110 protein-coding genes and 1 tRNA gene (1 of these 111 cut by a window edge) are annotated in these 113,260 nt (G+C 61.7%); 54 read left to right on the top strand and 57 right to left on the bottom strand.

Going from position 1 to position 113,260, the window contains the following annotated elements:
• On the top strand, positions 1-233 hold the 3' portion of the coding sequence (locus LHU53_RS07575; RefSeq protein ID WP_227331929.1) for a TRAP transporter large permease subunit. It extends 1,582 nt beyond the left edge of the window; 233 of the gene's 1,815 nt are visible here — the last part of the coding sequence; its start codon lies beyond the left edge, outside the window; its stop codon occupies positions 231-233.
• 151 nt (positions 234-384) lie between these two features.
• Here LHU53_RS07575 and dctP read toward each other — a convergent pair whose 3' ends face one another.
• The 4 genes from dctP to LHU53_RS07555 all read right to left on the bottom strand — a co-directional run bounded on the left by dctP (position 385) and on the right by LHU53_RS07555 (position 4,839).
• Positions 385-1,467, bottom strand: a complete 1,083-nt coding sequence (gene dctP, locus LHU53_RS07570) for a TRAP transporter substrate-binding protein DctP (protein ID WP_227331927.1) — start codon at positions 1,465-1,467, stop codon at positions 385-387.
• A gap of 140 nt (positions 1,468-1,607) precedes the next feature.
• Entirely contained in the window at positions 1,608-3,479 is a 1,872-nt protein-coding gene (gene dxs / locus LHU53_RS07565) for a 1-deoxy-D-xylulose-5-phosphate synthase (RefSeq protein WP_227331925.1), read from the bottom strand.
• Positions 3,480-3,559: 80 nt separating this feature from the next.
• Positions 3,560-4,600, bottom strand: coding sequence for a polyprenyl synthetase family protein (locus tag LHU53_RS07560; protein WP_227331923.1), 1,041 nt, complete (start codon positions 4,598-4,600; stop codon positions 3,560-3,562).
• Positions 4,597-4,839 (bottom strand): exodeoxyribonuclease VII small subunit, encoded by a 243-nt coding sequence (locus LHU53_RS07555; protein WP_227331921.1) that lies wholly within the window; start codon positions 4,837-4,839, stop codon positions 4,597-4,599. Before LHU53_RS07555 ends, LHU53_RS07560 begins: the two co-directional genes overlap by 4 nt.
• Positions 4,840-4,962: 123 nt before the next feature.
• Here LHU53_RS07555 and LHU53_RS07550 point away from each other — a divergent pair, with 123 nt between their 5' ends.
• The 8 genes from LHU53_RS07550 (at position 4,963) to LHU53_RS07515 (ending at position 12,498) form a co-directional block, all read left to right on the top strand.
• The gene (locus tag LHU53_RS07550; protein ID WP_227331919.1) at positions 4,963-6,024 is read left to right on the top strand and encodes an extracellular solute-binding protein; all 1,062 of its coding nucleotides are present in this window, start codon (positions 4,963-4,965) and stop codon (positions 6,022-6,024) included.
• Positions 6,021-7,739 carry a GGDEF domain-containing protein gene (locus LHU53_RS07545; RefSeq protein ID WP_227331917.1) on the top strand — a complete coding sequence of 573 codons (1,719 nt, stop codon included), beginning with the start codon at positions 6,021-6,023 and terminating at the stop codon, positions 7,737-7,739. The genes LHU53_RS07550 and LHU53_RS07545 overlap by 4 nt, the downstream gene beginning before the upstream one ends.
• Positions 7,740-7,852: 113 nt before the next feature.
• Positions 7,853-8,986 (top strand): aromatic ring-hydroxylating dioxygenase subunit alpha, encoded by a 1,134-nt coding sequence (locus tag LHU53_RS07540; RefSeq protein WP_227331909.1) that lies wholly within the window; start codon positions 7,853-7,855, stop codon positions 8,984-8,986.
• A 56-nt stretch (positions 8,987-9,042) separates the two neighbouring features.
• Entirely contained in the window at positions 9,043-9,933 is an 891-nt protein-coding gene (locus LHU53_RS07535; protein WP_227331907.1) for a DMT family transporter, read from the top strand.
• 69 nt (positions 9,934-10,002) lie between these two features.
• Positions 10,003-10,860 (top strand): sulfurtransferase, encoded by an 858-nt coding sequence (locus LHU53_RS07530; RefSeq protein ID WP_227331904.1) that lies wholly within the window; start codon positions 10,003-10,005, stop codon positions 10,858-10,860.
• A 59-nt stretch (positions 10,861-10,919) separates the two neighbouring features.
• On the top strand, positions 10,920-11,276 hold the full coding sequence (locus LHU53_RS07525) for a DUF2946 family protein (RefSeq protein ID WP_227331902.1): 357 nt from the start codon (positions 10,920-10,922) through the stop codon (positions 11,274-11,276).
• A 73-nt stretch (positions 11,277-11,349) separates the two neighbouring features.
• Positions 11,350-11,967 (top strand): SCO family protein, encoded by a 618-nt coding sequence (locus LHU53_RS07520; protein ID WP_227331901.1) that lies wholly within the window; start codon positions 11,350-11,352, stop codon positions 11,965-11,967.
• Between the two features lie 78 nt (positions 11,968-12,045).
• A complete protein-coding gene (locus tag LHU53_RS07515; RefSeq protein ID WP_227331900.1) occupies positions 12,046-12,498 on the top strand; it encodes a copper chaperone PCu(A)C in 453 nt (150 codons plus the stop codon).
• Between the two features lie 496 nt (positions 12,499-12,994).
• Here LHU53_RS07515 and lysA read toward each other — a convergent pair whose 3' ends face one another.
• On the bottom strand, positions 12,995-14,245 hold the full coding sequence (gene lysA, locus LHU53_RS07510; RefSeq protein ID WP_227331898.1) for a diaminopimelate decarboxylase: 1,251 nt from the start codon (positions 14,243-14,245) through the stop codon (positions 12,995-12,997).
• A 193-nt stretch (positions 14,246-14,438) separates the two neighbouring features.
• Positions 14,439-16,265, bottom strand: coding sequence for a methyl-accepting chemotaxis protein (locus LHU53_RS19805; protein WP_304621927.1), 1,827 nt, complete (start codon positions 16,263-16,265; stop codon positions 14,439-14,441).
• Positions 16,266-16,819: 554 nt separating this feature from the next.
• Here LHU53_RS19805 and LHU53_RS07495 point away from each other — a divergent pair.
• The 3 genes from LHU53_RS07495 to LHU53_RS19860 all read left to right on the top strand — a co-directional run bounded on the left by LHU53_RS07495 (position 16,820) and on the right by LHU53_RS19860 (position 18,822).
• Positions 16,820-17,212 carry a hypothetical protein gene (locus tag LHU53_RS07495; protein ID WP_227331897.1) on the top strand — a complete coding sequence of 131 codons (393 nt, stop codon included), beginning with the start codon at positions 16,820-16,822 and terminating at the stop codon, positions 17,210-17,212.
• 8 nt (positions 17,213-17,220) lie between these two features.
• Positions 17,221-18,159 (top strand): LysR family transcriptional regulator, encoded by a 939-nt coding sequence (locus LHU53_RS07490; protein ID WP_227331896.1) that lies wholly within the window; start codon positions 17,221-17,223, stop codon positions 18,157-18,159.
• A 186-nt stretch (positions 18,160-18,345) separates the two neighbouring features.
• The gene (locus tag LHU53_RS19860) at positions 18,346-18,822 is read left to right on the top strand and encodes a high-potential iron-sulfur protein (RefSeq protein ID WP_370632244.1); all 477 of its coding nucleotides are present in this window, start codon (positions 18,346-18,348) and stop codon (positions 18,820-18,822) included.
• 79 nt (positions 18,823-18,901) lie between these two features.
• Here LHU53_RS19860 and LHU53_RS07480 read toward each other — a convergent pair whose 3' ends face one another.
• The gene (locus LHU53_RS07480) at positions 18,902-19,813 is read right to left on the bottom strand and encodes a dienelactone hydrolase family protein (protein WP_227331894.1); all 912 of its coding nucleotides are present in this window, start codon (positions 19,811-19,813) and stop codon (positions 18,902-18,904) included.
• Positions 19,814-20,036: 223 nt separating this feature from the next.
• Between LHU53_RS07480 and LHU53_RS07475 the strand changes: the two genes are divergently transcribed.
• The 3 genes from LHU53_RS07475 to LHU53_RS07465 all read left to right on the top strand — a co-directional run bounded on the left by LHU53_RS07475 (position 20,037) and on the right by LHU53_RS07465 (position 23,791).
• Positions 20,037-21,278 carry a 3-methyl-2-oxobutanoate dehydrogenase (2-methylpropanoyl-transferring) subunit alpha gene (locus LHU53_RS07475; RefSeq protein ID WP_227331892.1) on the top strand — a complete coding sequence of 414 codons (1,242 nt, stop codon included), beginning with the start codon at positions 20,037-20,039 and terminating at the stop codon, positions 21,276-21,278.
• Between the two features lie 104 nt (positions 21,279-21,382).
• Complete coding sequence (locus LHU53_RS07470) at positions 21,383-22,387, top strand: alpha-ketoacid dehydrogenase subunit beta (RefSeq protein ID WP_227332088.1); 1,005 nt, start codon at positions 21,383-21,385, stop codon at positions 22,385-22,387.
• A 3-nt stretch (positions 22,388-22,390) separates the two neighbouring features.
• The gene (locus LHU53_RS07465) at positions 22,391-23,791 is read left to right on the top strand and encodes a dihydrolipoamide acetyltransferase family protein (RefSeq protein WP_227331891.1); all 1,401 of its coding nucleotides are present in this window, start codon (positions 22,391-22,393) and stop codon (positions 23,789-23,791) included.
• Between the two features lie 15 nt (positions 23,792-23,806).
• On the opposite strand, the gene LHU53_RS07460 is transcribed toward LHU53_RS07465, so the two are convergent.
• The gene (locus tag LHU53_RS07460) at positions 23,807-24,469 is read right to left on the bottom strand and encodes a hypothetical protein (protein ID WP_227331889.1); all 663 of its coding nucleotides are present in this window, start codon (positions 24,467-24,469) and stop codon (positions 23,807-23,809) included.
• A gap of 36 nt (positions 24,470-24,505) precedes the next feature.
• On the bottom strand, positions 24,506-27,355 hold the full coding sequence (gene polA / locus LHU53_RS07455) for a DNA polymerase I (RefSeq protein ID WP_227331888.1): 2,850 nt from the start codon (positions 27,353-27,355) through the stop codon (positions 24,506-24,508).
• A gap of 53 nt (positions 27,356-27,408) precedes the next feature.
• Between polA and LHU53_RS07450 the strand changes: the two genes are divergently transcribed.
• The 3 genes from LHU53_RS07450 to LHU53_RS07440 are packed head-to-tail and all read left to right on the top strand — an operon-like array spanning position 27,409 to position 29,522.
• Entirely contained in the window at positions 27,409-27,738 is a 330-nt protein-coding gene (locus LHU53_RS07450) for a hypothetical protein (protein WP_227331886.1), read from the top strand.
• Positions 27,739-27,741: 3 nt separating this feature from the next.
• Positions 27,742-28,737: a homoserine kinase gene (locus LHU53_RS07445; protein ID WP_227331884.1), complete on the top strand. Its 996-nt coding sequence runs from the start codon at positions 27,742-27,744 to the stop codon at positions 28,735-28,737.
• The gene (locus LHU53_RS07440) at positions 28,734-29,522 is read left to right on the top strand and encodes a BPSS1780 family membrane protein (RefSeq protein ID WP_227331878.1); all 789 of its coding nucleotides are present in this window, start codon (positions 28,734-28,736) and stop codon (positions 29,520-29,522) included. Before LHU53_RS07445 ends, LHU53_RS07440 begins: the two co-directional genes overlap by 4 nt.
• 23 nt (positions 29,523-29,545) lie before the next feature.
• Here LHU53_RS07440 and LHU53_RS19680 read toward each other — a convergent pair whose 3' ends face one another.
• Positions 29,546-29,671 carry a hypothetical protein gene (locus LHU53_RS19680; RefSeq protein WP_255631951.1) on the bottom strand — a complete coding sequence of 42 codons (126 nt, stop codon included), beginning with the start codon at positions 29,669-29,671 and terminating at the stop codon, positions 29,546-29,548.
• Positions 29,672-29,743: 72 nt separating this feature from the next.
• Here LHU53_RS19680 and LHU53_RS07435 point away from each other — a divergent pair, with 72 nt between their 5' ends.
• Positions 29,744-30,382 (top strand): hypothetical protein, encoded by a 639-nt coding sequence (locus LHU53_RS07435; protein ID WP_227331877.1) that lies wholly within the window; start codon positions 29,744-29,746, stop codon positions 30,380-30,382.
• Positions 30,379-30,936, top strand: coding sequence for a FlgO family outer membrane protein (locus tag LHU53_RS07430; protein WP_255631950.1), 558 nt, complete (start codon positions 30,379-30,381; stop codon positions 30,934-30,936). Before LHU53_RS07435 ends, LHU53_RS07430 begins: the two co-directional genes overlap by 4 nt.
• Before the next feature lie 127 nt (positions 30,937-31,063).
• On the opposite strand, the gene LHU53_RS07425 is transcribed toward LHU53_RS07430, so the two are convergent.
• Both LHU53_RS07425 and LHU53_RS07420 read right to left on the bottom strand, forming a co-directional pair.
• A complete protein-coding gene (locus LHU53_RS07425; RefSeq protein WP_227331875.1) occupies positions 31,064-32,365 on the bottom strand; it encodes an Hsp70 family protein in 1,302 nt (433 codons plus the stop codon).
• Between the two features lie 33 nt (positions 32,366-32,398).
• Complete coding sequence (locus LHU53_RS07420; protein WP_227331873.1) at positions 32,399-34,807, bottom strand: UvrD-helicase domain-containing protein; 2,409 nt, start codon at positions 34,805-34,807, stop codon at positions 32,399-32,401.
• A gap of 399 nt (positions 34,808-35,206) precedes the next feature.
• Between LHU53_RS07420 and LHU53_RS07415 the strand changes: the two genes are divergently transcribed.
• A complete protein-coding gene (locus tag LHU53_RS07415; RefSeq protein WP_227331871.1) occupies positions 35,207-36,184 on the top strand; it encodes a GMP reductase in 978 nt (325 codons plus the stop codon).
• Between the two features lie 92 nt (positions 36,185-36,276).
• A tRNA-Lys gene (locus LHU53_RS07410) sits at positions 36,277-36,352 on the top strand.
• Between the two features lie 190 nt (positions 36,353-36,542).
• On the opposite strand, the gene LHU53_RS07405 is transcribed toward LHU53_RS07410, so the two are convergent.
• Positions 36,543-38,474: a DEAD/DEAH box helicase gene (locus tag LHU53_RS07405; protein WP_227331869.1), complete on the bottom strand. Its 1,932-nt coding sequence runs from the start codon at positions 38,472-38,474 to the stop codon at positions 36,543-36,545.
• Between the two features lie 253 nt (positions 38,475-38,727).
• Positions 38,728-39,333, bottom strand: coding sequence for an oligoribonuclease (gene orn, locus LHU53_RS07400; RefSeq protein ID WP_227331868.1), 606 nt, complete (start codon positions 39,331-39,333; stop codon positions 38,728-38,730).
• Positions 39,334-39,370: 37 nt separating this feature from the next.
• Here orn and LHU53_RS07395 point away from each other — a divergent pair, with 37 nt between their 5' ends.
• From LHU53_RS07395 to rsgA, 3 genes are read left to right on the top strand one after another with little or no spacing between them, the layout of a single operon-like run.
• Positions 39,371-40,696: a M48 family metallopeptidase gene (locus LHU53_RS07395; RefSeq protein ID WP_370632242.1), complete on the top strand. Its 1,326-nt coding sequence runs from the start codon at positions 39,371-39,373 to the stop codon at positions 40,694-40,696.
• 9 nt (positions 40,697-40,705) lie between these two features.
• Positions 40,706-41,032, top strand: coding sequence for a 4a-hydroxytetrahydrobiopterin dehydratase (locus tag LHU53_RS07390; RefSeq protein ID WP_227331864.1), 327 nt, complete (start codon positions 40,706-40,708; stop codon positions 41,030-41,032).
• Positions 40,984-41,952: a ribosome small subunit-dependent GTPase A gene (gene rsgA, locus LHU53_RS07385; protein ID WP_370632248.1), complete on the top strand. Its 969-nt coding sequence runs from the start codon at positions 40,984-40,986 to the stop codon at positions 41,950-41,952. The genes LHU53_RS07390 and rsgA overlap by 49 nt, the downstream gene beginning before the upstream one ends.
• A gap of 25 nt (positions 41,953-41,977) precedes the next feature.
• Here rsgA and ampE read toward each other — a convergent pair whose 3' ends face one another.
• The 6 genes from ampE to rpsP form a co-directional block, all read right to left on the bottom strand.
• Positions 41,978-42,949 (bottom strand): regulatory signaling modulator protein AmpE, encoded by a 972-nt coding sequence (ampE, locus tag LHU53_RS07380; RefSeq protein WP_227331846.1) that lies wholly within the window; start codon positions 42,947-42,949, stop codon positions 41,978-41,980.
• A 38-nt stretch (positions 42,950-42,987) separates the two neighbouring features.
• Complete coding sequence (locus LHU53_RS07375) at positions 42,988-43,668, bottom strand: CoA pyrophosphatase (protein ID WP_227331844.1); 681 nt, start codon at positions 43,666-43,668, stop codon at positions 42,988-42,990.
• Positions 43,669-43,761: 93 nt separating this feature from the next.
• Positions 43,762-44,142 (bottom strand): 50S ribosomal protein L19, encoded by a 381-nt coding sequence (gene rplS, locus LHU53_RS07370; protein ID WP_227331842.1) that lies wholly within the window; start codon positions 44,140-44,142, stop codon positions 43,762-43,764.
• A gap of 101 nt (positions 44,143-44,243) precedes the next feature.
• A complete protein-coding gene (trmD, locus tag LHU53_RS07365) occupies positions 44,244-44,987 on the bottom strand; it encodes a tRNA (guanosine(37)-N1)-methyltransferase TrmD (protein WP_227331834.1) in 744 nt (247 codons plus the stop codon).
• 10 nt (positions 44,988-44,997) lie between these two features.
• Positions 44,998-45,561, bottom strand: a complete 564-nt coding sequence (gene rimM, locus LHU53_RS07360; RefSeq protein WP_227331832.1) for a ribosome maturation factor RimM — start codon at positions 45,559-45,561, stop codon at positions 44,998-45,000.
• Between the two features lie 8 nt (positions 45,562-45,569).
• Entirely contained in the window at positions 45,570-45,821 is a 252-nt protein-coding gene (rpsP, locus tag LHU53_RS07355; protein WP_227331827.1) for a 30S ribosomal protein S16, read from the bottom strand.
• Positions 45,822-45,950: 129 nt separating this feature from the next.
• On the opposite strand from rpsP, the gene LHU53_RS07350 reads away from it, so the two are divergent.
• The gene (locus tag LHU53_RS07350; RefSeq protein ID WP_227331825.1) at positions 45,951-46,472 is read left to right on the top strand and encodes a GNAT family N-acetyltransferase; all 522 of its coding nucleotides are present in this window, start codon (positions 45,951-45,953) and stop codon (positions 46,470-46,472) included.
• 20 nt (positions 46,473-46,492) lie between these two features.
• On the opposite strand, the gene LHU53_RS07345 is transcribed toward LHU53_RS07350, so the two are convergent.
• The 6 genes from LHU53_RS07345 to LHU53_RS07320 all read right to left on the bottom strand — a co-directional run bounded on the left by LHU53_RS07345 (position 46,493) and on the right by LHU53_RS07320 (position 53,745).
• Positions 46,493-47,503, bottom strand: a complete 1,011-nt coding sequence (locus LHU53_RS07345) for an inorganic phosphate transporter (RefSeq protein WP_227331823.1) — start codon at positions 47,501-47,503, stop codon at positions 46,493-46,495.
• Positions 47,504-47,522: 19 nt separating this feature from the next.
• Entirely contained in the window at positions 47,523-48,170 is a 648-nt protein-coding gene (locus LHU53_RS07340) for a DUF47 domain-containing protein (RefSeq protein ID WP_227331821.1), read from the bottom strand.
• 208 nt (positions 48,171-48,378) lie between these two features.
• Complete coding sequence (locus LHU53_RS07335; protein ID WP_227331814.1) at positions 48,379-50,970, bottom strand: bifunctional aconitate hydratase 2/2-methylisocitrate dehydratase; 2,592 nt, start codon at positions 50,968-50,970, stop codon at positions 48,379-48,381.
• A gap of 61 nt (positions 50,971-51,031) precedes the next feature.
• Complete coding sequence (locus LHU53_RS07330) at positions 51,032-51,658, bottom strand: hypothetical protein (protein WP_227331813.1); 627 nt, start codon at positions 51,656-51,658, stop codon at positions 51,032-51,034.
• Between the two features lie 29 nt (positions 51,659-51,687).
• Positions 51,688-52,740: a CoA ester lyase gene (locus tag LHU53_RS07325; RefSeq protein WP_227331811.1), complete on the bottom strand. Its 1,053-nt coding sequence runs from the start codon at positions 52,738-52,740 to the stop codon at positions 51,688-51,690.
• Between the two features lie 18 nt (positions 52,741-52,758).
• Entirely contained in the window at positions 52,759-53,745 is a 987-nt protein-coding gene (locus LHU53_RS07320) for a malate dehydrogenase (protein WP_227331809.1), read from the bottom strand.
• Between the two features lie 177 nt (positions 53,746-53,922).
• Here LHU53_RS07320 and LHU53_RS07315 point away from each other — a divergent pair, with 177 nt between their 5' ends.
• The 18 genes from LHU53_RS07315 to accD all read left to right on the top strand — a co-directional run bounded on the left by LHU53_RS07315 (position 53,923) and on the right by accD (position 72,388).
• Complete coding sequence (locus LHU53_RS07315) at positions 53,923-54,726, top strand: GntR family transcriptional regulator (RefSeq protein ID WP_370632241.1); 804 nt, start codon at positions 53,923-53,925, stop codon at positions 54,724-54,726.
• Between the two features lie 191 nt (positions 54,727-54,917).
• Complete coding sequence (sdhC, locus tag LHU53_RS07310) at positions 54,918-55,361, top strand: succinate dehydrogenase, cytochrome b556 subunit (protein ID WP_227331805.1); 444 nt, start codon at positions 54,918-54,920, stop codon at positions 55,359-55,361.
• Between the two features lie 14 nt (positions 55,362-55,375).
• Positions 55,376-55,741: a succinate dehydrogenase, hydrophobic membrane anchor protein gene (gene sdhD / locus LHU53_RS07305; RefSeq protein WP_227331803.1), complete on the top strand. Its 366-nt coding sequence runs from the start codon at positions 55,376-55,378 to the stop codon at positions 55,739-55,741.
• Between the two features lie 86 nt (positions 55,742-55,827).
• Entirely contained in the window at positions 55,828-57,633 is a 1,806-nt protein-coding gene (gene sdhA, locus LHU53_RS07300) for a succinate dehydrogenase flavoprotein subunit (RefSeq protein WP_227331800.1), read from the top strand.
• 51 nt (positions 57,634-57,684) lie between these two features.
• A complete protein-coding gene (locus LHU53_RS07295) occupies positions 57,685-58,389 on the top strand; it encodes a succinate dehydrogenase iron-sulfur subunit (protein ID WP_227331798.1) in 705 nt (234 codons plus the stop codon).
• A gap of 13 nt (positions 58,390-58,402) precedes the next feature.
• Entirely contained in the window at positions 58,403-58,723 is a 321-nt protein-coding gene (locus LHU53_RS07290) for a succinate dehydrogenase assembly factor 2 (RefSeq protein ID WP_227331796.1), read from the top strand.
• Positions 58,710-60,020 carry a citrate synthase gene (locus LHU53_RS07285; protein WP_227331794.1) on the top strand — a complete coding sequence of 437 codons (1,311 nt, stop codon included), beginning with the start codon at positions 58,710-58,712 and terminating at the stop codon, positions 60,018-60,020. Before LHU53_RS07290 ends, LHU53_RS07285 begins: the two co-directional genes overlap by 14 nt.
• A 120-nt stretch (positions 60,021-60,140) precedes the next feature.
• Positions 60,141-61,604, top strand: coding sequence for a 3-isopropylmalate dehydratase large subunit (gene leuC / locus LHU53_RS07280; RefSeq protein ID WP_227331789.1), 1,464 nt, complete (start codon positions 60,141-60,143; stop codon positions 61,602-61,604).
• A 22-nt stretch (positions 61,605-61,626) separates the two neighbouring features.
• On the top strand, positions 61,627-61,755 hold the full coding sequence (locus tag LHU53_RS07275; protein WP_227331787.1) for an entericidin A/B family lipoprotein: 129 nt from the start codon (positions 61,627-61,629) through the stop codon (positions 61,753-61,755).
• 6 nt (positions 61,756-61,761) lie between these two features.
• Entirely contained in the window at positions 61,762-62,412 is a 651-nt protein-coding gene (gene leuD, locus LHU53_RS07270; RefSeq protein WP_227331785.1) for a 3-isopropylmalate dehydratase small subunit, read from the top strand.
• Between the two features lie 144 nt (positions 62,413-62,556).
• The gene (gene leuB / locus LHU53_RS07265; RefSeq protein WP_227331783.1) at positions 62,557-63,627 is read left to right on the top strand and encodes a 3-isopropylmalate dehydrogenase; all 1,071 of its coding nucleotides are present in this window, start codon (positions 62,557-62,559) and stop codon (positions 63,625-63,627) included.
• A gap of 68 nt (positions 63,628-63,695) precedes the next feature.
• Complete coding sequence (asd, locus tag LHU53_RS07260) at positions 63,696-64,859, top strand: aspartate-semialdehyde dehydrogenase (RefSeq protein WP_227331781.1); 1,164 nt, start codon at positions 63,696-63,698, stop codon at positions 64,857-64,859.
• Between the two features lie 297 nt (positions 64,860-65,156).
• Positions 65,157-67,682 (top strand): FimV/HubP family polar landmark protein, encoded by a 2,526-nt coding sequence (locus LHU53_RS07255; protein WP_227331779.1) that lies wholly within the window; start codon positions 65,157-65,159, stop codon positions 67,680-67,682.
• A gap of 43 nt (positions 67,683-67,725) precedes the next feature.
• Positions 67,726-68,520 (top strand): tRNA pseudouridine(38-40) synthase TruA, encoded by a 795-nt coding sequence (gene truA, locus LHU53_RS07250; RefSeq protein WP_227331778.1) that lies wholly within the window; start codon positions 67,726-67,728, stop codon positions 68,518-68,520.
• The gene (locus LHU53_RS07245) at positions 68,520-69,242 is read left to right on the top strand and encodes a phosphoribosylanthranilate isomerase (RefSeq protein ID WP_227331775.1); all 723 of its coding nucleotides are present in this window, start codon (positions 68,520-68,522) and stop codon (positions 69,240-69,242) included. Before truA ends, LHU53_RS07245 begins: the two co-directional genes overlap by 1 nt.
• A gap of 54 nt (positions 69,243-69,296) precedes the next feature.
• The gene (gene trpB, locus LHU53_RS07240; RefSeq protein WP_227331774.1) at positions 69,297-70,622 is read left to right on the top strand and encodes a tryptophan synthase subunit beta; all 1,326 of its coding nucleotides are present in this window, start codon (positions 69,297-69,299) and stop codon (positions 70,620-70,622) included.
• Positions 70,619-71,440 (top strand): tryptophan synthase subunit alpha, encoded by an 822-nt coding sequence (trpA, locus tag LHU53_RS07235; RefSeq protein WP_227331772.1) that lies wholly within the window; start codon positions 70,619-70,621, stop codon positions 71,438-71,440. Before trpB ends, trpA begins: the two co-directional genes overlap by 4 nt.
• Before the next feature lie 75 nt (positions 71,441-71,515).
• Positions 71,516-72,388 (top strand): acetyl-CoA carboxylase, carboxyltransferase subunit beta, encoded by an 873-nt coding sequence (gene accD, locus LHU53_RS07230; RefSeq protein ID WP_227331771.1) that lies wholly within the window; start codon positions 71,516-71,518, stop codon positions 72,386-72,388.
• 223 nt (positions 72,389-72,611) lie between these two features.
• On the opposite strand, the gene LHU53_RS07225 is transcribed toward accD, so the two are convergent.
• Positions 72,612-73,178, bottom strand: coding sequence for a YggT family protein (locus tag LHU53_RS07225; RefSeq protein ID WP_227331763.1), 567 nt, complete (start codon positions 73,176-73,178; stop codon positions 72,612-72,614).
• A 173-nt stretch (positions 73,179-73,351) separates the two neighbouring features.
• Here LHU53_RS07225 and lysS point away from each other — a divergent pair, with 173 nt between their 5' ends.
• The 5 genes from lysS to sugE all read left to right on the top strand — a co-directional run bounded on the left by lysS (position 73,352) and on the right by sugE (position 78,452).
• Positions 73,352-74,914 carry a lysine--tRNA ligase gene (gene lysS, locus LHU53_RS07220; protein ID WP_227331761.1) on the top strand — a complete coding sequence of 521 codons (1,563 nt, stop codon included), beginning with the start codon at positions 73,352-73,354 and terminating at the stop codon, positions 74,912-74,914.
• 43 nt (positions 74,915-74,957) lie between these two features.
• Complete coding sequence (locus tag LHU53_RS07215) at positions 74,958-75,515, top strand: YgjP-like metallopeptidase domain-containing protein (RefSeq protein WP_227331759.1); 558 nt, start codon at positions 74,958-74,960, stop codon at positions 75,513-75,515.
• A gap of 277 nt (positions 75,516-75,792) precedes the next feature.
• The gene (locus tag LHU53_RS07210) at positions 75,793-76,608 is read left to right on the top strand and encodes a hypothetical protein (RefSeq protein WP_227331757.1); all 816 of its coding nucleotides are present in this window, start codon (positions 75,793-75,795) and stop codon (positions 76,606-76,608) included.
• Positions 76,605-77,864, top strand: a complete 1,260-nt coding sequence (locus LHU53_RS07205; protein WP_227331756.1) for a type II toxin-antitoxin system HipA family toxin — start codon at positions 76,605-76,607, stop codon at positions 77,862-77,864. Before LHU53_RS07210 ends, LHU53_RS07205 begins: the two co-directional genes overlap by 4 nt.
• A 267-nt stretch (positions 77,865-78,131) precedes the next feature.
• The gene (gene sugE / locus LHU53_RS07200; RefSeq protein ID WP_227331754.1) at positions 78,132-78,452 is read left to right on the top strand and encodes a quaternary ammonium compound efflux SMR transporter SugE; all 321 of its coding nucleotides are present in this window, start codon (positions 78,132-78,134) and stop codon (positions 78,450-78,452) included.
• 88 nt (positions 78,453-78,540) lie between these two features.
• Here the strand turns inward: sugE and LHU53_RS07195 are convergent, their stop codons facing one another.
• Positions 78,541-82,461 carry a CHASE domain-containing protein gene (locus tag LHU53_RS07195; RefSeq protein WP_227331752.1) on the bottom strand — a complete coding sequence of 1,307 codons (3,921 nt, stop codon included), beginning with the start codon at positions 82,459-82,461 and terminating at the stop codon, positions 78,541-78,543.
• 10 nt (positions 82,462-82,471) lie between these two features.
• A complete protein-coding gene (locus LHU53_RS07190) occupies positions 82,472-83,710 on the bottom strand; it encodes an EAL domain-containing protein (RefSeq protein WP_227331750.1) in 1,239 nt (412 codons plus the stop codon).
• Positions 83,711-83,916: 206 nt separating this feature from the next.
• Here LHU53_RS07190 and LHU53_RS07185 point away from each other — a divergent pair, with 206 nt between their 5' ends.
• Positions 83,917-84,519, top strand: a complete 603-nt coding sequence (locus LHU53_RS07185) for a CBS domain-containing protein (RefSeq protein WP_227331748.1) — start codon at positions 83,917-83,919, stop codon at positions 84,517-84,519.
• Between the two features lie 41 nt (positions 84,520-84,560).
• Here LHU53_RS07185 and LHU53_RS07180 read toward each other — a convergent pair whose 3' ends face one another.
• Together LHU53_RS07180 and LHU53_RS07175 are read right to left on the bottom strand one after the other, a co-directional pair.
• Complete coding sequence (locus LHU53_RS07180; protein WP_227331739.1) at positions 84,561-84,794, bottom strand: DUF3820 family protein; 234 nt, start codon at positions 84,792-84,794, stop codon at positions 84,561-84,563.
• A 19-nt stretch (positions 84,795-84,813) separates the two neighbouring features.
• Entirely contained in the window at positions 84,814-85,176 is a 363-nt protein-coding gene (locus LHU53_RS07175) for a translation initiation factor Sui1 (protein ID WP_227331737.1), read from the bottom strand.
• A 91-nt stretch (positions 85,177-85,267) separates the two neighbouring features.
• On the opposite strand from LHU53_RS07175, the gene LHU53_RS07170 reads away from it, so the two are divergent.
• Complete coding sequence (locus tag LHU53_RS07170) at positions 85,268-85,495, top strand: hypothetical protein (protein ID WP_227331735.1); 228 nt, start codon at positions 85,268-85,270, stop codon at positions 85,493-85,495.
• A 15-nt stretch (positions 85,496-85,510) separates the two neighbouring features.
• Here the strand turns inward: LHU53_RS07170 and nagZ are convergent, their stop codons facing one another.
• From nagZ to LHU53_RS07060, 22 genes are all read right to left on the bottom strand, one after another.
• Positions 85,511-86,593, bottom strand: a complete 1,083-nt coding sequence (gene nagZ, locus LHU53_RS07165; RefSeq protein WP_227331733.1) for a beta-N-acetylhexosaminidase — start codon at positions 86,591-86,593, stop codon at positions 85,511-85,513.
• Positions 86,594-86,652: 59 nt separating this feature from the next.
• The gene (gene acpS, locus LHU53_RS07160) at positions 86,653-87,048 is read right to left on the bottom strand and encodes a holo-ACP synthase (RefSeq protein ID WP_227331731.1); all 396 of its coding nucleotides are present in this window, start codon (positions 87,046-87,048) and stop codon (positions 86,653-86,655) included.
• Positions 87,049-87,078: 30 nt separating this feature from the next.
• On the bottom strand, positions 87,079-87,855 hold the full coding sequence (locus LHU53_RS07155) for a pyridoxine 5'-phosphate synthase (protein WP_227331729.1): 777 nt from the start codon (positions 87,853-87,855) through the stop codon (positions 87,079-87,081).
• Positions 87,852-88,601: a DNA repair protein RecO gene (recO, locus tag LHU53_RS07150; RefSeq protein ID WP_227331728.1), complete on the bottom strand. Its 750-nt coding sequence runs from the start codon at positions 88,599-88,601 to the stop codon at positions 87,852-87,854. The genes LHU53_RS07155 and recO overlap by 4 nt, the downstream gene beginning before the upstream one ends.
• Before the next feature lie 297 nt (positions 88,602-88,898).
• Entirely contained in the window at positions 88,899-89,858 is a 960-nt protein-coding gene (gene era, locus LHU53_RS07145) for a GTPase Era (protein ID WP_370632247.1), read from the bottom strand.
• A gap of 68 nt (positions 89,859-89,926) precedes the next feature.
• Positions 89,927-90,613, bottom strand: a complete 687-nt coding sequence (gene rnc, locus LHU53_RS07140; RefSeq protein WP_227331726.1) for a ribonuclease III — start codon at positions 90,611-90,613, stop codon at positions 89,927-89,929.
• 21 nt (positions 90,614-90,634) lie between these two features.
• The gene (locus tag LHU53_RS07135; RefSeq protein WP_227331716.1) at positions 90,635-90,997 is read right to left on the bottom strand and encodes a DUF4845 domain-containing protein; all 363 of its coding nucleotides are present in this window, start codon (positions 90,995-90,997) and stop codon (positions 90,635-90,637) included.
• 13 nt (positions 90,998-91,010) lie between these two features.
• Positions 91,011-91,976: a signal peptidase I gene (lepB, locus tag LHU53_RS07130; RefSeq protein WP_227331714.1), complete on the bottom strand. Its 966-nt coding sequence runs from the start codon at positions 91,974-91,976 to the stop codon at positions 91,011-91,013.
• Entirely contained in the window at positions 91,976-93,787 is a 1,812-nt protein-coding gene (gene lepA / locus LHU53_RS07125) for a translation elongation factor 4 (RefSeq protein WP_227331712.1), read from the bottom strand. Before lepA ends, lepB begins: the two co-directional genes overlap by 1 nt.
• Positions 93,788-94,010: 223 nt before the next feature.
• On the bottom strand, positions 94,011-95,477 hold the full coding sequence (locus LHU53_RS07120; protein WP_227331710.1) for a Do family serine endopeptidase: 1,467 nt from the start codon (positions 95,475-95,477) through the stop codon (positions 94,011-94,013).
• 42 nt (positions 95,478-95,519) lie between these two features.
• Complete coding sequence (locus tag LHU53_RS07115; RefSeq protein WP_227331708.1) at positions 95,520-96,536, bottom strand: MucB/RseB C-terminal domain-containing protein; 1,017 nt, start codon at positions 96,534-96,536, stop codon at positions 95,520-95,522.
• Positions 96,533-97,159: a sigma-E factor negative regulatory protein gene (locus LHU53_RS07110; protein WP_227331707.1), complete on the bottom strand. Its 627-nt coding sequence runs from the start codon at positions 97,157-97,159 to the stop codon at positions 96,533-96,535. The genes LHU53_RS07115 and LHU53_RS07110 overlap by 4 nt, the downstream gene beginning before the upstream one ends.
• 57 nt (positions 97,160-97,216) lie before the next feature.
• Positions 97,217-97,861, bottom strand: coding sequence for an RNA polymerase sigma factor RpoE (gene rpoE, locus LHU53_RS07105; protein ID WP_227331705.1), 645 nt, complete (start codon positions 97,859-97,861; stop codon positions 97,217-97,219).
• Positions 97,858-98,316, bottom strand: a complete 459-nt coding sequence (locus tag LHU53_RS07100) for a hypothetical protein (protein ID WP_227331695.1) — start codon at positions 98,314-98,316, stop codon at positions 97,858-97,860. The genes rpoE and LHU53_RS07100 overlap by 4 nt, the downstream gene beginning before the upstream one ends.
• A 45-nt stretch (positions 98,317-98,361) precedes the next feature.
• Complete coding sequence (gene fabF / locus LHU53_RS07095; protein WP_227331693.1) at positions 98,362-99,609, bottom strand: beta-ketoacyl-ACP synthase II; 1,248 nt, start codon at positions 99,607-99,609, stop codon at positions 98,362-98,364.
• A gap of 152 nt (positions 99,610-99,761) precedes the next feature.
• Complete coding sequence (acpP, locus tag LHU53_RS07090; RefSeq protein WP_182729115.1) at positions 99,762-100,001, bottom strand: acyl carrier protein; 240 nt, start codon at positions 99,999-100,001, stop codon at positions 99,762-99,764.
• An 83-nt stretch (positions 100,002-100,084) separates the two neighbouring features.
• Positions 100,085-100,834, bottom strand: a complete 750-nt coding sequence (gene fabG, locus LHU53_RS07085; RefSeq protein WP_227331691.1) for a 3-oxoacyl-ACP reductase FabG — start codon at positions 100,832-100,834, stop codon at positions 100,085-100,087.
• A gap of 4 nt (positions 100,835-100,838) precedes the next feature.
• The gene (fabD, locus tag LHU53_RS07080) at positions 100,839-101,795 is read right to left on the bottom strand and encodes an ACP S-malonyltransferase (protein WP_227331690.1); all 957 of its coding nucleotides are present in this window, start codon (positions 101,793-101,795) and stop codon (positions 100,839-100,841) included.
• A gap of 69 nt (positions 101,796-101,864) precedes the next feature.
• The gene (locus LHU53_RS07075) at positions 101,865-102,842 is read right to left on the bottom strand and encodes a beta-ketoacyl-ACP synthase III (protein WP_227331687.1); all 978 of its coding nucleotides are present in this window, start codon (positions 102,840-102,842) and stop codon (positions 101,865-101,867) included.
• A 3-nt stretch (positions 102,843-102,845) separates the two neighbouring features.
• Entirely contained in the window at positions 102,846-103,895 is a 1,050-nt protein-coding gene (gene plsX, locus LHU53_RS07070; protein WP_227331686.1) for a phosphate acyltransferase PlsX, read from the bottom strand.
• A 126-nt stretch (positions 103,896-104,021) separates the two neighbouring features.
• Positions 104,022-104,204 (bottom strand): 50S ribosomal protein L32, encoded by a 183-nt coding sequence (gene rpmF, locus LHU53_RS07065; protein ID WP_223904681.1) that lies wholly within the window; start codon positions 104,202-104,204, stop codon positions 104,022-104,024.
• A gap of 123 nt (positions 104,205-104,327) precedes the next feature.
• Positions 104,328-104,765 (bottom strand): DUF177 domain-containing protein, encoded by a 438-nt coding sequence (locus tag LHU53_RS07060; protein ID WP_370632237.1) that lies wholly within the window; start codon positions 104,763-104,765, stop codon positions 104,328-104,330.
• Positions 104,766-104,893: 128 nt separating this feature from the next.
• Here LHU53_RS07060 and LHU53_RS07055 point away from each other — a divergent pair, with 128 nt between their 5' ends.
• Positions 104,894-105,493 (top strand): Maf family nucleotide pyrophosphatase, encoded by a 600-nt coding sequence (locus LHU53_RS07055; protein ID WP_227331682.1) that lies wholly within the window; start codon positions 104,894-104,896, stop codon positions 105,491-105,493.
• Positions 105,490-106,266 (top strand): SAM-dependent methyltransferase, encoded by a 777-nt coding sequence (locus tag LHU53_RS07050; RefSeq protein WP_227331680.1) that lies wholly within the window; start codon positions 105,490-105,492, stop codon positions 106,264-106,266. The genes LHU53_RS07055 and LHU53_RS07050 overlap by 4 nt, the downstream gene beginning before the upstream one ends.
• A 42-nt stretch (positions 106,267-106,308) precedes the next feature.
• Here LHU53_RS07050 and LHU53_RS07045 read toward each other — a convergent pair whose 3' ends face one another.
• Genes LHU53_RS07045 through LHU53_RS07030 form a run of 4 tightly spaced genes read right to left on the bottom strand, consistent with a single transcriptional unit; the run spans position 106,309 to position 109,462 of the window.
• The gene (locus LHU53_RS07045) at positions 106,309-107,364 is read right to left on the bottom strand and encodes a S49 family peptidase (protein WP_227331678.1); all 1,056 of its coding nucleotides are present in this window, start codon (positions 107,362-107,364) and stop codon (positions 106,309-106,311) included.
• On the bottom strand, positions 107,361-107,744 hold the full coding sequence (locus tag LHU53_RS07040) for a Rieske (2Fe-2S) protein (protein ID WP_370632236.1): 384 nt from the start codon (positions 107,742-107,744) through the stop codon (positions 107,361-107,363). The genes LHU53_RS07045 and LHU53_RS07040 overlap by 4 nt, the downstream gene beginning before the upstream one ends.
• A gap of 15 nt (positions 107,745-107,759) precedes the next feature.
• Complete coding sequence (locus LHU53_RS07035; protein ID WP_227331675.1) at positions 107,760-108,419, bottom strand: HAD family hydrolase; 660 nt, start codon at positions 108,417-108,419, stop codon at positions 107,760-107,762.
• Positions 108,416-109,462: an RluA family pseudouridine synthase gene (locus LHU53_RS07030; protein ID WP_370632235.1), complete on the bottom strand. Its 1,047-nt coding sequence runs from the start codon at positions 109,460-109,462 to the stop codon at positions 108,416-108,418. The genes LHU53_RS07035 and LHU53_RS07030 overlap by 4 nt, the downstream gene beginning before the upstream one ends.
• Before the next feature lie 524 nt (positions 109,463-109,986).
• Here LHU53_RS07030 and LHU53_RS07025 point away from each other — a divergent pair.
• Positions 109,987-113,109, top strand: a complete 3,123-nt coding sequence (locus tag LHU53_RS07025) for an Rne/Rng family ribonuclease (RefSeq protein ID WP_227331671.1) — start codon at positions 109,987-109,989, stop codon at positions 113,107-113,109.
• Positions 113,110-113,260: the final 151 nt, after the last annotated feature.

Below are 113,260 nucleotides of genomic sequence, written 5' to 3'. Positions count from 1 at the left end.
GCCTGGACAAAAAGGTCGAGGTGAACATGGAAGCCGTGAACGCGCAGATGATGGATGCGCTGCAAAACGAGCAGGGCTACGGTTCTGAGGCCGACGACGCCTTCGCCTCCCCGCCTGCCGAAGAGGCACAACCCGAGCCCGCAGACGGCGCATCTGCGCCAGAGACCGACGGTTACGGCTCTGACGACCCCGCCAAGGCCTTGCAGGACGCCATGGGCACGGGCAGTAAGTAAGCGATACGCCGTTGCCCGCAACAAGCCCCGGTTCGCCGGGGCTTTTTTTGGCACAACAAACGGGGCAGCCAAAAAAAAAGCCGCAGAGACTGCGGCTTGCGGGGTGGCCTGGGGCCAGCAGCGACCGCCTGGCGGGCGGCCTGCTGCGCGATCAGATCTTCACGCTGTTCATGTACTGGTTGAACGGGAACTCCGAGAAGCGGTTCCACAGAATCTGTTCGCGCTGGAAGGCACGCATGTCCTGGTGGATCTTCTTGAACTCGGGCGACTTGGCCTCGTGCTCGGCAAACACTTCCATCGACGCCTTGAAGCCTGCGTCCATGATGGCCTTGGGAAAGGCCTTGAGCTGCGTCTTGTTGGCCACCAGGTTCTTGATGGCGCGCGGGTTGAAGACCTGGTACTTGGAGGTCATGTCGGCAGCGGCCACGCGGGTGGCGGCGTCCAGAATGGCCTTGTTCTCGGGCGACAGGGCGTTGTACTTCTTGATGTTGATGAAGAACTCCAGTTCAGCAGAGCCTTCCCACCAGCCGGGGTAGTAGTAGTAAGGCGCCACCTTGTTGAAGCCGAGCTTTTCGTCGTCGTAGGGGCCGACAAACTCCACAGCATCCAGCGTGCCCTTTTCAAGCGCCTGGTACACGTCACCGGCGGGCATGTTCTGTGACACCACGCCCAGCTTGGCCATGGCTTCGCCGAACACGCCGCCGCCCAGGCGCATCTTCAGGCCCTTGAGGTCAGCCACGGTCTTGATTTCCTTGCGGTACCAGCCGCCCATCTGGGTGGTGGTGTTGCCGGCGCTGGCTGTCTTGAAGTTGTACTTTTCGAAGAAAGCGTCCAGGTACTTGCGGCCGTTGCCGTAGTCCTTCCAGGCATTCATCTGCAGCGCGGTCAGACCGAAGGGCACGGCGCAGCTGAAGGCAAAGACAGGATCCTTGCCGGTGAAGTAGTAGGCAGCCGTCTGGGCCATGTCGATGGTGTCGCCCTGCAGCGCATCCACCACGCCAAAGGCGGGCATCAACTCACCGGCGGGGTGCACCGAGATTTCAAACTTGCCGCCCGACATGGCCTTGACCGTTTGGGACATTTTTTCTGCGCTGCCAAAAATGGTGTCCAGCGACTTGGGAAAGCTCGATGCCAGACGCCAGCGCACGGCGGCCTGGGCGTGCACTGCGGGTGCTGCGCCTGCAGCCAAAATGCCCGCGATACCCGCATTTTTGATGATTGAACGACGATCCATCGATTGACTCCTGAGGTTGTTAACTGGACAGTTGCTGACCTGCACGCACAAGCTGCAGCCCGGTGAGCAAACTCACCATTTTATGAAGCGGGCGGACAGGCCCGGTTCGGGTTTTCCCTTGAGTACCTCGGCGGGCACACTCACACAACCGGGTATTTGTCAGCAAATCGGGCCCGCACCGAGGCCTCGATCCCCGCGGCATCGAGCCCCAGCATGGCCATCAGTTTGGCCGGGTCGCCATGCTCGATGAATTTGTCGGGCAGCCCCAGCTGCAACACCGGCTTGGCCAGCCCGGCGCCTGCCAGGGCCTCCAGCACGGCGCTACCGGCACCGCCCATGATGCAACCGTCTTCGAGCGTGACCAGGGCGTCATGGTCCGCAGCAATCTGCAGCAGCAGGTCGACATCGAGCGGTTTGGCCCAGCGCATGTTGACCACGGAGGCATCGAGTTGTTCAGCGGCTTGCAACGCCGGGTACAACAGCGTGCCAAAAGCCAGCAGTGCCACACCCTTGCCGGTGCGGCGGATTTCGCCTTTGCCCACCGGCAGGGTATCCAGGGCGCGCGAGACCGTCACGCCGGCACCGACGCCACGCGGGTAACGCACCGCCACCGGGCTGTCCATGGCGAAGGCGGTGCTGAGCAACTGGCGGCATTCGCCTTCGTCGGACGGGCACGCCAGGCTCATGTTCGGAATGCAGCGCAGGAACGAGATGTCATAGGCGCCCGCGTGGGTGGCACCGTCAGCGCCCACCAGGCCGGCGCGGTCGAGCGCAAACACCACCGGCAGGTTCTGGATGGCCACGTCATGCACCAGCTGGTCATAACCCCGCTGCAAAAACGTGGAGTAAATGGCCACCACCGGTTTGAGCCCTTCACAGGCCAGCCCGGCGGCAAACGTCACCGCATGTTGCTCGGCAATGCCCACATCGAAGAAGCGTTTGGGGAACAGTTTTTCAAACTCGACCATGCCCGAGCCCTCACACATGGCAGGGGTGATGCCCACCAGGCGGTTGTCTGCCGCGCCCATGTCACACAGCCAGTTGCCAAACACCTCGGCAAAGGTGACTTTGGCCTGGGTGGTCGATTTGGCCAGACCGACTGCCGGGTCAAACCGGCCCGGGCCGTGGTAGGCGATCGGGTCGGCCTCTGCCATCTTGTAACCCTGGCCTTTTTTGGTGACCACGTGCAGGAACTGCGGGCCCTTCAGGTGCTTGATGTTTTCCAGCACGCTGACCAGGGTGTCGACATCGTGGCCGTCGATCGGGCCGACATAGTTGAAGCCGAATTTCTCGAACAGGGTGATCGGTTTGACCATGCCCTTGGCGGATTCTTCAAAACGTTTGGCCAGTTCCCACAGGGGCGGGGCACCCTTGAGCACGGTTTTGCTGGCGCTTTTGGCGGCGGCGTAAAACTGGCCGCTGAGCAACTTGGCCAGGTGCCGGTTCAGCGCGCCCACCGGCGGGCTGATCGACATGTCGTTGTCGTTCAGGATCACCAGCAGGTTGCAGTCAGCCACCCCGGCGTTGTTCATGGCTTCAAAGGCCATGCCGGCGGTCATGGCACCGTCACCAATCACCGCGGTCACATGCCGGTCCTCGCCCTTGAGGCGGCTGGCCAGCGCCATGCCGAGTGCCGCCGAGATCGAGGTGCTGGAGTGGGCGGTGCCAAAGGTGTCGAAGTCGCTTTCGTCGCGTCGCGGGAAACCGCTCAGGCCGCCGAGCTGGCGCAGGCTGTGCATGCGGTCGCGGCGGCCGGTCAGGATCTTGTGCGGATAGGTCTGGTGGCCCACATCCCAGACGATGCGGTCAAACGGTGTGTTGAGCACGTAGTGCAGCGCCACCGTGAGTTCCACCGTGCCGAGGTTGGAACTCAAATGCCCGCCGGTTTTGGCCACGCTGTCGAGCAGGTAGGCGCGCAGTTCGGTGGCCAGCGGCTCCAGTTGGGATCGATTGAGCCGCCGAAGGTCATCTGGCGAGTCAATGGTCTGCAACAGGGGGTACGTGTTTTTCATGGCGTGGCGCTCTGATTTAAATGGCTACTGAAGCTGGATGCGTGTGAACTGGAAACACTGACTTTCAAGCATTGCGGCACTCAATGCGACCGGTCGACCACCATCGCGGCCAGGCCCTGCAAGGCCCGCACATCGGCCAGTCCGGTGCGCGCCAGCGCGTCAAGCGCCTGGCTTTTGAGCGATTGGGCCAACGCCGTGGCCCGCTCCAGCCCCATCAGCGAGACATAGGTGGGTTTGTGGCAATCGGCGTCTTTGCCGGCGGTCTTGCCCAGCGTGGCGGAATCGGCGGTGACGTCCAACACATCGTCCACCACCTGAAAAGCCAGCCCGATGGCGGCACCAAAGTCCTGCAACGCTGCCCAAACCACAGGTGAGGTGTGGCCACAGGCGGCGCCCATCATGACACTGGCCTGCAGCAGTGCGCCGGTTTTCAGGCGGTGCATTTCCTGCAACTGGCTCTCGGTGAGTTGCTTGCCGACGCTGGCTAGGTCAATCGCCTGGCCACCGGCCATGCCGGTGCAGCCAGCGGCGCGCGCCAGCAGGCGGCACAAATGGGCTTGCTGGGCGGCAGGCAGGGTGGCGTCCTCAGGGGTCAACAATTCAAATGCCAGCGCCTGCAAGGCGTCACCGGCCAGCAGCGCGCTGGCTTCGCCAAAAGCCACATGCACCGTGGGTTTGCCGCGGCGCAGCACGTCGTTGTCCATACACGGCATGTCGTCATGCACCAGCGAATAGGCATGGATCAACTCCACGGCGCACGCAGCCCGCAGGGCGGCGCGGTGCATGTCCACGTTCACCTGCGCGGGTGGACGCAGGCTGGGATCAAGTTCCACACCCCGACGCGCGGCTTCGTCCGCATCTTCTTCCTCGCTGGCGCAAGACACGGCCAGGCCGGATTGCACCGCCTCAAACGCGGCCATCACCAGCAGCGGGCGCAGGCGCTTGCCGCCGTCGAGCACGGCGTAGCGCATGGCGGCCATCAAGTCGCTGGGGGCCTGGTGCGCCAGATCGGCCGAACTGTCAACCGACACCCACAGGTCCAGCGCCTGCTCAACGGCGGCGAGCTGGCGGGTGATCCAGCCGTCAAATTCAAAGGGAAGCGCGTGGGTAGAGGCAGTCATCGTTCGTCCGAAGTCCAGGTTTTCAGAACACCCAGGTCCAGCACTTTGACCTGGGCCTCCACCGCTTCCAGGCGGGTGCGGCAAAAAGCCATCAGTTCGGCCCCGCGCTGGTATTGGGTCAGCAGTTGCTCCAGAGGCATGTCGCCCGACTCCAGCCGGGTCACCAGCTGTTCAAGCTCCTGCAAGGCAGCTTCGTAGCTGGCAGGTGCTGCTGGTCCCTGTTTGGAGGCTGTAGCCATAGACAAATGATCCCTGGGTGCAAAAGGGTGCATTTTAGGCTGCTGGCGGGCCGTCACCGTGACGAATTCAAAAGCCTGTACGATGGATGGGTCGTCGCAGAAATTTGATAAAAATCAATAATTTTGAAGCTCACCTGTGCAACACCTTTACTGAACTGGCGCTGGTTACACCTGTTGTGCCTGGTCGGGTGGCTGCCGCTACTGGCCAGCGCCGACACGCTGCGGGTGCTGAGCTGGCCGGGTTATGCCGACGCCGATCTGGTGAAAGCGTTCGAGGCACGCACCGGCAGCCAGGTCAGCATCAACTTCATTGACTCCGACGAAGCGCTCTGGGAGCGGGTCAACCAGAACCAGGGGCAGGACTTTGACGTGTTGGCGGTGAACACGGCCGAGTTGCAGCGCTACATCCAGGCCGCGCTGGTCGGCCCCATCGACACCACCCAAGTGCCCAACACCGCCCGGCAACTGCCGCGCTTTCGCCAACTGGGCAGCATCAGCGGCCTGGTGCACCAGGGCCGGGTGTATGGCGTGCCCTACACCTACGCCGAAATGGGTCTGATCTACGACCGCCAGCAAATCAAGGTATCCCCGAGCTCGGTGACGGCCCTGTGGGACCCGCGCTACCGCGGCAAGGTGCTGCTGTACAACAGCAGCAGCCACAACTTCTCGCTGGCGGCGCAGTCGCTGGGCCACAGCAACCCGTTCCAGCTTGGCACCGGCCAATGGCCTGCCGCGGTGGACCGCCTGATCGCCCTGCGGCGTAACGCGCTGGGCTTTTATACCCAGCCCGATGAGTCGGTGCAGTTGTTCCGGCAAAAACGCGCCGCCCTGATGCTGGCCAATTACGGGTCACAACAACTGCAGTTGCTCCGGTCAGCAGGCGTGGATGTGGGCTATGCCATCCCAAAAGAGGGCGCGCTGGCCTGGCTGGACATCTGGGCTGTCACACGCCAAACCAAAAACGCGGCATTGGCCCATGCCTGGATCAACTTCCTGCTGGAGCCCGCGCCCAGCCAGGCACTGGTGGCCAGGCAGGGGCTGGCCAACACGGTGGCCGAACCGCCGTATCTGCACCCGAAGGACCGGATGGTCTGGCTGGAGCCAGTGGAGAACAGCTTGCGCCGCCAGCAACTGTGGGAGCGCATCTATTCCGGCGACCGCGCCGCCCGGGTGCTGGCACCATGAAGTGGGGGCTGGCCGCGCGGCTGGGCAGCGTGCTGGCACTGGTCAGCCTGCTGATGGCGGGCATGACCGGGCTGTATGCCTACCAGGTGGCGCGTGACCTGCTGGTGCAAGCCGCCAAGGACGAGCTGATGACCGCTACCCACGTGATTGCACGGCGCGTGTCCGACATTCGCCAGGACGCCTCGCGCGACTTGCAGCTGCTGGCCCGCTATCCCGCCAGCCTGGCGCTGCTGCAAGGGCCGCCATCCAGCCAGGGCAGCCAGGCCGAACAGCTGAGCACCCTGTTTGAATTGATGATGCGCGACAACCCGGCCTATTTCCAGATGCGGCTGATTTCCGCCAGTGATTACGGGCTCGAGCGCGTGCGGGTGGACCGCGACGGTGACAACCTGCTGCGCGTACTGGGTGATGACTTGCAGGAGAAAAGCCACTACCCCTATGTGTCCGACACGCTGAACCTGCCTGCGGGCAGTACCTACCTTTCGCGCATCGTGATCAACCACGAACGGGGCGCCCACGCCGGGCTGGGGCAGCCCACCGTGCTATTGGCTTCGCCGGTGACGAACGCCCGGGGCCAGGCCTTGGGCGTGATCGTGATCAACATGGATCTGAAGGGGGCGTTTAACCGGCTGGCCTCCGATCTGCCGGCCGAATTCAAGCTCTTTCTGGCCAACCAGCAGGGTGATTTTTTGATCCACCCCGACAACAGCAAGACCTTTGGCTTTGATACCGGGCGGCGCGTGTTGATGCAAGACGAGTTTCCGGCCACCAAGGTCCTGGTGGACGGCCAGGTCAGTCAGGTCATGCTGGAAGCCAATGCAGGCGCACACGCCGCCACACCCATGGTGGCGGCCTTCACGGCCAAGCAGATCCGGGTGACCAGCAGCGAAAGCGCCCTGTTTTTGGGGCTGGCGCAGCCGCGCAGCAGTGTGCTCAACCGCTCCCACGCGCTGGGCCTGACCATTTTGCAAATTGCCGGCGGGCTGGGGCTGGCCGGGTTTGCGCTGGCGCTGCTGCTGGCACGCTGGGTGACCCGCCCGCTCAACACCATGAGCAAGGCGGTGGCTGGCTTTTCAACCGACCAGCCCATTGCGGGATTGCCGCTGCATCGTCAGGACGAAATCGGCCTGCTGGCGCGCAGCTTTGACCACATGCAGCAGCAAATCCACCAGCAGTTCACCGAGCTGCAGGCCAATCGTCAGGAGCTGGAACACCTGGCGCGCTTTGATGCCCTGACCGGCCTGCCCAACCGGCGCCTGCTCATGGAACGGCTGGACAACGCACTGGAGCGCGCCAAGCGCACCCAGACGCCGCTGGCGGTGATGTTCATCGACATGGACCATTTCAAAGCCATCAACGACCGCTGGGGCCACGATGCCGGTGACGCCGCGCTGCAATGGGTGGCACGCCAGCTGCTGGAACACACCCGCAAGACTGACACCGTGGCACGCTTAGGGGGCGATGAATTTGTGGTGCTGCTGGACTCTCCGGTGCCTGTTGACCAGCTGGCATCGATTGCCCAGAAGCTGCTCGATGGCATGCGCGAGCCGTGGTTTTTCGAGGGCCACCTGTGCAACATCGAGTTCAGCATCGGCATCAGCCTGTACCCGCAGGACGGCGACACGGTGGATGCCTTGCTCAGCAGTGCCGACGCGGCCATGTACCGCGTCAAGACGGCCAGCCGCAACGACTTCGGCTTTGCCCTCCAGCGTTAGCCGCGAAAGGTGGGGGCTACAATCGATGCTGCTTTGTGCCAGCCATCGGCTGGTTTTTTTTACTCTGCACGTTTGTGCATCTCCCTGTGGGGAGTCTTTAGGTCAGGTCACCCATGTCTGATTTAAGTCTTCAACTGCAGCAGGCCACCGGCCAACTACCAGTTTCAGCTTATTTTGAAAACGCGCTCTACCAGCGCGAGTTGCAAACCCTTTTCCAGCGGGGACCACGTTACGTGGGTCACGCCTCCAGTGTGCCCAACGTGGGCGACTATTACGCCCTGCCGCAGGAAAACGAAGGCCGCGCGCTGATCCACACCGAAAACGGTATCGAGCTGGTCTCCAACGTCTGCCGCCACCGCCAGGCGGTGATGCTCAAAGGCCGTGGCTCACTCAACGCCGACGGCTCGGCCAACAACGTGGTCTGCCCGATCCACCGCTGGACCTACAGCGCCAGTGGCACGCAACCCGCTGGCACGCTGATTGGTGCGCCGCACTTTGCCCAAGACCCGTGCCTGAACCTGACCAACTACCCGCTGCAAGAGTGGAACGGCCTGCTGTTTGAGGCAGGCCCCGGTGCGCGTGATGTGACGGCTGACCTGGCGGGCATGGACACCCGCTCCGAGCTCGATTTTTCGGGTTTTGTGCTCGACAAGGTCGAGCTGCACACCTGCAACTACAACTGGAAAACCTTCATCGAGGTCTATCTGGAGGACTACCACGTGGGTCCGTTCCACCCGGGCCTGGGCAGTTTTGTCACCTGTGACGACCTCACCTGGGCGTTCAAGGAACAGTATTCAGTGCAGACCGTGGGTGTCTCCAAGGCTTTTGGCCGACCCGGCTCACCGGTGTACAAGCGTTGGCATGACGCGCTGCTGGCCTACCGTGGCGGCCAGCCACCTGAGCGCGGTGCCATCTGGCTGACCTACTACCCCCACATCATGGTCGAGTGGTACCCGCATGTGTTGACGGTCTCCACCCTGCACCCGATGGGGCCGGACAAGACCCTCAACATGGTCGAGTTTTATTACCCCGAGGACATCCAGGCGTTTGAGCGCGAATTTGTCGAAGCCCAGCAGGCCGCCTACATGGAAACCTGCATCGAGGACGACGAGATTGGTGAACGCATGGACGCCGGCCGCAAGGCGCTGCTGATGCGCGGCGACAACGAGGTCGGCCCCTATCAGAGCCCGATGGAAGACGGCATGCAGCACTTTCACGACTGGTACCGCCGCCAGATGGCCGTTTGATCCTGCGTCGTGCGGCGCTCGGTCCGCCATGACAAGCTTAATTCGCCAATAAAACCATGCAAGCGCTCTGGATGGTGCTGGCGGCCTTCTTTTTTTCCACCATGGCGGTGGGCATCAAGATGGCCGGGGCCGACTTTCATTCTTTTGAACTGGTGTTCTACCGCGGGCTGATCAGCGTGGTGTTCATCGGGCTGATTCTGCGGGCGCGCCGCACCCGCATTGCCACCACCGTGCCGATGATGCACGCCTGGCGCTCCGCGGTCGGTGTTTTTTCCATGACCGCCTGGTTCTACGCCATTGCCCATCTGCCGCTGGCCACCGCCATGACGCTCAACTACATGAGTGGCGTGTGGGTGGCCAGCTTTGTCATCGGTGGTGCGCTGCTGTACGGCAAAGCGGGCCGCCAGGGGCCGCTGATGGCCACCGTGCTGGCCAGTTTTGCCGGGGTGATCCTGCTGCTGCGCCCCACGCTGGCGCAAGACCAGCTGTTTGCCGGCTTGATTGGCCTGCTGTCGGGCTTGGGCGCGGCCATGGCCATGCTGCAAGTGGCTGCGCTGGGCAAGGTGGGCGAGCCGGAGGGTCGGGTGGTGTTCTACTTTTCCATCGGCACCACCGTTGTGGGCCTGGTGGGCGCGCTGTGGCTGGGCTTTACCCCCTGGCGTGATGTGCGCTGGCAGGCGTTGGCCTGGCTGTTGCCGATTGGCGTGCTGGCATCCTTGGGCCAGTGGGCCATGACCCGTGCCTACAGCCGCGGCTCGACCCTGCTGGTGGCCAACCTGCAATACCTGGGCATCGTTTTCGCCGCGGGTTACAGCCTGGTCATCTTTGGCGAGTCGGTCAGCGCCATGGGCTGGGGCGGCATCGCCTTGATCATCACCAGCGGGGTCACCGCCACCGTGTTGCGCAACCGCGCCCTGCCCAACATCGCCCCGGCCGAACCCCGTTGATGGGCCCGCCCACGGCCAGGCTTTTTTTTAAAATCAGCCGCCACCCCATCCCCACCCGGAACCCACCTGATGTACACCACCCTGATCTCTGTCGACCAACTCCAGACCCTGCGTGCCAGCGGCCAGCCGCTGATGGTGTTTGACTGCAGCTTTGAGCTGATGCAAGCCCAACAAGGCGACGCCCAGTATCTCGCGGGCCACATCCCCGGCGCCTTGCGCGCTGACCTCGACCGGCACCTTAGCGCCAAAGGGGCACCGGATGCCGCCAGTGGCGGCCGCCACCCGCTGCCCTCACGCCCGGCCTTGGCCGCCTGGCTGGGCAGTGTCGGCCTGACACCTGAGCACCAGGTCGTGGTCTATGACCGCCAGGGCGTCAATTACTGTGGCCGCCTGTGGTGGATGCTGAAATGGCTCGGCCATGACGCGGTCGCGGTGCTGGATGGCGGGTTGTCGGCCTGGACTGCCGCCGGGGGTGCCATGGAAGCGGGCACCGGCCCGGCGCAGCCGAGCACCACCTATGTGCCAGGCCTTGAAAAAGCGGGCCTGGTCGATGCCGAGGCGGTCGCCAAACAACTTGGCAAACCGGCGCAGACCCTGATCGACGCCCGCGGTGCACCCCGTTTTCGCGGCGACATCGAGCCGCTGGACCCGGTGGCTGGCCACATCCCCGGCGCGCTCAACCGACCGTTCACCCTGAACTTTGACGCCCGGGGCCTGTTCAAACCGGCCGCCGAGTTACGCGCCGAGTTCATGGCCTTGCTGGGCCAGCGTGACCCCGCCACGGTGGTGCACCACTGCGGCAGCGGCGTGAGCGCCATCCCCAACGTGCTGGCCATGGAAGTGGCCGGCCTGGGCCGCACCCGCTTGTACGCGGGCAGCTGGAGCGACTGGTGCAGCGACCCGGCCCGGCCGGTGGCGCAGGGCTGACCCGCAGCCCAACAGGGGCGCCACCGCCCCAACCACGTCGCTCACGTATCATCTTGCGCATGCCCCACCCACAGCTGCTTCGCCACATCACCCGCTGGGTGCTGCTGGTGTTTGCCTTGTCGCTGGGGGTGGCCATCGCCTCGCCGCTGGTCAAGCCACAGGTCATGAACGTGATCTGCGCCGGCGCGGGCGACATGAAGCTCATGGTGCAAACCGACGACGGCGCGGTGGAAATCGGCAGCCACGGTCTGGACTGCCCACTGTGTGCCGCCTTGGGCGCACCGCCGCCAGCCCTCATCACCCGCCTTGCGCCTGCGCCAGCGCCCGGCCACATCGGCCTGCCCTCGCCCGCCGAACAAACCTGCCAAGCACCCCATGAGCCGTGGCAGGCCCGCGCCCCACCCGCCTGGTCCTGACCGGTTTTCTGAGCACCTCTAACCCGTGACCTCTGCAGGCTGGAGGGGGTATCAATTCCTACCTGAGGCAGGCATGGGTTTCACCAACCGTCACCGTATTCACGTTCTGGCAGGCAGCGCCGTGGGACTGCTGATCACTTTGGCAGGCGGCTGCAGCCGCTCTGGCGAACCGGTCGTCGGCCAGTTCAAGGGGCTCGACATCACCGGCGCGCCGTATGGCAAAGACTTCAACCTCACCGATCACAACGGCCAGGAGCGCACGCTGGCCGACTTCAAGGGCCAGGTGGTGATGTTGTATTTTGGTTTTGTGCAGTGCCCGGACGTGTGCCCCACCGCGCTGAGCCGTGCAGTGGAGACCAAGCGGCTGTTGGGGGCCGACGGCGAGCGGCTGCAGGTGCTGTTTGTCACCGTGGACCCCGAGCGCGATGCCGCACCTGTCCTGAAGGCGTACATGGCCGCGTTTGACCCGCGCTTTTTGGCGCTGTCCGGTGACCTGAAACGGACCCGCGACACCGCCGAGAGCTTCAAGGCGTATTACAAAAAGGTGCCTACCGGCAGCTCGTACACCATGGACCACTCGGCGCTGTCCTATCTGTTTGACCCAAGCGGCGTGCTGCGCGTGGCCCTGCGCCATGAGCAAACCGCGCAGGACTACGCCCATGACATCGCGCTGCTGCTGAAAACCCCGTGAGTCCGCTTTCCGGCCCGGTCATCCCGCCGGGTCGCCATCACTTGTCGCATCTTTTTTATTCAATTTGGAACCATCACCATGAAAAAACTCACTCTTTCACTCTGCCTGCTGGCCGCTGCGACGCTGGCCCAGGCCCAGGTCACCATTCACGCCCCCTGGGTGCGCGGCACCGTGCCGATGCAGCAGGCCAGCGGCGCCTTCATGCAGCTCAGCGCCGACAAATCCACCCGCCTGGTCGCGGCCCAGTCCCCGGTGGCCAAAGTGGTAGAAATCCACGAGATGGTGATGGACAACAACGTGATGAAAATGCGCCAGGTCCCCGGTCTGGACATCGTGCCCGGCAGCACGCTGGACCTCAAACCCGGTGGCTTTCACATCATGCTGATTGAGCTGAAACAGCAGCTCAAAGGCGGCGACGTGGTGCCCATCACGTTGGTATTTGAAGACACCCAGACCAAAAAACAGTTCACACAGGAGGTGCAAGCCCCGGTGACGGCACTGGGCGGGGGCAATATGCCGATGAAACATTGAGGCTATTTTGACGAAGCTGCCAGCTGCTATCCAGCTTTGACCCGCGACTTGTGTTGGATAGCTCTGGGCAGGACGCATCGGTCGTCTGTAGCCAGGATACATCCAGCCTTAACCCGCGACGCGCATTGGGTGTCCAACTCCGCGAATGTCCCCCGAAAGCGGCCTGCGGCCACTTTCTCCTCCTTGATTTCGCTGCGTCAGACACCCAACACGCGTCGCTGAACGCAGCGAGCACTCCCCAGCATGAAATTCACCGCCATGAGTTTTACGCCCTCTCCCGCTGGGAGAGGATTGGGGTGAGGGCTTGGCGCCCAGCCAGGAAGACCAGACTGCCCCATCAGCTAACTCTCCGCCACCCCTCCCACAACCGCAGGGGCGTGGGCTGGGCGGATGTCGAGGCCGATTTCAAAAAGCGAAGCGTCATGAGGCCTCGGCGTCCGCCCAGCCCGCGCCCCGGGCCACACCCACGGATGTCTCACGCGAGGCAACAAAAAAACTAAACAGCCTCCAACGCCAGCAACTCACCCACCGTCTGCCGCCGCCGGATCAACCTCGCCTGACCATCCTCAACCAGCACCTCCGCAATCAACGGCCGCGTGTTGTAGTTGGACGACATTGAGGCGCCATAGGCCCCGGTGTCGTGCAGCACCAGCAAATCACCAACACAAGCCACCGGCAACGGGCGCTTCAACACCACCCCGCCCTCGCCCTGCGTGAACACATCGCCCGACTCGCACAGCGGCCCGCCCACCACCGTGTCCTGCAACGCGCCTTCTACCGCGCTCCCATCCGCATGCATCAGCGTCATGCCATGAAAACTGCCGTACATGCTCGGGCGCATCAGGTCGCTGAAACCGGCGTCCACCATCACAAACGGGTTGCTACCCATCGTTTTGGTGGCGCGCACCTCGGTCACCAGCACGCCCGATTCGGCCACCAGGTACCGGCCCGGCTCAATCTCCAGCGCCACCGCGTGGCCCAGCATCGCTGCAATCTGCTGGCGCGCGGCGTCCCAAAGTGAAAAATAGTGCGCGGTGTCGATCTGCGGCTCACCCGCCTGGTACGGAATCGACAAGCCGCCGCCCGCTGAAATGGCCTGCAGGTCCAGGCCTTGCTCCTGCACGGTTTTGACCAAGGCCACCATGGCGCCGCACACCTCTTGCAGGTGGGTGTAGTCCACGCCCGAGCCAATGTGCATGTGCAGGCCCATCAGCGTCAGGCCGTTGGCGCGCACTGCTTCGCAAGCCAGCGGCAGGTCAGCGTGCCAGATGCCGTGTTTGCTGTGTTCGCCGCCGGTGTTGGTCTTGTTGCTGTGGCCGTGGCCAAAGCCGGGGTTGATGCGCAGCCACACCGGGTGGCCGGGGCTGGCCGCGCCGAGCTGGTCCAGCATGTCGATCGAGCCGCAGTTGACCGGCACGCCCAAGTCGGCCACGCGCGCCAGGGTGGCGCGGTCCAGCAGATCAGCGGTGAACACGATCTCGGCATGGCCGTGGTGCACACCGGGTGTGTAGCCTGCGGCGAGCGCGCGCTCGATCTCGCCCAATGACACCGCATCCACCATCACCCCGCAGCGCTTCATCAACCTGAGGATGTGGGTGTTGGAATTGGCCTTCTGGGCGAAGCGAATCACGTCAAAGGCGCGCAGCGCGGCAATTTGCCGCTCAATGGTGGGAGCGTCGTACACCCACAGCGGCGTGCCGTAGGTTGGGGCCAAGGTGGCCAGGGTGGTGGGGTTGAATGGGTTCATGTTGGCATCATGCCAACACCTGTCTATTCAATCAATAGCGAATTTTTTTGTTATTTATTCACATTCGATATACAAAGACCCAACTCAACGCCAAATAACGGCGTTGACCTCGGCAGCGGAGTCTGGACGTGGCGATCCACACCAGACTTTCTATTGGCCGTCGCTGGGGCCTGAACCCTGCGCGTCAACGGTCCTAGAAAGTCTCCCACTCCCCTTCGGCGGGTCCTTTAACCAAAAACGTTTTGTCTGTCGGGTCAGCCAGCGCTGCAGTTTTTGGAGCGTTTGGTGCCGTACGCAAAGGCGGTTGCCCACGCGCAGCCGACCCCTTAGACACCCCAACAGCACGCTGCGCCACCCCCTTGAAGGCGCCCGGCTCGGTGGGGTGCGCACGCACAGCTGCAGCGGGTGGCGGGTGTGCAGTGACGTCGTCACCCATGCCGAGTTTGAACACGGCCACCGTTTGCACCAGTTCCTGCGCCTGGGCCTTGAGGCTGCTGGCAGCCGCGGCCATCTCTTCCACCAGCGCCGCATTTTGCTGGGTGACCTTGTCCATTTGTGTCACCGCCTCGCCAACCTGAGCCACACCCATGCTTTGTTCATTGCTGGCGGCACTGATCTCGCCCACGATGTCGGTCACTCTCCTGATCGATGCCACCATCTCATGCATCGTGACGCCAGCCTGATCCACCAGGCTGGTCCCTTGCTCAACACGCTCGACGCTGACATTGATCAGTGTCTTGATTTCCTTGGCAGCCTCTGCACTGCGACTCGCCAGGGCGCGCACCTCTGACGCCACCACGGCAAAACCGCGTCCTTGCTCCCCCGCACGGGCCGCTTCGACCGCGGCATTCAGCGCCAGAATATTGGTTTGAAACGCAATGCCATCAATCACGCTGATGATGTCCGATATCTTGCGCGACGATTCATTGATGCCCTTCATCGTCTCAACCACCTGGCCGACCACTTCGCCACCTTTCCTCGCGATGTCGGAGGCGTTCATGGCCAGTTGATTGGCCTGGCTGGCGGATGCGGCATTTTGTCGGACGGTCGTTCCCAGTTGCTCCATACTGGCCGCCGTTTGCTCCAGCGCGCTGGCCTGGCTTTCGGTCCGTGCGGACAGATCATTGTTGCCGTGGGCAATTTCAGCGCTCGCCGTGGCGACCGATTCAGAACCCTGGCGCACTTGAAATACCACACCAGCCAGCTTGGCGCGCATGACTTCCAGGTTGGCCAGCAACTGGCCCAGTTCATCCCTGCTGTTGGACACCACGATGCGCGTGAGATCACCGTCTGAAATGTCTTGTGCCAGTGACACGGCGTTTTGCACCGGCAAGATCACACTGCGGGGAATCGCCCAGATCAAAACACCCCCCACCACCAAAATGACCATCAGTACGAAGATCATCGCAATTTCTGCGGCGCTGATGATATTGACCACCGTCGTCGCCGCGTCCGCCGTGCCGTCCAGATTGAATTTCACAATGGCTTCCATCGCGGCATAGGCCGCACGAAATGCCACAGGTACTTGACTGGAGAATTCCTGCTGAACCTCGGCCAGTTTGTCTGGTTCCACGGCGTATGTCGCCACCCCGGACAGGCCGGCCTGGGCAATTTTGAAATAGGCGTCGCGCTTGGCCTGGTAGTCTGCATAAAGCGCTTTTTCAGCCGCGCCCTGCGCCATATCGTCTTCGCTGTAGGTGAGCAAGGTGGCAGCATAAATATCGGTCGCCTTGCTCAACTGCATTTCAAGATTTTGCAATGTTTGGGCAAAGGCAGTGGCATCGGATGCGTCGCGGCCGGCCATGCGATCACTGACCGCGAGGTAATGGTCTGCAACGAAACCCTTCATGTGCCCCAGGTTTTCAATGGCTGGAATCCACGATGTCGCCACTTCGGTTGATTCGTACTTGACCAACGTGTTTCGGTAGAGCGAATTGCCAGCGCTGAACACGGCCAGCAGCAGGATCACGACCAACCCAAGTGTGATGCGGGCACGGATACCCAAATTGTTCAAATTCATAACGCTTCCCCAAAGGCTAACGAGGTCAACTCACCCCAGACATACTTCAAATTGACCCCAAGACGATGGTCGACTGAAAAAACAAAGATGGTAGGTCAAACAGCCACATTCGTTTTGAACGAATATTTTTTCTCTGATCTCAAGCTCCTCGGCAATGTGCAGGTCCCCGTGGTTGTCGCGGCATCGAAGGCCAACAGCGGCATCGGGCCTGCCAAGGCCTGCTGCAGATTGATCAGATGCTGGCGGGTGCGCGCCACCTGCTGGGCAAGGTGATGGACCAATTCCAACAATGCTTGTATGCCGCGTCACGTTTGACCTGTGGGACGATGGCCAAAACGCTGTCATTGGCAGCAACAGCCAAACCTAAAATGCGCAACAAACGTTAACGTAAGTGTTAAGAAATTCATATGAACTTGCGTGGCAGTGATATTGTGCCCAACAGCGAAGCACGTGCGCGTCGGACTGAATTGGCGCAAGGTGTGGTGGATGGCGCGTCTGAAAAAATACTGATCCAAAATGGCGCCTGCAGCTTTGGACACGTTGCTGGCGGACTGATGGCACGACCGCCCCATGCCCGACTTGGCGCAGCACCAGATTTCGCCACCCCTCTGGAGAAAGCGCATGCTTTTTTTGCCGTGCAAGATGCCGACACGACCCACCCGCGATGCAACCAGCTCAACGCTGAGCTGCGGGACAAGAAACGCGTCTTGAGCGGGTCTCCCGTCAGCGCGCGATCAGACCGGTTTTTGAACAGTCGGTCGCCCCAGGCACACATGCGCACGGCGCAGATCGTGCAGCTGGCAGCGCAGGCAAGCTTGCCGTTTTTGCGCGAGGACGCCGTCGCGCAGCATGTCGCGCATGTCGCCTTGGACGCGCACGCTGAAGCGGACGTGGTATGGCTCACCTTGAAACACCATCGGCAGTTGGCGTACCGCCCCATCCGTTGATGGCAACCATGATCGACGCAGCCCCCGCCCTCACCCACCGCCAGCTGGCCATCTTCCGCGCCATCATGCTGCACGGCAACCTGAGCCGCGCCGCCGAGGTCACAGGCTCCAGCCAGCCCACGCTCAGCCGCGAGCTCGCCAGGCTGGAGTACCTGCTGGGGTTCGATCTGTTTGACCGGGTGCGTGGCCGCCTGCGCCCCACGGTGCGGGCGCTGGCGCTGATGCAGGAGGTGGAGCGCTCGTTTGTCGGGCTGGAGCAGATCGCCGCCCGCGCGCAAGAACTGCGCACCTTGTCCACCGGGCGGCTGCGGGTGGCCTGCCTGCCCGCGCTGGCCCAGGCGCTGGTGCCGCGCGCGCTGATGGCGTTTCAGAAAACCCTGCCCGAGACAGCGGTAAGCGTGGTGCCGCTGGAGTCCCCCTGGCTGGAGCAGGCCCTGAGCGAGCAGCGGTTTGACCTGGGTTTGAGCGAAACCACCGAGGCGCCCACCGGCGTGACGTTAGAGAAGCTGTTGCAGGTGAACGAGGTGGCCGTCTTGCCGCGCGGCCATGCCCTGGCGCGCCTGCCCGTTCTGACGCCGCAGGACTTTGAAGGCCAGCGCTTTGTCAGCCTCGCGGCCGGTGACCCTTATCGCCAAGCCATTGACCAGATGTTTGCCGCTGCGGGCGTGACACGCATCACTGCGCTGGAAACCGCCAACGCCGCCGCGGTCTGCGCCATGGTGCGCCACGGCTTGGGCGTGGCCATCGTCAACCCCTTGACCGCGCTGGAACTGTCCGGGCCCGACCTGCTGGTGCGGCCCTTGCGTGTGCCCATCACCTTTCAGGTCAGCCTGCTGCTGCCCGAGGTGGCGGCACCGCACCCCTTGCGCAACGCGCTGGTCACCGCCATCACCGACACCGCAACGCAGATGCGCACCCTTTTGACACACCCAGGCCGTTCTGCCTGAGATACCTGCCCATCCGCATGGGCACGGCCAGGATGCTTTGGATTATTCCAGCTTTTACGTTTGGATACAGTTCTGCAGCCTCGCTGATGGCTTATGTGAACAAATGCACATCAAAACTGACCGGGCGTGCAGTAAGCTAATACGCTGTGCCGATCCGGCATGACCGCAACGACCGAGGAATTCACCATGCAAAAAACATCCACCCGTCGGAATTTCATCCAGATCTTTCCGTTGGCCGGGTTGGCCATGATCGCCGCCTGCTCTGAAAAACCCGCGCCAGCGCCAGCGCCTGAGCCCGCACCTGTGGCGCCCCCGCCAGCCGCCCCGGCGCCAGCCCCTGAACCAGCCGCCATGCCCGCCTCGGAAGCGACGGCAAGCACACCCGCCGCCGAGCCCGCGCCGGCCGCGCCTGCGGCACCCGCCCAAGGCAGCCTGCCCATGGTGGACCCCAAAGGAACGCAAGCCACCATGCTGGGCTATGTGGATAACGCAGCCAACGCCGACAAAACCAAGTTCAAATCCTTTGTCGCTGGCAGCAGCTGCGCCAACTGCGGCCTGTTCCAGGGCAAGGCTGGCGACGCAGCCGGTGGCTGCCCCTTGTTCCCCGGCAGCCAGGTCGCGAGCAAGGGCTGGTGCAGCGCTTGGGTGAAGAAGGCTGCGTAATCAGACAGTGGTTGGGCCCCGGTCAGCCCCGCCTCAAGAAGGGCTGGCCGTGTGTCAATTTGAAGTTTTCACAAAGTCGTCAAGCCACGCCATGTGACTTGAACCAGGCCAGCGCCCGCGCAAAGCCGTCTTCAGCGGGCGCTTGGCGGTAGCTGGGCCGGTAGTCGGCGTGGAAGGCGTGCGGCGCGTCCTTGTAAACCACAAATTCACTGGCCTTGGCGGCCCGGTTGCCTTGGGCAGCCGCTTGCGCCAACGCGTCTTTCATCTGGTTGACGGTGGTGAGCGGAATGCCACCGTCCTGTCCGCCGTACAAGCCCAGCACCGGCGCCTTGATTTGCGCGGCCAGGTCCAGCGGATGTTTGGGGGTGAGTTCTGACGCCGTGCCCACCAGGCGCCCATACCAGGCCACCCCCGCCTTGACGTTTTTGCTTTGCTGGGCATACAGCCAGGTGATGCGCCCACCCCAGCAAAAACCGGTGATGCCCACTTTTTTCAGGTTGCCACCGTTCTCGCCCGCCCAGGCCACGGCGGCGTCCAGGTCTTTCATCACCTGCTCGTCAGGCACCTTGGACACCACCTCACTCATCAGCTTGGCCACCTGGGTGTAGCTGCTGGGGTCGCCCTGGCGGGCAAACATCTCGGGGGCGATGGCCAGATAACCGGCCTTGGCAAAACGGCGGCAGGTGTCGGCAATGTATTCATGCACGCCAAAAATCTCCTGGATCACCAGCACCACCGGCAGGTTGGTTTTGCCAGCCGGGGCGGCAAAATAAAACGGCACCGAAAACCCTTCCACGTCGTAAACGGCCTCACCGGCGCGCAGCCCGTCTGATGAAGTTTGGATGGCGGTTTGCGCCATGATGGGCATGGCGGTGGCGGCGTAACCCACGCCCAGCGCCACTTTCAAAGCAGTGCGGCGGCTGGCTCCGGCCTCCGAAGACTGGCCGGGCAGCAGCGACGAGAAATCCTGAGTCTGGTTGGTGTCTAGCACGCGGGTCTCCTTTGATAAAAATCAATAGCTTATCGGCAGCGGTGCGCCCACCGGGTTGTGGGGAAATTTCCGCCTCAATCCGCTATGCTCTTGTTTGCCCGTCCGCGCCCCAGTGATCCTGTAGCGCGGGCAGCCAAGCCAGGCTAGGTGCTTTACCCGATGCACCCAGCCGCCCGTTCAACGTATTCTGTGGCGGACCACAAGCCCGCAAGGAGACACCCTCATGCCCCAGCGCAAACCGCTGCACCTGCACGTGCCAGAGCCCACCGGGCGACCCGGCCGTGACACGGATTTTTCATACCTTCCCCTCTCCGCTGCCGGTGCCAAACGCCGCCCGCCGGTCAATGTGGCTGCCGCGCAGACCAACGATTTGGCGTTTGCGCTGATCCGCGTGCTTGACGACGATGGCAACGCCGTCGGCCCCTGGGCACCGCAAATGGATGTGGCGCAACTCAAGCGCGGCCTGCGCGCCATGATGCTCACCCGCGCCTTTGACGCGCGCATGCTGATCGCGCAGCGGCAGAAAAAAATGTCGTTTTACATGCAGTGCCTGGGCGAAGAAGCCATTGCCTGCGCCCACGCGCTGGCCATTGGGGAAGGTGACATGTGTTTCCCCACCTACCGCCAGCAGGGCCTGCTGCTCACCCGCGAAGACAACAACATGGTGGACATGATCTGCCAGCTCTACAGCAACAGCCGCGACCCGATGAAAGGCCGCCAGCTGCCGGTGATGTACAGCAGCAAGAAACAGGGCTTTTTCTCGATCAGCGGCAACCTGGCCACGCAGGTGATTCAGGCCGTGGGCTGGGCCATGGCCAGCGCCATCCAAGGCGATGACAAAGTGGCCAGCGCATGGATTGGCGACGGCGCCACCGCCGAGGCCGACTTTCACACCGCGCTCACTTTTGCCCATGTCTACCGCGCCCCGGTGATCATCAACGTGGTCAACAACCAGTGGGCTATCTCCACCTTCCAGGCGATTGCCGGGGGCGAAGGCACCACCTTTGCCGCACGCGGTGCAGGCTGCGGCATTGCCAGCCTGCGGGTGGATGGCAACGATTTTCTGGCGTGTTTTGCCGCCACAAAATGGGCGCTGGAGCGCGCCCGCAGCAGCTTTGGCCCGACGCTGATCGAATGGGTCACCTACCGCGCCGGGCCCCACTCCACCAGCGACGACCCCAGCAAATACCGCCCGGCCAGCGATGTGCAGCGCTTCCCGCTGGGTGACCCGATCGCGCGCCTGAAGCAACATCTGATGGTGCTGGGCGCCTTGACCGAGGCCGAGTTTGAGACCACCCAAAAAGCCGTCGAAGCCGAGGTTCTGGCGGCGCAAAAAGAAGCCGAGAAGTACGGCACCCTGGCCGACAGCCACGCGCTGGACCTGGCCAGCATGTTTGAAGACGTCTACAAAGACATGCCCGCGCACCTGATCCGCCAGCGCGCCGAACTGGGAGCGGCATCATGAACAACAACGATATGAACGCAGCGCAGAACCGACTCAAGCCAGTGAACGCCCCCTCGGGAGGCAGTGCCGTACGCGAAGCGGCCAACGTGGGGGCCACATCCCCCATGACCATGATCCAGGCGCTGCGCTCGGCCATGGACGTGATGCTGGCGCGCGACCCGAATGTGGTGGTTTACGGGCAAGACGTGGGTTACTTCGGCGGCGTGTTCCGCTGCACCGAGGGCCTGCAGCAAAAACACGGCAACCAGCGCGTGTTTGACGCGCCTATTTCCGAAGGCGGCATTGTGGGCACGGCGGTGGGCATGGGTGCCTACGGCCTGCGTCCGGTGGTCGAAATCCAGTTTGCCGACTACGTTTACCCGGCCACCGACCAGATCGTCTCGGAGGCGGCGCGCTTACGTTACCGCTCGGCGGGGGATTTCACCTGCCCGATCACCATCCGCATGCCCTGCGGCGGTGGCATCTACGGCGGCCAAACCCATAGCCAAAGCCCCGAGGCCATGTTCACCCAGGTCTGCGGCCTACGCACGGTGATGCCGTCCAACCCGTACGACGCCAAGGGCCTGCTGATCGCAGCGATTGAAAACGACGACCCTGTCATCTTTCTGGAACCCAAACGCCTGTACAACGGCCCGTTTGACGGCCACCACGACCAGCCGGTGGTGCCCTGGAGCAAACACCCGCTGGGCAACGTGCCCGAAGGGTATTACACCGTGCCGCTGGACAGCGCATCCATCTATCAACCGGGTCAAGCCCTGACAGTGATTGCCTATGGCACGATGGTCTATGTCGCACAGGCCGCCGCACGTGAGAGCGGCATCGACGCGGAAATCATCGACCTGCGCAGCCTGTGGCCGCTGGACCTGGACACGCTGGTGGCTTCGGTGAAGAAAACCGGCCGCTGCGTCATCGTGCACGAAGCCACCCGCACCAACGGGCTGGGCGCGGAGCTTTTGAGTCTGATTCAGGAGCATTGCTTCTACCACCTGGAGGCGCCCATCGAGCGCGTCACCGGTTGGGATACGCCCTACCCGCACGCCCAGGAATGGGCGTATTTCCCCGGCCCGGCACGCCTGGCAGCGGCTTTCCAACGTGTGATGGAGGCCTGAGCCATGACGATTCAAAGCATCAAAATGCCCGACATCGGCGAAGGCATTGCCGAGGTGGAGCTTGTCGCCTGGCGCGTGAGCGTGGGCGAAGCCGTGTTGGAGGACCAGATCCTGGCCGACGTGATGACCGACAAAGCCACGGTGGAAATCCCGTCCCATGTGGCGGGTACCGTGCTGTCGCTCGACGCGGCGGTGGGTGAGGTGGTGGCGGTGGGCACACCGATTATTCATATCGACACGGCTGCAGCTCCGACCGATAAAGGGCAACCAGCCGGGGACAGTAAAGAACCAACCGACTCAGACGTTGCCAAGGTCAGTGGCACCGCGGCAACTGTGCAGCCCTCGCCCCAACCCTCTCCCAGCGAAAGAGGGAGCGACAGGCCAGACGCCCCCGCACCTGCGGATACCTTGAACGATCGTGGGCGTAACGGTGCTACCAACTCCCCGCCTGCGGCCTCACCCCCTCTCACGCCGGGCAAGGGCGGTGGCAAGGTGAGCGAGCGCCCCATCGCCGCGCCAGCTGTGCGCCGCCGCGCCTGGGAGCTGGGCGTTGACCTGGCCACCGTGCGCGGCACCGGCCCGGCTGGGCGCATCACCCAGTCCGACCTGGACGCCGCCACATCGCAGACCAGCGCCAACCCGAGCGCCGTCAGCGCGGTCAGCTTCCTCAGCCCCCCCAGCGCCGACCCCCGCTACGCCCAACGCACTGCCGAAGACACCTTGCCGGTCATCGGCCTGCGCCGCAAGATTGCGCACAAGATGCAGGAGGCCAAACGCCGCATTCCGCACTTCACCTATGTCGAAGAAGTCGATGTGACCGAGCTGGAAGCCTTGCGCGGAAGGCTCAACACCGAGTTTGGCAAAACCCGGGGGCGGCTCACGCTGCTGCCGTTTTTGATCCGCGCGCTGGTGCTGGCGGTGCGCGAGCATCCCGAGGTGAACGCGCGTTATGACGACGACGCGGCCATCATCACCCGCTACGCCGCCGTGCACCTGGGCATGGCCACGCAGACGGACGGTGGCCTGATGGTGCCGGTGATCCGCCACGCCGAAAGCCTGGATTTGTGGGCCTGCGCCGCCGAGATCACCCGCTTGGCCGAGGCCGCGCGCGCTGGCCGCGCCACGCGCGACGAGCTCAGTGGCTCCACCATCACGCTGACCAGTCTGGGGCCGCTCTCAGGCATCAGCCACACGCCGGTCATCAACCACCCCGAGGTGGCCATCGTCGGCCCCAACCGCATCGTCGAGCGGCCGGTGATGCTCAACGGGCTGGTGGTGGCACGCAAGATGATGAATGTGTCGTCATCGTTTGACCACCGGGTGGTGGACGGTATGAACGCTGCCGAGTTCATCCAGCGCCTGCGCGGCTACCTGGAGTGCCCGGGCACGCTGATGCTCGGGTAAGCGTGGGCAGTTGCGCTAACGCAGCTCCGCAAACACCGCGGGCACGTGGCGCACGCCGGGCTGCGCGGCCAGTGCGTCTCGGGCCGCCTCCAGCGCCTTCAGTTTGCACAGGTTGCGCACCGCCTCTTCCGTGCTCATGGCGGTGCCGTAGCCTCGGGCCAGCTGCACAAACTGGGCCTGCAAGTCCGCCAGCACCCCCGATTTGTCGCGCAGATCAGCGTGGCCGATCACCTGGCTGGACAAGGTCTTGACCTTGGGCTCGCCAGCCAGTGTGGGCCGGGTGACCTTCAAACTGACCCCGTTGGCGAGCTCGCTCAACGCCAGCCCGGCGGGGCTCACATCCAGCGCAAAGGCAAATTCCACCGCGTATTTGACGACCACAGTGACGTCTGCCTGGAGGTGGTAGGTATCCCTGTTGAGCAACTCCACCTGGGTGTACTCGCGCGTGAGGATCACCACCGGGCTTCTCAAGGCATCGGCGGCGGTTTGGCGGCTGGCTTCCAGGCACTTGGCGTAGTGGGTGTAACCCAGCATCGTTTTCTTGGCCGTGGCCCGTTCCGTCTCGACCTTCAGCAACTGGTCGGACATCGCCTGGTTCTGACCAAATTGGCTGACTTTCATCACCACGTACACCATCAGCGTGCTCAGGATACCGCCCGCGATCGCAAAAATTGTCATCGGTTCCATGTGGCCCAACGTCCTGCAGTCGGTCGCTCAGTGCGCCTTGTCCCAGTTCAGCCCCACCCCCACCTCGGCCAGCAGCGGCACCTTCAGGTGCGCCACACCGGCCATGAGTTTGGGCACCTCATGGCGCACCCAGTCCACTTCAGACTCGGGCACCTCAAACACCAGTTCGTCATGCACCTGCATGATCATCTTGGTGGCGAGTTTTTGGTCGTCAATCACGTTTTGCACCTTGACCATGCTGAGCTTGATCAGGTCGGCTGCGGTGCCCTGCATGGGTGCGTTGACGGCCTGGCGTTCCAGCGCCGCCAAGCGCGCTCCTTTCTCCTTTTCGATGCCTGGCAACACAAGGCGCCGACCAAACACCGTTTCGACATACCCCTGCGCCTTGGCCTGGGCGCGGGTGTGGTCCATGTAAATCTTCACGCCGGGGTAACGCTCGAAGTAACGCGCGATGTAGTTTTTGGCTGCCGTGTTGTCAATGCCCAGCGCTTTCGCCAGGCCGTAGGCGCTCATGCCGTAGATCAGGCCAAAGTTGATGACCTTGGCATAACGCCGCTGCTCACTGCTGACTTGCGCCGTGTCAACGCCAAAAATTTCGGCTGCGGTGGCGCGGTGCACGTCCATGCCGTCGTGAAACGCCAGCAGCAAGGCCGCGTCACCACTGATGTGCGCCATGATGCGTAACTCGATCTGGCTGTAATCCGCACTGGCAATGACATGCCCGGGTGGCGCGACAAACGCCTCGCGCACGCGCCGACCTTCGGGCGTGCGGATCGGGATATTTTGCAGATTGGGGTCGTTGCTGGACAGCCGCCCGGTCACCGCCACGGCTTGGGCATAGTGCGTGTGCACCCGGCCATCGCTGGGCAGGGCGAGCTGCGCCAGTTTGTCGGTGTAGGTGCCCTTGAGCTTGGCCAGGCTGCGGTGCTCCAGGATTTTGGCGGGCAGCGGGTAGTCTTCGGCCAGCTTTTGCAGCACCTCGTCGTCGGTGCTGGGTGAGCCCGTCGGGGTTTTTTTGACCACCGGCAGACCCAGCTGGGTGAAAAAAATCTCGCCAATCTGCTTCGGGCTGCTCAGGTTGAACGGCTGGCCAGCGAGTTCGTGCGCCTCTTTTTCCAGCTGCAGGATACGCTGGCCCAGCTCGTGGCTTTGTGTGGCCAAGGTGGGGGCGTCGATCAGCACGCCGTTGCGCTCGATGCGGTACAGCGCTTCGCTGCTCTGGATTTCCAGCGCATAAATGAAGCGCAGCTTGTCATCGCGCACCAGCTGCGGCCACAAGACCTGGTGCACCGCCAGCGTCATGTCGGAGTCTTCACATGAATATTCGGCGGCCTTGGCGATATCGACCTGGTCAAAACAGATCTGATTGACACCCTTGCCACACAGGTCTTCAAAATTGATGCCGCTGCGTTCCAGATGCCGCTGGGCCAGGCTGGCCAGACCGTGCGGCTTGTGAACCTCCAGCACATAACTTTGCAGCATGGTGTCGTGCACGTAGCCGCACACCTCGATGCCATGGTTGGCAAATACATGGCGGTCGTATTTGATGTGCTGGCCGAGTTTGTGGCGGCTGGCGTCTTCCAGCCAGGGTTGGAGCTTGGCCAGCACCTCGTTCAAGGGCAACTGCGCCGGGGCGTCGGGGTAGGCATGGGCCAGCGGGATGTAGGCAGCCTCACCAGGCGTCACGCTGAAACTGATGCCGACGATCTGCGCGCGCATTTCGTCAATGGACGTGGTTTCGGTGTCAATGGCGACCAGATCGGCGGCTTGGAGCTTGGTGAACCAGGCGTCGAAGGCTTCCCAGGTCAGGATCGTGTCGTAGCGCAGGGGGGTGGCGGGGTTGGCGGCCTGCGTTGTGTCGGCTGGTGGCGCGGGTTCGGGGTCGTCGAAGAGATCGCGCTCTTTTGTGGGTGATCGCGCGGAAATGGGGTCAGAGCCGTCTGCGCTGCGCTTCGCGGATCCGACCCCATTTCCTTGTGACTCCGCTGTAGCCGCCAGCGCCCGCGCCAGACCTTTGAACCCATATTTGTCGTAAAAATCGGCCAAAGCCGGCGTATCCATCGACCCCACAGCGATTTCATCCAACGCTGGCAAACCGGGCAGCCAGCCGTTCAGGTCGCAGTCGGTCTTGATGGTGACAAGGATGCGGCCGGTGGGCAGCCAGTCCAGCGACTTTTTCAGACTCTCGCCCACGGCCCCCTTGATCTTGTCGGCGTTGGCCACGATGGCGTCCAGCGAACCGTATTCGTTGAGCCACTTGGCAGCGGTTTTGGGTCCCACCTTAGGTACGCCGGGCACGTTGTCCACCGTGTCGCCCACCAGCGCCTGGTAGTCGCGCATCAGCTGCGGCGGCACGCCGAATTCAGCGGTGACACCGGCCACATTGCGCACCCGGCCATTCATGGTGTCAATGATGGTGATGCGCTCGTTGACCAGCTGCGCCAAGTCCTTGTCGCCACTGCTGACGATCACCTGCAAACCTTGCGCATCGGCGGCGGCGGCCAGCGTGCCAATCACGTCATCGGCCTCGACACCGGGAATGGCCAGCACCTTCCAGCCCATCAGGCGCACCACCTCGTGGATCGGGTCGATCTGGCTGCGCAGGTCATCCGGCATGGGCGAGCGGTGCGCCTTGTACTCGGGGTACAGCTCGTCGCGGAACGTGGGGCCTTTGGCGTCAAAAATGCAGGCGGCGTAGGCGGCGGGCACTTCCTTGCGCAAGCTTTGCAGCATGTTGATCATGCCGCGAATCGCTCCGGTGGGGGGGCTGGTGGGGTCGCCCGGCACCGCGCGCAGGTCTGGCATGGCATGGAAAGCACGGTACAGGTAGCTGGAGCCGTCAACCAACAGCAAGGTTTTTGGGGGGGCAGTGTTCATGGCGGCATTTTGCCTTTGATGCCGGGACATACCGGCCCAACTACAATCAAAACATGCGTTTCAAACACTTCACCAGGCAGCTGTCTGCCCCTTCATTGGCCTGCACCCTGCCGCTGTGCCTGTTGCTCTGCGGCGCGGTGCAAGCCCAGACGCCGGCCAGCCCGCCGCCTGCCCCGTCTGCCAGTTCACCCACTGTGGCTGACAAACAGGCGCCTGAGCAGGCCACGCAGCGCATCGTGGTGGAAGACGCCAGCACCCGCATTGACGAGGTCCGTGTGGGAGGCGAAACCAAAAGCATCACCGTGAAGCCCAAAGACGGCATGCCCGCCTACGACGTGGCACCCGCCACGGGCGAGCGCACCTGGAAAGTTCTGGGGTTTTAAGACATGGCGGTTTACACGGAAGTCTCCGAGCAAGAGGCGCGCACCCTGCTGCGTGCGCTGGACCTGGGCGAACTCACCCAGCTGCGCGCTTGTTCGGGCGGCATTGAAAACACCAACTATTTCGCCTCCACCGAGCGCGCGGGCCAGCCACACGACTATGTGCTGACACTGTTTGAGCGCCTGACGTTTGAGCAGCTGCCGTTTTACCTGCGGCTGATGAAACACCTGGCGCAGCGCGGCATTCCGGTGCCCGAGCCCCATGCCAACGCCCAGGGCAGCCTGGTGTTTGAACTCAAAGGCAAACCCGCTGCCGTGGTGGACAAACTCATCGGCAAAAGCGAACTCAACCCCACGCCCGACCATTGCGCCCAGGTGGGTGCCACGCTGGCTCGCCTGCACCTGGCGGGGCGCGATTTCGAGCTGACCCAGCCCAATTTGCGCGCCCTGCCGTGGTGGAATGAGGTGGTGCCAGTGGTGCTGCCACACCTCAGCGCCAGCCAGAAAACGCTGATCCAGAGTGAGCTGGCCTACCAAAACCAGATCGCTGCCAGCAGCACTTATGCGGCGCTGCCGCGCGGCCCGATCCACGCCGACCTGTTCCGTGACAACGTGATGTTTGACACCTTGCACGGCCAACCCGTTCTGAGCGGCTTTTTTGACTTTTACTTTGCCGGGGTCGACAGCTTTGCCTTTGACCTGGCGGTGTGCCTGAACGACTGGTGCATTGATCTGGCCACCGGCGCCCACCATGCGCAGCGCGCGGACAGTTTCCTGGCTGCCTACGAGTCGGTACGCCCGCTACAAACCTGTGAACGCCAGCTGCTGCCCGCCATGTTACGCGCCGGTGCGCTGCGTTTCTGGGTGTCACGCCTGTGGGACTTTTACCTGCCGCGCGCGGCCAGCCTGTTGCAGGCGCACGACCCGAGTCACTTTGAGCGGGTGCTGCAGCAACGCGTGCGCCCCCCCCTGACAGTCGACCAACCGGCCCTCACCGCATGAAGCTCAATCTGGTGTCTGCCCGCACGGGCTCGGTCTGGGTCAAGTTGGGCATGCAGACGTTTTTCAAACAGCCGCTGGCACTGGCCGGGCTGTTTTTCATGTTCATGGCGCTGATGTCGGTGGCCACCATGGTGCCGGTGGTGGGCTTGCCGCTGGCCATGACCCTGCTGCCCGCCATCACGCTGGGCCTGATGGCGGCCAGCCGTGAAGCCACCCAGGGCAAGTTCCCCATGCCGCTGATTTTGCTCAGCGGCTTTCGCGCCGGGCCGGTCAAGCTGCGCGCCATGCTGACGCTGGGCGCCTGCTATGCCACCGGTTTTTTGTGCGCCATCGGCGCCTCCTACCTGATGGACGACGGTGGCTTTGCCCGCATGTACCTCGGTGGCCAGGCCCCCACCGCCGAGATGATGAGCACCGGCAATTTCCAGATGGCGATGTGGACCTTCATCGGCCTGCACCTGCCGCTGTCCTTGCTGTTTTGGCATGCCCCGGCGTTGGTCTACTGGCAAAATCTGCCGCCACTCAAAGCCATGTTTTTCAGCATCGTGGCCTGCGGGCGTAACTTTTGGGCGCTGACGGTGTTCGCGTTTTTGTGGATGGGCGTCATGGTGGGCACGGTGCTGGCGGTCACTGCCGCGTCCGCCATCTTCAACAGCCCCAGTCTGGCCAATGTGATGTTGTTCCCGGCCCTGCTGATGGTGGCGGCGATGTTTTTCACCTCGCTGTATTTCACCTACCGGGACAGCTTTGAGGCGCCGGTGGATGCCGAGCCATTGAATACTTGATGCTGCAGACGCCGCGGGCTTTGTCAGCGGAAATACCACAATTGCGCCTGCACGCCGCAGCAGTCAAGCAAAGTTGACAGTCCTACGCCTGTTTGCAACCAACCCACGCTGATAATTTCATTGGTGCCGCTGTCAAAAGCGGCATCCATGACATTTTCAACCGTGCAAAGGGAGCTCACTTGATTTACAACACTACGAGGCTCGTCACATTGGGTGCGAGCATGGCGCTGCTAACGGCCTGCGCTTCATCACCGATTCCCGTCTCTGAAAACTTCCCGATCACCGTGCAACCCAAAGTGCGCTCGGCCGGACACTGGAATCTGCTGTCCAAGGATGTCGTCAAACAGACCCTGGAAACCCTCAGCAGCGTTGGCACATCGTCACCACTCTATGTGGCTTTGCCACCCCAAGCCAGTGAGTTTGATGTGGCTTTCCGGGAGTTCTTGATCACCGAACTGGTCAAAGCGCGCCGGGTTGTCAGCCAATCGCCTGACAACGCCATCGAAGTCAGCTACAAAACCCAACTGGTCCGCCACCAAAGCCCGCGCCCCCACTTTGTGCCCGGGCAGTTCACCATGATTGCCGCAGGTCTGTACGCTTTGTACGGCCTGCACGCAGAGTCACTGGATGTCAAACTCGCTGCCGGACTTGGATTGACCGCAGCGGCAGACACGCTGGCCAGCATCAACTCCGGTGGCCCGACCAGCACCGAACTGATTTTGACCACCACCGTGGCAACCGGCGGGCGTTACCTGGTGCGCAAGACCGACCTGTACTATGTTGAAGAGGCCGACGCCAGCCTGTTTGCAACGATCTTGCCGCCCCACAGCCGGACCATGATGAAGGTGGTGGGCCAATGAACATCAAACTGATCGTCTGCGCAACGGCCATTGTTTGGCTGACGGGTTGCGCAAACACCACCGTCACGCGCACCGACCCCACCTACGCGCAAGCAGCTGCCAACATGTTCGTCGCCACCAACCATGAGGCCGTTGACAAACTGGTCGGCGGATTCAACCTGGCTGCGGCGGGCGACAACCCGGTGCTGGTGGCAACCATCGTGAATGTCAACGACATGCGCCGCTCTGCCCCACTGGGCCGCACGCTGTCGGAGCAATACGCCTCCCATTTGGTCAATGCTGGCTTCAACGTCAAGGAATTGAAGCTGCGCGGTGATGTGTTTGTGAAAGAGCAAACCGGTGAGTTGCTGCTGTCACGCGAGATCAAGGACATCGCCCAAAGCCATCATGCCAACTACGTTTTGGTGGGCACCTACTCGGTCGCGGCCAGCGTCACTTACGTGAGCCTGAAGTTTGTGCGCACACAAGACAGCCGCATCATGCGCGGTTATGACTACGCCTTGCCCAACGACAAGGATGTCAACCGCTTGCTGCAAACGACCCCGAACCAGTAGCGTCTGCCAGGGACGTGTAGCCGACGTGGTTGGGTGATGTCACCTTCGGTGGCATCGGCACCGCCATCTTTGGCGCCGTGTTCCTGCTGCTAAACCACAAGCGCTGATCCGGTGTTTGGCGCCGGCCCTAGTGGAAGACCCGCTGCGCGTGCAGCCCCAGGCCCTGGGCCACGCTGGCCAGGCGGTCGCCGCGCACCGTCAAGGCCTGCCCAAACGGTGCGGCAATGCGCTGCGCCAAGGAGGCCAGGCCAGTCGAACCGCCGGTCAGGTAGACCGCGTTGATCTGCTCTGGCCGCAAACCGGCCAAACGCACGGTCTCCACGCCGGTTTGTGCGATACGCGTCAGGTCACGGTCGATGGCGGTCATGGCCTGGGCCTCGTGCAGCACGACACGCAAACCCCGCTCAACCAGGTCGAGGTCCAGACTGGCACTGCGGCCTTCGGCAACAGCGATCTTGGCCGCCTCGGCCTCGGCCATCAGCGCATGGCCCAGGTGACCCTCGACGATACTGATCAAGCGGCGGTGCAACTGCAGGTCAGCGTAAAAACTCTTCATCCCCCGCAACTCCAGCAGGCGCTGCGGGGTGTAGACGGTATTGATCAAGTGCCAGGTGGCGAGGTCGTGATAGACCTTGCTGGGCACCTCACGCTGCGCTGGTGCAGGGCCGAGCGAACGAAAACCCGCCAAAGGCAGGATCGCAGCCAGTTCCAGGTGGCGGTCGAAGTCGGTCCCGGCCACGTGGACACCATGACTGGCCAGAATGTCATCCGCACGGTCGATCCGGCTGCGGCGCTGTGGCCCCACCCGCACCACGCAGAAGTCAGAGGTGCCGCCACCGATGTCGGCGACCAGCACCAGTTGTTCACTTTGTAGGCCGGCCTCGTAGTCCAGCGCAGCGGCAATCGGCTCAAACTGGAAGCTGACGTCCTGAAAACCGATCTGATGCGCAACCGCCGCCAGCGCAGCCTGGGCCTGGGCGTCACGCTGCGGGTCATCGTCGACAAAAAACACCGGTCGGCCCAGCACGGCACGGGTCAGTGGGGCGCCGTTCTGTGCTTCGGCCAGGCTTTTGAGGTGTTTGAGGTAATCGGCAATGATGTCCAGGAAACGCACCGAGTGGCCGGCGCCGACATCGGTCGCCTGCTCGATCAGGGACGAGCCCAGCACACTCTTCATCGAACGCATCAGCCGTCCGTCCTGGCCTTGCACATAAGCGGCCAGTGCCGCACGGCCGTAGAGGCGGCGCGGGGCAGCGTGGGCGCTCAAGCCGTCGGTGCTGTAGAACACCGAGGTGGGCATGGTCAGTTGGCCGGGTTCAACCTCCACCAAGCGTATCTGGCCTTGACCGGCGGGCAAAGCGATCGCCGAGTTGGAAGTGCCAAAGTCAATGGCGCAAAACGTGGGGGTATGGGTGGCAGTGCGGGGCATGGGGGCGCGATTGTGTCACGCCCCTTGGCCGTTTTACGGCAGCGGCGTCAGCTTGGCCACACTCAGCGCCAGCCACTTCACGCCGTGGCGCGGGAAGTTGATCTGGGCGCGGGCGTCATCCCCGCTGCCTTCCAGCGCGGTGACCGTGCCCTCACCAAACTTGGTGTGAAACAACTTCTGGCCGACCTTGAAACTGTGGCCGGTGGCCTCGGGGCGTTGTGGCGGCACCGGGGCGCTGTATTTGGCGTAGTCATTGCCAAATTGGCCTCTGGCCCTTTCAGAATAAGGGCTATTAGCTCCTGAATACGAAGCGCCTCCACCAAAACCACTGCCTCCGCCGCCAAACCCGGTCTGTTTGGGTGTGATCCATTTCAGGGCTTCTTCGGGCAACTCTTCAAAAAACCGGCTCTTGAGGTTGTAACGCGTCTGGCCGTGCAACATGCGGGTCTGGGAGTGGCTCAGGTACAGGCGTTTGCGCGCACGGGTAATCGCCACATACATCAGGCGACGTTCTTCTTCCAGACCGTCGCGGTCGTTCATCGAGTTCTCGTGCGGGAACAGGCCCTCTTCCATGCCGGTGATGAACACCGCGTCAAATTCGAGGCCCTTGCTGGCGTGCACCGTCATGAGCTGGATCGCGTCCTGCCCGGCCTGCGCCTGGTTGTCACCGGCTTCCAGCGCGGCGTGGGTCAAAAACGCGGCCAGCGGTGACAGAGTTTCGCCAGTTTCCAGATCGGGCGCGGGCATGTCGAGCACCGGCTGGTTCAGGTCCAGGCCTTGCGATGCGGGGGACTGGGTCAGCGCCTGGCCGAGTTCGTCCACCGGCAGTGCCACCGCATCACGGCCAAACCCTTCGATGGAAACGAAACTCTCGGCAGCGTTGACCAGTTCGGCCAAGTTCTCCAGCCGGTCAGCGCCTTCACGGTCGGCCTTGTAGTGGGTCAGCAGGCCGCTGTGTTCCAGCGCTGCCACGATGGTGTCGCGCAGGCTCATGCCCTGGGTTTGCTCGCGCAACACGTCAATACCGGCCAGGAACGCGCCGATGTTGGTGCCGGCCTTGCCACCCAAGCCGCTGACCGCATCGCTCAAAGCACAGCCGCTGGCGCGGGCCAGGTCCTGCAACTGCTCCAGGCTGCGGGCGCCAATGCCGCGCGGCGGGAAGTTCACCGCACGCATGAAGCTGGTGTCATCACGCGGGTTTTCCAACAGACGCAGGTAAGCCAGCGCATTCTTGATTTCGGCCCGCTCAAAAAAGCGCAGGCCGCCATACACCTTGTAGGGCATGCTGGCGTTGAACAGCGCGGTCTCGATCACCCGGCTCTGGGCGTTGCTGCGGTACAGCACCGCAATCTCTTTGCGCTCATGGTCCTCGCGCACCAGCTGTTTCATCTCGTCGACCATCCACTGCGCCTCGGCAAAATCGCTGGTGGCCTCGAACACCCGCACCGGTTCACCGGGGCCTTGGCTCGTGCGCAGGTTTTTGCCCAGGCGTTTGCTGTTGTGGCTGATCAGCGCGTTGGCACTGTCCAAGATGTTGCTGCCGCTGCGGTAGTTTTCCTCCAACTTGATCTGGTGATGGACATGAAATTCGCGCACAAAGTCGGCCATGTTGCCCACGCGTGCGCCGCGAAAAGCGTAGATGCTCTGATCGTCATCACCCACTGCCAGCACACAGCCAGTGGGCTGGAAGGCGCCGTCCACACTGCTGTGGGCGCCGGTGCCGGCCAGCATCTTGACCCAGGCGTATTGCAGCTTGTTGGTGTCCTGAAACTCGTCGATCAGGATGTGGCGAAAACGCCGCTGGTAATGCTCGCGGATGGGGTCGTTATCACGCAGCAGCTCATAAGAGCGCAGCATCAGCTCACCAAAATCGACCACGCCCTCGCGCTGGCATTGGTCTTCGTAGAGCTGGTAAATCTCGATCTTTTTGCGGGTTTCGTCGTCGCGCGCCACCACGGCATTCGGGCGCAAACCGTCTTCTTTGCAGCCACCAATGAACCACTGCATCTGTTTGGCCGGGAAACGCTCGTCGTCGATGTTGAACTGTTTGTACAGGCGCTTGATGCTCGACAACTGGTCTTGCGTATCCAGAATCTGGAAGGCTTGCGGCAAATTGGCGAGCTTGTAATGCGCGCGCAAAAACCGGTTGCACAGGCCGTGAAAAGTACCAATCCACATGCCACGCACGTTGACCGGCAGCATCGCGCCCAGGCGCGTCATCATTTCCTTGGCGGCCTTGTTGGTGAAGGTCACCGCCAGAATGCCGCCGGGCGAGACCTGGCCGGTTTGCAACAACCAGGCAATGCGGGTGGTTAACACCCGGGTTTTGCCAGAACCGGCCCCGGCCAGGATCAGCGCGTGCTCGGCCGGCAGGGTGACGGCGGCCAGCTGCTCCGGGTTCAGGTTATGTAACAGGCCGGCATCCGGGGCTTGGGGGGTCATGGTAGAAAACATGACCCATTGTAGAAAGGCACCGGATGACATCCCCCCTGCCAACGCGCTCCGTCCAGACCTTGGGCACTGGCCAATAAGCTGCTGCTGGACACATTGAGCTTTCATGAAGTGCGCGCCATGGGTATTTCGCAGGGCGCCAATACAAGCCACCTGCGGGTTGTGATCTGAGTGCAGGACGCCCAAGGCCAGATTCTGACAGCCGTGCATTCCACCTGCCAACCAGCAGATAAAGGCGGACCCACGCGCCAAACTCGATAGAATCAGGCACCGGGCCCAAGCAATTGCAGCCCGGTTTTTTGTGTCCGCACATCGTTCAACGCTGCTGCCCACATCAACCGGCTGCCATCCAAGCGCTCAAGTTTCAACCATTTGATAAGGCGCTTGACCATGGAAATTTTTGACTACGACAACATCCTGCTGCTCCCCCGTAAATGCCGGGTGGAAAGCCGCTCCGAGTGTGATGCCAGCGTCGAGCTGGGCCCCCGACGCTTTCGCATTCCGGTGGTGCCCGCCAACATGAAAACCGTGGTCAGCAAAGACATTTGCATCTGGCTGGCGCAAAACGGCTATTTTTATGTCATGCACCGTTTTGACCTGGACAACGTCGCGTTTGTGCAAGAGATGAAAGCGCTGGGCCTGTACGCGTCCATCTCGCTGGGTGTCAAAAAGCCAGACTACGACACCGTGGACAAATTGGTCGCGCTGGGCCTGGTCCCCGAATACATCACCATCGACATCGCCCACGGCCATGCCGACAGCGTGAAAAACATGATTGCCTACCTGCGCGAGAAGATCCCCAGCACCTTCATCATCGCCGGCAACGTGGCCACGCCCGAGGCGGTGATTGACCTGGAGAACTGGGGCGCCGACGCCACCAAGGTCGGCATTGGCCCGGGCAAGGTCTGCATCACCAAACTCAAAACCGGTTTTGGCACCGGCGGCTGGCAGCTCAGTGCGCTCAAATGGTGCGCCCGCGTCGCGACCAAACCCATCATTGCCGACGGAGGCATCCGCGACCACGGCGATATTGCCAAGAGTGTGCGTTTTGGTGCCACCATGGTCATGATTGGCTCACTCTTTGCCGGCCACGAAGAAAGCCCCGGCCAGACGGTGGAAGTCGACGGCAGGCTGTACAAAGAGTATTACGGCTCAGCCAGCGACTTCAACAAGGGCGAATACAAACATGTCGAAGGCAAGCGCATTCTGGAGCCCATCAAGGGCAAACTCGCCGACACGCTGGTGGAGATGGAACAAGACGTGCAAAGCTCCATCAGCTACGCCGGCGGCAAAAAACTCATGGACATCCGCAAGGTGAACTACGTCACGCTGGGGGGTGACAACGCGGGCGAACATCTGCTGATGTAACCAGGCAAGCGCTGCCCCGGCGGGCAGAAAAAAACGTGAAATTTGCCTATATAATTTAGGGCTTCGACAGCGGTGTCAACCGCCACCCGAACGGGAATTTAGCTCAGCTGGTAGAGCAGCGGACTCTTAATCCGTAGGTCGAGAGTTCGAATCTCTCAGTTCCCACCAAATAGTCAATTCAATCAAGCACTTAGCGCCAAAACTAAGTGCTTTTTTGTTGTCCAGATCACGTCACACTCTACGCATTGCTTCACCCCTTTCGCGTTTGAATGTTGGCTACAGATCGCTCTCAAACTGGCACACACATAAAAAAGCCCGCAGACTGCAAAGCCTGCGGGCTTTTTTTCAGCTGACTTGATCAGCGGTCGTTCTTGGAGAAACGCTTCTGTGCATCACGTGGCACAAACACCTTGCCACCACCTGCCGGTTTGGCAAATGCGGGCTTGCTGAAGGCGGGTTTGCCAAACGCGGGTTTGCGGTCGCCAAAGTCAGCGCGCGGCGCGAAGTCACCTCGTGGTGCGGGTGCACCAGCGCGGCTGCCAGCAAAGCGGTCATTAAACCCACCCTTGCGTTCGTAGCTGAAACCTTCACGCGGGGCAGCGGCCGGGCGTTCGTCACGCTGGGCAAAACCACCGGCTCTGTTGTTTTGATAGCTATCTGCGCCCACTACACGAGGGCCAGAGGCGTTTCTGTCATTAAAGCCGCCACGGTTGTCGTTGAAACCACCGCGGTCGCCACCGAAGCCGCCACGGTTGCCACCAAAACCACCACCGGCCGGACGGCCACCGCCACCAAACTTGCGGTCATTGCCACCCCGGTTGTCACGGCCACCAAAGCTGGGACGCGAATCAGGCATGCGCTGCTGCGGCTCCAGGCCCGGCACCACTTCGGCCTTGATCGGCTGACGGCTGTAGGCTTCGATGTCAAAAATCTTGCGACGGTCACGGAACTCGGCAAAGGTGATGGCCAGGCCATCACGGCCAGCACGGCCGGTACGGCCAATGCGGTGGGTGTAATCCTCGGCCTTCATCGGCAGACCAAAGTTGAACACGTGGGTGATGGTGGGCACGTCAATACCGCGCGCCGCTACATCGGTGGCCACCAGAATCTGCACATGGCCTTGGCGCAGCGCCATCAGACGGCGGTTGCGCAGGCCCTGGCTCAGGGCACCGTGCAGGGCGACAGCGTCAAAGCCGTCTTGCTGCAAGTCATTGGCCAAGCCATCACACTCGATCTGGGTGCTGGCAAACACAATGGCCTGGTTGATGGTGGTGTCGCGCAGCCAGTGGTCCAGCAGCTTGCGTTTGTGTTGGGCGTTGTCGGCCCAGAACAGCACCTGCTTGATGTTGGCGTGTTTTTCTTGCGGGCTGTCGATGGTGATGCGCTGGGGTTCGCGCATGACACGGGCCGCCAGTTGCTGGATGCGCGGCGCAAAGGTGGCGCTGAACATCATGGTCTGTTTGCGGCCAATGGTCAGCTGGTTGATCTCAGCCAGGTCGTCCGAGAAGCCCAGGTCGAGCATGCGGTCAGCCTCGTCCACCACCAAAAACTGCACTTGGTCGAGCTTGATCTGCATCGAGCGTTGCAAGTCCAGCAAACGGCCCGGGGTGGCCACCACCAGGTTGGCGTTTTGCAACTTGGCAATCTGCAATTGGTAAGGCATGCCACCCACGATGTTGGCCACACGCAGGCCACGGCAATGCTGCACCAGGTCGATCGCGTCGTGGGCCACTTGCTGGGCCAGTTCGCGGGTCGGGCACACAATCAGCGCGCCCGGGGTCGGGGCGGAGAAGTGACGCGGGTTGGTCGGGTCTTTGCGTTTGGCACGCTTCGGCGGTGCTTCACCCTTGGCAGCGGCTTCTGCCACGGCGCGTTGGTAGTCTTCGCGTTCTTTGGTTTCAGCCTCGGCCATTTGGGTCAGCAAGGTGTGCAACACCGGCAGCAAAAAGGCGGCGGTTTTGCCGCTGCCGGTCTGGCTGGAGACCATCAGGTCGATAAAACGAGCCTCTTTGGCACCTTCGCTATGGCCTTGCAGCGCCAGCGGAATGGTCTTGAGCTGCACGGTGGTGGGCTGGGTGAAACCCAGGTCTTTCACCGCCAGAATCAGCTCGGGCGCCAGGCCCAGCGTGACAAAGCCGTTAGGCACTTCGGGTTCTTCAACCAGGCTTTCTTCCGCCAACACGTCGTCAGCCGCAGCGGCGTCAGGGGTGTCGTGGGCGATCAAATGCAGGTCGGTGGACAAATTTTCGGCAGACGACAAGTCGCCTGTCGCTAAGGTAGCGTCAGTCATGGATTTCTTTCATGCGCGAGCACCGCAGGTTGTGCGGTAGCTCCGTTTATGGTTAAAAAACATCAACCATCAAACGGAACCAGCTCTGACTCAAGTATTTGAGTAACTTCAGCGCCAGGGGCCCTTATTAACGCCTGCTGCAAGCAGCTTGGCATGGGGCCCGGTGAATGTTGGGAGATGTGCAAATTTGCACTGCCAGTTGCAGCGCAGCCAGCGATTATGGCACAGATTCGGGTTTTTACCTAGCAACGACTCAAACCGGACTTTTGAGGAAGTGCTCGCGGTAATGCTCCAGCTCGTCAATCGACTCATGCACATCGGCCAATGCGGTGTGGCGCTGCTTCTTTTTGAAGCTTTTGTAGACCTCGGGGGCCCAGCGTTTGGACAACTCCTTGAGCGTGCTGACATCGAGGTTGCGGTAGTGGAAAAACGCCTCCAGCTTGGGCATGTACTTGGCCAGAAAACGCCGGTCCTGCCCGATGCTGTTGCCACACATGGGTGAGGTGGCTTTGGGCACATAGTGGCTCAAAAAGGCGATGATCTGCGCCTGGGCCTCTTCTTCGGTCAGGGTGGAGGCGCGCACCTTGTCGATCAGGCCGCTTTTGCCATGGGTGCTTTTGTTCCATTTGTCCATGCCGTCCAGCAGCGCGTCGCTTTGATGCACTACCAGCACCGGGCCTTCGGTGCGGTTTTCCAGCTTGGGGCCGGTGACGATGACGGCAATCTCAATGATGCGCTCGGTCTCAGGATTCAGTCCGGTCATCTCGCAGTCGAGCCAGACCAGATTTTGATCCGATTTGGGTAGCAGGGTCGGTGGCTCGATAGCGGGCGGGGGGGTGGGGACGTGAGATGTGGACATGGGTCAAATTGTCGCTGATCACCTAAACTCCCCCGCCATGCGCGACACCAACTTCTTTTCTGAGCCATCCATCATGCTGACAACGGTTTTTGCCGTCACGCTGGTGGTCGGCCTGCTGCTCAAATTCTGGCTGGGTTCACGGCAAATCCGCCATGTGGCGCAACACCGTGGGCACCTGCCTGCCGCGTTTACCCAAACCATGACGCTGGCGGCGCATCAGAAGGCGGCCGATTACACCGTGGCCAAGGCACGACTGGGCTTGATTGAAATGGCGTTGGGCGCTGCCGTACTGCTGGGTTGGACGCTGCTGGGCGGCTTGTCAACTTTGAATCAGGCGCTGATGCCCTGGCTAGGCGCTGGTTTGGTGCAACAGTTGGCGCTGCTGGTGGGTTTTGCACTGATCAGCGGACTGATTGACCTGCCGCTGTCGCTGTACCAGACCTTTGTGCTGGAAGAGCGCTTTGGCTTCAACAAAATGGCGCTCAAATTGTGGCTGCTGGACGCCATCAAAGGCAGCCTGATGGGCGCACTGATCGGCCTGCCGATTGCTGCGCTGATTTTGTGGATGATGGGTGCCAGCGGTGGCCTGTGGTGGCTGTGGGCCTGGTGCGTGTGGATGGGCTTTAACCTGCTGTTGCTGGTGATCTACCCCACCCTGATTGCGCCGCTGTTCAACAAGTTCACGCCGTTGCAAGACGAAGCGGTGAAAGCACGTGTCACCGCACTGATGCAACGCTGCGGCTTTGCCGCCAAAGGTCTGTTTGTGATGGATGGCAGCAAACGCAGCGCCCATGCCAACGCCTATTTCACCGGCTTTGGTGCCGCCAAACGGGTGGTGTTTTTTGACACCCTGCTCTCCAAGCTGAGCCCGGCCGAGGTGGAAGCGGTGCTGGCGCATGAGCTGGGCCATTTCAAGCACAAACACATCATCAAACGCATTGTGTCGATGTTTGCGATGAGCCTGGCCGGGTTTGCCCTGCTGGGCTGGCTGGCGGGTCAAAGCTGGTTCTACACCGGCCTGGGCGTGATGCCCAACGTGGCCGCACCGAATGACGCACTGGCGCTGCTGCTGTTTTTGCTGGTGATGCCGGTGTTCAGCTTTTTTATCTCGCCGCTGCTGGCCCAGCTGTCGCGCCAACACGAGTTTGAGGCCGACGCCTACGCCATGCAGCAGACGAGCGGGCAGGACCTGGCCAGCGCGCTGCTCAAGCTATACGAGGACAATGCCTCCACCCTGACGCCCGATCCGGTGTACGTGGCCTTTTATTACTCGCACCCGGGGGCCTCGGAGCGACTGGCCCGTATGCTTCCAGGCGGTCTACCCAACACCGGGTCGGCGCCGCAACCGCTCGCACCAACTTGAATGATCAACATGCCGCTAGCCCCTACGTTACGAGCACTCAAAGCGACTGAAATAGTCGCCCATCTGGCCAAACTGGAAGGCTGGACCCTGTCGGGTGATGGCGACACACTGGCCATTGAGAAGGCGTTTGGTTTCGCCAATTACTACCAGACGGTGGCGTTTGTGAATGCGGTCGCCTTCATCGCCCATGTCGAAGACCATCACCCCGAATTGCTGGTGCAGCCACGCCAATGTCGGGTGCGCTGGCGCACCGATGATGTACGCGGCATCTCGCTGGCGGACTTTGCCTGCGCCAAGCGGGTGGATGCCCTGCAGCCCGAACCCAGTCCCGGTTGATGGCGCCGCCCAACTTGCAGTCAGGCCTGATCGTGGCCAACTATGGCCGTCATTTTCTGGTCGAAAGCGCCTCGGGGGAGCGCCGCATCTGCCATTCGCGCGGCAAAAAAAGTCTGGGCGTGGTCGGCGACCGGGTGTTGTGGCAAGCCTCGCAGGACGAAGGCACGATTGAGAAGATTGAACCCCGGCGCAACCTGTTTTACCGCCAGGACGAGGTGCGCACCAAGTCCTTTGCCGGCAACCTGGACCAGGTGCTGATCCTGATCGCCGCTGAACCCGAGTTCTCCAGCAGCCAGCTCTCACGCGCGCTGATCGCCGCTGAAGAGCAGCACATCACGCCGATCATTGCCCTCAACAAAAGTGACCTGGCCGAGCCCTTTGCTCGCGCCTGGGCCTGGCTGGCGCCCTACCGGCAGATGGGTTACGACGTGTTGCCGCTGGCCATGGTGCATAAAACCGAGACCGACCGGGACGCCCTGCTGCAACGCCTGACCGGAAAAACCACGCTGGTGCTGGGCCCCTCGGGTGCCGGCAAAAGCACGCTGATCAATTGCCTGATCCCCGGTGCTCTGGCGCAAACCGGCGAACTGTCACAGGCTTTGAATTCGGGCAAACACACCACCACCAGCACCACCTGGTACTGGCTGGATGAGACAAAAAATACAGCCCTGCTCGACTCGCCGGGCTTTCAGGAATTTGGCCTGAACCACATCGACCCGGCCCAGCTGGCGGCCTACATGCCCGACCTCAAGCCGCATGTGGCGCATTGCAAGTTCTACAACTGCAGCCATTTGCATGAGCCGGGCTGTGGTGTGATGGCCTCCGTCAAATCAACGACCAGCGCTGACGGGATCAGCGCGAACCGCTACAAAATATACGGTGATTTGTACGCTGAACTGAAGCGGATCCGGCACTACTGAAGCGCGAAGCCAGTGTCACGAACAGCTACCCCAGCAGACGCGCCAGTGTCAACAAGGCAAGCAACAACACCCACATCACGACCGTGCGCCATACCAGTCCGACCACAATGGCCAAGTGCGGCAACTCAGGCGTGGGCCGCCCGGCGGTGACATCATCACTCAGCGTCATGGCCGGTGCATAAGCGTCCGGGTAGGCACGCCCGACATGACTGCGCAAAGCAATGTTCACCGCACCCGCTGTTGCGGCCAAGACCAACCCGTCATTCCTGGGTTCGGCTTGCTGGGCGTAGCGACGCCAGGCATCAATGGCTTCTTCAAAATTACCCACCACGGCAAAACTGATGGCTGTCACCCGTGCGGGCAACCAATCAATGACTGCCCAGGCCTGTCGTGCCTGCGCTTGCAAAGCATCGCTGATGGGCTGGTGGTGCGACTCGCTTTGGTGCTGCCAATATCGCGCAACGAACTCACCCAGGCGGTACAAGACCGCGCCGACCGGCCCCATCCCCAAAGCGGCCAGGACCGAAAACCACGCCAGCACACCAAACACATGGCGATGCGCCGCCAGCACCGAGGCCTCGATCACCCGACTGATGATCTCAGCGCGAGGCAGATCTTTGGCATCTGCATGCTGCCAATCGGCCAGCAAGCGCTGCGCCAGCGCGTCGTCGCCCTGAGCCAGCGCGTCGCGAATCTGCGTGAAGTGAAAGCTGAACTGACGAAACCCCAGCGAGGCATACAGCACCAACGCGCTCCACAAAACCGCCAGCGGCCAGCCCACCCAATAACCCAGCAGCCAGTAGATCACCATGGCCACCAGTGAGGGCCCGCCCACCGCCAGTCCCCACACGAGCCAGCCATGCACCGGCTTGCCCGCATCCAGCGTGCGGGCACTCCAACGAACCCACGACCGAACGGCCGCGTGAATGATATTGCCGCGATTAAGAGGCCGGGCCTGTTCCAGCAGCAGAGCAAAAAGCACCGAGATGAAGCTCATGCAATGATCATAGCGGCTGCACTGGACGGACCAGAATATCAGGCGCTTAAAAACCGGTAAAAGTTGCGCAACATGCCCGCCGTGGCGCCCCAGATAAACCGTTCCCGGGAACCGTCCTGGTACGGCATGGACAACCACTGGCGCTGCACACCTTGCCAAAACACCTGGTGGCGGCGGTGGTGTGCCGGGTTCATCAGGAACGACAGCGGCACCTCAAACACATCATCGACCTCGTGGGCGTTGGGAAGCAGCTTGAAACCCGGTCGTACCAACGCCACCACGGGGGTGACCAAAAACGCCGAGCCAGTGGTGTAGAGCGGCATCTGCCCCAGAACTTCCACCCAACCGGTTTCCAGCCCCACTTCCTCAAAAGCTTCACGCTGGGCAGCAGCGGCGGCATCGGCATCGGCCTCATCAAGTTTTCCACCCGGAAAGGCGATTTGCCCGGCGTGGGTCGATAAATGGGAGGTGCGCTGGGTGAGCAAGACGGTCGGCTCTGCACGCATCACGATCGGGACCAGCACCGCTGCAGCCAAAGGCGCGCGGTCCATGAACTTCTTTTCAGCGATCAGTTCTGGCTGCCAGTCAGGGGGAGCCCGGAAACGCGCACGCAACGCGTCTGGCGCGTACCGATCCGCAGGAACCGGCGGCAAATGCCCGTCGACCTGGATCACAGGCGCCCATCGCGGATCCATCAACGGCGGCTGTGCGCGTGTCATGACAGCATCAAAAGAAGAACACACCAAACCAAGAAAGGCGAAAAAAAAACCGCCACTGCAGCCACAGGGCGGTTCCTTGAAAAGCGCAGTTCCTTATGCGGCAACCACAGCCACTTTGCGGGCTGGCAGCTTTTCCTTGATACGTGCCGACTTGCCACTGCGGTCACGCAGGTAGTACAGCTTGGCACGACGCACGTCGCCACGGCGTTTGACTTCAATACCGGCGATCAGCGGGCTGTAGGTCTGGAACGTACGCTCCACACCTTCGCCGCTGGAAATCTTGCGAACGGTGAAGCCGCTGTTGAGGCCGCGATTGCGCTTGGCAATCACCACACCTTCGTAGGCCTGGACCCGCTTGCGTGTGCCTTCAACCACGTTCAGGCTGACCACCACGGTGTCGCCCGGGCCGAAGTCGGGAATGGTTTTGTTTAAACGAGCAATTTCTTCTTGCTCAAGAATTTGAATCAGATTCATAAAAGACCTCAAATGATCTTGCAAGCACCAGCATCAGGATTGATACAGGCCCAAGGCTTAAAGCCCACGAGCGGCCCCGCAGAGGATCGGTTAGCCCAATATTATAGCCGGGCCAGCAGGGTTTCGTCTTCGCTACTCAGCAAACCGCTTTGCCGGGCGACCTGAATCAGGTCTGGACGCAACCGGGCAGTGAGTGACAGCCGCTGGTCGCGTCGCCAGCGCTCAATCCGCACGTGGTGTCCGGACAACAAGACTTCGGGCACCGCGCTATCCTGCCAGATTTCAGGCCGCGTGTAGTGCGGACAATCCAGCAGGCCGTCGAGCGCCAAGTTGAAACTGTCCTGCGCGTGGCTGTCAGCGTCACCCAGCACGCCCGGCTGCAAACGCGCCACCGCGTCCAACAAGGCCATGGCAGCGATTTCGCCACCGGAGAGCACAAAGTCACCCAAGCTGATCTGCTCGGTTACGTGGGCATCCACGAAGCGTTGGTCCATGCCCTCATAGCGGCCACACAGCAGCACAGCGCCCTGGCTGGCCGCCCATCGGGTCACCATGGCGTGGGTCAGGGGTTGTCCTGCCGGCGAAAACAGCACCACCGGGGCCGCGTCGGCGCGTTCTGCCAGAAGCTGCGTCACACACCGGGACAATGGCTCCGCCATCATGACCATGCCGGGTCCGCCGCCAAAGGGGCGGTCGTCGACGCGGCGATAGTTGCCCTCAGCATAGTCACGCAGATGGGTCAGTTTCACGCTGACCTGGCCCGACTCGAACGCGCGACGCGTGATGCCGGTAGTCAGAAACGGCGCAAACAGTTCAGGAAACAAGGTGACGACATCAAAGCGCATGATGTGCCGATCAGTAATCGGGCTGCCAGTCCACCAAAATGCGTCGGGCGACCAGATCAACGTCGTCGACATACACCGCCACAAACGGAATCATCCGCTGCAGGGGCTGACCCTCTGCTTCGTCCTCAATCACCAGCACCGTCTGCGGTCCGGTCGACAGCAACTCGCGCACCTGCCCCAGCAGCAAACCTTCGCGGTTGACCACAGTCAGACCAATCAGGTCAACCCAGTAATACTCATCTTTTTGGGGCGTGGGAAAGCTTGACTTGGCAATGAAAACCCTGGCACCGCGCAGCGCATCGGCCGTCGTTCGGTCGTCCACCGCATGGGCACTCGCAACGACGATGCCCGAATGGGTTTTGGCTTCCTTGATGTTGAGTCTTCCAACACCGTCAAAGGTTTTGGCGCCCTTCTCAGACGGCAACAAGAACCAGCATTTGGAAGAAAAAAGCGCCTCAGGATCGGCGCTGTAGGGCAGTACTTTGAACCACCCCTTGATGCCCCAGGCATCTGCGATGCGCCCGACTTCGACGGCATCTGCCGGCATGTCGGCAGCCTCAAGGCCGGGCAGCATGCTCACGCTCAGGCTGCTTTTTGGGCGGCCTGTTTGATCAGACGCTCCACCGTGGGCGACGCCTGAGCACCAACGCTGCGCCAGTAGGTCAGACGATCTTGGGCGATACGGATGCTTTCTTCATTGGCAGTGGCGATCGGGTTGTAAAAACCGATGCGCTCAATGAAACGACCATCACGGCGGGTGCGCTTGTCAGCAACCACGATATTGAAAAACGGGCGAGCTTTAGCACCGCCACGGGCGAGTCGAATGACGACCATAATTGATCCTTTGGAAGTGGCGTTTTAATTCCACGAAAATTGGCACTGAGCCCGACGTTTGAGACACGCGACTTGACCACCCGGCCAGCGACACGCCAGACAACCCAATATTATATCCAGTAACCCAACATGCCCATCATCCGTCCCAGTCAAACCGGCGATATGACTCAAATCACCGCCATTTACACCCACCACGTCCTGCATGGCACCGGCACTTTTGAGATTGAACCGCCCAGTGAACTTGATATGACGCAACGCCGTGATGACGTGCTTGGCAAGGGCTTACCTTATCTTGTGGCAGTAGAGGGTGAGAAGGTACTGGGGTACGCCTATTGCAATTGGTTTAAACCACGCCCGGCCTATCGGTTTTCAGCCGAAGACTCCATTTATCTCGCACCAGAAGCGGTTGGTGGCGGTCTGGGCAAAGCCCTTTTGGCTGAACTGTGCAGTCAGGCGGAACGCGTCGGGGTCCGCAAACTGATTGCGGTCATTGGTGACTCAGCCAACCTGGGATCCATCGGCGTGCACCGCAGCGCGGGTTTTGCCCACGTGGGCACACTGGCGTCCTGTGGCTGGAAGTTTGACCAATGGCTGGATGTGGTTCTGATGGACAAAGCCCTGGGGGCTGGCGACACCGTCCCGGCGGCATAGCGCCGCCCCCCTCGCCTGCCTTAAAACACTTTCAGACTGATCCAGTACGCCACAGCGGCGACAAACGCGCTGGCTGGAATGGTCAGTATCCAGGCCCAGATGATGTTGCCGGCCACGCCCCAGCGCACGCCGCTGGCGCGCCGGGTCGAACCCACACCCACAATGGCACCCGTGATGGTGTGGGTGGTAGACACCGGCACACCCATGGCTGTGGCCATAAACAAGGTGATGGCACCGCCCGTTTCAGCGCAGAACCCGCCCACCGGCTTGAGTTTGGTGATCTTCTGGCCCATGGTTTTCACGATCCGCCAACCTCCCAGCATGGTGCCCAAACCGATGGCGGCGTAACAAATGATGATCACCCAATTAGGGGGAGCGCTGTCACCCACGTTGGCATAACCCGTGGCAATCAGCAACATCCAGATGATGCCGATGGTCTTCTGCGCATCATTGCCCCCGTGCCCCAGGCTGTAGGCTCCGGCCGACACCAGTTGCAAGCGCCTGAACCATTTGTCGACCTTCAGCGGGCGAAAGCCCCGGAACACCCACGACACCAGCACCATCATGAGAGAGCCCAACAGGTAACCCAGCAAAGGCGAGACAAAAATGAACACCACCGTCTTCATGATGCCCCCGATGATCAGCGAGCCGACCCCCGCCTTGGCAATGGCGGCACCGGCGATGCCTCCAATCAGGGCATGCGACGAACTACTCGGAATGCCGTAGTACCAGGTGATGAAGTTCCAGGTGATGGCGCCAATCAGCGCCCCAAACACCACATGGGTGTCCACAATACCGGGCAGGACGATGCCTTTGCCGACGGTGGCGGCCACACTCAAGTGAAAGATAAAAATCGCAATGACGTTGAAAAACGCTGCAAAAACAACGGCTTGACCCGGTTTGAGCACGCCGGTGGAGACGACTGTGGCGATCGAGTTGGCCGCATCATGAAACCCGTTCATGAAGTCAAACACCACCGCCATCATCACCAGAACCACGACCACCCAAACAGCGGTTTGTACGGTTTCCATAACTTGAACCCCGCGCTGATCAGGAGTTTTCGAGGATGATGCCCTCGATCAGATTGGCCACATCCTCGCAGCGGTCGGTGATGGTCTCCAGCAGTTCGTAGATGGCTTTGAGCTTGATCAGCTCGCGCACATCCGGCTCCTCGCGGAACAACTTGCTCATGGCGGTGCGAAGGACACGGTCCGCATCACTCTCCAATTTGTCGATCTCATCACAGGTTTTCAAAGCTGCCTCAGCGGTGGTCGCTTCGGCGATCTTGCTCAGCAAATACACCGCATCGCGCAAACGCTCACAACACTTGACACTTAAATCTGTCAAACGCTTGATCTCGTCCGTCATGTGATGGATGTCGTACAAGGACATGGTTCCGGCCGAATCCTGGATCAAATCGGCCACGTCGTCCATGGTGTTGATCAGGCCGTGAATCTGTTCGCGGTCAATCGGCGTGATGAATGTCTTGTGGATCGCCTTGTTGACTTCATGCGTGACGCGGTCCGCCGCGCCCTCGGCGCGGTTGACTTCACCGTGGTATTTCTCGCGCAATTCGGGATCGTTGTAGTTGGCAACGAGGTTGGAAAACGCTTTGGCAGCCACCACGATGTGGTCGGCATGCTGGTTGAACATGACAAAAAAATTGGTATCGCGGGGTAGCAGCTTGCCAAAAAACACAGAAAACTCCTTGTGGGATAAGTCAGTTTGATGAACAAACTGTTAAAACGCAAGTTTAACCGTCTGAATTTGCTGCGCCGCAACACAAAAAAAGCCCCGCAGTTCAACCTGCGGGGCCCGTGGCCCATGGAGGGCATGCGGCAATCGGCGCTATCTCAGTCAGCCACCCGACTGGGGGAGGCCTCGACCGAGCAGGCAGACTGCAACGTCAGGCGCTGACGGCCACGCTGTTGGCGGCGTCGGTGTAATCCTGCACTTTGTCAAAGTTCAGATACTGGTAGATTTTGCTGCTAGCCGCAGTCAGCACGCCCATGTCAGCCATGTACTCGTCCTTGGTCGGAATGCGGCCCAATTTGGAGCAGATCGCGGCCAATTCTGCGCTACCGAGGTAAACGTTGCTGTTTTTGCCCAAACGATTCGGGAAATTGCGGGTTGAGGTGGAGAACACCGTGGCGCCCTCTTTCACCTGTGCCTGGTTGCCCATACACAGGCTGCAACCCGGCATTTCCATGCGTGCGCCGGCACTGCCCAACACACCGTAATGGCCTTCTTCGGTCAATTGTTTGGCATCCATCTTGGTCGGTGGTGCCATCCACAGCTTGACCGGAATGTCACGTTTGTTTTCCAGCAGCTTGGAAGCGGCGCGGAAGTGGCCAATGTTGGTCATGCAAGACCCAATAAACACCTCGTCAATCTTGGCACCGGCCACGTCGGACAGGGTTTTGACGTCGTCCGGATCGTTCGGGCAAGCGACGATGGGCTCATGGATGTCAGCCAGGTCGATCTCGATCACACTGGCGTACTCGGCATCGGCGTCAGCCTTGAGCAACTGCGGGTCAGCCAACCAGGCTTCCATGGCTTTGATACGACGGTTGATGGTGCGCACGTCCGAATAACCGTTGGCAATCATCCACTTGAGCATGACGATGTTGCTGTTGATGTACTCGATGATCGGCTCTTTGTTCAGATGCACGGTGCAACCCGCCGCACTGCGTTCGGCCGATGCGTCGCTGAGCTCAAACGCTTGCTCGACCTTGAGGTCAGGCAGGCCTTCAATCTCCAGGATGCGCCCTGAGAACACGTTCTTCTTGCCTTGTTTGGCGACCGTCAGCTCGCCGGACTTGATGGCGTACAGCGGAATGGCGTTAACCAGATCACGCAGCGTGACACCGGGCTGCATCTTGCCTTTGAAACGCACCAGCACACTCTCAGGCATGTCCAGCGGCATGACGCCAGTGGCGGCACCAAAGGCCACCAGCCCAGAACCGGCCGGGAAGCTGATGCCAATCGGGAAGCGGGTGTGGCTGTCACCGCCGGTGCCCACGGTGTCTGGCAGCAACATGCGGTTGAGCCAGCTGTGGATGATGCCGTCACCGGGGCGCAGCGGGATGCCACCGCGGTTGCTGATGAACTCGGGCAACTCGTGGTGCATCTTCACGTCGACTGGCTTGGGGTAAGCCGCGGTGTGGCAGAAGGATTGCATCACCAAATCAGCGCTGAAGCCCAGGCAAGCCAGGTCTTTGAGTTCGTCACGGGTCATCGGGCCGGTGGTGTCTTGTGAGCCGACGCTGGTCATCTTGGGTTCGCAATAGGTGCCGGGCAAGACGCCCTGACCTTCGGGCAGACCGCAGGCACGGCCGACCATTTTTTGCGCCAAGGTGAAGCCTTTGCCGGTCGCCTTGGGGTTTTGCGGCAGCCGGAACAGTGTAGATACCGGCAAGCCCAGCGATTCACGCGCCTTGGCGGTCAAGCCCCGGCCAATGATCAGCGGAATCCGGCCACCGGCGCGCACTTCGTCAAACAGTACTTCACTCTTGAGCGTGAACTCGGCGATGACCTTGCCATCCTTGAGCGCCTTGCCGTCGTAGGGACGCAGCTCGATGGTGTCACCCATGTTCATCTGACTCACATCCAGCTCGATCGGCAGGGCACCAGCATCTTCCATGGTGTTGTAGAAAATCGGCGCAATCTTGGCCCCCAGGCAGACGCCACCAAAGCGCTTGTTGGGCACAAACGGAATGTCTTCACCGGTGAACCACAACACGCTGTTGGTGGCCGATTTGCGGCTTGACCCGGTGCCGACCACATCACCCACGTAGGCGACCAGGTTGCCACGCGCGCGCAGGTCTTCGATGAACTTGACCGGGCCGCGTTTGCCGTCTTCTTCAGGGGTGATGCCGTCACGTTTGTTCTTCAGCATGGCCAGTGCATGCAAGGGGATGTCCGGGCGGCTCCAGGCATCAGGTGCCGGGCTCAGGTCATCGGTGTTGGTTTCGCCGGTGACCTTGAGCACGGTCAGGGTGATGCTTTGCGGCACTTCGGGGCGGCTGGTAAACCATTCGGCGTCGGCCCAGCTTTGCAGCACAGCCTTGGCAAAGGTGTTGCCCTTGTCGGCCTTTTCCTTGACGTCATGAAACTGGTCAAACATCAACAGGGTCTTTTTCAGCGCTTCTGCGGCAACACCAGCCACGGCAGCGTCGTCAAGCAGGTCGATCAGCGGGGTCAGGTTGTAGCCGCCCAACATGGTGCCGAGCAACTCGGTGGCCTTGGCCCGGCTGATCAGGCTGCAGACTTCAGTGCCATGGGCTACGGCGGCCAGGTAGCTGGCTTTGACCTTGGCTGCGTCATCGACACCGGCCGGCACGCGGTGCGTGATCAGGTCAAGCAGGAAGGTTTCTTCGCCAGCGGGCGGGTTCTTCAGCAGGTCAATCAGGTCGGCCGTTTGCTGTGCGGTCAAGGGCAATGCGGGAATACCCAGGGTGGCGCGCTCAGCAACGTGGGCGCGATAGGCTTGCAACATAGTAAAACTCCTTCTTTTTAATCAGGTCAGGCAAACAGTCAAGAATCGCAATCGGTACACATCAACGTACCGCGCTCTCCAGCGTAGGGGGCGTCAACATCACTGGCGAGGCAGGAATTTGAGCTACCGGCAAAGGCTCAAGCAAGCTGGGCGGCGGACTCTTGAGCATGGCATCAGCCACAGCCACCTGCATCGGGGTCATACACGCGTCTGCGATCCGGGAGCCGGTTTTGTGATTCATCAGCATCGATTTGTTGGACAACTGGAGCCACACCGCACCCGCGGCCGCATCTTCCAGACGAATGGCGCCGGTGCTGCTCACCACCGGGACCATCCGGAATTTGAATTTTTTGCCAGCGACGTCAAAGTAACCTGGCATGCTCGCATCAGCCTCCACCGTGACAAACGCGCCAAGCTCACAGGGCATCCGACCCACCTCCACCCGCTGCGCTATGGCCAGTTCAGCCGGGCTCAGCGCAGTCTCGGCAGCGCGCACGCCTGCCGCCATCTGGTTGGCCTTGGACTTGAGTTCCACGCGGCTTGGCGACGTTGGCTTGACCTGTTTGGGGCTTTTTGGCGGTACGTCAACCTGCGCGGCCAAAGCGACCGATGCAGCCAGCCACCAACCGAGGGCCGCCAACGGCGTGCGCCAAGCGTGCATTTTGATCAAGTATTGCAGGTTCTTCATCGCGTTCTCCTGTCGTTCATGTCACCGGTTCACGCGGTGAAGTACGGGTAAGCGGGGTCGTCACGTTGCAAACGGGCCGTTTGAAACGCCTTTTCGAGCACTTGCCAGTAGTAACGGTAACTGGCCCGGTCATGGAGTGTGCCCGCCACCGAAATAGGCGCCCAGCCTGCGGCCTGCGCCTCACAAATGATAAGACTGGCCTGCTCAACCTCGCTTGGCTCGGGGGTAAAGGCAGCCAGAATGGGTTGAATCTGATCGGGATGGATGCTCCACATGCGGGTAAAACCCAGCTCGCGGCTGGCCCGACGCGCAGCTGCCAGCACCACATCAGGCCGCTTGAATTCCGTCACCACACAATGCGCGGGCACCTTGCCCAGCGCGTGGCACGCAGCGCTGATCTCAAGCTTGGCACGCGCTACCAAAGGATGGCTGAACTGGTCGTGCGAGCTGGTGAGGCCAGGCTCAGCCACGGTCATGGCCGAGGCGGGAATGGCACCACCGTGGGCCGACACAAAATCCATCAAACCAAAACTGAGCGACTCCACACGCGGATGGGCGGCAATCTGGGTCACCTGGTGCACCGCAAGCGGCGATTCAACCAACACATGCAGCGGCAACACCTCAACCCGGTTAGACCGTTTTAACGCAGCATCGATCACACGCACTGCACGGTCAATATCGGACACCGAATCCACCTTGGGAATCATCAGATGGCACCAAGCCGCAGCGGCCTCGCCCAACACGATGTTGACATCCTGCTCGAAGGCCGGATGATCCACCGGATGAACCCGCACCGCGACCCGGCGGGCCCGCGCATTCGGTTCACTGCTTGTCGCTTTCACTACCCTGGCAGCCAGGGCAGAAACCATCAAGGCATGCTCTTTTTCGCCGCCCACCGGGGCCCCATCCTCACAATCCAGTGTGACATCAAAGACGCAGGCACCGAGTGCCTGCGTCATCTCGTCCTGTAGCGCCAGTGCCTTGACCATCCGCGGCTCGGTGCCGCAGTAGTGGTCGCATACGGGCAAAGGCGCCGCGACGGACGCGCCCAACAGGACGTGCCGAGGATGGGTCACAGTCATCAAAGCGCCGGCTGTGGCTTACAGCAAATGGGCCACGCCCGCTTGTTCTTCCTGCAGTTCCTTGAGTGTCTTGTTGATGCACTCCTGGCTGAACGCGTCAATCGGCAGGCCTTCCACGATGGCGTACTCACCGTTGACGCAGGTCACCGGGAAACCAAACATGGTGTCCTTGGGGATACCGTATTCGCCATTGGACGGAATGCCCATGGTGACCCACTTGCCGTTGGTGCCCAGCGCCCAGTCGCGCATGTGGTCGATGGCGGCATTGGCAGCCGAGGCAGCAGAAGACACACCACGCGCAGCGATGATGGCCGCACCGCGTTTGCCAACGGTCGGCAAGAAGGTGTTGGCGTTCCAGTCGTGGTCGTTGATCATGTCTTTGACGCTGGCGCCATCGACCGTGGCAAAACGGTAGTCAGCGTACATCGTCGGCGAATGGTTGCCCCAAACGGCCATCTTTTCGATGTCGGCCACGGCTTTGCCGGTTTTGCTGGCCAGTTGGCTCAAGGCGCGGTTGTGGTCCAGGCGCAGCATGGCGGTGAAGTTCTTGCGCGGCAGATCCGGCGCGCTCTTCATCGCGATGTAGGCGTTGGTGTTGGCGGGGTTGCCCACCACCAGCACGCGCACATCACGGCTGGCCACAGCGTTGAGCGCCTTGCCTTGGGCTGTGAAAATTTCGGCGTTGACCGCCAGCAACTCGGCACGCTCCATGCCCGGGCCGCGCGGACGCGAACCGATCAACAACGCGTAGTCCACATCCTTGAACGCCGTCATCGGGTCGCTATGGGCTTCCATGCCAACCAGCAGCGGGAAAGCGCAGTCTTGCAACTCCATCATCACACCCTGGAGAGCTTGCTGGGCTTTTTCAACCGGCACTTCCAGCAAACTCAGCACAACAGGCTGATCCTTGCCCAACATTTCGCCGGAAGCGATGCGAAACAGGATGGCGTAACCGATTTGGCCAGCTGCACCGGTAACTGCAACGCGGACGGGTTTCTTGCTCATAGTCAAACTCCAGTAAATGATGAAGAGAATTCAGTGGGTGTCGGGGCAGATGATCCACATCTATCGGCGCCAAGCTTTTGGAGTGTACTCTTGAAAATCCCAAAGTGTCAATCTGTCTTATGTCTTATATAAGATATGATTATCAAAAATCACGACGACCTTTCGGAGACACCTTTCATGCCCACCTTGCCCGAAACCAGTGACGAGCCCGATGTGTTGCAGCTCACTGAGGCTGCACCCAATGCCACCCTTGCCACCCCGGCTTTCAGCCCACTCTACCAACAGATTAAAAGCCTGATTCTCGGTAGCTTGCGTTCTGGTGAATGGAAGCCCGGCGAAGCCATCCCGAGCGAAATTGACCTCGCGGCACGATTCCGGGTCAGCCAGGGCACAGTGCGCAAAGCCGTCGACGAACTGGCCGCCGAAAACTTGCTGCTGCGCCGCCAGGGCAAGGGAACGTTTGTCGCCACGCACGCCGAGCAACAGGTGCAATTCAGGTTTCTCAAATTGGTGCCTGACAGCGGCTCCCGCGGCAGCGAGGGCCCGGCCCAGCGCGACATCATCGAATGCCGCCGCACCCGAGCCAGCGCCGACGTCGCCAAGGCCTTGGCGCTTCGCGCAGGTGATACGGTGCTGCAGGCCCGCCGGGTGCTGAGTTTCGGGGGCGTCCCGGTCATTCTGGAAGACATCTGGTTGCCTGCGACACCGTTCAAGGGACTGACTGCCGAGCGACTCTCAAACTACAGGGGGCCGATGTATGCGCTGTTTGAGACCGAATTCAATGTCCGCATGGTGCGCGCTGAAGAAAAAATCCGCGCCATTGCAGCGACCGACGTCCACGCCACACAACTGAAAGTGCCTTTGGGAACCCCCCTCCTGAGCGTTGAACGCATTGCCTATACTTACCAAAGCGAGCCGATGGAATTGCGCCGCGGCTATTACCGAACCGATACGCACCACTACCAAAATGACATGAGCTAAACACCCCGCGCCCTGGCGGCAGTCTGGTTCGCCAGCCGCTCAAACAGCCCATTTTGAACGGCAAACAAGCCACTTTGGCGCATCCCAAGGACTCTCGCACGCGGCGTATGATGCTGCACTGCAAGATACTTTTTGGCAGTTGGCTGTAAGCCAATGGCCGGAAAATCAACTCACATCCACGAAAGCAAGTTATGTCAGAAACAACTGCAAGCGCTCCAAAAAAACGTCCGGAATTTCGCAACATCGACGGCGCCAGTCTGATCAGTTACCGCTGGCCACTGGCGTCACTGGCCTCGGGCATGCACCGGGTCAGCGGCGCCATCATGTTTTTCCTGCTGCCGTTTGTGATCTGGATGTTTGACACCTCCATCTCTTCCGAAATTTCGTTTGCGCGCTTCACCGCCGCGTTCAACGTCGGCATGCTGGGCATCCCCGGCTTCCTGTGGAAACTGGTGGTGCTGGGCCTGATCTGGGCCAGCTTGCACCACTTCATCGCGGGTCTTCGGCACCTCTGGATGGACACCCACCACCACCATGTCAGCAAAGACTTCGGTCGCCAAACCGCCGCGGTTGTGCTGGGTCTGACCCTCAGCCTGACGGTCATCCTTGGCGCCAAGCTCTTCGGCCTTTACTAATTCAGGAGTCATTCATGTCAGTCAATTACGGATCTCACCGCACGGTTGTTGGTGCCCATTACGGTATGCGTGACTGGTTGTCACAACGCGTGACCGCCGTCATCATGGCTCTTTTCATCGTGCTGGTGCTGGGGCAGGTCATCTTCAGCAAAGGCCCGGTCAGTTACGAACTGTGGTCAGGCATCTTTGCTTCGCAATGGATGAAGACCCTGACCTTTGTGGTCTTCCTGGCACTTTTTTATCACGTGTGGGTGGGCATGCGCAACGTCTTCATGGACTATGTCAAGCCCTATGCCGTGCGCTTTGTGATGCACGTGTTCGCCATTGTCTGGCTGACAGCTTGCACCGGTTGGGCCATTCAGGTTCTGTGGCGCCTGTAAGCCTTCCTCATTGATCAGAGGGCACCAGCCGTCCTGGCCGAAAAGCGCCGAGGCTGGCTATCCATCAACAAAACACAAGATTCAACATGACTGCAACCTCCAAACTCACCACGCGCAAATTTGACGTCGTCATCGTCGGAGCCGGTGGCTCCGGCATGAGCGCGTCCTTGCGCCTGTCCAACGCCGGCCTGAATGTGGCTGTGCTGACCAAAGTGTTCCCCACCCGCTCGCACACCGTGGCAGCGCAAGGTGGCATCGGCGCCAGCCTGGGCAACATGGCGGAAGACAACTGGCACTACCACTTTTACGACACCATCAAAGGCTCTGACTGGCTGGGCGACCAGGACGCCATCGAGTTCATGTGCCGCGAAGCCACCCAGGTGGTGTATGAGCTGGAGCACTTCGGCATGCCGTTTGACCGCAACGCCGATGGCACCATCTACCAGCGCCCGTTCGGTGGCCACACCGCCAACTACGGCGAAAAACCCGTGCAACGCGCCTGCGCTGCGGCGGACCGCACCGGCCACGCCATGCTGCACACGCTGTACCAGCAAAACGTCAAGGCCCGCACCAACTTCTTTGTGGAATGGATGGCGCTTGACTTGATTCGCGACGCTGAAGGCGATGTGGTCGGCGTGACCGCCCTGGAGATGGAAACCGGTGAAATCCACGTGTTACGCGCCAAAACCGTGCTACTGGCCACGGGCGGTGCGGGTCGGATTTTTGCCGCTTCCACCAACGCCTTCATCAACACCGGCGACGGCCTGGGCATTGCCGCCCGCGCAGGCATTCCGCTGCAGGACATGGAGTTCTGGCAGTTTCACCCCACCGGCGTGGCCGGTGCCGGTGTGTTGCTGACCGAAGGCTGCCGTGGCGAAGGCGCCATTTTGCGCAACAGCGCCGGCGAACGTTTCATGGAGCGTTACGCGCCCACCCTGAAAGACCTGGCCCCGCGTGACTTTGTGTCACGTTGTATGGACCAGGAAATCAAGGAAGGCCGTGGTTGCGGCCCGAACAAGAATTACATCAACCTCGATATGACCCACCTGGGCGCTGAAACCATCGCCAAGCGCTTGCCCAGCGTGTTCGAAATTGGCCACAACTTTGCCAACGTGGACATCACCAAGGAATCCATCCCGGTGGTGCCCACCATCCACTACCAGATGGGCGGCATTCCCACCAACATCTACGGCCAAGTCGTCACCCCTGACGGCCAGGGTTCGCAGAAAGTGGTCAAGGGTCTGTACGCGGTGGGTGAATGCGCCTGCGTCAGCGTGCACGGCGCCAACCGTCTGGGCACCAACTCCTTGCTCGACATCGTGGTGTTTGGCCGGGCTGCGGGCAAACACATCGTCCAGTTCAACAACGAGAACGACACCCACAAGCCGCTGCCGGAAAACGGTGCCGACATTTCGCTGGACCGCCTGAACCGCCTGGACACCTCCACGTCGGGCGAATACGCCCAGGTCGTGGCCGACGACATGCGCGACGTCATGCAAACACACGCCAGCGTGTTCCGCACCCAAGCCAGCATGGACCAGGGCGTGGTGAAGATCGCCGCCATGCGCGAGCGCGTCAAAAACATCACCCTGGCCGATAAGTCCAAGATCTTCAATACCGCCCGCATCGAGGCGCTGGAAGTCGACAACATGATCGAAGCGGCCCAGGCCACCATGGTGTCTGCCGCCGCCCGCCACGAGTGCCGCGGCGCCCACACCGTGCTGGACTACGACCGCCCGGCCGACGACGCCACCAACCCGCTGGGACGTGACGACGCCAACTGGATGAAACACACCCTGTGGGACCGCGCCACCAACAGCCTGAGCTACAAACCGGTGAACCTGAAGCCGCTGACCGTGGCCTCCGTGCCACCAAAGGTTCGCACGTTCTGATCTTGATCACAGACCTGCGGCTCTGAACCCTACCGAACAAGAAAGCACATCATGGCAAAACGCACCTTCCAAATTTACCGCTACAACCCGGACACCGACGCCAAGCCCTACATGCAGACCATCGAGGTGGAACTTGATGGCAGCGAACGCATGTTGCTGGACGCCTTGGTCAAACTGAAAAAGATTGACCCCACGCTGTCTTACCGCCGTTCCTGCCGCGAAGGCATCTGCGGCTCGGACGCCATGAACATCAATGGCAAAAACGGCCTGGCCTGTCTGATCAACCTGCGCACCCTGCCCGACACCATCACCCTCAAGCCGCTGCCCGGCCTGCCGGTGATCCGCGACCTGATCGTCGACATGACGCTGTTCTTCCAGCAATACCACTCGATCAAGCCGTACCTGATCAACGACAGCCGACCCCCCGAAAAAGAGCGCCTGCAAAGCCCCGAAGAGCGCGAAGTGCTCAATGGCCTGTACGAATGTATTTTGTGCGCCAGCTGCTCCACCAGCTGCCCGGTGTTCTGGTGGAACCCGGACAAGTTCGTCGGCCCGGCCGGTTTGCTGCAAGCCTACCGCTTCATTGCCGACAGCCGCGACGAAGGCACCAGCGAGCGCCTGGACAACCTGGAAGACCCGTACCGCCTGTTCCGCTGCACCACCATCATGAACTGTGTGGACGTCTGTCCCAAGGGACTGAACCCCACTGCCGCGATTGGCAAGATCAAAGAGCTGATGGTGCGTCGCGCCATCTGAGTCGGACGCACCCATGGAAAACCTGGCAGTTGCCTCGCCCGACGATCTGATCGACGAGCGCGTTCTGAGCAAACTCAAGTGGCGCAGCCGCCGGGGTTTGCTGGAAAACGATATTTTTGTAGACCGGTTTTTCAAACGGTATGAATCGGCGCTGACTGTCAAGCAGGCGCAAGGTCTGATGGCTCTAATGGAACTGAGCGACAACGATCTGCTGGACCTGCACCTGGGCCGCAAGACGCTGGTGCAAGTGCAGGCAGATCTGGACCGTGATGATGTGCATGAAGTGTTGAGTATGTTGAGAGCAAACCCGAAAGGTCAAAATGAAGCTAGCTGAAAACAAAGCCACCCTGTCGTTTTCCAATGGCAGCCCCAGCGTTGAATTGCCTGTGTACCAAGGCAGTGTAGGGCCTGACGTCGTCGACATCCGCAAGCTGTACGCGCAGACCGGCATGTTCACCTATGACCCGGGCTTCCTGTCCACCGCATCCTGCCAGTCGGCCATCACCTACATTGACGGCGACAAGGGTGAACTGCTTTACCGCGGCTACCCGATCGAGCAATTGGCGACCCAGTGCGACTATCTGGACACCTGTTACCTGCTGTTGAAGGGTGAATTGCCTCAGCAGAAAGAACGCAATGACTTCCACAAGCTCATCCTCAACCACACCATGGTCAATGAGCAGATGCAGTTTTTCCTGCGTGGTTTCCGCCGCGATGCCCACCCGATGGCGGTGTTGACCGGACTGATCGGCGCTTTGTCGGCCTTCTACCATGACAGCACCGACATCAACAACCCCGAGCACCGCCACGTTGCGGCCATCCGGCTGATTGCCAAGATGCCGACCCTGGTCGCCATGGCTTACAAATATGGTGTGGGCCAGCCCTACATGTACCCGCGCAATGAACTCAGCTACGCGGGTAACTTCCTGCGCATGATGTTCGGCACGCCGTGTGAAGACTACAAGGTCAACCCGGTGCTCGAACGCGCCCTGGACCGCATCTTCATCCTGCACGCCGACCACGAGCAAAACGCCTCCACCTCCACGGTGCGCCTGTGCGGTTCGTCCGGTACCAACCCGTTTGCGGCGATCGCGGCTGGCGTGGCCTGCCTGTGGGGCCCGGCACATGGTGGTGCCAACGAAGCCTGCCTGAACATGCTGGAAGACATCCAGCGCCAAGGCGGCGTGGCCAAGGTCGGTCAGTTCATGGAGCAAGTCAAAGACAAGAACTCCGGCGTCAAGCTGATGGGTTTTGGCCACCGTGTCTACAAGAACTACGACCCACGTGCCAAGCTGATGCAGGAAACCTGCAACGAGGTGTTGGCCGAACTGGGTCTGGAAAACGATCCGCTGTTCAAGCTCGCCAAGGAGCTGGAAAAGATCGCCCTGGAAGACGACTACTTCGTGCAGCGCAAGTTGTACCCGAACGTGGACTTCTACTCCGGCATCGTTCAGCGCGCCATCGGTATTCCGGTCACCTTGTTCACCGGTATTTTTGCCCTGGCCCGTACCGTCGGCTGGATCGCCCAGCTCAATGAAATGTTGGCCGATCCCGAGTACAAGATCGGCCGCCCACGCCAGCTCTTCACGGGTTCGGTCACCCGTAACGTCAAGCCCGTGGCAGAACGCTGATCTTCTCGCTCATGACCAAGCCCGTCGGCAGACCCTGCCGCCGGGCTTTTTCTTTGGGTGACAGGGCATGAATTGATGGCCCTTAAAATCATCGCCTCGAACACCAACCCGCCCGCACGCATGGAACCAAAATCGCACGCCCGCACCCTCTATGACAAGCTCTGGGACGAGCATGTCGTCCATACCGAAGAGGATGGCACGGTGCTTCTGTACATTGACCGCCACCTGGTGCATGAAGTCACCAGCCCCCAGGCTTTCGAGGGGCTGCGTCAGGCGAACCGCCCGTTGTGGCGGGTGAGCTCGGTGGTGGCAACGGCCGACCACAACACCCCCACCCAGGGCTGGGAACGGGGCTACGACGGCATCACCGACCCCACCAGCAAAGAGCAGGTGCTGACGCTGGACGCCAACATCAAAGAATATGGCTCGGCCGCCTATTTCCCGTTTTTATCCAGACGCCAAGGCATCGTTCACGTCATTGGCCCGGAAAGTGGCGCCACCTTGCCCGGCATGACGGTGGTGTGTGGTGACTCGCACACCTCCACCCACGGCGCTTTTGGCGCGCTGGCGCACGGCATCGGCACCAGTGAGGTGGAGCATGTGATGGCCACACAAACCTTGCTGGCCAAAAAGGCCAAAAACATGCTGGTGCAGGTGGACGGTGTGCTGCCGCGTGGTTGTGGCGGCAAAGACATCGTGCTGGCGGTCATCGGCAAGATCGGCACAGCAGGTGGTACGGGCTACACCATCGAGTTTGCCGGGCCAGCCATCCGTGCCCTCAGCATGGAAGGCCGCATGACCGTGTGCAACATGGCCATTGAAGCGGGTGCCCGCGCTGGTCTGGTCGCGGTCGATGACAAAACCATCCAGTACGTCAAGGGCCGTCCGCTGGCCCCGGGTTTCCATGCCGCCAACGACGCAAGCGCCGCTGTGGAATGGGATCAGGCGGTGGCCTACTGGAAAACGCTGCAATCCGACCCCGGCGCCCATTTTGATGCCGTGGTCCACATCGACGCCTCCACCTTGGTGCCGCAGGTGACTTGGGGCACGTCGCCCGAAATGGTGCTCGGCATCAACGACCGGGTGCCCGACCCCGACAAGGAGAAAGACGCCAACAAACGCGGCGCCATTGAGCGCGCGCTGGCCTACATGGGGCTGGAGCCGGGCAAAGCCCTCGACGACCTGTATGTCGACAAGGTCTTCATCGGCTCGTGTACCAACAGCCGTATCGAGGACATGCGCGAAGCCGCCGCCGTGGTCAAAACCCTGGGGCGCAAGGTGGCCCCCAACATCCGCCTGGCGATGGTGGTGCCTGGCTCCGGTTTGGTCAAGGAACAGGCCGAGCGCGAAGGCTTGCACGAGATTTTCAAGGCGGCTGGCTTTGAGTGGCGCGAGCCTGGCTGCTCCATGTGTCTGGCGATGAACGCTGATCGGCTCGAGCCCGGCGAACGTTGCGCCTCCACCAGCAACCGCAATTTCGAAGGCCGTCAGGGCGCCGGTGGTCGTACCCATCTGGTCAGCCCGGCGATGGCTGCCGCGGCCGCCATCCACGGTCATTTTGTCGATGTCAGACGGTTTGTTTAAGACGCTTTGCAAGGATCGCATCATGAAACATCTCTCTTTGGCCATGCTGATCGCCGCTGCGCTGGCCCTGGTCGGCTGCAACACCGTCAAGGGCGTCGGCCAGGACATTCAAAAAGCTGGCTCCGTCATTGAAGGCGCCGCCAAGAAATAAGACCCCATGCAAAAATTCACTCTTCTCCAGGGCCTGGTGGCCCCGATGGACCGGGAAAACGTCGACACCGACGCCATCATCCCCAAGCAGTTTCTCAAATCGATCCGCAAGACGGGCTTTGGGCAAAACCTGTTTGACGAATGGCGTTACCTCGACGCGGGATTCCCCGGCCAGGACCCCGCGAGCCGTCGACCCAACCCGGACTTTGTGCTGAACCAGCCGCGTTTTCATGGTGCCTCCATCCTGCTGGCGCGCAAGAATTTTGGCTGTGGTTCGTCGCGCGAACACGCCCCCTGGGCGCTGGACCAGTATGGTTTCCGGGCCATCATCGCCCCCAGTTATGCGGATATCTTCTTCAACAACAGTTTCAAGAACGGCTTGTTGCCCATTGTCCTGAGCGAGGCGCAGGTCAGCCAACTGTTTGATGAGGTCGCTGCCTTCCCCGGCTACAGCCTGACCGTGGACCTGGAGCGCCAACTGGTGATCAAGCCTGACGGAACAGAGCTGCCGTTTGAGGTGCAGGCGTTTCGCAAGTATTGCCTGCTCAACGGCTTCGACGACATCGGTTTGACCCTGCGACACGCGGACAAGATCAAGGCGTTTGAAGCCGAACGTTTGGCGCAAAAACCCTGGCTGGCCCATACCATGCTCGGGTAGTCGGCCCGCATTGGCATAGTGAGTTGCTTGCCACAGGCTGAGTGCCTGACGCTCGCCATAAGAACACGCAAAGCCTGGTTGGCATCACAGGTTTGGCCCATGTGAGCAGGTGCTGATCTCCATTTTTAGAAAGTCAGATACATCATGAAAATTGCAGTCTTGCCGGGTGATGGCATTGGTCCGGAAATTGTGGTCGAAGCCGTCAAGGTGTTGCGCGCCCTCAACCTGCCGTTCGAGATGGAAACCGCGCCGGTCGGTGGTGCCGCCTACGCCGCCCTGGGCCATCCCCTGCCCGCCTCCACCCTGAAACTGGCACAAGATGCCGACGCGATCCTGTTCGGCGCCGTGGGCGACTGGAAATACGACACACTGGACCGGCATCTGCGCCCTGAACAAGCCATTTTGGGCCTGCGCAAACACCTGGGTCTGTTCGCCAATTTCCGCCCCGCCATCTGTTACCCGGAACTGGTCAGCGCCTCCAGCCTGAAGCCTGAGCTGGTCGCTGGGCTCGACATCCTGATCATCCGCGAACTCACCGGAGACATCTATTTTGGCCAGCCACGCGGCCGGCGCATCGCCACCGATGGCCACTTTCCTGACGCCGAAGAAGCCTTCGACACCATGCGCTACAGCCGCCCGGAGATCGAGCGCATTGCCCATGTGGCCTTTCAGGCCGCACGCAAGCGCAGCAAACGCGTCACCAGCGTCGACAAGGCCAATGTGCTGGAAACCTTCCAGTTCTGGAAAGACATCGTCACCGAAGTGAGCCAACAGTACCCCGACGTGGCGCTGGACCATATGTACGTGGACAACGCCGCGATGCAGCTGGTCAAGGCGCCTAAAAAATTCGACGTGATCGTCACTGGCAACATGTTTGGCGACATCCTGTCGGACGAAGCCTCGATGCTGACTGGCTCCATCGGCATGTTGCCCTCGGCCAGCCTGGACGCCAACAACAAAGGCCTGTATGAGCCCAGCCATGGCAGCGCCCCCGACATCGCCGGCCAAGGCATTGCCAACCCGTTGGCCACCATCTTGAGCGCGGCGATGATGCTGCGCTTCAGCCTGAATCAGGAAGCCGCCGCCCAGCGCATCGAAAACGCGGTGAAATCTGTGCTGGCCCAGGGCCTGCGCACCCCAGACATCTACAGCGACGGCACCACCCGCGTGTCCACCATCGAGATGGGCAACGCGGTGGTGAACGCCATGCGCTAAGGCGGTGCGCTACACCTGATGACAGGAACGACGGCTCTATTTTTTGGACACACGCAAGAGGTAATCACATGAAAGTTGGTAATTTGGTCGGTTTGGTGGGTTGGCGCGGCATGGTTGGCTCGGTGTTGCTGGAGCGCATGCAGGCCGAAGGCGACTTCGACCTGATCGAACCGGTGTTTTTCTCCACCTCCAACGCCGGTGGCCAGGCCCCGGCCTTGGCCAAGAATGAGACCAAGCTGCAAGACGCGTTCAACATTGACGCCTTGAAACGCTGCGACATCATCATCAGCGCCCAGGGAGGCGACTACACCAGCGCCGTTTTCCCCAAGCTGCGCGCTGCAGGCTGGGCCGGTCACTGGATTGATGCTGCATCGACCCTGCGCATGGAAAAAGACGCCGTGATCATTCTGGACCCGGTCAACATGCCGGTGATCCAGACCGCATTGAGCCAGGGCGGCAAGAACTGGATTGGCGGCAACTGCACCGTGAGCTGCATGCTCATGGGGGTGGGTGCGCTGTACAAGGCAGGCTTGGTGGAATGGATGAGCACCCAGACCTACCAGGCCGCCAGCGGTGGCGGGGCGCAACACATGCGCGAACTGCTGACGCAATACGGCACACTGAATGCCGAAGTCAAAGCCCTGCTGGACGACCCCAAGAGTGCGATTTTGGAGATCGACCGCCAGGTGATCGCCAAGCAGCGCAGCCTGAGTGCCGCCGAGACCGCCAACTTTGGCGTACCGTTGGGCGGTTCGTTGATCCCCTGGATCGACAAGGATCTGGGTATCGGCAAGAACCACGACGAGCCGGGCTGGGGCCAGTCCAAGGAAGAGTGGAAAGGCATGGCCGAGACCAACAAGATTTTGGGCCAGGGTGAAGGCTTTGGCTCCGCCGCCATTCCGGTGGACGGTTTCTGCGTGCGTGTGGGCGCCATGCGCTGCCACAGCCAGGCGCTGACCTTCAAACTGAAAAAGAATGTGCCCAGTGCGGACATCGAGGCCATGATCGCCGCCGACAACCCCTGGGTCAAAGTGGTGCCCAACACCCGCGAAGCCACCATCCGGGATTTGACGCCGGTGGCGGTCACCGGCACCATGACCATTCCGGTGGGACGTATCCGCAAGCTGGCCATGGGGCCGGAGTACGTGGGCGCCTTCACGGTGGGTGACCAGCTGCTCTGGGGCGCGGCCGAACCGCTGCGCCGCATGCTGCGAATTTTGTTGCAAGCTTGAGTGGCAGCACCTGGTTTTGCGGCCTGACACACGTTGACTGGACGGTGTCAGGCCGTTGCTGCTCTACAACATAGAATTGGGCTCTTGGTGACCTAAGGCGCACCCAGCTTGTTCACAAGCTGACTGAACTTGTCAGGCTAACATATTGATGTTATGGTGCTTTTTATGTTTCGAGTCCTTGGGCCAGGTGCCCGCAACAGACCACCTGCGGCTGGCTGTCAAACCGGAGAGCACAAATTGATTGCGAAGTCCCATCCCTGTCAACTGACTGCTCTGGCAATCGCTGCGCTTCTGAGTTTGTGGGGAACGCCTGCAGCGGCCCTGTCACTGGGGCGCATCACCGTGCAGTCGGCCTTGGGAGAACCGCTCAAGGCCGAAATTGACATTCTGGACATCAACGCCGACGAGGCCTCCAGCCTGGTCACACGGGTGGCCCCGCCAGAGGCGTTTCAAGCCGCTGGCCTGGACTACAACCCTGCACTGGGCGGCCTGACCGCGTCGTTGCAACGCCGCCCGGATGGCCGCGCCTACTTGCGCCTGCGCAGCGACCGCGCCGTCGGCGAACCCTTTGTCGACATGATTCTGGAGGCCCGTTGGAACTCTGGACGCATTGTGCGTGACTACACCCTGCTGTTTGACCCGCCCGGCCTGCGCGGTCAACCCCCAAGTGCCCCCCCGGTGGCAGCGCAACTGCCAGCACCCGCCCCGGAGCGCACAGCCCCACCGGTCAGGCCCACGCAGCCCAGCGCTGCAGCCACACCGCCCGCACCCCAACCGGCGGCGACACCGCGTGAGCCAGCGCCCGTCAAACCTGCTGTGGCGGCACCAAAACCCGCCGCCGCCGCCCCCGCCCCGGTGGCCCAGCCTGCAACGGTTGCCACACCGCAGGCCCAGGCGCCATCGGTCAAGGTCAGGCCGGGTGATACGGCCAGTGGCATCCTCCTCGGCCGCAAACCTGCCAGCGTGTCGCTCGACCAGATGCTGGTGGCCCTGCTGCGCGCCAACCCCGATGCCTTCATTCAGGACAACGTCAACCGCCTCAAAGCGGGCGCGGTCGTGACCATGCCCACGGAGGAAGAGAGCCGGGCCACGCCGGCGCCAGAGGCGACCCAGATCATCACCGCCCAGAGTCAGGATTTCAACGATTACCGTCGCAAGTTCGCCAGCAACGTGACCGCAGCCCGGGTCGCACCCGCCAGCCGTGACGTCAGCGGCAAGGTGCAAGCCGTCGTCGAGGACAAAAAGCCCGCAGCGGCCACCGCGGACAAGCTGACCTTGTCCAAAGGGGCCGTTCAAGGAGCCTCCAGCGAAGAAGCGATGGCCCAGCAACGCAACGCACAAACGGACGAAACCCGCACAGCCGAGTTGGCCAAGAACATCCAGGAACTGGACAAACTGGCCGCAGCGGCCAGCGCCCCCGCCACAGCAGAACCCGTGGCAGAGTCAGCGTCCGCACCAGCCAGCGCACCAGAACCCCAACCCGCCCCGGCAGCCTCTGAGCCGGTGCCGGCCCAGCCAGTATCTGCCCCCGCATCGGCCAAACCCGCACCACCGCCTGTTGTGCCCGAGCCGATGGCAGAGCCGAGTTTCATCGACGACCTCCTGGCAGACCCCATGCTGCCTGCCGGTGGCGCGGCCCTGATTGCCTTGTTGGCGGCTCTGGGTATCTACAAGGCCCGCCAGCGCAAAAAATCCGAGCCACCTGAGAGCACCTTTGCCAACAGCGACCTGGCCTTCTCAAGCGCCAGCGGTGGCCAGAATGTGGACACCGCCGACAGCCTGACCACCGGCTCCTCCATGGTTTATTCGCCCAGCCAGCTCGACGCGGTGGATGATGTAGACCCGGTGGCTGAGGCCGACGTTTACCTGGCCTATGGCCGTGACCTGCAAGCCGAAGAAATTCTCAAAGACGCCCTGCGCACCAACCCGCAGCGGGTGGCCATCCACCAGAAGCTGCTGGAAATTTATGCCAAACGGCGCGATGTCAAAGCCTTCGAATCGGTGGCGGCGCTGGCCTTCAACCTGACCGACGGCACCGGCCCCGAGTGGGAGCAAATCTGCGAAAAAGGCATCTCCATCGATCCGGACAACGCGCTGTACCTGCCCGGCGGCCAGCCTCTGGCCTCACAACTGCCCGAGTTTGGCAACACCCAGCCGTCCTTTGCGGCAACCGCCAGCGGCAAGTTGAACGCCGACGAGTCTTTGGATGAAACCCGCATCCCGACCGGTCATGGCGAACTGGACCTGGACCTGGATTTTTCGATAGACGACGCCGCCACCGCGCCCGTGCCACCGCTCGCACCACCGCCCCCCAGCGACGCGGTCCCGACCGCCTTTGCGGGCTTGGACGCCGTTGAAGACACCCCCTTGCCAACCCTGTCTTCCGAGTTGCCACCCGCCGCGAACAAGCCACAGGAGGAGCCAGCGGCTACCGAGACTGAGTCCGACGCCGTACGCGATGAACTCGGTGAGCATCTGGACTTTGAGATGCCTGAGCTGGATCTGGCACTTGACCTGCCACCGACCGGTCCGGGTAGCGCCGATGCTGCAGCACCCGCACAGCCATCGGCCCAGACGTCTGCCAACGAGCTGATGTCCTTTGATCTTGGCTCCCTGTCACTCGACCTGGGCCAAGACAAAGTCACCGTGCCAGGTGAGTTTGTGGACGAAACCATGGACCCGCTGGAAACCAAACTGGCGTTGGCCGACGAGTTCCGCGCCATTGGTGACGATGACGGCGCGCGCGCGTTGATCGAAGAAGTCATTGCCGAAGCCGCTGGCGATCTGCGGGCCAAGGCGCAAAACGCCCTCAACAAGCTTTGAGTTTGCGCTGCTGCTTGGCCAACCCGTTGACGGTGTCCACGCTGTGAGGCTGGCGCTGGGCATCAGCTACAACGGGCTGGCCTACCAGGGCTGGCAAAGCCAGTCTTCCGGCCAGACGGTGCAGGACAAGCTGGAAAAGGCGCTCGGCGAATTCACCGGCCAGCAGCGGGTATCGATCCTGTGTGCTGGCCGCACCGATGCCGGTGTGCACGGTCTGATGCAAGTCATTCACTTTGACACCCCTGCCCAACGCCCTGCATCCAATTGGGTGCGCGGCCCCAACGCTTTGCTGCCGCACGATATTGCGGTGCAATGGGCCAAGGAGGTGCCGCCCGAGTTCCATTGCCGTGCCAGCGCCAGCTCACGGCGCTATGCCTATGTGGTGCTCGATTCGCCGGTGCGCCCGAGCATCGACCAGGGTCGCGTCGGCTGGGTCTACAAACCGCTGGACCAAGCGCGCATGCAGCAGGCGGCGCGCCACCTGTTGGGTGAACACGATTTCAGCTCGTTTCGTGCCAGCGCCTGCCAGGCCTTGTCACCGGTCAAAACCCTGATGCGTATCGACATCAGCCGCCGCGGCGCCTACTGGCGCTTTGAATTTGAGGCCAATGCCTTTTTGCACCACATGATCCGCAACCTGATGGGCTGCCTGATCATGATTGGCGATGGTCGCAAGGAGCCAAACTGGATATTGGAGGTTCTGGCCGCCCGGGACCGCGACGCCGCCGCACCCACGTTTTCCCCCTATGGCCTGTATTTTGTGGGCCCGCGCTACGAGGCGCGCTGGGGTCTGCCCGAACACCCCACCCTGCTAGACGGCCTGCCAGGAGCACTTTGATGAACAGCACGTCACCTTCGGCTCAGCTTGTTTCACCCGCCAGCCGCACTCGCATCAAGATGTGTGGTTTCACGCGGGAGCGGGATGTGGACGCGGCCGTGGCAGCCGGTGCCGACGCGATTGGTTTTGTGCTGTATGCCAAAAGCCCGCGTTATGTGCCGCTGGAGCGCGCTGCCGAACTGGCACGTCGGCTGCCGCCCTTTGTCACCCCGGTGTTGCTGTTCGTCAACGAAGATACCTCAAAAATCAGAGCAGCTTGTGCAGCAGTGGCAGGGGCTATCGCCCAGTTTCATGGGGACGAGTCGCCGCAAGCCTGCCAAGGCGCCTGTGGCCCCGAGCAGCGTCCTTACCTGCGTGCCGCGCGTATTCCGCTGGGTGAAGCCGGGCGCGGCTTTGATCTTCTAAAATTCGCCCAAGATTATTCACAGGCTCAAGGCCTCTTGCTGGACGCGCACATTGACGGGTTCGGCGGGGGCGGGCAAACATTCAATTGGTCACTGCTTCCTCCAAACGTCGACGCTCACCTCGTCTTGAGTGGTGGGCTGACCGCTGCCAACGTGATCGATGGCATCAGAGTACTGCGCCCGCGTTGTAAATCGCTGGCGGTGGATGTCAGCTCGGGCATCGAGGTCCCCGGGCACAAAGGCATCAAGGACGCTGACCGCATGTCCGAGTTTGTGACTGCGGTTCGCCGAGCCGACCAATTCCTGTGTAACAAATAAGCCATCAGCCCTTATAGATCAAGGGCTGATGGCTATCAAATCCATACCATCATCATGTCTGACTACCAACAACCCGACGCCCGGGGCCACTTTGGCATTTATGGCGGCAGTTTCATCTCCGAGACCCTGACCCACGCGGTCAACGAGCTTAAAGACGCTTACGCCAAGTACCAGTTCGACCCGGCCTTCATCGCCGAATTCGAGTCCGAGCTGGCGCACTTTGTCGGCCGCCCTTCCCCCATCTACCACGCCGCACGCATGAGCCGTGAAGTCGGTGGCGCGCAGATCTTTTTGAAGCGCGAGGACCTCAACCACACCGGCGCCCACAAGATCAACAACACCATCGGCCAGGCGATGTTGGCCAAACGCATGGGCAAACCACGCGTGATTGCCGAAACTGGCGCGGGCCAGCACGGTGTGGCCACCGCCACCATCTGCGCCCGATACGGGCTGGAATGTGTGGTCTACATGGGCAGCGAAGACGTCAAACGCCAAAGCCCCAACGTCTACCGCATGAAGCTGCTCGGCGCCACCGTGGTGCCGGTGGAGAGCGGCAGCAAAACGCTCAAAGACGCCCTGAACGAAGCCATGCGCGACTGGGTCGCCAATGTCGACAACACCTTCTACATCATCGGTACCGTGGCCGGGCCCCACCCGTACCCGATGATGGTGCGCGATTTCCAGAGTGTGATTGGCCAGGAATGCCTGGTGCAGATGCCCGAGATGTTGCAAGCTGCGGGCTGCAGCAGCGCCCAACCCGATGTGGTGGTGGCCTGTGTCGGCGGTGGGTCGAACGCCATGGGCATCTTCTACCCCTACATCGAGTTTGAAGGCACCCGCCTGATTGGTGTGGAAGCGGCTGGTGCCGGTATGGACAGTGGCAAACATTCGGCCAGCATCCAGCGCGGCAGCCCCGGCGTCTTGCACGGCAACCGCACCTATGTGCTGCAGGACGACAACGGCCAGGTGACCGAGACCCACAGCATCAGCGCCGGTCTGGACTACCCCGGCGTTGGCCCCGAACACGCGTTTTTGAACGACATCGGCCGCGCGGAATACGTGGGCATCACCGACACCGAGGCGCTCGAAGCCTTCCACTACCTGTGCCGCACCGAGGGCATCATCCCCGCGCTCGAATCCAGTCACGCGGTGGCTTACGCGATGAAACTCGCCAAAACCATGCGGCCGGACCAGTCCATTCTGGTCAACCTGTCTGGCCGTGGTGACAAGGACATCGGTACCGTGGCCGATCTGTCGGGTGCCGACTTCTTCTGCCGCCCCAGCTGCCAGGGCCAGTCGGTCAAAGGAAATACGTCAAATGTGCCCGTAGCCCTTGTTGGTAAAGGGCAGATAGCTACAGATTCAGGAGTTTCGCAATGAGCCGCATCGCCGCCACCTTCAGCCAACTCCAGGCACAAGGCCGCAAGGCCTTGATCCCCTTTGTCACCGCCGGTTTTCCGTATGCCGATGTCACCCCCGAACTCATGCATGCGATGGTCGCAGGCGGAGCTGATGTGATCGAACTCGGTGTGCCCTTTTCCGACCCAAGCGCCGACGGCCCGGTGATCCAGAAAGCCGGTGACAAAGCCCTGGCTTTTGGCATCGGCCTGGCCCAGGTGCTCGACATGGTGCGGGTTTTCCGCGCTGAGAATCAGACCACGCCGGTGGTGCTGATGGGTTACGCCAACCCGGTGGAGCGCTACAACCAGAAACACGCAAGCGGCGCCAAGGACAGCGCTTTTGTGCAGGACGCCAGCGCCGCCGGGGTCGACGGTGTGCTGATCGTCGACTACCCGCCCGAAGAGTGTGAGGAGTTCGCAGCCGAGCTCAAGGCGCACAACATGGACCTGATCTTTTTGCTGGCGCCCACCAGCACGGATGAGCGTATGGCCCAGGTGGCGCGCATCGCCAGCGGGTATGTCTATTACGTGTCACTCAAGGGTGTCACCGGTTCGGGCGCGCTCGACACCGCTGCGGTCGAGGCCATGTTGCCGCGGATCCGCCAGTTTGTGAACGTGCCCGTCGGTGTGGGTTTTGGCATCCGCGACGCGGCCACCGCGCAAGCGATCGGCAAGGTGGCCGACGCGGTGGTGATTGGCAGCAAGATCATCCAGCTAATCGACAATCAGCCGCGTGAGCAGGTGGCCAGCACCGCGCAAAACTTCCTGCGTGGTGTTCGCAACGCGTTGGATTCATAATCCGCCCCTGACATTTTTACCGGACCGGTGAACGCCCTGCGGCGCGCCGGGTCTCTGATCCAGAAGGAAAAAAGTATGAGTTGGCTTGAAAAACTGCTCCCCCCCAAAATCCAGCAAACCGATCCCAAAGAGCGGCGTGCCGTGCCCGAGGGCCTGTGGATCAAATGCCCGGCCTGTGACACCGTGCTCTACAAGACCGACCTGGAGCAAAACCAGAACGTCTGCCCAACCTGCAGCCACCACCACCGCATTGGCGCACGCGCTAGGCTCAACTTCTTCCTAGACAACGTAGGCCGTTACGAGATTGGCCAGGAAGTCTTGCCCGTGGACGCGCTCAAGTTCAAGGACAGCCGGAAATACCCCGAGCGCCTGAAAGAAGCCCTGGAAAACACCGGCGAGACCGATGCGCTGGTGGTCATGGGTGGCAGCGTGATGGGCATTGGCCTGGTGGCCGCGTGTTTTGAGTTCGAGTTCATGGGTGGCAGCATGGGCAGCGTGGTGGGTGAACGTTTTGCGCGCGGTGTGCAAAACGCCATCGAGCAAAAAGTGCCTTTTGTCTGTTTCACCGCCACTGGCGGCGCCCGTATGCAAGAGGGGCTGCTTTCGCTGATGCAGATGGCCAAAACCAATGCGTCGCTGACCCATCTGGCCAAAAAGGGCCTGCCCTACATCAGCGTGTTGACCGACCCGACCATGGGTGGCGTGAGCGCCGGGTTTGCCTTCCTGGGCGATGTGGTGATGGCCGAGCCCAAGGCGCTGATCGGTTTTGCCGGGCCGCGCGTGATCGAATCCACCGTGCGCGTGAAGCTGCCCGAAGGTTTCCAGCGTGCCGAATTCCTGCAGACCAAGGGCGCGGTGGACCTGATCTGTGACCGCCGCGAGTTACGCGCCACCATTGCCAACACCTTGGCCATGCTGACACGCCAGAGTGCTGACGCGGTCGGTTGATCAGTTCGGGACATCGCACCTGATCTTCGCTACGCTCAGCGAAATGGGTGGGTTCCGCAAGGTGGGCACCTGACATCGACGATCAGTTGGGGACAGAGCACCTGATCGTCGCTGCGCTCAGCGAATTAGGTCTGTCCCGCAAGGTGGGAGCCGGACATCCGACGATCAGTTGGGGACAGAGCAAAGTTCACTGCGTGTAACTCTTGGTCTGTCCCGCAAGGTTTCAGAAAGCCAGTAAGGCCGCCGCCTGCAGGTTGCCCAGCACAATGGCCAAAATCTGCAAAATCACCAGCAGCGCCAGCGGCGACAAATCCACGCCACCAATCAGTGGCAACACCCGCCGGATTGGCACCAGCAAGGGGCTGACCAGCCGCTCCAGCACATCGGCGATCACCGAGTTGGTTTGCACCCACGACAAAATCGCGTAAACGATCACCGCGCCGGTCATGGCCGAAATGGCCAAACGCAGCAGGCCAAACAGCGCCAGGACCGGCACCGAGAAGAACCCGCCTGCGGCACCGGCCAGCAGCCACAGCAGGCCAAATTCCGCCAACTGCAGCCCAAAAGCGGCCACCAGACTGGCCGTGTCCAGCGCACCGATGGCCGGAATCACTTTGCGCAGAGGCAACACAATCCAGTCGGTCAACGCAAACACAAAACGCCCCAGCGGGTTGCCCGAGCGTGCCGACATCGGGATGCGCTGGTATTGCATGTACAGGCGCAGCAGACAGGCGCCACTCAGGAAACCGAAAACAATCTCAAACAACAGGGAGGCGATTTGGTACAGCATGGTGTCAAAAACTCAAGGCAAGACGGGTGCGTTGGATCATAGCGACCGCGCGGCACTTTAAAATCCACCGCTTTGTCTTGTGTCCACCCCGCGTGCGGACTTTGCCCTGCTTGCCATGACCCGCTTCGCCGGGACATACCCGGTTTGCCGCCCGCCCCTCTTGAATGCCTCACATGTCTGAACCCATCACCGCCGCCCCCAGCCCAGCCCCCCAGGACGAGAACCAGCTCATGGCCGAGCGGCGCGACAAGCTCAAGGCACTTCGTCAGGCGCAAGCTGAGGGCAAAGGCGTGGCTTTCCCCAACGACTTCAAACCGACCGACCACGCCGCCGACCTGTTTGCCGCACACGCCGGACAAACGCCTGAAGGCCTGCTGGAACAAGGCGCCCAAGCCAAAATCGCTGGGCGCATGATGCTCAAACGCGTCATGGGTAAGGCCAGTTTTGCCACCTTGCAAGACAGCAGCGGGCGCATCCAGGTCTACATCAAACGTGACGACGTGGGTGAAGAGACTTATGCCGCGTTCAAACACTGGGACCTGGGCGACATCGTGGCCGCTGAAGGCCTCGTGTTCAAGACCAAAACCGGCGAGTTATCGATCCATGCCAGCAGCATCCGCCTGCTGACCAAAAGCCTGCGCCCGATGCCCGACAAGTTCCACGGCATGGCCGACCAGGAGGTCAAATACCGCCAGCGTTACGTCGACCTGATGACCGACGAAGACACCCGCAAACGCTTTGTGGCGCGCAGCAAGGCGGTGAGCGGCATCCGCGAATTCATGGTGGCGCACGACTTTCTGGAAGTCGAAACGCCGATGCTGCACCCGATTCCCGGTGGTGCCAACGCAAAACCCTTCACCACGCACCACAACGCGCTGGACCAGCAGATGTTTTTGCGCATTGCGCCCGAGCTTTACCTCAAGCGCCTGATCGTGGGTGGCTTCGAGCGCGTGTTCGAGATCAACCGGAGCTTTCGCAACGAAGGCATCAGCGTGCGCCACAACCCCGAGTTCACCATGATGGAGTTCTACGCGGCGTATTGGGACTACCAGGACCTGATGACTTTCACCGAAGCCCTGATTCGCGACGCCGCACAACGCGCCCTGGGCACGCTGCACTTAAGCTACGCGGGCAAGCCGGTGGACCTGGAACAGCCGTTTGAGCGCCTGACCATTCATGAAGCCATCTGCAAATACACCGAAGCTGGCCAGATGCTGGACGACGGCTCGGGCCTGAAGGTCGACAGCGCCGAGTGGCTGCGCTCGGTCTTGCCCAAACTCGGCATCACCGAAGCCAAGCACCACATCTCGACGCGCAGCCTGCCCAGCTTGCAGGTGCTGTATTTCGAGGAAACCGTGGAAGAAAAGCTCTGGCAGCCGACCTTCATCATGGAACACCCGACCGAAATCAGCCCGCTGGCCCGCGCCAACGACAGCCGCCCCGAAGTGACCGAGCGTTTTGAGCTCTACATCACCGGGCGCGAATTCGGCAATGGCTTCAGCGAGCTGAACGACGCTGAAGAACAAGCCGCCCGCTTCCAGGCCCAGGTGGCCGCCAAAGACAGTGGCGACGACGAAGCCATGTACTACGACCACGACTTCATCCGCGCCCTCGAATACGGCATGCCGCCCACCGGTGGCTGCGGCGTCGGGCTGGACCGGCTGATGATGTTGCTGACAGACAGCAGCAGCATCCGCGACGTGATCCTGTTCCCGGCTTTGCGCCGAGAAGTTTAAGAACAATTGGCTTCTAGCCCTTATAAATCAAGGGCAAATAGCTATGCCAACGATAGTAAACCAAGGTAGCGCACAGCCCCTGCGCTACCTGCAGGGCTACCCGCTGGATACCCTGGCGCAGGTTGACAAGCTGCTGCAGGAAGACCGCGTGGCCGACTGGCTGCTCAAAAAGTACCCGCAAGGCCACACGGTGCGCACCGACAAGGCGCTGTTTGACTACGTGCAGGCGCTCAAATCAGAGCACCTGCGCGGCGCCGAACCGCTGGCCAAAGTGGCGTTTGACAACAAACTACAGGTGGTGCAACACGCGCTGGGCACCCACACCACGATCAGCCGGGTGCAGGGCAACAAACTCAAGGCCAAACGCGAAATCCGTGTGGCCAGCCTGTTCAAACAGGCGCCCGAAGAGTTCCTCAAAATGATCAGCGTGCATGAACTGGCACACCTTAAAGAGCGCCAGCACGACAAGGCGTTTTACCAGCTGTGCAGCTACATGGAACCGCGTTACCACCAGCTCGAATTTGAGGTGCGGGTGTACCTGACCCACCTGGAGGTATCGGGGGCGAGGTTGTGGGGAGCAGCAGGGCCAGAGGTGGTTTGAGGGCTGGACGCCATAGCTGGTCGGCAAACCGACCGCTGTTAGCGGAGCATTGGCGGCAACGCGCTTTGAGAGTCGATCAATCGTTGCGAGCGCAAAATTTATTCATAAAATTTCAAAAATTGTATTTTTAAGTACATCTATGAATTTTTTTAAAGAACTCAAAACAAATGCGGCTTGCCAGCAGCCTCCGAACCGCAACACCCGCAGCGGCACAGCGCCATTTTCTCAACTTTATTCATAGAGTTGCTCAAAAATTCAATTTTGATAAACTATACGAATGCCAGTGCAAATAACAAAACCCTCCGACTATCCGCTAGCAGTCACCAAGCAAATTGGCCTGCTGGCGCAAAACATTGTGATTGCACGCAAGCGGCGCAAGGAGACGCAAGCGCAGTGGGCTAAGAAATTGGGGGTGTCGCAGCCCACCATGGCCCGCATTGAAAGGGGCGATCCCGCTGTGGCGATGGCCTCCTATGTGATGTGCATGTGGCTGATCAACCCCGACTGTTCACTGGCCGACCTCATCGCACCACAACACGACCACGTTCCACTGGAGCGAGACATTGCCAAAATTCGCGCCCGTCGCACAGCCGTTGTGCCAAGCGTTTCAAACCATCGAGGTAGCAGCGCCGCTGCAGGGTTGACACAGCTTATCAAAGCTTCCTCGGCTGCAGAACTTGCACGCCTTACCGGAGTTCCATCGGCCGCAGACATGGCTCGGCTGGCGGGGACGGGTGCGGCTGCAGAGATGGCGCGACTTGCTGGAGTTTCCTCCGCAGCAGATATGGCTCGGCTGGCGGGGACGGGCGCGGCTGCAGAGATGGCGCGACTTGCTGGAGTTTCCTCCGCAGCAGACATGGCTCGGCTGGCGGGGACGAGCGCGGCTGCAGAGATGGCGCGACTTGCTGGAGTTTCCTCCGCAGCAGACATGGCTCGGCTGGCGGGGACGAGCGCGGCTGCAGAGATGGCGCGACTTGCTGGAGTTTCCTCCGCCGCAGACATGACTCGGAAAGCTGGGGGAGCTACCTCGGCTGCAGATGTGGCCGTCGGTCTGGCTGCGCTGGTAGCAAAAGCGCAGGGCAAGGCCAAATGAGCGACCATGGTGTCGATCCTCGCACCTACGCGCCACAAGATCAGCTGTCTGTGTGGGCGCTGGTAGACCCGGACAACCCGGTGTTGGTGGGCGAGGTTCGGCTGTCCCAGCTGGTTGCAGACTGCGCGACATTTGCCTATGCGGCCACTTGGTGGAACTTTCCCTTGAGCGAAGACTTGCCACTGATTGCGGGCCAGGACTTCAGTGCGGGCGAGCGTGGCAGCGCGCCGGGTGCGCTGGATGATGCACGGCCTGACCGTTGGGGCGAGCGCATCATTCGTCAGGTGGACCAGCCCGCGCGTTTGTCCATTCTGGAGATGCTGCTGTTCGCAGGAGATGGTCGTTTTGGCGCACTCGGCGTTTCGGTTTCTGCGGATCACTACGCACCCCGCATCGTGGGGCCGTATCCCCATTTGAGCGACTTGGCTCAACTGGACCAGGCCATTGAAGGGGTGCAGTTGCAAACCCCCATCACGGGGGACATGCAACGCTTGCTGCAACATGGCGTTTCTCTGGGTGGCGCACGCCCCAAAGCGCTGTTGCACACGAAGGATGGCCCGTGCATCATCAAGTTCAGCGAACTGGATGACCCTGTGGACACACCACTCATTGAGCATGCCACCATGACCTTGGCCGCCAGCGCCGGTATCCACGTGGCATCCACCGACACCTTGCCACTGGCTGCGCGCCACACCAAGGCACGCCATGCGTTGACGATCCAACGCTTTGACCGCATGGGCAACTTGCGCCTACATTGCATCTCTGCAAAAACGGCGCTACGCGCTGCACGCCTGCCCGAGAGCTACAGCGCACTGGCGACCATTTTGCTGCGCCTGGGCCACCCCGACCGCCAGAATGCCATGCGCGAAGAGTTGTTCAAACGTATGGTGTTCAACATCCTCATGGACAACACCGACGACCATGAACGCAACCATTGCCTGTGCCTGGGCTTTGACGGTTATTACACACTGGCGCCCGCGTTTGACGTGGTGCCGACGCTGCAAAACCTGGGTTACCAAGCCATGACGGTGGGCCAGTACGGTGCCGAGTCCAGCTTGGAGAATGCGCTGTCAAAACTCAGCGAATTTGGCATCAAGAAACCTCGTGCGCAGACACTCATCAGAGAAGTGGCGCGCACGGTGGACCAGTGGCAGCTGCATTTCACGCAGCATGGGGTGTGCCAGGCCGACATGGAGCAGCTGGCTGCCAGCATTGACCGTGACGCGCTGAAACTGCAACGCCAGGCGTTTTGCTAACTGTGCAGCGACATGGCGCCACGCAAGTGCTAACTCGAATTTGAGGTGCGGGTGTATCTGACCCACCTGGAGGTGTCGGGGACGCGGTTGTGGGAGGCTGCGTCGATGCAGGCTGGATGACACTGGGTTCACCCCGGTAAAAATCGCCAAGCCCCTAGAATCCATCCCTTTTTCACACGTGGGCGATGGCACCGCGTCGACGCATGGGACGACCCTGCGTCTCCTGTTTCGCTCAAGGACGACCTTGGGAACGTTGAGGTTAACGCCATGAACTGGTTCATTCTTTTTGTTGCCGGCCTGTTTGAAATTGGCTGGGCGATCGGGTTGAAATACACCGAGGGGTTCACCCGCCTCTGGCCGTCCGTGGGCACGGCCGTGTCGATGGTGGCCAGTGTCGTGCTCCTTGGTATCGCCATGAAGACCCTGCCGGTCGGCACGGCTTACGCCGTTTGGGTGGGTATCGGCGCCGTGGGCACGGCCATCCTCGGCATGGTGCTGCTGGGTGAAGCGACCAACATAGGCCGTCTCATCAGCCTGGCGCTGATCGTGGCTGGGGTGATCGGTCTCAAACTCACCTCCCCGTCGTGAGATGAATGCCGCAAGTCCACCCCGTTAACGGCGGGTGGCGCGGCTTGGACACACCTGCGCTTGGGCAAGTCGCCGCCCGCAAGCGCCCCTATCCAATGCGCAGATCACGCGCCAAAATGGCCTCGCGCAGGTGTGCAAAAGCCGCGTCCAGACCTGCCGCCAACGCCTGACAGGTGCTTGTGTCATCGGCCAGACCGGCGGTTTCCAGCTGCTCACACAACTCGCCCAGACTCAGGGCCCCCACCGATCGGGCCGATGATTTGAGGGTGTGCGCCAGCATCGCAGCCTGCTTGACCTCGCTGGCCTGCACCGCCACCTGGATCGCCTGGACCTGCGCAACGGCCTTGGACAAAAACTTGGTCAACAGACGCTGGTGCAGGCCCGGGTTGTTGCCCACCAGTTGACCCAGCGTGGCAGCGTTCCAGACCGGCAAGCGCTGTGGCAACGGTGCGCCCTGGTCCTGGCGGGCGGCGGCCAACATGGATGCATCCGGGGGTGATGGCACGTGGGCGTCGGTCGGCCGGTCACCCGCCAGCGGCAACCATTTGGCCAAAACCCGGCCCAGGTCATGCAAGCGCAGCGGCTTGCTCAGAAAGTCGTCCATACCGCTGGTCAGGCAGTGCTCTGCCTCGCCGCGCATGGCGTTGGCGGTCACGGCGATGATGGGGCAGTGCTGGCCCGGCGGCTCTTCGGCACGGATGGCGGCGGTCAGGGCAAACCCGTCCATGCCCGGCATGTGACAGTCGGCCAGCAACAAGCCATAGCGACCGGTGCGCCACTGCGCCAGCGCCTGGACGCCGTCCACCGCCACCTCAGCGCAATAGCCCAGCAGACGCAGCTGTTCGCGCATCACCTCCTGGTTGGTTTCGTTGTCTTCGGCCAGCAAAATCAGCTGCCCGCAGGCCTGCGCGTCAGCCAGGCTGGGCGCGGGCGGTCGGGCATGCTGACGGCGCTCCGGATGCGCCAGCGTGTCCGGGGCCAGGCTCAAGCCCGGCACCGCCTGCAGCGGCAGCGTCACGGTGAACTCCGACCCCTCATCCAGTGCACTTTTCACGGTGATCTGGCCGTCCATCAGTGACGCCAGGCGCTGGCTGATCGACAGGCCCAGGCCGGTGCCGCCAAACTGGCGTGCGGTGCTGGCATCGGCCTGGGTAAAGGGGGTAAACAACTTGGCCACCACCGCCTCGGTCATGCCGATGCCGTTGTCGGCCACCGTCAGGATCAGCGCAGGCTGGCCGTCGGGCAGCTCACCCGCGCTCAGGCGCAGCGCCACGCCGGGCACGCGCCCGCGTGCGGGCTGGGTGAACTTGATGGCATTGCCCATCAGGTTGAGCATCACCTGGCGCAGCCGGGTCGGGTCGGTGTAGATGGCGGCTGGCAACTCGGGCGCGATGACCAGCGACAGCGTGACCCCCTGAGCGCTGGCGGTGCATTGCAGCAACTGCATCACACTCTCGCACACCGGCCGCAGCGGTGTGGCCAAGCGCTCCACTGCCAGCTGGCCGGCCTCGATCTTGGAGTAATCCAGGATGTCGTTGAGGATGTGCAGCAGCGTCTGGGAGGATTGCGCCACCGTCTCGAGCATGCTTTTTTGCGCAGGCAGCAAGGGCGTTTGCTGCAGCACGTCAAGCATGCCGATGACGCCGTTCATGGGCGTGCGGATCTCGTGGCTCATGTTGGCCAGAAACTCTGACTTGGCCCGGTTGGCGGCGTTGGCGGCGCTTTCGGCGCGCTTGAATTCGGTGATGTCGGCAAACGACCAGACCCGACCCACCACCTCGTTGCCCAGCATCTGCGGGTGCGAGATGCGCCTGAACACGCGGCCATCGGCCAGGTCGATGGTCTCGATGCTGGATGCATCGGGCGTGGTGTCCAGCGCCAGCACTTTGGCGGAAAACGCCTCCGGCTGCGCCAGCTTGTCCGCCAGGCAGGCCAACACCTCGTCGCTGGCCTGCCCGCTCAACATGTCGGGCGGTATGCCCCACAACTCGACAAACCGCTGATTCCACAGCGTGACGTGGTGCGCGCGGTCCATCACCAAAATGCCGTCACCGGTGGACTCCAGGGTGGCGGTCAGCATGGACATGGCCAGCTGCTGCGCCTGCTCGGCGGCTTTGCGCCGGGTGATTTCGGTGCGCACCGAGATGTAACTCTCGGGCTGGCCGGCGACATCGCGAAAGGCATAAAACGTGGTGTCGGTCCAGTACAGCTGCCCGTTTTTGGCACGGTTGCATTCCTCCACATGCCAGGGTTTGCCCTGATTCACCGCCGCATACATGGGCTTGAAGAAGCCCGGCGGGTGCACCCCGGACTTGACCAGGCTGTGGTGGCGGCCCAGAAACTCCTTGGGGGTGTACCCACTGATGGCCGTGAACCGGGCATTGCCATAGGTGTAGCGACCATCCACATCGGTGATGGTGACGATGGCATGTTCGTCCAGGATGAATTTTTGCTGGCGCAGCGCCAGCAGGGTCTGCTCCAGATGCCGTGTTTTCTGCTGCACCAGGTCTTCCAGATGGTCGCGGTAGTTTTGCAGCTCCAGCTCGATGACTTTGCGCTCGGTGATGTCCTGCAGCGTGCCGCGCAGTACCGGCTGGCCGGCGTCATCCGCAGACAACTCGCCCAACGCCTTGACCCAGCGCATCTGGCCATCCACCGGGCGAATGATCTGGTATTCGCGGTCGAATCGGCCCTCCCCCTGCAACACGCGGTGGTAGGCGTCCAGCAGCGCCTGCCGGTTGTCGGGGGCCATCAGGTCGATCCAGCCTGCCAGGGAGCGGTCATACGCCGCGTCAATGCCAAAAATATCGTCCAGCACGGCAGAGCTCTGCCAACGTCCCGTCGTCACATCGGTGACGAAGGAGCCGACCCGCCCGATACGCTGGGCCTGCGTCATGGCTGACAGACTGGCCTGCAAGGCGCGTTCGTTGTCGGCGCGCAAAGCTTCGCGCGTCTGCTGCTCCAGTGCAGCGGCCTCACGCAGCACCGCCAACTCGCGCCGCTGCAGTGCGCGCAGCGACCAGGCCGTCAGCAGACTCAGCAGCAGGCTCAGCAGCGCGCCGGTGGTGGCCACCAGGCCAGGGCGTTGCCGGATGGCTGCCGCGCCAAACTCCGGCTTGGTCTGGAAGGCCAGCAACCACTGGCGCCCGCCAAACGCCAGCGACTGCGTGAAGGACGTCCGACCCACGTCAGCGTCGTCGCCAGCGGCCGTCCCGCTGTCATACATCAGGGTCGCGGCAGAACGCTCTTGGCCGTCGTAAATTTTCAGCGTCAGGTCCGGCAAACCCTGCGGCAGCATGGCCGCCATCAGTTCTGCCATGCGAAACGGCGCATCCACCCAGCCCACCACGCTGGCGCGCCGCTCGGCCAGCGTGGTGGTGCTGGCATCGCGCTGGTAAACCGGGATGTACATGACAAAGCCGGACTGGCCGCTGCCCTCGTCCTGTTTGAGCGTGAGCTTGCCCGACATGATCAGCCGTCCGGTGTCGCGCGCCAGTTGGATGGCAGCCTGCGCCTGTGCGACCGTGCTGATGTCAAACCCCACGGCCCGGCGGTTACCGTCATCCAGCGGTTCAATGTAAATGATCGGGGCATAACTCTCGCGCACACCCTCCGGTTGGACCCGGTACTGCGGCAGGCCGTCGCGGCGTACCCGGCTCTGATGCTCCTGCAGGTCCGGACCTTTAACCCATTCGACATAGGCCACACCGGCGAAACCCGGCATGCGGGCAGTGGAACTCAGCACCTGGTAGTAGCGATGAAAATCGCTGCGTGTCACATGGTCCGAGGCGCCAAACAAGCCTTCAAAACCCATCAGCATCAGCGCGTTGGCGTTCAGGTTGCGCTCGATGGTGCGGGTGATGTCATTGGCTTCGCGTTTCAAATCGGCCTGGATTTGCGCGGCCGCCGTGGTTTTGGCCCGCTGCCAGACCACGCCAGTCAGCATCAAGCCGAGCGCCAGCACGACGCTGGCCCACAGCAGGGTCGGGGTTTTGCGCGCCAGGGTCAAGGTCAGCCCGTCAGAAGCGCGTGCAAACGCCTGGCGGGCTGGCGGGCGGCTGGTGGCGCAGCAGGTAGTCGGTGCAGGCCGCCAGCGGCATCGGCCGGGCAAAGTGGTACCCCTGCACCATGTGCCCGCCCCACAAGCGCACAAACTCCAGCTGCTCCTGCGTCTCCACGCCCTCAGCCACCACCTGCATGGCCAGGTTGTTGCCCAGCAGGATGGCCATGCGCAGCACCGACTGGGCCTTTTGCTCGGTACTGGCGCGCTGCACAAAACTGCCGTCAATCTTGAGCTCTTTGAACGGCAGGTCGATCAGCTGCACCAGGCTTGAATAGCCGGTACCAAAGTCGTCAATCGACAGTGTGAACCCCATCAAGGACAGGCGGGTCAGGCTTTCCATGATCAGCGCACGATCCACCATCAGCTGGCTCTCGGTGACTTCAATGATGAAGTCCGACGGCTGCAGACCCGCCGTGCGCACGATCTGCAGCAACTGCTCGGGCACCGCCAGGTTGAGTGCGGTCGTCATCGACAGGTTCAGCGCCACCTTGATGACCAGGTGTTGCCGCTGCCAGCCGGTCAGGTCGTGTGCCACCTGACGGGCCATGGTGAAAAACAGCTCGTCGGCCAAGCCAGCGGCTTCCATGGCGGGCACAAACCGGCCCGGGCCAATCATGCCGCCCGACACCGCCGGCCAACGCGCCAGCGCCTCCACCCCGACCACGTGGCCGCTGCGGATGTCCACCTTGGGCTGGTACCAGGGCACAAACTCCCCCTGGGCCAGCGCCTGCGCCAGCCGCTGCGGTGTCAACTCCGCGGCGTTGTCGGGCACGCTGGGGGCGCAGGGTGGCTGCAGGCGCGACAGCACCTGTTGCAGTTGGTCGCTGGAACAGGGCTTGGCCAGCACACCCAGCAGGTTCATCTGGTGGGCGCTCACCAGCCGGGCCGCACTCTGCAAAATTTCGCCCTGCGCACCCGACAGCAGGACAATGCCCGCCCCCAAGTGGCGCTGCGCCAGGTGTCTGATCAGTACCAGGCCATCCATGTCGGGCATCGACAGATCGCAGATGATGGCCACGATGGCCTGCCCCCAGGTTTCCAGTTCGGCCAGCGCCTGCGCACCGCTGGTGGCGCAAATCACGCGCCCGTAGCCGATGCCCTGCAATTGCGCATGGATCATGTCGAGGTGGAACTCGTCGTCATCGACAAGCAAAACGATCGGGGCGCCCGTTGTCATCGTCGTGAGGTCTCCCATGGTCGGTGGCGTTGGTAGGGTTGGCGGGGTTGGCACGTTTTGCAAGCCCGAAGGGTAGCAGAGCGCAGCACGGTCACTAAAAAAAAATCGGCCACAACGTGGTGCAGACTGGTATTTACCCGGGCCGATGCGCCGCTGACAGCAGCCCATAATCTGCCAGAACGTGCCGTCAATGACCCCAACAACACTTGATGAAGGAGGCCCCCATGATTGAAAACGCCAACCACAAGCCGCTGCCCAAGACGACGATCTCCGCCGCCGGTTGCCACCTGCTGGAAGCCTTCAACCCGCCAGCGGTCAACATCGACTCACCCGCCATCCTGGTCATGACCGACCTGTCGCAGGTGCCGGTGGCCACCATCATCGCCACCGCCACGCTGGACGATGCCAACCGGTCGATGATCTCGCGCGGCGTGCGCCTGTTGCTGGTGGTGGATGACAGCCACCAGCGGGTGGCGGGCCTGCTGACGTCGGTGGACATTCTGGGTGAAAAGCCGGTGCTGGCAGCGCAGCGCCGTGAGGTCAAGCGCCAGGATCTGCGCGTGGCCGATGTGATGGTGCCGGTGGACAAGATGGAGGCCATGGCCATCGAGGAGGTGAGAAAAGCGCGGGTGGGCCACATCGTGGCCTCGCTCAAGGCCGACGGCCGGGCCCACGCCATCGTGGTGGGTCAAGACGCGCAGGGCGGGCAGGCGCTGGTGGGTATCTTTTCGGTGTCACAGATTGCGCGGCAACTGGGGGTGCAGATCCATGCCCACGAAATGGCGCGCACCTTTGCCGAGATCGAGGCGGTGATTGCCGGGGTGTGACCGCGTTGGCATGAAAGTGCGGGGGTTGAGGCAGCGCCCGCTCAGACGCAGTGCGACGCCGTGCTGCCCTGGCGCAGCGGGGTCAGCAGGTCTGACAGGCCGTTGTGGTCGATCTCGTGCATCAACGTCAGCAGGCGGCCAATCTCACCCTTGGGCACGCCCTCACGCACAAACCAGCGCAGGTAGTCGCCCGGCAGGTCGGCCATCAACCGGCCCTTGTATTTGCCAAAGGGCATGGTGCGGGTCACCAGCAACTGCAGGTCTTCGGGGTTCATGGTCGGGCTGCGGTCGTCGTCAACCACCCGCGCGCTTGACCTTGTGGCCCTGCGCCTGCAACAGCGCCATCACCCGCTCGCAGTGGTCACCTTGGACCTCGATCACGCCGTCTTTCACGGTGCCACCCGAGCCGCAGGCGGCTTTGAGTTGTTTGCCCAACGCGGCCAGCGCGGCATCGTCCAGCGCCAGCCCCTTGACCAGCGTGACGCCTTTACCGGCACGGCCTTTGGTCTCGCGGGACACGCGCACGATGCCGTCGGTGGGGGCTTTGGGTTTGAGCGCAGCACATTGGCAGGCCGCCACCGGCTGGCGGCAGACCGGACACATGCGGCCGCTGTCGGTGCTGTACACCAGGCCGCCGCTGGGGGATTTGGGTTTCATGGGAAGTTCAGTGAAAATGGGGTGGCTGATTGTCCGATACCGCTACCGGCCAACTTCACTCACTCTTCTTAAGTCACCAGGAAAACACTGCATGTCACGTCAAAGCGTTTGGGCACCGAAGGTTCTGGCTCTGATCAAGGGCGGCAACGCTGCGGCGGCCATCGCGCAGATCAAGGTGGCACCCACGGTGAAAGACCTGCAGGACCTGCGCAAGCTGTTGACCAGTGCCCGACTGATGCAGGCCCACCCGAATGTGGACGCCGCCACCAGCGACATGATTGCCGCGCTGTCGGCGCCACGGCTGCACCGCTCGCCCTGAAGCCGGTCAAGGCGATCAGGGCAACAGATCCAGCGCCTGCATGTAGGCGGGCTGCACCATCAGCGCGTCCCAGGATGTGGCGCGCTTGGTGGGAAACAGGGCCAGGCGGCGCGCCTGGCTGGCCTCCAGCGGCTCCCATTGGCCGCGGTATTGGGCCTTGGTGAGGCCTTCAATCAACGCGTCAATCTCGGCCCCGTCACCCAGCGACTGGTTGCAGAGCAGCACCAGGTCACAGCCCGCATTGAGCGCCGCCAGTGCGGCCTGCGTGGTGCTGACCGGCTGACCGTGGATGACACGGGCACCGGCCATGGACAAATCGTCGCTGAAGATGGCGCCGGTAAACCCCAGCTGGCCCCGCAGGATGCCGTTGAGCCACTTGCTGGAGAACCCGGCCGGGCGGTCGTCCACCGCCGGGTACACCACATGCGCCGGCATCACGCTGGCCAGGCTGTTGGCCAGCCAACGGTAGGGTGCGGCGTCGTCTTGGAGGATGGCGGCCAGGCTGCGGGTGTCCACCGGCATGTCGGTGTGTGAATCGGCGGTAACGTGCCCGTGGCCGGGAAAGTGTTTGCCGCAGTTGGCCATGCCGCTTTGCAACAGGCCGTGCATCAGGCTTTTGGCCAGCAGACTGACCACGCGCGCATCGGCATCAAAGGCACGGTCGCCAATGACGCTGCTGGCGCCGTAGTCCAGATCGAGCACCGGGGTAAAACTCAGGTCAACGCCGCAGGCCCGCAGCTCGGCACCCAGCACGTAACCGCAGGCCGTGGCAGCGGCCGTGGCGCGCATGGCGCCCTCGCCCTCGTTGCCCTGGCCATCCTGGCGCCACAGCTCACCCAAGGCACGCATGGGCGGCAGGTGGGTGAAGCCATCCGTCTTGAAGCGCTGCACGCGACCCCCTTCATGGTCCACGCAAATCAGCAAGTCTGCGCGGATTTTTTTGATGCTGGCGCACAGTTCGGTGAGTTGCTCACGGCTTTCCCAGTTGCGGGCAAACAGGATCAGACCGCCCACCAACGGGTGTTTCAGGCGTTTTTTGTCGGCCTTATTGAGTTGACATCCAGCGATGTCGATGATCAGGGGGGCGTGATAACTCATGTTGTTCTCCTTGTTATAAATGGCTATCAGCCCCTGCCCTGTAACGACCGGGGCCACGCTTACCGATTCACTTCCACCACGCAGAAGCTGGCGGCGTAATCGGTTTCGTCGGTGACGGTGATGTGGGCCCTCAAGTGCCGGGCCTCAAACCAGTCACGCAAAGCACCGTGTAGCAGTATCACCGGCTGACCGCTGGGCAGGTTACCAATCTCACAGCGTCGCCATGTCATCGGCATGGACATGCCCAAGCCGATGGCTTTGGAGAACGCCTCCTTGGCGCTGAACCGGGTGGCCAGGTAACGCACACCCCGCTCGGGCCAGCGCAGGCTGCGTGCTTGCCAGGTGGCAAATTCAGCGTCACTCAGGACTTTTTGGGGGAACCGTTCGCCGTGGCGCGTCAGGCTGGCCTGGATGCGCCGCACGTCGCAAATGTCGGTGCCAATGCCGTAGATCATGGGGCGCCTGCGGTCAAACGGGCAACGGGCTCAGCCCACCATCTCCAGCCGTTCGGCCTGGTGGATGCAGCGCAGATAGTCCCGGATGGTGGCGTCATAGCCCAGCTCCAGCGCATCGGCAATCAGCGCGTGGCCAATTGACACCTCTCGCACGCCCGGCACCTGGTTCAGGAAGGCGGTGAGGTTGTCGCGGTTCAGGTCATGGCCAGCGTTGACGTCCAGGCCCACATCCAGCGCAGCCTGGGCAGCGTGGGCAAATCGCGCCAGTTGCGCCGCCAGGCCGGGGGTGCCCCAGGCGGCGGCGTAGGGCTCGGTGTAGAGCTCGATGCGGTCGGCCCCCACGGCTTTGGCGGCGGCCATGGCCGCTGGTTCGGCATCCATGAACAGGCTCACGCGCAGGCCCCAGGCGTGGGCCTGGTCGATCAGCGGCTTCAAGCGCGCGGCATCGTCAGGAAAGCTCCAGCCGTGGTCGCTGGTGAACTGGCCCTCGCCGTCCGGCACAAACGTGACCTGGTGCACCGGCAGCTTCTGCGCCACCAGCTTGCCCACCACATCCATCAGGTTGTGCAGGGGGTTGCCTTCGATGTTGTACTCACGGTCGGGCCAGGCTTGCAGCAGGTGCGCCAGCTCGGTCACGTCACTGCCGCGGATGTGGCGCTCGTCGGGGCGCGGGTGCACGGTGATGCCGTGGGCACCGGCCTGCAGGCACAAGGTGGCGGCGCGTGTCAGGCTGGGGATGCCCAGGTGACGCGTGTTGCGCACGGTGGCGACTTTGTTGAGGTTGACGGAGAGTGCGGTCGATTTCATAAGTTTTGCAGGTCGATCATGACTTGCCGGGTGCGCAGCGCGCTGACCCCGCAATGGTAATTGAGCAAGGTGCGCAGTTGGGGCTTGAGTTCGCCCGCCACGTCGGCACAGGCGCGCATCAACGTGGTGATGGGCACACGCTCACCCAGCACCTGCTGCAGCGCCGTCCATTGCGCGCCGCTCAAACTGGCACGGTCCATCTCACTGGCCTGGCGCAAACCGCCTTCGGGCACCAGGCTGTAACGCTGCAGCGGCTGCAGCGCCAGCAGCGTCATGGTTTGGGCATCCAGCGTCGGCAGCAGGCCGATTTCGCGCAGCAATAGCAGCTCAAAGGCACGCAAGGCCGCCTCCAGCACCTCGCCGTGTTCGCTGGCAATCACCGCCACCACGTTAGCGTACAGGTCAAACAGCGCCGGGTGCGGGTCTTCACGCGCCAGCAGGTTCAGCAGCAACTCGTTGAGGTAATAGCCCGACATCAACGCATCCCCGGTGGGCATGACGTGGCCGCCTTGCCACTCGGCGGCTTTGAGGGTTTTGATCTCGGCATCGCCGCCAAAAGCCAGGTGCAGCGGTTGCAGCGGCAGCAGGATGGGCCGGAAGCTGGAGCTGGGCCGTTTCACCCCTTTGGCCACCAGCGCCATGCGCCCGTGGTGGCGTGTGAACACCTCCAGGATCAGGCTGGTTTCGCTCCAGTCATACCGGTGCAGCACAAACGCGGGTTCGTCAGAGATGCGTTTGGTGGCCACCGGCACAAACCCCCGAAAGAATCATGGGTATAAATAAACCGTTTTGGTTGCAAAAATAAACACAAAGTACATTTGTGACCGGGTAGTTCACTTTTCAACCAGGAGAGTACATCATGAATGAAGCCACACTTCGGAATCTGGATCGCGCTGCTATGTGGGCCGCTGCGGCCATCAGCCTTGTTCCCCTCGTGCCTTACGCCTTGAGCGGATTAGTCGGATGACCCCCACAGGCTTGGACGGAGCAACAAGGCGGCGCAAGCCGCCTTGTTGTTTTGGGCCGCCAGAAACCGCACAGGCTCACTCATAGCCAAATGAGCGCACCCGCGCTTCGTCGTCGGCCCAGCCCGAGCGCACCTTGACCCACATCTCGATGAACACCTTGCAGTCCAGCAGTTTCTCGAGTTCGACCCGGGTTTCCATGCCGATGCGTTTGATGCGTTCTCCCTTGTCACCAATCACCATGGCCTTGTGGCCGTCACGCTCCACCACGATGGTGGCGGCGATCCGCAGCAGGCGTTTCTGGCCTTTCTTGGCCGGCGGTTCCTCGTCAAACTTGTCGATGATCACCGTCGAGGTGTAGGGCAACTCGTCGCCCGTCAGGCGGAACAACTTTTCGCGCACCATCTCGCTGGCCATGAAACGCTCGCTGCGGTCGGTCAGCTCATCCGCGGCGTACCACCAGGCTTGCTCGGGCAGGTATTTGGCGCAGATGTCGAGCAAGCGCTCAATGTCTTTGGCGTTTTTGGCCGACATCGGCACAAACTCGGTGAAGGCGTGTTTGGCCTGCATGTCTTGCAACCAGGGCGCGATGTCGCCACGGCGGTGCACGTTGTCGAGTTTGTTGGCGATCAAGAGCGTCGGAATGTTCTTGCCCAGCAGCGCCAGCACGCGCGCATCCGCCGGTGTGAAGCTGCCTGCCTCGACCACAAACAGGATCAGGTCCACATCGGCCACCGCACCCACCACCGTCTTGTTGAGCGATTTGTTCAACGCGTTGCCGTGGATGGTCTGGAAACCGGGGGTGTCAACAAACACAAACTGCGTCGGCCCCACGGTGTGCATGCCGGTGATGCGGTGGCGCGTGGTTTGCGCCTTGCGCGAGGTGATGCTGATCTTTTGCCCCACCAGCGCATTGAGCAGGGTCGACTTGCCCACATTGGGTTTGCCGACGATGGCGATCAGGCCGCAGCGCTGACCCGCCACCGGCGTCTCCACCGGCCCGGCCGGGCGCATGTTGCGGTGCAGACCTGCCAGCATGGCTTCGACGTCCGTTGGGCCTGTCGCCTCCGTGTTGTCGGCGTCCTTAGCGATTTTTTGGGTTGTGGTCATGGTAGCCCTTTAACTTTCAGTGTTTGCAACATGGCGGTGGCGGCGGCTTGTTCGGCTGCCCGGCGCGAGCCGCCCTGGCCGCGCGCGATGAGCTTCAGATCAGGGATCTCGCAATCCACTTCAAATGTCTGCTTGTGAGCGGCGCCCAGCGTGGCGACCACCTTGTAACCGGGCACTTTCATGCGCCGGGCCTGCAACCATTCCTGCAACTCGGTCTTGGGGTCTTTGCCCATGGCGGCCATGGCCGGGTTGATGTCCAGCGTGGCGTACAGCCGGTTCACCAGCGCCTGCGCCGCAACAAAACCGCCGTCGAGGTAGGCCGCACCAATCACCGCCTCCAGCGCGTCGGCCAGGATGGACGGTCGCTTTTGGCCGCCAGAGCGCAACTCGCCCTCGCCCAGCCGGATCACATCAGGCAGGCCCAGCTTCACCGCCAGCGGATGCAAAGCTTCCTGGCGTACCAGCCCGGCCCGCACCCGCGACAAATCGCCCTCAGGCAACGCACTCAAGCGGTTGTAGAGCAGGTCGGCCACACACAGACCCAGCACCGAGTCGCCCAGAAACTCCAGGCGTTCGTTGTGGTCGGCCGAAAAGCTGCGGTGGGTGATGGCCTGCGTCAGCAGGCTGAGGTCGGCAAAGGTGTACTGCAGCCGCTGTTGCAGCGCGGCCAGGCCCGCGCTCAAGGCGTCACCTGTGGCATCAGGTTATTTGGAACGACCGGCATATTTCATCGTCAGGTAGGCCGGGCCGGCCAGGTGGATCTCGCGCTGATAAGCGAAGCTGACCACCACCTTCTCGTTCTCTTTCGTGACCTCGATGTCTCTGGCGGTGATGGAGCTGATGTTGTCAATGGCTGCGGCGCGGTCAAAAATGCTACGCACTTCCACCACGGTGCTGCCATCCGAGGCCTTTTGGGCGGCTTTGAGCACGGCCTGGTACTCAATGACCGTCGGGATGACCTGCGCCACGACCACGCCCGTCACCGCCAGCACGCCACCCACAAACAGAAAGCCAAGCAGAGAAAACCCATGTTGACCCGATTTGCCCGCGCGCACGATGGAAGCCATAAAAGTCTCCTGATCAGTTGAAAGAGCCGATGCGCTTGAGGTTACCAAAGTTCATCCAGACAAAAAATGCCTTGCCAACGATGTTTTTCTCCGGCACAAACCCCCAATAACGCGAATCGAGCGAATTGTCGCGGTTGTCGCCCATCATGAAATAGTGACCCGCAGGCACCTTGCACACCACGCCTTCCACGCTGTACTGGCAATTGGCCTTGAACTGGAATTCGTCGGCACCTGGGACAAACGCCGGTCGGCTGTCGTCGTTGAGCACCCGGTGCTTGGCGGTGCCCAGCGTTTCTTCAAACTGCTTGAAGTAGCGCATGCTGTCTTCGTCAAAAAACTCGGGCAGCGCGTCGGTAGGCAGCGGCTTGCCATTGACGGTGAGGCGCTTGTTCAGGTAAGCCACCTCGTCGCCGGGCACGCCGATCACGCGTTTGATGTAGTCCAGGCTGGGTTTGGGCGGGTAACGGAACACCATCACGTCGCCACGCTGCGGCGCGTTGCCTTCGGTGATCTTGGTGTTGAGCACCGGCAGGCGCAAACCGTATTCAAATTTGTTGACCAGAATCAGGTCCCCCACCAGCAGGGTCGGGATCATGGAGCCCGAAGGAATCTTGAACGGCTCAAACAAAAACGAGCGCAGGATGAAGACACCAATGATCACCGGGAACAGCCCGGCCGTCCAATCCAGCCACCAGGGCTGTGCCAGCAGGCGGTGCTTGGCCTCGGCCAGGTTGTCATCCACCTGGCTGATGCCGAGTTTGCCCAGCTCGGCGTTGCGCTGTAGCGTTTGTGCTTCCAACTCGGCGGCGGCTTTTTGGCGCTGCGGCAGAAAGTAAAACCGCTCGGCCAGCCAATAAGCGCCGGTAATCACCGAGGCCAGAAACAGCAGCAAGGCAAAGTTGCCTTCCACCAGCCCCACGTACCAGGCGCCGATATAGGCCACAAACGCGGCCAGCACCACCGAGGTGAGGGCCTGCATCACGCGTCCACCTTCAAAATGGCCAGGAAAGCCTCTTGCGGCACCTCGACCGAACCAATTTGTTTCATGCGTTTTTTGCCTTCTTTTTGTTTCTCAAGCAGCTTGCGTTTGCGGGAAATGTCGCCGCCATAACATTTGGCGATCACGTTTTTGCGCAGCGCCTTGATGGTTTCGCGGGCGATCACATTGGCGCCGATGGCGGCCTGGATCGCCACGTCGTACATCTGGCGCGAGATCACTTCCCGCATCTTGCCCACCACGGCGCGACCGCGGTACTGCGACTGGCTGCGGTGCACGATGATGGACAACGCATCCACCTTCTCGCCGTTGAGCAGGATGTCGACCTTGACCACATCGGCGGTGCGGTACTCCTTGAACTCGTAGTCCATCGAGGCGTAACCGCGCGAGACACTCTTGAGCTTGTCAAAGAAGTCCATCACGATCTCACCGAGCGGCATCTCGTAGGTCAAGACCACCTGGCGGCCTTTGTAGGCCATGTTCATCTGCACACCACGTTTCTGGTTGGCCAGAGTCATCACCGGGCCCACGTACTCCTGCGGCATGTAGAGGTGCACGGTGACGATGGGTTCGCGAATTTCCTCCAGGCGGCCCTGATCGGGCATCTTGGACGGGTTTTCGACCATCTTGACCGTGCCATCGGCCTGCACCACCTGGTAGACCACGCTGGGCGCGGTGGTGATCAGGTCCTGATCAAACTCGCGCTCCAGGCGCTCTTGCACAATTTCCATGTGCAACAAGCCCAAAAAGCCGCAGCGGAAGCCAAACCCGAGTGCTTGGGACACCTCGGGTTCGTAATGCAGCGAGGCGTCGTTGAGTTTGAGTTTCTCCAGACTATCGCGCAGGCCTTCGTATTGGTTCGCTTCGGTCGGGTACAGACCGGCAAACACCTGCGGCTGGATCTCCTTGAAACCGGGCAACGGCTCGGTGGCGGTCGCTGCGGCGCCACCGGTGCCGGGGCGAATCAGGGTGATGGTGTCACCGACCTTGGCCGCTTGCAACTCGCGGATGCCGGCAATGATGTAACCCACCTCGCCTGCCTCCAACGCCTCGCGCGGCTGGTTGGCTGGGGTGAACACACCCAGGCTGTCGGCGTTGTAGGTGGTGCCGGTGGCCATCATCTTGATTTTTTCGCCTTTGGCCAGGCGGCCATCGACCACCCGCACCAGCATCACCACACCCACATAACTGTCAAACCAGCTGTCGATGATCATGGCGCGCAAAGCGGCGTCAGGATTGCCTTTGGGTGCGGGCACACGGGCCACCACCGCCTCCAGAATGTCGTCAATGCCCAGGCCGGTTTTGGCCGAGCAGACGATCGCATCGGCAGCGTCAATGCCAATCACATCTTCAATTTCCGAGCGGGCGTTGTCCGGATCGGCATTGGGTAAGTCGATCTTGTTGAGCACCGGCACCACTTCCACACCCAGGTCGAGCGCGGTGTAGCAGTTGGCCACGGTTTGCGCCTCCACCCCCTGGCTGGCGTCCACCACCAGCAGCGCGCCTTCACAGGCCGACAGCGAACGGCTCACCTCGTAGGAAAAGTCCACGTGGCCGGGGGTGTCGATCAGGTTCAGGTTGTAGGTCTTGCCGTCCTTGGCCTTGTACTGCAGGGCCGCCGTCTGCGCCTTGATGGTGATGCCGCGCTCTTTCTCGATGTCCATCGAGTCCAGCACCTGGGCTTCCATCTCGCGCTCCTGCAGGCCACCGCAGCGCTGGATCAGCCGGTCGGCCAGCGTGGACTTGCCATGGTCAATATGGGCAATGATCGAAAAGTTTCGGATGTGATTCATTCGGAGAAACCGACAAGGTGAGTGATGGGCGCGTGAACAGAAAAAAGGGCGCGGTCATGTGCGACGCGCCCTGGTCCAACCCTTAAATGGCCACGGATAAAGCTGGAGCCGTATTGTAAGTAAAAAGACAAGCGCCCTGCCAAGGCCCGGCCGCTGCTAAGCGGCACACCTTGCGGGCGGTCTTTTCACAGCTTGTCCACAAGGTGTGCATCGGATATCCACATCATTTCATGGGGCGGATCACGGTGTATTGCGACCATTCACCACGGCGGAACAACACATTGAGCGGCTTGCTCTTGTCCAGCTTGGTCAGCACAGCCTCCAACTCCTGCACATTGGCCACTGCGACATTGGCCACGGCCACAATGACGTCACCTTCGCGCAAACCGGCCCGCGCAGCGGCATCCGCAGCGTTTTCGACCCGCACACCGCCTTTGACCCCCATCTCCTTGCGGGCTGCGTCGGTCAGGTCAGCCACCACCAGGCCAATGCTCTGGGCGGCGGTGGTTTTCTGCGGCTTGGCGGGTTTGGCCGTGGGTTTGGCCACAGGTTTGTCGGGCTCGATCTCGGCAATCACCACACTGATGTCTTTGGTGGCGCCGCGGCGAAACACAGTGAGTGTGCTCTTGGTGCCGGGTTTGGTGTTGCCCACCATGCGCGGCAGGTCAGACGATTTGTCCACCGGTTTGCCATCAAACTTGATGATGATGTCACCCGCTTCTACGCCTGCCTTGTCGGCTGGGGCCCCAGCCTCCACCGCGCGCACAAACGCGCCCTGCGGCTTGCCCAGGCCGATGGATTCGGCCACTTCCTTGGACACCTGGTCGATCTGCACACCAATGCGGCCGCGCGTGACCTTGCCGGTAGCGCGCAATTGCTCGCTGACGCGCACCGCCTCGTCCATCGGGATCGAGAACGAAATGCCCATGGAGCCGCCCGAGCGCGAGTAAATCTGGCTGTTGATGCCCACCACCTCGCCGCGCATGTTGATCAGCGGGCCACCCGAGTTGCCGGGGTTGATCGCCACGTCGGTCTGGATGAAGGGCAGATAGTCACCGGTGTCACGCTGCTTGGCACTCACAATGCCGGCCGTCACGGTGTTTTCCAGCCCGAACGGCGAGCCAATGGCCACCACCCACTCGCCCACCCGCAGGCGGTTGACATCCCCCACCTTGACGGCGGGCAGGTTGGCCGCCTCGATCTTGACCACCGCCACATCGCTGCGTTTGTCGGCGCCAATGATCTTGGCCTTGAATTCACGCTTGTCGGTCAGGGTTACCAAGACCTCGTCGGCGCCCTCGATCACATGGGCGTTGGTCATGATCATGCCGTCGGTCGACAGGATGAAGCCAGAACCCACACCGCGCGGCTTGTCCTCGTCACGCGGTTGCGGGTGGTTGCGCGGCGGTGTTTGGCGCGGGATGTTGGGCATGGGCAGCCCAAAACGGCGGAAGAACTCGAGCATGTCTTCGTCCAGTTGCGGTGCCCCTTCCGGCGCGGCGCTGACTTTTTCAACCGTTCGGATGTTCACCACCGACGGGCTGACCTGCTCCACCAGATCCGCAAAATCAGGCAGGCTGGCCGACTGCGCCCAAGCGGCCGAGGCGGGCACCAGGGCCGTGACGGCGGTGAGCACCAACACGCCGCTGAGGGCGCTGGCAACCAGCTGCTTGCAATTAAATCGAATCATGTCTGACCTTTCCTGTGAACAAAATAAAAGGCATATGAAGGCTTAGCGCTTTCTCTCAAGTGCCTGCACAAAGGCCGCCAGGGTCTGCGGCGGCACCTCACCCACCGCCGTGACCCACCACGACCCCAGTTGGCGCATACGCAAACTGGTCGCCCCCATGGAGACCAGGTGGTGCGACTGCAAGCGGCCATGGCGCTGGGGATCGAACAGCTCGATGAACAGCGAGACCGAGGCCAAGCCATCCGAATAAACACACTGCAAAGGCGGGTTGGCCGCACTGGCGCCGCCTTCCAGCCGCTTGTAACAACGCACGGGTGCAAAACCCGGCACCGGTGTTGCCATCAGCCAGCCTTCGGCCTCGGCCGTGGTTTTGACCAGCGTCGGGCTGATCACCCGGTAGCCCTGGGTGTTGTCCATCAACGCTGTGAGCTTGGCCATGGCCACCGGCGCGTCCAGCTGCAACTCCGAGAACGCCGCCTGCTCCAGCACGTTGCCAACGGGGTCCAGGGTTTGCAGCTTGACCATCAGACCGGTTTTTTGTTCGGTCCAGATTTGGTAGCCAAAACGCAGCAGGTCCAGCGGCATCAGCTGCACGATATCGGCTTCGAACCCGGCCACCCGGCCTTGCCCCACTGATCGCAGTCGGTAAAAGTGGCTCACGGCGGCATCAGCGCGGTTCAGCAGGTTGGGAAACAGTCCCAGCGCCTCACGGGTTTCGTGGATCACGGTGCGGCTGCCCGGCAAAAACGTGACCACTTCGTCGTTGCGCCGAAAGGTGGTGCGCGCCGTGCCGGTGAGGGACTCCACCCGCTCCATCTGCCTGTCACCGTTGCCCACGTGCCAGATGCGCGAGGTGGACATGTCGCTGCCGGTGGTGACCACAAATGTGCCCATGTAAGCGCGCGCGCGCGGTGCCTCATGCAGGCGCATCAGCCAGCGCGCCACACCGGTGGTTTCATCTGACGACTCAGGCGTCGGGGCTGGCGCGGGCTGCGCCCAAACGCTGCCGTGGGCCAGCCAGCCCGACACACACAACACAAGACTGACCAGAAATTTCAACGCTTGCCCTCGTCAAACGTGGCGTTGCGCAAAAAGCCCGAGGGCATCTGCAAAACGCTGGCGCCCCCCATCTGGCGGTGCGCTGCCAGCAAGGCATCAAGCTGCGGGTCACGCAGCATCTGCGGTGACGGGGTGTCGCCCGCCACCAGCGTTGCCGGTGCGGACGCTGGCGCGGCGGTGACAGGCGGCTTAGGCAACTGCGCCAACTGGGTGTTGCCAGCGTCACCCGATCCAAGCATGGCCACGCCCTGCCAGGCCAGCCCAATCACCATCGTGATCGACGCCAGACCCACTACCCGTTTCCACCAACGATCATTGGCAACAGCAACCATGGTGTTTTTTTGCACGTCAGAACGCACCGGTATGGGGCTGACAGCGACCTCTTGAATCGTTTCTTCCGCCAGCCGGGCGCGCAGCCGGGTGACAAACGCCGGGTCATGCGCGCGCACCGGAGCGCCCGAGGATCGCATGACTTCCCCGACCAGATGGTAGGTGTCCCAGGTAACTCGGTCCTCTGGCGCGTCGGCGAGGTGCGCCACAACACGGGCAAACTCGTCCCCGTGGAGTTGCCCGTCCACCAAGGCAGACACCAGTTCACTACGTTCCCGCAATTGATCAGACATGACTCGACTTGCCCTTGTAATGTTCAAACCATCCAAACCACACCATCCACCCATGCCTCACCAGCGTTTGCCGGTCTGGCGCTCCAGCATCGGCCGAACCTTGGCCGAGATGGCCTCGCGCGCCCGGAAAATCCGTGAACGCACGGTCCCAATCGGGCACGCCATCAACTGCGCAATGTCCTCGTAGGTCATCCCTTCCATCTCGCGCAACGTGATCGCCTGCCGCAAATCGTCGGGCAACCCCGCCAACACCTCGCCCACGGCCTGACCGATTTCCTTGGCGGCCAGCACCGACTCGGGGGTTTCGTCCGTGCTTGGTTCGTTCTTGGAACGAAAAGTTTCATCGTCATCGTCTTTGGATGCGAGGGCACTGTCGGACACCGTGCGGTCCCGTTTGAGTTCCAGCAGGAATTTTTTGGCGGTGTTGACCGCGATGCGGTACAGCCAGGTGTAAAACTGCGCGTCACCGCGGAACTGGTGCAGCGCCCGGTAAGCATTGATGAAGGTTTCCTGGGCAATGTCTTCCACCAGGTCCACGTCGCGCACCATGCGGCTGATCAGGCGTTCGACCCGGCGCTGGTATTTGATCACCAGCAACTCAAACGCCCGCTGATCCCCCGCCACGGTGCGCTGGACCAGCATGGCGTCGCTGTTGGGGTCAGCGGGTCCGAGCGGTTCTGACGGCGGCGTCGGGTCGGTCATGGCGCCACCCAGCCGGGGTCGGTGACTGTTGCGGGCGGCTTGGGGCCAAACACGGCACGCCGACAGGGCAACCAACGCCCCGGCGCCCGGCGCTGCTCCAGCCACACCCACAGACTGGGTGCACCGTCGGCCTGCAGGCGCAACAACAGCGCCGTTTGACTGTCCAGCGTCATGCTGAGGGCCACCGGATACGGTTCACCACCCTCACCCGCCCAGATCCACAACTGGCCATCCCAAGTCAACGAGCCGGTAGGAAAACGCCACCAGAGACGCACTGCCGCCAAGGCACAGACCAGCCACAACAACCCCGCTGCGGCATGGCGCATCGCGATGGCATCGTCATGCTGTACCCAGGCGACCAGCACGCCAGCACCCAGCACCAGCAGCCCGGCCAGCAGACCCGCGTGAAAACGGCAACGCCCCACCGGGTAAGTGACCGCTGGGGCGCTGTGCATGCCAAAAATGGACTGAAAGGGGTCGAGACCCGCGATCAGACGCGGTCAAGGTGCCCGCTTGAAAACCAGTGAGCCGTTGGTACCACCAAAGCCAAAGTTGTTCTTGATGGCCACGTCGATCTTCATGTCACGCGCCGCGTTGGCGCAGTAATCCAGGTCGCAATCGGGGTCCTGGTTGAAGATGTTCATGGTGGGCGGGCTCTTCTGGTGGTACAGCGCCAGCACCGTCACCACCGATTCCAGACCCCCTGCACCACCGAGCAAATGGCCGGTCATGGACTTGGTTGAATTCACCACGGTCTTGTAGGCGTGATCACCCAGCGCCGCCTTGATGGCGTTGGATTCGTTGGTGTCACCCAGTGGGGTGGACGTGCCATGGGCGTTGACGTAGTCAATTTGGTCAGCGTTCACACCTGCGTTTTGCATGGCGCTGACCATGGCGCGGCGCGGGCCATCCATGTTGGGCGCGGTCATGTGGCCGGCGTCCGCACTCATGCCAAAACCTGCCAGTTCGGCGTAAATCTTGGCGCCACGGGCTTTGGCGTGTTCGTACTCTTCCAGCACCATCACGCCCGCACCTTCGCCCAGCACAAACCCGTCGCGATCGCGGTCCCAAGGGCGCGAAGCGGTGGTTGGGTCATCGTTGCGGGTGCTCAGCGCGCGCATGGAGGCAAAGCCACCTAAGCCCAGCGGGGAAATAGAGGCCTCAGCCCCCCCGGCCACCACCACATCGGCGTCACCGTATTCGATCATGCGACCGGCCTGGCCAATGCAGTGCAGGCCGGTGGTGCAGGCGGTGACGATGGCCAGGTTCGGGCCCTTGAAGCCGCAGCGGATCGACACGTGCCCGGCAATCATGTTGACGATGGTGGACGGCACAAAAAACGGCGAGATACGCCGCGCGCCACGCTGCATGTACTCGGCATGCATGCTCTCGATCATCGGCAAACCGCCGATGCCGGAACCAATCACGCAGCCGATGCGGGTAGCCAATTCCTCGCTCAGGGCGTCGCCGGTCGGCAGGCCTGAGTCGGCCACAGCCTGCGCGGCCGCAGCGATGCCGTAGTGGATGAAACTGTCCATGGTGCGCGCTTCTTTCGCGCTCATATAGGCCTCAACATCAAACCCCTTGACCTCACCCGCGATTTTGGCGCTGAAGGTGGCAGGGTCGAATTTGGTGATCAGGCCAATGCCCGACTGACCGGCCAGCAGGTTGGCCCAAGCGGTGTCAACCGTGTTTCCCACGGGACTGATACAACCTAAACCGGTAACAACGACGCGACGACGGGACATATGGATTTAGCAGTCAGTGGTTCGTCTGTAAAAAGCCCGATGCCTTGTGCAGGCATCAGGCTATGAAACTTGTGGCGACCGAGGTGTTTGGGCAGCAGCGCTCAGACCCCGGCGGCGGTGGCAGCGCCAAACAGCGCTGCCTGATCGCGACATTACGCCTTCTTGTGCGTCATCGCGTAGTCGATCGCGTTTTGCACCGTGGTGATTTTTTCAGCATCTTCGTCGGGAATTTCAATGCCGAACTCATCTTCGAGTGCCATCACCAATTCAACCGTGTCGAGGGAATCGGCACCCAGATCAGCCACGAAAGCTTTTTCGTTGGTGACTTGTGACTCTTCCACACCGAGTTGTTCGGCAATGATTTTTTTAACGCGTGCTTCAATATCGCTCATGAGTTCCCTCAAAGGGTTGTGAAAAGATCCGTCATTTTAGCCGGACGGACATTGCGGCTGGATTACGCTGATTTAAACACCGATCACACCATGAACATGCCACCGTTGACATGTAACTCCTGCCCCGTCACATAAGACGCCTGCGGCGAGGCCAGATAAGCCACCGCATGCGCGATGTCAGCGGGCTTGCCCAGGTGACCCAGCGGAATCTGCCCCAGCAGCGCCTTGTGCTGCTCCGCAGGCAGGCTGGCGGTCATGTCGGTTTCGATGAAGCCGGGGGCGATGCAGTTGACCGTGATGTTGCGCGAGCCCAGTTCACGTGCCAGCGCCCGTGTCATGCCTGCCACGCCCGCCTTGGCCGCAGCGTAGTTGGCCTGACCGGGGTTGCCGGACGCGCCGACCACCGAGGTGATGCTGATGATGCGGCCATAACGCTGCTTCATCATGGTGCGCATCACGGCGCGGCTCATGCGGAAGACGGCTTTGAGGTTGGTGTCCAGCACCGCGTCCCACTCGTCGTCTTTCATGCGCATGGCGAGGTTGTCGCGGGTGATCCCGGCGTTGTTGACCAGAATCTGCAGGCCGCCATGTTCCTTGACGATGGCATCAATCAACGCATCCACGCCTGGGGCGTCGTTGACGTTGAGCGTTTGGCCGCTACAGCCCTCAAAAGCCGCCAGCGCCTCACTGATCTTGGCGGCGCCGTCGTCGGTGGTGGCGGTGCCAATCACCTTGAGGCCTTGCTGCGCCAGTTGCAACGCGATTGCCGCACCAATGCCGCGCGAGGCGCCGGTCACCAGGGCCACTTGGCCCGCAAATGTCAATTCACTCATGAGTTCACGCTTCCAGAAGACTTGTTTTGACCTCAGCCAGGCTGGCCGCATCAAACAGCGCCAGCCCTTGCATGTCGGCGGCGATGCGTTTGGTCATGCCCGCCAGGACTTTGCCCGGGCCGCATTCCACCAGCGTCGACAGGCCACGCGCCTGCAGCGCCTGCACACATTCCACCCAGCGCACCGGGCCGAAAGCCTGGCGCACCAGCGCGTCGCGGATGCGCACCGGATCTTGCTCCACCGACACGTCGATGTTGTTGATCACCGGGATTTGCGGCACGGCAAATTCGGTGGCGTCGAGCTGATCCTTGAGTTTGACCGCGGCGGGTTTCATCAGGCTGGAGTGGAACGGTGCCGACACCGGCAGCGGCAAGGCGCGCTTGGCGCCCTGGGCCTTGAGTGCCACACACGCCTGCTCGACCGCCGCCTTGGAGCCCGCAATCACCGTCTGACCGGGGTCGTTGAAATTGACGGCTTCCACCACTTCAGCAGAATTTTCACCAAAAGTCTCCGTCACTTCAGCGCAGATCGCGATCACTTTGAGAGCGTCCATCCCCAGAATAGCGGCCATGGCGCCCATGCCCACCGGCACCGCTTCCTGCATGGCTGCGGCGCGAAAACGCACCAGCGGTGCCGCTTGCGCCAGCGTCAGCACACCCGACGCCACCAGCGCCGAATACTCGCCCAGCGAATGTCCGGCCACCGCAGCGGGCGCCACACCCACCTCAGTCATCCAGACGCGGTACGCCGCCACACCCGCCACCAGCATCACCGGCTGGGTGTTGGTGGTGAGCGCCAGCGCTTCCTTGGGACCGTTCTTGATCAGCGCACCGATGTCTTCGTTCAAGGCGTCAGACGCCTCGGCCACGGCGGCCAGCACCTGCGGATGATCGCCCCAGCCGTCCAACATCCCCACCGACTGCGAACCCTGGCCCGGAAATACAAAAGCAAATGGTTTCATAAGCGTCACGGAATCGTTTTGAGAAAACAGGAAAAATGCGTTTAGCCCTTTTTCAATGAGGGCAAGCAACTACATTTTTAATAACACCGAGCCCCACGTGAAGCCCCCGCCAACCCCCTCCAGCAGCACCGTCTGGCCCGGCTTGATCTGGCCTGCGCGCACTGCGGTGTCGAGCGCCAACGGAATCGATGCGGCCGAAGTGTTGCCATGCTGATCCACAGTAACCACCACCTTGTCCGGCGACAGTTTCAGCTTGCGCGCGGTGCTTTGCATGATGCGGATGTTGGCCTGATGCGGCACCAGCCAATCAATGTCGGCCGACGTTTTGCCCGCTTTGGCCAACACCGCACGCGCGGTTTCGTCCAACACATGCACCGCCAGCTTGAACACCGCCTGACCATCCATACGCAACAGCGGCAAACCCGTCACCTGCCCGCCCGACACATGGCCCGGCACACACAAGATGTCGCTGTATTTGCCATCAGCGTGGATGTCGGTGGCCAGAATGCCCGGCTCGGTGGATGCCTCCAGCACCACAGCCCCTGCGCCGTCGCCAAACAGGACGCAGGTGGTGCGGTCATTGAAATCAAGAAGGCGGGAAAATATCTCTGCCCCCACCACCAGCGCCTTGGTGGCCGAGCCCGCCTTGATCATGGCGTCGGCCACCGTCAGGGCGTAAATAAAGCCACTGCACACGGCTTGCACGTCAAACGCCGCGCCGCCTTGCGCGCCCAATTTGCGTTGCAAGATCGTCGCCGTCGATGGGAACACCATGTCAGGTGTCGAGGTGCCCACAATGATGAGATCAATGTCCTGCGCCTGGAGGCCCGCAGCCTCCAGCGCGCGCTGGCAAGCGTGCAACGCCAAATCACTGCAGGCCATGTCGGCATCGGCAAAGTGGCGGGCGCGAATGCCGGTGCGCTCCACAATCCACTCGTCGCTGGACTCAACGCCTTGTGCCGCCAATTGGCTGACCAGATCTGCGTTGGTGAGGCGGTTCGGTGGCAAATAGCTGCCAGTGCCGGTGATACGTGCGTAAGTGTTCATAAATCAGACCAATACGGCGGCTTCTTTTGTCAAGTTGCTTTCAGCCGGTGCCAGCAATGGCGCCGCATGGGCAATGCGCACCCGAACCCGCTCCAACAAATCATTTCGGGCCGCATCATACGCCCGCGCCAGCGCGAAACCAAACGCCAGCTCATCGGCCGAGCCATGGCTCTTGAACACCAGACCGCGCAAGCCCAACAGTGCACCACCGTTGTAACGGCGATGGTCCATGCGCTTTTTAAGCGCCGATATCACCGGGTAAGCAATCAAGGCCGCCAGTTTGGTGAAGATGTTGCGTGAAAACTCTTTGCGCAAGAAATCCACAATCATCCCGGCCAGGCCTTCGCTGGCCTTCAGCGCCACATTGCCCACAAAACCGTCACAGACCACGATGTCGGCCGTGCCCTTGAAAATATCGTTGCCCTCCACATTGCCGTAGAAGTTGAGATCGCCTGTTTTGGAAGCCGCCCGCAACAATTCACCGGTTTTTTTGATGACTTCGTTGCCCTTGATGGCTTCCTCGCCGATATTGAGCAAGCCCACAGTCGGGTTTTCGTTGCCACTGAGCACCGACACCAGCGCCGAGCCCATCACCGCAAACTGCACCAGATGTTCGGCCGTGCAATCCACATTGGCCCCCATGTCCAGCACTGTCGTGCCCAAGCCTTTTGCATTGGGAATCTGACCGGCGATGGCCGGGCGGTCGATGCCTTCCAGGGTTTTCAGGACGTAGCGCGAGATCGCCATCAGGGCACCCGTGTTCCCAGCCGACACCACCGCCTGGGCCGCGCCGTTTTTCACCTGGGTGATGGCCACCCGCATGGTCGAGTCTTTTTTGCGGCGCAGGGCCACTTCCAGCGGATCGTCCATGGTGACCACCTCACGGGCCAGCACCACGGTGGCACGCGGATGGGCATACCCTTTCATGCTGTCCGGCAACCCCACCACAATCAACCGGGCTTCGGGGTGCTGCTCCAAAAAACGAGTACAGGCGGGCAAAGTGATGCGGGGCCCGTGGTCGCCCCCCATGCAGTCAACAGCGATAGTGATCATGAATAGCTACAAACAGCAAGCGTCAAAACAAACCAACGGAACCCACCCCACCCACATTGAGCCACAAAAGCAAAGGCCCGAGGCTACACGCTTAGGTAGCCCCGGGCCTTGGGTGTTTGGACTGAATTAGGCTTCAGACTTGGTCTTGAGCACCTTGCGACCACGGTAAAAACCGGTCGGGCTGATGTGGTGACGCAGGTGGGTTTCACCGGTGGTGGCTTCCACGGCGATTCCGGGAACAACCAAAGCGTTGTGTGAACGGTGCATACCGCGTTTGGAAGGTGACTTCTTGTTTTGTTGGACGGCCATGTTCCGCTCCTAAATACTGTAAGCCACCTGCAATCAGGCAGCTTTGGGTTGGTGGGATGCGCGCAGCTCTTTTGCGCAAAAGCTAAAGAGTATAACCCAAGCAACAGCGCCGGGCTAGTCGGCTCAATCCTTGGCTTTGAGCTGCGCCAACACAGCAAACGGATTGGGCTTTTCCACCGGGGCGTCAAAATCCTCGTCCACGGCCACCATCTTGACGTTGACCGGGCAGGTGTCATGGCGCGGCACCAGGGGCAGGGCCAGCAGCACCTCGTCTTCAATCAGCGCTGCCAAGTCAAATTCGCGACTGGTGACCAGCAAGTCTTCCTCACAGTCGTCGTCCTGCGCCTCGGCGACCGCTTCGCTCTCGACAAACCGGAACTCGCGCTCAAGCTGCACCGCGACATCGACCGGCTCCAGACAACGCTGACAGGTTTGCGGCAACGTGGTAGCCACCGTCAGCCGCAACCACGCAGCGGATTCCCCGGCGGCATCGGGCCGGAGTTCGGTCAATGCCGTCCAATGCAAGGGATTTTCAGCTGCCAGGCCTTTGGACTCAGCCATCAAACGCTCATAATTTGAGAGCGTTTCACGCCCGTCCAGATGCAGACTTGCCTGCGCTGCGTGTTTGACGTCGAGGTGAGGTGGGTGGGTGTGTTCGATCATGCCCAGCAGTGTAAGAGAATCACGGCATGTCATCACAACACCACCGCCCCCTGATCCTGGCCTCCACGTCGGTTTATCGCCGCCGCCTGCTGGAGCGCTTGCGTCTGCCTTTTAGCGTCGTCGCCTCGGACGTCGATGAGACCCCTTTGCCCGGAGAAACCCCAGAAACTTTGGCCTGTCGCCTGGCACTGGCCAAGGCGCAGTCGGTGGCACAGGCGCATCCAGGCGCGGTGGTGATTGGCTCGGACCAGGTGGCAGACCTGGACGGTCAGGCGCTGGGCAAACCGGGCAACCACGCCCGGGCCGTTCACCAATTACAAACCATGCGCGGCAAAACCGTGATTTTTCAGACAGCGGTGGCCGTGGTTTGCCTGGAGACCGGCTTTGCCCAAACCGAGTTGGCTCAGGTCAAAGTGAAGTTTCGTGACCTGAGCGACGCACAGATTGAAGCCTACCTGCTGGCAGAAACCCCTTATGACTGCGCCGGCAGCGCCAAAAGTGAGGGCTTGGGCATTGCCTTGCTGGAACGCATCGACAACGACGACCCGACCGCGCTGATCGGCCTGCCGCTGATCCGCACCTGCCGCCTGATCGAAGCCGCTGGCATCGAGGTGATCACAGCATGAGCCATGCCGCCTCACCCCACAAAGGCAGCCTGTACCTGGTGCCCGCGCCGCTGGACTTTGGTTGCGACGAGACGCCGGATTTACAAGCCACGCTGCCCCTGGGCACCCTGCAGGCAGCCGCCGGGCTGCGCCACTGGGTGTGTGAAAACGCCAAATCGGCCCGCGCCTACCTCAAACGCATCCACGAGGTGACGCCGCTGTGCTGCAGCCTCCAGGAGATGCAACTGACGGAATTGCCGCGTGAGGTGCACAAAAAAGGCGACCACCAAGGCAACTTTGACGCCCGCCACTTGCTGCAACCCGCGCTGGACGGGCAAAACCTGGGCCTGATCAGCGAAGCGGGCATGCCCGCCATCGCCGACCCGGGCTCGTCGGTGGTGCGAGCCGCGCATGAGTTGGGCATCACGGTCAAGCCGCTGGTGGGGCCGGTGTCGCTGCTGCTGGCGCTGGCGGCCAGTGGGCTCAACGGGCAAAACTTCGCGTTTGTCGGTTACCTGCCGCAAGACGCGGCCGAGCGCGCTGTGCGCATCCGCGAGCTGGAATCGCTGGCGCTGCGCAGCGGGCAAACCCAGTTGTTCATCGAGACGCCTTACCGCAATCAGGCCATGTTGCAGTCTTTGCTGCACACTTTGCAGCAAAACACCCGCCTGGCCATTGGCTCAGGACTCACCTTGGCCCGAGCTCAGTTGCACAGCGACAGTGTGAAAAACTGGAAGAAAAAAACCAGCCCGCTGGACAACGCCACCCCTGCCGTGTTCGCTCTCGGGCGCTGATGCCAAGTCCATCGCCATCCGCTGTTGCAACGCAAGGCGAGGTCAGCGCACCACCGCCGGGGTTTTGGCGGCCTGCACGGCCGCCTCGCCCACCGCCGCGCCAAAACGCTTGACAAGACGCTCGGCGACATTGTCACGGCGGGTGTAGTCGATGATTTCCTCGGCTTTCACCACCTCGCGCGCCACAAAGTCGACGCTGCCCAAGGCGTCTGCCAGGCCCAGTTCAATCGCTTGCTGGCCGCTCCAGAACAAGCCGCTGAAGGTCTCCGGGGTTTCTTTCAGCCGCTCACCGCGCCCGGCCTTGACCGCATCGATGAACTGCTGGTGAATCTGGTTGAGCAGGGTCTGGGCGTAGGCGCGCTGCGGCTCGGTCTGCGGGCTGAACGGGTCCAAAAAGCCTTTGTTCTCACCGGCGGTCATCAGGCGCCGCTCCACACCCAGCTTCTCCATCAAGCCGGTAAAGCCAAAGCCATCCATCAGCACGCCAATGCTGCCCACAATGCTGGCCTTGTCGACGTAAATACTGTCGGCCGAGACGGCGATGTAATACGCCGCTGACGCACACGATTCTTCCACCACCGCATAGACCGGCTTCTGGTGCAGCGCCTTGAGCCGACGGATTTCGTCATTGATGATGCCAGCCTGCACCGGGCTACCCCCGGGCGAGTTGATCAGCAACACCACGGCTTGCGCGCCAGCGTCGTCAAACGCCGTGCGCACGGATGAGAGCACCAGTTCGGCACTGGCTTCGGTGCCGGAAGCAATTTCGCCCTTGATCTCGACCACCGCCGTGTGCGGACTGGTCACGTCGGCCTGGCCTTCGGCCTGCTGAAACCCGAACCAGGCCAGCACGATCACAAAGACCAGCCAGGACAACCGGAAAAAGATCCGCCAGCGCCGTGCCAGCCGCTGCTCATGCAGAGTGGCAAAAGCGAGCTTTTCCAAGGTGGCGCGCTCCCAGCGGCCCGTACCCGGCCCACCCTCGGCGCCAAGGTCAGCCGTGGCGCGATCATTAGCCTTAGGGGTTTGCGCCTGATGGGGCATATTTTCTGACGTGGGCTTTTGACCAGCGGTGTCAGTCTCAACAGGATCGGTCATAGGGGGTTTTCGGGTTGTAGTTGGTCGGAAGTATGCCAGTGCACTTGTCCAGCGGCCTCGCTGACCTCAATCTTGACCAGGCCGCCTTGACACGGCCCAAGGCGGCATTGACCGGTTTGTGGCGCATACAGGGCGCCGTGGGTGGCGCAGATCAGCCAGTGGCCCGTGTGGTCAAAAAAATGATTGGGCTGGCAATCCATCTCCATCGGCACATGGGCGCAGCGATTCAGGTAGGCGTACACCGTACCCTCGTAACGTACCGCAAAGGCGTGACACGACTGGGACAGGTAGAGCACCTCGAACGGCACGCCAGTGCCACTTTCCAGCAAGTCGCTGGAATCACACAAATAAACAAGCTCGGAGCGGGTCATAAAAGGCATCAATGTCATGGGGCTTCAGGCGTGCACAAGCATCCAGTCATGCAGCTGGCGCACGCTGTGCGCCACATACAGCGGTCTCAACACGTCAAATACCGCATGGTCATGGGCACCGTAACTGACCCCCACACTGGGGCAGCCCGCGTTGAGCGCCATTTGCAGGTCGTGGGTGGTGTCGCCAATCATCAGGGTGCGCTCAGGCGCCACATCAAACTCCGCCATCAGTTCACGCAGCATCAGCGGGTCGGGCTTGCCAGCGGTCTGGTCGGCAGTGCGCGAGGCGTCAAACACACCGGCCAGCGCCGAGGTGGCCAACGCCTCGTCCAGCCCACGTCGGCTTTTGCCGGTGGCGACCGCCAACAAGTAGCCACGCGCTTTCAACGCATCCAGCAAGGGCAACACGCCGTCAAAGAGGCTGATGTCATGCTGGTTGGCAAAGTAGTGGTGGCGGTAGCGGTCACCCAGCGTCGGGTACAGCTCTTGGGGCACATCCGGCGCGGCGTGCGCCAGCGCCTGCATCAGCCCCATACCGATCACGTAGGAGGCTGCCTCCAACGTCGGCTCTTGGCCGCCCACATCGCGCACCGCCGCCTGAATGCAGCGGGCAATGATGGCGGTGGAGTCAAACAGGGTGCCATCCCAGTCAAAGGCAATCAGGTCAAAACGGCGTGGTGTCATAAGGTGTCTGGTTGAGGTGGTGGCGGCAGGGCGGCAGCGCAAAACCGGGCCAGTTCAGGCGCCAGATCGGCCAGCAAGGCCAGCGGTTCGCCAGTTGCGGGGTGTTGAAACTGCAGCCGCCAGGCGTGCAGGAACATACGTTTGAGGCCGGGTTGTGTGTTGGCCCGGGCCAGCGCCTTGTTGAGTTCAAAGTCGCCATATTTGTCGTCGCCCAGAATCGGGTGGCCCTCGCTGGCCAGATGCACCCGGATCTGGTGCGTGCGACCGGTCTTGATGGTGACTTCCAGCAGTGAGTAGTCGGCGCTGGCGGCGCGCACCTTCACCAGGGTCACCGAGGGCATACCGTTGGGGTCGTCGCGCGAGACCACTTTGACGCGGCGTTCGCCCGCCTGGGCATCGTGGCCGTCCAGCAGGTATTTGTGCAGCGGTTTGTCCAGCACCTTGAGTTTGACGGGCCAGGCGCCCTTCACCATCGCCAGATAGGTCTTGCCGGTTTGACGGTTCCGAAACTGGTCCTGCAGATTTTTGAGTGCGCTGCGTTTTTTGGCGACCAGCAAAATGCCGCTGGTTTCGCGGTCCAGCCGGTGCACCAATTCGAGGAATTTGGCGCCAGGGCGCGCCATACGCAGTTGCTCGATCACGCCAAAACTCACCCCCGAGCCGCCATGCACCGCCACGCCGGCGGGTTTGTTGATGGCGATCAGGCTGTCGTCTTCCAGCAGCACCGGAAAGTCGCGGGCTGGGGCGCCCTGCGCCACCTGCGCGGCCATCGCCTGCTCTTTTTCAGCCACCCGCTCAGAGATTCTGACCGGCGGCACACGCAACAGGTCACCGGCCTGCAGGCGGGTGTCCGCGCCAACCCGGCCCTTGTTGACGCGCACCTCACCACTGCGGATCATGCGGTAAATGTGGGTTTTGGGGACACCCTTGAGGTGGCGAATCAGGAAGTTGTCCACCCGCTGGCCAGCCAAGTCTTCGTCCACACAAACGGTTTCCACTTTGGGAGCTGATAAAACGGGTTTGCCCCCTATAATGACTTTCACTGGTAATGTGCTGTAAGTGGTTGATTTAACAGAAAGTTAATTCGTTGGATGTGTGAAGTTTAGTTCACAGACCACCTGCACTGCCAGAAAAGTCGGTACCGCCTGACATCCAGGCTGCAAACAGGTGAGCTCATGTCGCCCGTGGCAGTCCAGGTGAAGGGTTCAAACGATGCCTTGAAATCCTGATACGGAATAACCAAAACTTGCAGTCCTGGACTGCGAGCGGAATGAAGTGATATGTTTGTGTTGATGTCCCTGATGTGTTTTTGCCTGCAGCGCGCACACGTGCTGTCAGTTGGCGCGCGTCAGCCATCAGCGCCCGTGAAACCGGCGCGTATAGCTATTAGATCAATAGCAAAAATCCCCACAGACCCGATGACTCCCCTCCACGCGCCACCGCCCCCTGCTCACTGTGTGAGCTGAGGGTCTACGGCAGTTTCCTCCGCATTTCAAAGCGTCAGTTTGTGTATCAAAAGCTCGGCATGAGCTTGTTGTTTGATATTTGAATTGAAGGAACGCGACCCATGAAACGGATGCTGATCAACGCCACCCAAGCGGAAGAACGCCGCCTGGCGGTGGTGGACGGGCAGAAACTGCTCGACTACGAAATCGAAATTGAAGGGCGCGAACAGCGCAAGGGCAACATTTACAAGGCCGTCGTCACCCGCGTCGAGCCTTCTCTGGAAGCCTGCTTTGTCGACTACGGCGAAGAACGCCACGGCTTTTTGCCGTTCAAGGAAATCTCCAAATCCTACTTCCAGCAAAATGTGTCGGTCAGCCAGGCACGCATCCAGGATGTGATCCGTGAAGGCCAGGAACTGCTGATCCAGGTCGAAAAAGAAGAACGTGGCAACAAGGGCGCGGCATTGACCACCTTTGTGTCGCTGGCCGGTCGTTATGTGGTGTTGATGCCCAACAACCCGCGTGGTGGTGGTGTGAGCCGCCGCATTGAGGGTGAAGACCGCGCCGAACTCAAAGAAGCGCTGGACCAGCTCGAATACCCCAACGGCATGAGCATCATCGCCCGCACCGCCGGCATTGGCCGCAGCGCGCCTGAACTGCAGTGGGATTTGAATTACCTGCTGAAACTCTGGACCGCCATTGACGGCGCCGCCAAGGGTGGCAAGGGTGCGTTCCTGATCTACCAGGAATCGTCTTTGGTGATTCGCGCCATCCGCGACTACTTCAACAATGACATTGGCGACATCCTGATCGACACCGACGACGTGTACGACCAGGCGCAGCAGTTCATGGCGCATGTGATGCCCGAACACGCTGCCCGCGTCAAACGTTACCGCGACGACGCCCCGCTGTTCAGCCGCTTCCAGATCGAGCACCAGATCGAAACCGCTTACGCCCGCACCGTGACGCTACCGTCTGGTGGCGCCATCGTGATCGACCACACCGAAGCGCTGGTGTCGGTGGACGTCAACTCGGCCCGTGCCATCAAGGGTGGTGACATCGAAGAAACCGCCACCCGCACCAACCTGGAAGCCGCAGACGAAGTGGCACGCCAGGCCCGTCTGCGTGACTTGGGCGGCCTGATCGTGATCGACTTCATCGACATGGAAGAAAGCCGCAACCGCCGCGAAGTGGAAAACCGCCTGCGCGATGCGCTGCGGCAAGACCGCGCCCGGGTGCAGTTTGCCTCGATCAGCAAATTCGGCCTGATGGAAATGAGCCGCCAGCGCCTGCGCCCGGCCCTCAGCGAAGGCGCCTCCATCCCCTGCCCACGCTGCGGTGGCTCCGGTCACATCCGCGACACCGAGTCCAGCGCGCTGCAAATTTTGCGCATCATCCAGGAAGAATCCTTGAAGGACAACACCGCCTCGGTGCTGTGCCAGGTGCCGGTGGAAGTGGCCTCTTTCCTGCTGAACGAAAAACGTACCGAAATCGCCAAGATCGAACTCAAGCAGCGCATCAACGTGCTGATGGTGCCCAACAAATCGCTGGAAACGCCCAACTACAAGCTCGAGCGCCTGAAGCACGACGACCCTCGGCTCGACAACATCACCGCCAGCTACAAAATGGCCGAGGAAGCCGAGGACGTCATTGCCGTGACGCGCCGCGCACAAGAGCCCACCAACCGGCAAACGCCGGTCATCAAAGGCGTGTTGCCCGACGCGCCTGCACCGATCGTTCCACCAAAACCCGAGCCAGTGGCCCAAGTGCCGCATACACCTGTGGCGCCTCAGCAGCCCAAGGCGCCGGTCGCCGCACCGGTGGTGATTGAACAAGGCTTCTTTGGCTGGCTGAAAAACCTGTTTGCCCCGGCACCTGTCGCGGCACCCGCCGCCAAAGCGCCTGCGCCCGTGGTCACACCGGTCGCCGAGCCGCGTGCTGCCCAGCCGGGCGCACGCCCCGCAGGCCGCGACGGCAGCCGCCGCAACGAACCCCGCGGTGATCGCCCCGAAGGTGCCCGAGGTCCGCGTGGTGAAGGTCGCAATGGCCGTGACGGGCGACCTGAAGGCCGCACCGAGGGTCGCGCAGACACCCGTGGCAACCGTAACGAACGTGGCGGCAATCGCCCCGAACGCGGCGAACGCCCTGACCGTGGCGAGCGCGCAGACCGCGGACCACGCGAGCGTTCCGACAGCCAGGCCAACCCGGTGACCGCCGAGACAAGCCCACTGGAAGGCGACGTGCAACTGCCAGCCAACGGCAACGACGCTCCCCGCAACGAGCAGCGCCCCGAACGCGGTGGCCGCGCGCCACGTGGCGAACGCCGTCCGCGTGGCCCCCGCTTGGACGCCGAAGGCCGTCCGCTGGAAGGCGCCGAGCCAGCGGCTGCCAACAACGCCACCCCAACCAACCCAGCCGTGAACGTCGGCGCGGCGACCGAAGGCGAACAACCCGCAGGCGAAGCGGGCGACAGCAACGACGCTGCGCCTCGCGAGAAGCGTTCACGCGATCGTTATGGCCGCGAGCGCAAACCCCGTGGCGAGCGCACCGAGCGCCCGGCTGGCGATGCGCAGACTGACCTGCCGCCCGGCACAGCGTCGGACACTGACGCTGAGGTGGCGCCACGCAAGTCGTACTTCAGCACCCCAGCCAACAGTGCGCCTGCGCCAGCGGCGTCGCCCGTGGTCGCTGACACGGTGGCGACACCCCAGCCTGCTGCACCAGCACCAGCACCAGCACCAGCACCAGCACCAGCACCAGCACCAGCACCAGCACCAGCACCAGCACCAGCACCAGCACCAGCACCAGCACCAGCACCAGCACTACCGGTTGGCGAGGTGGTCGTTGCTGCGGCGTTGCCAGTCACAGCCGTGGCCACGCCACAAGCTGTGCCTGCCGCTGCGCCAGCCGCTGCGGCCGAAGCCACCGCTGCGCCAGCCCGCCAGGCGACCGCACCGGCTGCTCAAACCGTGGCCACCAGCGGCATGCCCAAGGTGCAGGCTTACCACTTGCCTGTCGACGAGCTGGCTCAGCTGGCTCAAAGCAGTGGTTTGAGCTGGGTGCTCTCTGACGCCGACAAGGTGGCGGCTGCGCAAGCTGCCATCGCTGCGCAGCCTGAACCAGCGCATGTGCCACGTGAGCGCCCGCCGCTGGTGGCCATGGATGACCGGCCGCTGGTACTGGTGGAGACCCGCCGTGACCTGCGCGACGTGACCTTGCCGTTTGAACAGGCATCAGGCCAATAAGCCCTCGTCCCGAAAGGGATGTGGGTGACCCGTCCTGAATTGCGTTGACACTCAGAACGGTTGAAAAGTGCCGGGGTTAACCGGCGATAGACGCCCGATGCACCACATCGGGCGTTTGCATTTTCAGCGATAAATGCGGTCGTTCCGTGTT

Source organism: Rhodoferax sp. U2-2l, from assembly GCF_020594515.1.
In the GTDB taxonomy this organism is placed as follows: Bacteria; Pseudomonadota; Gammaproteobacteria; order Burkholderiales; family Burkholderiaceae_C; genus Rhodoferax.
This window is presented reverse-complemented; position numbering and strand designations above follow the sequence as displayed.

Bases quoted from the DNA above. Each gene is read 5' to 3' on its own strand.
- LHU53_RS07025 (WP_227331671.1), top strand. From the start codon at position 109,987: ATGAAACGGATGCTGATCAACGCCACCCAAGCGGAAGAACGCCGCCTG.
- LHU53_RS07555 (WP_227331921.1), bottom strand. From the start codon at position 4,839: ATGGCTACAGCCTCCAAACAGGGACCAGCAGCACCTGCCAGCTACGAA.
- LHU53_RS07375 (WP_227331844.1), bottom strand. From the start codon at position 43,668: ATGACACGCGCACAGCCGCCGTTGATGGATCCGCGATGGGCGCCTGTG.
- LHU53_RS07415 (WP_227331871.1), top strand. From the start codon at position 35,207: ATGGAAATTTTTGACTACGACAACATCCTGCTGCTCCCCCGTAAATGC.
- LHU53_RS07470 (WP_227332088.1), top strand. From the start codon at position 21,383: ATGACCATGATCCAGGCGCTGCGCTCGGCCATGGACGTGATGCTGGCG.
- lysS (WP_227331761.1), top strand. From the start codon at position 73,352: ATGTCTGAACCCATCACCGCCGCCCCCAGCCCAGCCCCCCAGGACGAG.
- LHU53_RS07390 (WP_227331864.1), top strand. From the start codon at position 40,706: ATGCCGCTAGCCCCTACGTTACGAGCACTCAAAGCGACTGAAATAGTC.
- LHU53_RS07495 (WP_227331897.1), top strand. From the start codon at position 16,820: ATGGCACGACCGCCCCATGCCCGACTTGGCGCAGCACCAGATTTCGCC.
- LHU53_RS19680 (WP_255631951.1), bottom strand. From the start codon at position 29,671: ATGGATGCCGCTTTTGACAGCGGCACCAATGAAATTATCAGCGTGGGT.
- asd (WP_227331781.1), top strand. From the start codon at position 63,696: ATGAAAGTTGGTAATTTGGTCGGTTTGGTGGGTTGGCGCGGCATGGTT.
- LHU53_RS07290 (WP_227331796.1), top strand. From the start codon at position 58,403: ATGGAAAACCTGGCAGTTGCCTCGCCCGACGATCTGATCGACGAGCGC.
- orn (WP_227331868.1), bottom strand. From the start codon at position 39,333: ATGTCCACATCTCACGTCCCCACCCCCCCGCCCGCTATCGAGCCACCG.
- dctP (WP_227331927.1), bottom strand. From the start codon at position 1,467: ATGGATCGTCGTTCAATCATCAAAAATGCGGGTATCGCGGGCATTTTG.
- LHU53_RS07560 (WP_227331923.1), bottom strand. From the start codon at position 4,600: ATGACTGCCTCTACCCACGCGCTTCCCTTTGAATTTGACGGCTGGATC.
- plsX (WP_227331686.1), bottom strand. From the start codon at position 103,895: ATGATCACTATCGCTGTTGACTGCATGGGGGGCGACCACGGGCCCCGC.
- ampE (WP_227331846.1), bottom strand. From the start codon at position 42,949: ATGAGCTTCATCTCGGTGCTTTTTGCTCTGCTGCTGGAACAGGCCCGG.
- LHU53_RS07040 (WP_370632236.1), bottom strand. From the start codon at position 107,744: ATGCCTTTTATGACCCGCTCCGAGCTTGTTTATTTGTGTGATTCCAGC.
- LHU53_RS07190 (WP_227331750.1), bottom strand. From the start codon at position 83,710: ATGGGAGACCTCACGACGATGACAACGGGCGCCCCGATCGTTTTGCTT.
- LHU53_RS07180 (WP_227331739.1), bottom strand. From the start codon at position 84,794: ATGAACCCCGAAGACCTGCAGTTGCTGGTGACCCGCACCATGCCCTTT.
- LHU53_RS07450 (WP_227331886.1), top strand. From the start codon at position 27,409: ATGCGTTTCAAACACTTCACCAGGCAGCTGTCTGCCCCTTCATTGGCC.
- LHU53_RS07120 (WP_227331710.1), bottom strand. From the start codon at position 95,477: ATGATTCGATTTAATTGCAAGCAGCTGGTTGCCAGCGCCCTCAGCGGC.
- fabF (WP_227331693.1), bottom strand. From the start codon at position 99,609: ATGTCCCGTCGTCGCGTCGTTGTTACCGGTTTAGGTTGTATCAGTCCC.
- LHU53_RS07225 (WP_227331763.1), bottom strand. From the start codon at position 73,178: ATGCTGTACCAAATCGCCTCCCTGTTGTTTGAGATTGTTTTCGGTTTC.
- lepB (WP_227331714.1), bottom strand. From the start codon at position 91,976: ATGCAGGCCCTCACCTCGGTGGTGCTGGCCGCGTTTGTGGCCTATATC.
- LHU53_RS07395 (WP_370632242.1), top strand. From the start codon at position 39,371: ATGCGCGACACCAACTTCTTTTCTGAGCCATCCATCATGCTGACAACG.
- LHU53_RS07525 (WP_227331902.1), top strand. From the start codon at position 10,920: ATGCCCCACCCACAGCTGCTTCGCCACATCACCCGCTGGGTGCTGCTG.
- LHU53_RS07045 (WP_227331678.1), bottom strand. From the start codon at position 107,364: ATGACCGATCCTGTTGAGACTGACACCGCTGGTCAAAAGCCCACGTCA.
- sugE (WP_227331754.1), top strand. From the start codon at position 78,132: ATGAACTGGTTCATTCTTTTTGTTGCCGGCCTGTTTGAAATTGGCTGG.
- LHU53_RS07545 (WP_227331917.1), top strand. From the start codon at position 6,021: ATGAAGTGGGGGCTGGCCGCGCGGCTGGGCAGCGTGCTGGCACTGGTC.
- LHU53_RS07100 (WP_227331695.1), bottom strand. From the start codon at position 98,316: ATGCACAGCGCCCCAGCGGTCACTTACCCGGTGGGGCGTTGCCGTTTT.
- polA (WP_227331888.1), bottom strand. From the start codon at position 27,355: ATGAACACTGCCCCCCCAAAAACCTTGCTGTTGGTTGACGGCTCCAGC.
- LHU53_RS07060 (WP_370632237.1), bottom strand. From the start codon at position 104,765: ATGGCTGAGTCCAAAGGCCTGGCAGCTGAAAATCCCTTGCATTGGACG.
- LHU53_RS07520 (WP_227331901.1), top strand. From the start codon at position 11,350: ATGGGTTTCACCAACCGTCACCGTATTCACGTTCTGGCAGGCAGCGCC.
- LHU53_RS07295 (WP_227331798.1), top strand. From the start codon at position 57,685: ATGGCAAAACGCACCTTCCAAATTTACCGCTACAACCCGGACACCGAC.
- LHU53_RS07210 (WP_227331757.1), top strand. From the start codon at position 75,793: ATGCCAGTGCAAATAACAAAACCCTCCGACTATCCGCTAGCAGTCACC.
- LHU53_RS07435 (WP_227331877.1), top strand. From the start codon at position 29,744: ATGGCGCTGCTAACGGCCTGCGCTTCATCACCGATTCCCGTCTCTGAA.
- fabD (WP_227331690.1), bottom strand. From the start codon at position 101,795: ATGAAACCATTTGCTTTTGTATTTCCGGGCCAGGGTTCGCAGTCGGTG.
- LHU53_RS07155 (WP_227331729.1), bottom strand. From the start codon at position 87,855: ATGAAATCGACCGCACTCTCCGTCAACCTCAACAAAGTCGCCACCGTG.
- leuB (WP_227331783.1), top strand. From the start codon at position 62,557: ATGAAAATTGCAGTCTTGCCGGGTGATGGCATTGGTCCGGAAATTGTG.
- LHU53_RS19805 (WP_304621927.1), bottom strand. From the start codon at position 16,265: ATGAATTTGAACAATTTGGGTATCCGTGCCCGCATCACACTTGGGTTG.
- LHU53_RS07075 (WP_227331687.1), bottom strand. From the start codon at position 102,842: ATGAACACTTACGCACGTATCACCGGCACTGGCAGCTATTTGCCACCG.
- LHU53_RS07315 (WP_370632241.1), top strand. From the start codon at position 53,923: ATGCCCACCTTGCCCGAAACCAGTGACGAGCCCGATGTGTTGCAGCTC.
- LHU53_RS07405 (WP_227331869.1), bottom strand. From the start codon at position 38,474: ATGACTGACGCTACCTTAGCGACAGGCGACTTGTCGTCTGCCGAAAAT.
- nagZ (WP_227331733.1), bottom strand. From the start codon at position 86,593: ATGAGTTATCACGCCCCCCTGATCATCGACATCGCTGGATGTCAACTC.
- sdhC (WP_227331805.1), top strand. From the start codon at position 54,918: ATGTCAGAAACAACTGCAAGCGCTCCAAAAAAACGTCCGGAATTTCGC.
- LHU53_RS07350 (WP_227331825.1), top strand. From the start codon at position 45,951: ATGCCCATCATCCGTCCCAGTCAAACCGGCGATATGACTCAAATCACC.
- LHU53_RS07285 (WP_227331794.1), top strand. From the start codon at position 58,710: ATGAAGCTAGCTGAAAACAAAGCCACCCTGTCGTTTTCCAATGGCAGC.
- LHU53_RS07055 (WP_227331682.1), top strand. From the start codon at position 104,894: ATGTCATCACAACACCACCGCCCCCTGATCCTGGCCTCCACGTCGGTT.
- LHU53_RS07320 (WP_227331809.1), bottom strand. From the start codon at position 53,745: ATGAGCAAGAAACCCGTCCGCGTTGCAGTTACCGGTGCAGCTGGCCAA.
- rimM (WP_227331832.1), bottom strand. From the start codon at position 45,561: ATGCTGCCCGGCCTTGAGGCTGCCGACATGCCGGCAGATGCCGTCGAA.
- rpsP (WP_227331827.1), bottom strand. From the start codon at position 45,821: ATGGTCGTCATTCGACTCGCCCGTGGCGGTGCTAAAGCTCGCCCGTTT.
- sdhD (WP_227331803.1), top strand. From the start codon at position 55,376: ATGTCAGTCAATTACGGATCTCACCGCACGGTTGTTGGTGCCCATTAC.
- LHU53_RS07530 (WP_227331904.1), top strand. From the start codon at position 10,003: ATGTACACCACCCTGATCTCTGTCGACCAACTCCAGACCCTGCGTGCC.
- LHU53_RS07475 (WP_227331892.1), top strand. From the start codon at position 20,037: ATGCCCCAGCGCAAACCGCTGCACCTGCACGTGCCAGAGCCCACCGGG.
- rpmF (WP_223904681.1), bottom strand. From the start codon at position 104,204: ATGGCCGTCCAACAAAACAAGAAGTCACCTTCCAAACGCGGTATGCAC.
- LHU53_RS07430 (WP_255631950.1), top strand. From the start codon at position 30,379: ATGAACATCAAACTGATCGTCTGCGCAACGGCCATTGTTTGGCTGACG.
- LHU53_RS07110 (WP_227331707.1), bottom strand. From the start codon at position 97,159: ATGTCTGATCAATTGCGGGAACGTAGTGAACTGGTGTCTGCCTTGGTG.
- trmD (WP_227331834.1), bottom strand. From the start codon at position 44,987: ATGCGCTTTGATGTCGTCACCTTGTTTCCTGAACTGTTTGCGCCGTTT.
- lepA (WP_227331712.1), bottom strand. From the start codon at position 93,787: ATGAATCACATCCGAAACTTTTCGATCATTGCCCATATTGACCATGGC.
- acpS (WP_227331731.1), bottom strand. From the start codon at position 87,048: ATGATCTACGGCATTGGCACCGACATTTGCGACGTGCGGCGCATCCAG.
- LHU53_RS07275 (WP_227331787.1), top strand. From the start codon at position 61,627: ATGAAACATCTCTCTTTGGCCATGCTGATCGCCGCTGCGCTGGCCCTG.
- LHU53_RS07420 (WP_227331873.1), bottom strand. From the start codon at position 34,807: ATGACCCCCCAAGCCCCGGATGCCGGCCTGTTACATAACCTGAACCCG.
- fabG (WP_227331691.1), bottom strand. From the start codon at position 100,834: ATGAGTGAATTGACATTTGCGGGCCAAGTGGCCCTGGTGACCGGCGCC.
- LHU53_RS07465 (WP_227331891.1), top strand. From the start codon at position 22,391: ATGACGATTCAAAGCATCAAAATGCCCGACATCGGCGAAGGCATTGCC.
- leuD (WP_227331785.1), top strand. From the start codon at position 61,762: ATGCAAAAATTCACTCTTCTCCAGGGCCTGGTGGCCCCGATGGACCGG.
- LHU53_RS07425 (WP_227331875.1), bottom strand. From the start codon at position 32,365: ATGCCCCGCACTGCCACCCATACCCCCACGTTTTGCGCCATTGACTTT.
- trpB (WP_227331774.1), top strand. From the start codon at position 69,297: ATGTCTGACTACCAACAACCCGACGCCCGGGGCCACTTTGGCATTTAT.
- LHU53_RS07515 (WP_227331900.1), top strand. From the start codon at position 12,046: ATGAAAAAACTCACTCTTTCACTCTGCCTGCTGGCCGCTGCGACGCTG.
- LHU53_RS07445 (WP_227331884.1), top strand. From the start codon at position 27,742: ATGGCGGTTTACACGGAAGTCTCCGAGCAAGAGGCGCGCACCCTGCTG.
- acpP (WP_182729115.1), bottom strand. From the start codon at position 100,001: ATGAGCGATATTGAAGCACGCGTTAAAAAAATCATTGCCGAACAACTC.
- leuC (WP_227331789.1), top strand. From the start codon at position 60,141: ATGGAACCAAAATCGCACGCCCGCACCCTCTATGACAAGCTCTGGGAC.
- LHU53_RS07185 (WP_227331748.1), top strand. From the start codon at position 83,917: ATGATTGAAAACGCCAACCACAAGCCGCTGCCCAAGACGACGATCTCC.
- LHU53_RS07540 (WP_227331909.1), top strand. From the start codon at position 7,853: ATGTCTGATTTAAGTCTTCAACTGCAGCAGGCCACCGGCCAACTACCA.
- era (WP_370632247.1), bottom strand. From the start codon at position 89,858: ATGCTGGCAGGTCTGCACCGCAACATGCGCCCGGCCGGGCCGGTGGAG.
- LHU53_RS07215 (WP_227331759.1), top strand. From the start codon at position 74,958: ATGCCAACGATAGTAAACCAAGGTAGCGCACAGCCCCTGCGCTACCTG.
- LHU53_RS07460 (WP_227331889.1), bottom strand. From the start codon at position 24,469: ATGACAATTTTTGCGATCGCGGGCGGTATCCTGAGCACGCTGATGGTG.
- LHU53_RS07330 (WP_227331813.1), bottom strand. From the start codon at position 51,658: ATGAAGAACCTGCAATACTTGATCAAAATGCACGCTTGGCGCACGCCG.
- LHU53_RS07175 (WP_227331737.1), bottom strand. From the start codon at position 85,176: ATGAAACCCAAATCCCCCAGCGGCGGCCTGGTGTACAGCACCGACAGC.
- LHU53_RS07535 (WP_227331907.1), top strand. From the start codon at position 9,043: ATGCAAGCGCTCTGGATGGTGCTGGCGGCCTTCTTTTTTTCCACCATG.
- LHU53_RS07245 (WP_227331775.1), top strand. From the start codon at position 68,520: ATGAACAGCACGTCACCTTCGGCTCAGCTTGTTTCACCCGCCAGCCGC.
- LHU53_RS07170 (WP_227331735.1), top strand. From the start codon at position 85,268: ATGTCACGTCAAAGCGTTTGGGCACCGAAGGTTCTGGCTCTGATCAAG.
- rplS (WP_227331842.1), bottom strand. From the start codon at position 44,142: ATGAATCTGATTCAAATTCTTGAGCAAGAAGAAATTGCTCGTTTAAAC.
- LHU53_RS07440 (WP_227331878.1), top strand. From the start codon at position 28,734: ATGAAGCTCAATCTGGTGTCTGCCCGCACGGGCTCGGTCTGGGTCAAG.
- trpA (WP_227331772.1), top strand. From the start codon at position 70,619: ATGAGCCGCATCGCCGCCACCTTCAGCCAACTCCAGGCACAAGGCCGC.
- LHU53_RS07205 (WP_227331756.1), top strand. From the start codon at position 76,605: ATGAGCGACCATGGTGTCGATCCTCGCACCTACGCGCCACAAGATCAG.
- lysA (WP_227331898.1), bottom strand. From the start codon at position 14,245: ATGAACCCATTCAACCCCACCACCCTGGCCACCTTGGCCCCAACCTAC.
- LHU53_RS07035 (WP_227331675.1), bottom strand. From the start codon at position 108,419: ATGACACCACGCCGTTTTGACCTGATTGCCTTTGACTGGGATGGCACC.
- LHU53_RS07050 (WP_227331680.1), top strand. From the start codon at position 105,490: ATGAGCCATGCCGCCTCACCCCACAAAGGCAGCCTGTACCTGGTGCCC.
- LHU53_RS07335 (WP_227331814.1), bottom strand. From the start codon at position 50,970: ATGTTGCAAGCCTATCGCGCCCACGTTGCTGAGCGCGCCACCCTGGGT.
- dxs (WP_227331925.1), bottom strand. From the start codon at position 3,479: ATGAAAAACACGTACCCCCTGTTGCAGACCATTGACTCGCCAGATGAC.
- LHU53_RS07135 (WP_227331716.1), bottom strand. From the start codon at position 90,997: ATGGCTTCCATCGTGCGCGCGGGCAAATCGGGTCAACATGGGTTTTCT.
- LHU53_RS07325 (WP_227331811.1), bottom strand. From the start codon at position 52,740: ATGACTGTGACCCATCCTCGGCACGTCCTGTTGGGCGCGTCCGTCGCG.
- LHU53_RS19860 (WP_370632244.1), top strand. From the start codon at position 18,346: ATGCAAAAAACATCCACCCGTCGGAATTTCATCCAGATCTTTCCGTTG.
- LHU53_RS07345 (WP_227331823.1), bottom strand. From the start codon at position 47,503: ATGGAAACCGTACAAACCGCTGTTTGGGTGGTCGTGGTTCTGGTGATG.
- sdhA (WP_227331800.1), top strand. From the start codon at position 55,828: ATGACTGCAACCTCCAAACTCACCACGCGCAAATTTGACGTCGTCATC.
- rpoE (WP_227331705.1), bottom strand. From the start codon at position 97,861: ATGACCGACCCGACGCCGCCGTCAGAACCGCTCGGACCCGCTGACCCC.
- LHU53_RS07490 (WP_227331896.1), top strand. From the start codon at position 17,221: ATGATCGACGCAGCCCCCGCCCTCACCCACCGCCAGCTGGCCATCTTC.
- accD (WP_227331771.1), top strand. From the start codon at position 71,516: ATGAGTTGGCTTGAAAAACTGCTCCCCCCCAAAATCCAGCAAACCGAT.